At 29.0% G+C, this 88480-nt stretch carries 68 protein-coding genes and 1 pseudogene; 35 read left to right on the top strand and 34 right to left on the bottom strand.

The genetic code is table 11. The features are described 5' to 3' along the window. The first annotated feature begins 307 nt into the window (after positions 1–307). Together RT575_RS12935 and RT575_RS12940 are read left to right on the top strand one after the other, a co-directional pair. Positions 308–913: a hypothetical protein gene (locus RT575_RS12935; RefSeq protein ID WP_313386289.1), complete on the top strand. Its 606-nt coding sequence runs from the start codon at positions 308–310 to the stop codon at positions 911–913. A gap of 17 nt (positions 914–930) precedes the next feature. Next, positions 931–1458 (top strand): shikimate kinase, encoded by a 528-nt coding sequence (locus tag RT575_RS12940; RefSeq protein WP_313386288.1) that lies wholly within the window; start codon positions 931–933, stop codon positions 1456–1458. Here RT575_RS12940 and RT575_RS12945 read toward each other — a convergent pair. After that, positions 1455–1868, bottom strand: a complete 414-nt coding sequence (locus RT575_RS12945) for an RNA-binding S4 domain-containing protein (RefSeq protein WP_313386287.1) — start codon at positions 1866–1868, stop codon at positions 1455–1457. The two genes, RT575_RS12940 and RT575_RS12945, sit on opposite strands and share 4 nt — an antisense overlap. Positions 1869–1935: 67 nt before the next feature. Between RT575_RS12945 and RT575_RS12950 the strand changes: the two genes are divergently transcribed. Further along, complete coding sequence (locus RT575_RS12950; RefSeq protein WP_313581394.1) at positions 1936–2694, top strand: hypothetical protein; 759 nt, start codon at positions 1936–1938, stop codon at positions 2692–2694. A gap of 90 nt (positions 2695–2784) precedes the next feature. Beyond that, positions 2785–3987 (top strand): nicotinate phosphoribosyltransferase, encoded by a 1203-nt coding sequence (gene pncB / locus RT575_RS12955; RefSeq protein WP_313581396.1) that lies wholly within the window; start codon positions 2785–2787, stop codon positions 3985–3987. Positions 3988–4027: 40 nt separating this feature from the next. Here pncB and RT575_RS12960 read toward each other — a convergent pair whose 3' ends face one another. Next, positions 4028–4744 carry a LytTR family DNA-binding domain-containing protein gene (locus RT575_RS12960; RefSeq protein ID WP_313581398.1) on the bottom strand — a complete coding sequence of 239 codons (717 nt, stop codon included), beginning with the start codon at positions 4742–4744 and terminating at the stop codon, positions 4028–4030. Next, complete coding sequence (locus RT575_RS12965) at positions 4741–5814, bottom strand: sensor histidine kinase (protein WP_313581399.1); 1074 nt, start codon at positions 5812–5814, stop codon at positions 4741–4743. The genes RT575_RS12960 and RT575_RS12965 overlap by 4 nt, the downstream gene beginning before the upstream one ends. A gap of 194 nt (positions 5815–6008) precedes the next feature. On the opposite strand from RT575_RS12965, the gene RT575_RS12970 reads away from it, so the two are divergent. The 6 genes and pseudogenes from RT575_RS12970 to RT575_RS12995 all read left to right on the top strand — a co-directional run bounded on the left by RT575_RS12970 (position 6009) and on the right by RT575_RS12995 (position 10614). Next, a complete protein-coding gene (locus RT575_RS12970; RefSeq protein WP_313386282.1) occupies positions 6009–6425 on the top strand; it encodes a hypothetical protein in 417 nt (138 codons plus the stop codon). A gap of 1 nt (position 6426) precedes the next feature. Further along, a complete protein-coding gene (locus RT575_RS12975; protein ID WP_313581401.1) occupies positions 6427–6888 on the top strand; it encodes a hypothetical protein in 462 nt (153 codons plus the stop codon). 33 nt (positions 6889–6921) lie between these two features. Further along, positions 6922–7398: pseudogene (locus tag RT575_RS12980) on the top strand (DUF6268 family outer membrane beta-barrel protein); the annotation flags it as partial. A 115-nt stretch (positions 7399–7513) separates the two neighbouring features. Continuing rightward, complete coding sequence (typA, locus tag RT575_RS12985) at positions 7514–9316, top strand: translational GTPase TypA (protein WP_313581403.1); 1803 nt, start codon at positions 7514–7516, stop codon at positions 9314–9316. Between the two features lie 134 nt (positions 9317–9450). Beyond that, on the top strand, positions 9451–9825 hold the full coding sequence (locus RT575_RS12990; protein WP_313581405.1) for a VOC family protein: 375 nt from the start codon (positions 9451–9453) through the stop codon (positions 9823–9825). Positions 9826–10029: 204 nt separating this feature from the next. Further along, complete coding sequence (locus RT575_RS12995; RefSeq protein WP_313386278.1) at positions 10030–10614, top strand: class I SAM-dependent methyltransferase; 585 nt, start codon at positions 10030–10032, stop codon at positions 10612–10614. Between the two features lie 298 nt (positions 10615–10912). Here the strand turns inward: RT575_RS12995 and RT575_RS13000 are convergent, their stop codons facing one another. After that, a complete protein-coding gene (locus RT575_RS13000; RefSeq protein ID WP_313386277.1) occupies positions 10913–12496 on the bottom strand; it encodes an FMN-binding glutamate synthase family protein in 1584 nt (527 codons plus the stop codon). A gap of 221 nt (positions 12497–12717) precedes the next feature. Further along, positions 12718–14304, bottom strand: a complete 1587-nt coding sequence (locus RT575_RS13005) for an ABC transporter substrate-binding protein (RefSeq protein WP_313581407.1) — start codon at positions 14302–14304, stop codon at positions 12718–12720. A gap of 56 nt (positions 14305–14360) precedes the next feature. Between RT575_RS13005 and mtaB the strand changes: the two genes are divergently transcribed. Beyond that, a complete protein-coding gene (mtaB, locus tag RT575_RS13010; protein ID WP_313581409.1) occupies positions 14361–15698 on the top strand; it encodes a tRNA (N(6)-L-threonylcarbamoyladenosine(37)-C(2))-methylthiotransferase MtaB in 1338 nt (445 codons plus the stop codon). A gap of 104 nt (positions 15699–15802) precedes the next feature. Continuing rightward, positions 15803–16348: a DUF4136 domain-containing protein gene (locus RT575_RS13015; protein WP_313386274.1), complete on the top strand. Its 546-nt coding sequence runs from the start codon at positions 15803–15805 to the stop codon at positions 16346–16348. Positions 16349–16391: 43 nt separating this feature from the next. On the opposite strand, the gene RT575_RS13020 is transcribed toward RT575_RS13015, so the two are convergent. The 5 genes from RT575_RS13020 to RT575_RS13040 form a co-directional block, all read right to left on the bottom strand. After that, the gene (locus RT575_RS13020) at positions 16392–17411 is read right to left on the bottom strand and encodes an LLM class flavin-dependent oxidoreductase (RefSeq protein WP_313581411.1); all 1020 of its coding nucleotides are present in this window, start codon (positions 17409–17411) and stop codon (positions 16392–16394) included. 258 nt (positions 17412–17669) lie between these two features. Continuing rightward, positions 17670–18251 carry a tRNA-(ms[2]io[6]A)-hydroxylase gene (locus tag RT575_RS13025; RefSeq protein ID WP_313386272.1) on the bottom strand — a complete coding sequence of 194 codons (582 nt, stop codon included), beginning with the start codon at positions 18249–18251 and terminating at the stop codon, positions 17670–17672. A gap of 61 nt (positions 18252–18312) precedes the next feature. After that, complete coding sequence (locus tag RT575_RS13030) at positions 18313–19083, bottom strand: rhomboid family intramembrane serine protease (protein WP_313581413.1); 771 nt, start codon at positions 19081–19083, stop codon at positions 18313–18315. Positions 19084–19157: 74 nt separating this feature from the next. Next, positions 19158–20147: a D-alanine--D-alanine ligase gene (locus RT575_RS13035; RefSeq protein ID WP_313581415.1), complete on the bottom strand. Its 990-nt coding sequence runs from the start codon at positions 20145–20147 to the stop codon at positions 19158–19160. Then, on the bottom strand, positions 20131–20640 hold the full coding sequence (locus RT575_RS13040) for a hypothetical protein (protein WP_313386269.1): 510 nt from the start codon (positions 20638–20640) through the stop codon (positions 20131–20133). Before RT575_RS13040 ends, RT575_RS13035 begins: the two co-directional genes overlap by 17 nt. Before the next feature lie 48 nt (positions 20641–20688). Here RT575_RS13040 and RT575_RS13045 point away from each other — a divergent pair, with 48 nt between their 5' ends. The 3 genes from RT575_RS13045 to RT575_RS13055 all read left to right on the top strand — a co-directional run bounded on the left by RT575_RS13045 (position 20689) and on the right by RT575_RS13055 (position 24549). Beyond that, positions 20689–21339: an NRDE family protein gene (locus RT575_RS13045; protein ID WP_313581417.1), complete on the top strand. Its 651-nt coding sequence runs from the start codon at positions 20689–20691 to the stop codon at positions 21337–21339. A 124-nt stretch (positions 21340–21463) separates the two neighbouring features. Beyond that, positions 21464–23989 carry an ATP-dependent Clp protease ATP-binding subunit gene (locus RT575_RS13050; RefSeq protein WP_313581419.1) on the top strand — a complete coding sequence of 842 codons (2526 nt, stop codon included), beginning with the start codon at positions 21464–21466 and terminating at the stop codon, positions 23987–23989. A 131-nt stretch (positions 23990–24120) separates the two neighbouring features. Beyond that, on the top strand, positions 24121–24549 hold the full coding sequence (locus tag RT575_RS13055) for a hypothetical protein (protein ID WP_313386266.1): 429 nt from the start codon (positions 24121–24123) through the stop codon (positions 24547–24549). A 213-nt stretch (positions 24550–24762) separates the two neighbouring features. Here RT575_RS13055 and RT575_RS13060 read toward each other — a convergent pair whose 3' ends face one another. After that, positions 24763–26916, bottom strand: a complete 2154-nt coding sequence (locus RT575_RS13060) for a S46 family peptidase (protein WP_313581420.1) — start codon at positions 26914–26916, stop codon at positions 24763–24765. Between the two features lie 382 nt (positions 26917–27298). On the opposite strand from RT575_RS13060, the gene lipB reads away from it, so the two are divergent. The 14 genes from lipB to RT575_RS13130 all read left to right on the top strand — a co-directional run bounded on the left by lipB (position 27299) and on the right by RT575_RS13130 (position 48259). Beyond that, positions 27299–28012, top strand: a complete 714-nt coding sequence (gene lipB / locus RT575_RS13065) for a lipoyl(octanoyl) transferase LipB (protein ID WP_313581422.1) — start codon at positions 27299–27301, stop codon at positions 28010–28012. A 61-nt stretch (positions 28013–28073) separates the two neighbouring features. After that, entirely contained in the window at positions 28074–30791 is a 2718-nt protein-coding gene (locus RT575_RS13070) for a two-component regulator propeller domain-containing protein (RefSeq protein ID WP_313386263.1), read from the top strand. A 175-nt stretch (positions 30792–30966) separates the two neighbouring features. Further along, the gene (locus RT575_RS13075; protein WP_313581424.1) at positions 30967–33900 is read left to right on the top strand and encodes a SusC/RagA family TonB-linked outer membrane protein; all 2934 of its coding nucleotides are present in this window, start codon (positions 30967–30969) and stop codon (positions 33898–33900) included. 18 nt (positions 33901–33918) lie between these two features. Further along, entirely contained in the window at positions 33919–35355 is a 1437-nt protein-coding gene (locus RT575_RS13080; protein ID WP_313386261.1) for a RagB/SusD family nutrient uptake outer membrane protein, read from the top strand. A 6-nt stretch (positions 35356–35361) separates the two neighbouring features. Continuing rightward, positions 35362–36705 carry a glucoamylase family protein gene (locus tag RT575_RS13085; protein WP_313581426.1) on the top strand — a complete coding sequence of 448 codons (1344 nt, stop codon included), beginning with the start codon at positions 35362–35364 and terminating at the stop codon, positions 36703–36705. A gap of 11 nt (positions 36706–36716) precedes the next feature. Further along, positions 36717–38963 (top strand): beta-glucosidase BglX, encoded by a 2247-nt coding sequence (gene bglX, locus RT575_RS13090; RefSeq protein ID WP_313581428.1) that lies wholly within the window; start codon positions 36717–36719, stop codon positions 38961–38963. A 96-nt stretch (positions 38964–39059) separates the two neighbouring features. Further along, positions 39060–39896: an endonuclease/exonuclease/phosphatase family protein gene (locus RT575_RS13095; RefSeq protein ID WP_313581430.1), complete on the top strand. Its 837-nt coding sequence runs from the start codon at positions 39060–39062 to the stop codon at positions 39894–39896. A 3-nt stretch (positions 39897–39899) separates the two neighbouring features. Beyond that, positions 39900–41354: a glycoside hydrolase family 30 protein gene (locus tag RT575_RS13100; RefSeq protein WP_313581432.1), complete on the top strand. Its 1455-nt coding sequence runs from the start codon at positions 39900–39902 to the stop codon at positions 41352–41354. A gap of 117 nt (positions 41355–41471) precedes the next feature. Beyond that, complete coding sequence (locus tag RT575_RS13105; protein WP_313581434.1) at positions 41472–42323, top strand: carboxylesterase family protein; 852 nt, start codon at positions 41472–41474, stop codon at positions 42321–42323. Positions 42324–42455: 132 nt separating this feature from the next. Then, complete coding sequence (locus RT575_RS13110) at positions 42456–43898, top strand: MFS transporter (RefSeq protein WP_313386255.1); 1443 nt, start codon at positions 42456–42458, stop codon at positions 43896–43898. 286 nt (positions 43899–44184) lie between these two features. Further along, complete coding sequence (gene katG / locus RT575_RS13115; RefSeq protein WP_313581436.1) at positions 44185–46401, top strand: catalase/peroxidase HPI; 2217 nt, start codon at positions 44185–44187, stop codon at positions 46399–46401. Positions 46402–46539: 138 nt separating this feature from the next. Continuing rightward, positions 46540–47070 carry a hypothetical protein gene (locus RT575_RS13120; RefSeq protein WP_313581438.1) on the top strand — a complete coding sequence of 177 codons (531 nt, stop codon included), beginning with the start codon at positions 46540–46542 and terminating at the stop codon, positions 47068–47070. A gap of 139 nt (positions 47071–47209) precedes the next feature. After that, positions 47210–47596, top strand: a complete 387-nt coding sequence (locus RT575_RS13125) for a VOC family protein (protein WP_313386253.1) — start codon at positions 47210–47212, stop codon at positions 47594–47596. 24 nt (positions 47597–47620) lie between these two features. Further along, positions 47621–48259 carry a hypothetical protein gene (locus RT575_RS13130; protein ID WP_313581440.1) on the top strand — a complete coding sequence of 213 codons (639 nt, stop codon included), beginning with the start codon at positions 47621–47623 and terminating at the stop codon, positions 48257–48259. Between the two features lie 143 nt (positions 48260–48402). On the opposite strand, the gene RT575_RS13135 is transcribed toward RT575_RS13130, so the two are convergent. The 15 genes from RT575_RS13135 to RT575_RS13205 form a co-directional block, all read right to left on the bottom strand. Next, positions 48403–48741 carry a cupin domain-containing protein gene (locus tag RT575_RS13135; RefSeq protein ID WP_313386251.1) on the bottom strand — a complete coding sequence of 113 codons (339 nt, stop codon included), beginning with the start codon at positions 48739–48741 and terminating at the stop codon, positions 48403–48405. Positions 48742–48747: 6 nt separating this feature from the next. After that, the gene (locus tag RT575_RS13140) at positions 48748–49488 is read right to left on the bottom strand and encodes a rhamnogalacturonan acetylesterase (RefSeq protein WP_313581442.1); all 741 of its coding nucleotides are present in this window, start codon (positions 49486–49488) and stop codon (positions 48748–48750) included. A gap of 75 nt (positions 49489–49563) precedes the next feature. Next, the gene (locus RT575_RS13145; RefSeq protein WP_313581444.1) at positions 49564–50529 is read right to left on the bottom strand and encodes a pectinesterase family protein; all 966 of its coding nucleotides are present in this window, start codon (positions 50527–50529) and stop codon (positions 49564–49566) included. A gap of 1 nt (position 50530) precedes the next feature. Continuing rightward, complete coding sequence (locus RT575_RS13150) at positions 50531–51436, bottom strand: alpha/beta hydrolase (protein ID WP_313581446.1); 906 nt, start codon at positions 51434–51436, stop codon at positions 50531–50533. Beyond that, positions 51423–53090, bottom strand: a complete 1668-nt coding sequence (locus RT575_RS13155) for a glycoside hydrolase family 28 protein (protein WP_313581448.1) — start codon at positions 53088–53090, stop codon at positions 51423–51425. The genes RT575_RS13150 and RT575_RS13155 overlap by 14 nt, the downstream gene beginning before the upstream one ends. Before the next feature lie 3 nt (positions 53091–53093). Further along, on the bottom strand, positions 53094–53906 hold the full coding sequence (locus RT575_RS13160; RefSeq protein WP_313581450.1) for a rhamnogalacturonan acetylesterase: 813 nt from the start codon (positions 53904–53906) through the stop codon (positions 53094–53096). Positions 53907–53908: 2 nt separating this feature from the next. Then, positions 53909–55525: a glycoside hydrolase 43 family protein gene (locus tag RT575_RS13165; protein ID WP_313581452.1), complete on the bottom strand. Its 1617-nt coding sequence runs from the start codon at positions 55523–55525 to the stop codon at positions 53909–53911. Between the two features lie 2 nt (positions 55526–55527). Further along, positions 55528–56742, bottom strand: coding sequence for a glycoside hydrolase family 88 protein (locus RT575_RS13170; protein WP_313581454.1), 1215 nt, complete (start codon positions 56740–56742; stop codon positions 55528–55530). Positions 56743–56753: 11 nt separating this feature from the next. Further along, positions 56754–57746, bottom strand: a complete 993-nt coding sequence (locus tag RT575_RS13175; RefSeq protein WP_313581456.1) for a DUF4861 family protein — start codon at positions 57744–57746, stop codon at positions 56754–56756. A 96-nt stretch (positions 57747–57842) separates the two neighbouring features. Beyond that, positions 57843–59453, bottom strand: coding sequence for a RagB/SusD family nutrient uptake outer membrane protein (locus RT575_RS13180; RefSeq protein WP_313581458.1), 1611 nt, complete (start codon positions 59451–59453; stop codon positions 57843–57845). 10 nt (positions 59454–59463) lie between these two features. After that, entirely contained in the window at positions 59464–62565 is a 3102-nt protein-coding gene (locus RT575_RS13185; protein WP_313581460.1) for a SusC/RagA family TonB-linked outer membrane protein, read from the bottom strand. A 73-nt stretch (positions 62566–62638) separates the two neighbouring features. Further along, positions 62639–64843, bottom strand: a complete 2205-nt coding sequence (locus tag RT575_RS13190) for a pectinesterase family protein (protein WP_313581462.1) — start codon at positions 64841–64843, stop codon at positions 62639–62641. 14 nt (positions 64844–64857) lie between these two features. Further along, entirely contained in the window at positions 64858–66552 is a 1695-nt protein-coding gene (locus RT575_RS13195) for a DUF4957 domain-containing protein (RefSeq protein WP_313581464.1), read from the bottom strand. 11 nt (positions 66553–66563) lie between these two features. After that, complete coding sequence (locus tag RT575_RS13200) at positions 66564–68387, bottom strand: RagB/SusD family nutrient uptake outer membrane protein (RefSeq protein ID WP_313386238.1); 1824 nt, start codon at positions 68385–68387, stop codon at positions 66564–66566. A gap of 19 nt (positions 68388–68406) precedes the next feature. Beyond that, a complete protein-coding gene (locus RT575_RS13205) occupies positions 68407–71628 on the bottom strand; it encodes a TonB-dependent receptor (RefSeq protein ID WP_313581466.1) in 3222 nt (1073 codons plus the stop codon). 415 nt (positions 71629–72043) lie between these two features. On the opposite strand from RT575_RS13205, the gene RT575_RS13210 reads away from it, so the two are divergent. Continuing rightward, on the top strand, positions 72044–73066 hold the full coding sequence (locus RT575_RS13210) for a LacI family DNA-binding transcriptional regulator (protein ID WP_313581468.1): 1023 nt from the start codon (positions 72044–72046) through the stop codon (positions 73064–73066). A 1-nt stretch (position 73067) separates the two neighbouring features. Here the strand turns inward: RT575_RS13210 and RT575_RS13215 are convergent, their stop codons facing one another. The 8 genes from RT575_RS13215 to kduI are packed head-to-tail and all read right to left on the bottom strand — an operon-like array spanning position 73068 to position 82449. After that, positions 73068–74678 carry an altronate dehydratase family protein gene (locus RT575_RS13215; protein WP_313581470.1) on the bottom strand — a complete coding sequence of 537 codons (1611 nt, stop codon included), beginning with the start codon at positions 74676–74678 and terminating at the stop codon, positions 73068–73070. A 6-nt stretch (positions 74679–74684) separates the two neighbouring features. Continuing rightward, on the bottom strand, positions 74685–76136 hold the full coding sequence (locus tag RT575_RS13220; protein WP_313581472.1) for a tagaturonate reductase: 1452 nt from the start codon (positions 76134–76136) through the stop codon (positions 74685–74687). A gap of 22 nt (positions 76137–76158) precedes the next feature. After that, positions 76159–77682 carry an MFS transporter gene (locus RT575_RS13225; RefSeq protein ID WP_313581474.1) on the bottom strand — a complete coding sequence of 508 codons (1524 nt, stop codon included), beginning with the start codon at positions 77680–77682 and terminating at the stop codon, positions 76159–76161. A gap of 44 nt (positions 77683–77726) precedes the next feature. Further along, positions 77727–78395: a bifunctional 4-hydroxy-2-oxoglutarate aldolase/2-dehydro-3-deoxy-phosphogluconate aldolase gene (locus RT575_RS13230; RefSeq protein WP_313386233.1), complete on the bottom strand. Its 669-nt coding sequence runs from the start codon at positions 78393–78395 to the stop codon at positions 77727–77729. A gap of 1 nt (position 78396) precedes the next feature. After that, positions 78397–79407 (bottom strand): sugar kinase, encoded by a 1011-nt coding sequence (locus RT575_RS13235; RefSeq protein ID WP_313581476.1) that lies wholly within the window; start codon positions 79405–79407, stop codon positions 78397–78399. Between the two features lie 8 nt (positions 79408–79415). Beyond that, a complete protein-coding gene (gene uxaC, locus RT575_RS13240) occupies positions 79416–80813 on the bottom strand; it encodes a glucuronate isomerase (protein ID WP_313581478.1) in 1398 nt (465 codons plus the stop codon). A gap of 11 nt (positions 80814–80824) precedes the next feature. After that, positions 80825–81607: a gluconate 5-dehydrogenase gene (locus RT575_RS13245; RefSeq protein WP_313581480.1), complete on the bottom strand. Its 783-nt coding sequence runs from the start codon at positions 81605–81607 to the stop codon at positions 80825–80827. Between the two features lie 5 nt (positions 81608–81612). Further along, positions 81613–82449 (bottom strand): 5-dehydro-4-deoxy-D-glucuronate isomerase, encoded by an 837-nt coding sequence (gene kduI / locus RT575_RS13250; RefSeq protein ID WP_313581482.1) that lies wholly within the window; start codon positions 82447–82449, stop codon positions 81613–81615. A 256-nt stretch (positions 82450–82705) separates the two neighbouring features. On the opposite strand from kduI, the gene RT575_RS13255 reads away from it, so the two are divergent. The 5 genes from RT575_RS13255 to RT575_RS13275 all read left to right on the top strand — a co-directional run bounded on the left by RT575_RS13255 (position 82706) and on the right by RT575_RS13275 (position 88188). Next, positions 82706–83011: a hypothetical protein gene (locus RT575_RS13255; RefSeq protein WP_313581484.1), complete on the top strand. Its 306-nt coding sequence runs from the start codon at positions 82706–82708 to the stop codon at positions 83009–83011. 118 nt (positions 83012–83129) lie between these two features. After that, a complete protein-coding gene (locus RT575_RS13260) occupies positions 83130–85532 on the top strand; it encodes a TonB-dependent receptor domain-containing protein (protein ID WP_313581486.1) in 2403 nt (800 codons plus the stop codon). Positions 85533–85636: 104 nt separating this feature from the next. Continuing rightward, positions 85637–86203, top strand: a complete 567-nt coding sequence (locus tag RT575_RS13265) for a type 1 periplasmic binding fold superfamily protein (RefSeq protein WP_313581488.1) — start codon at positions 85637–85639, stop codon at positions 86201–86203. 294 nt (positions 86204–86497) lie between these two features. Then, the gene (locus tag RT575_RS13270; protein WP_313581489.1) at positions 86498–87478 is read left to right on the top strand and encodes a YpdA family putative bacillithiol disulfide reductase; all 981 of its coding nucleotides are present in this window, start codon (positions 86498–86500) and stop codon (positions 87476–87478) included. A 5-nt stretch (positions 87479–87483) separates the two neighbouring features. Then, the gene (locus RT575_RS13275) at positions 87484–88188 is read left to right on the top strand and encodes a class I SAM-dependent methyltransferase (protein ID WP_313581491.1); all 705 of its coding nucleotides are present in this window, start codon (positions 87484–87486) and stop codon (positions 88186–88188) included. The last annotated feature ends 292 nt before the right edge of the window (positions 88189–88480 follow it).

Genomic DNA, 88480 nt, shown 5'->3' on the forward strand with positions numbered 1-88480 from the left:
ACCCAGGACCCCAACATTAAAAGTGTTGTGCTCTACCAACTGAGCTACCAGGTCGTCTGCTTAAATCGAGTGCAAATATAGGGTGTTTAATACGAATTTAACAAACCTTTTTGTTCTTTTTTTTCAAAAAAATGATTAAATATTTATATTTTAAGAACTTAAAAAGAGGTATTTTTTTTAATTAAATTTAAAAAGAGCAAAAAAAGATCTGTTTTGTAAAAATAATTGAGTGGAGATGTGTTTTTAAAAGGATATATAATATATTTGTCACAATCCAAATTATGGTTAGTGTTAATTAAATTTTTAGATGAAAAATAAAATATTTTATATAATTATTGCATTATTGTTCGTGGTATCGTGTAAAAAATCTGATAATCCTGAGGCTGATGTGCCAGATTCTGAATATGCTAATAATTGTAATGAACAAACAAAAGATGCTCATTTAGCTAATTTAACATTAAAAGATCTAAAAGGTTTGATAAAAGAACAACCACAAATTATTCATCAAAAATTAAATGATCGTTGTTTCAAAGTATCAAAACTTGGTAAAAACTTATATATACAGAATATTGATCGATTAGATTCTTTGAAAATAAAGAAAAATAATCAAGGAACTATGTTTTTAAATAAAATAACAGCAATAGAAATTTCGCAAGAGATTGTTTATAAATTAACATATTCTTTCCCTATAAAATTTTTGAATCAATATAGAGCAGAAATTAAAAAAGATACTCCAAAATCTAAATACCATCATTCTAATGCTACGGTTACTAATGAAGAATTTAATGTAACTTATAACGTAGAAAGATTTGATGCAAAACGATTAGAAAAAACATATTCTTATCAGATTGATACTTTTGACGGATATGCTAGATTAACAATTTTTTATTCGGAAGATTTACCTGTTAATTAAAATTAATATAAAACTAAATGATAATCTCTTTAATTGGTTACATGGGTAGTGGGAAAACCACTACAGGAAAAGATTTAGCAAAAGCTATTGGATATGAATTTATTGATTTAGATGAGTTCATTGAAAAAAAATATGAGAAAAAAATTACTGAAATTTTTGAACAAGAAGGAGAGTTAGGTTTTCGAAAAAAAGAAAAGGATGCTTTACAAGAAATTTTAACAAGTACAAATATTGTTTTATCTCTTGGTGGAGGAACACCTGTATACTATAATAATATTGATGAAATTGTAGATAAAAGTATTTCTATTTTCTTGAGAGTTCAATTACCATATTTAGTAAAGCGATTAGAGAGTAAAAAACATACTAGACCATTGATTGCTCATTTATCTAATGATGAAATGATGGAGTTTATAGCAAAACATTTATTTGAACGAAATCAATTCTATCAAAAATCAAAATATACAATTAATATATCTAATCAAAGTCCATTAGAAATATTAGATGAAATAATGAATCAGTTAAAACAAGAGAAGATTTGGATTTAATCCAAATCTTCTCCTATAATTAATTTTTCTTCTCCTGTACTTTCTTCACCATCTAAATAATCATCTAAATCACGACGATCTTTTTTAGTTGGTCTTCCTTCTCCTTTTTCTCTATAATAATCTTGAGAAAGTTTTCTTAATTCTAATACTTCATATTCTTCTTTTGGAGTTGTATCAATAATATGTAATGTAAGTAACTTTGCTCCAATCCTATTTTTAGGAACTTGTAAAACTTTAAAAGATAAATTGATTTGATCTTTTTTTACTTCTATACTATCACCTGGAATTATTTCACGAGATGCTTTTACAACAGCTCCATTTACTTTTATACGATTTTTTTTACATGCATCCGAAGCTAATGATCTTGTTTTATAATATCTAACACTCCACAAAAATTTATCTAATCTCATTTTAAAATTTAATTTTACTAGGATAAACTAATATTTTTTCTAAATTCGCAATATAAATCGAAATAACATGATAAAGAAATTCTTTGTTACTTTAATTACTTGCTCAATTTTTTTAGTTAGTTGCAATAATGATGATGATAGTAGTATAAATAAAGAAACTAGAATCCCTATAGAAGAGAGAAATGCTTTAGATGATGAAGCTATAACTCAATTCTTAAATGATTTTTATTTTAATCCTACAACTGGTAGATTAACTAAATTTGATACAATAACAGGGAATGATGATGATGCCTACCCAGCTTTAAAAACGATTGCAAAGCAAGATGATTTAGGAATTTGGTATGCAGAAAATCCTAATCATATAGGAACAGGAGAATCTATAGTGTCTAATGATAGTACTTCTATTTATTTATCATATATTACATCATATTTTGTAGCAACAAATAGTACAGATTATACAAGAAAATATGGAGATATAGGAACATACAAAAATATTACTAGTATAAATACAGGAGATGGCTCAGCTCTACAAGACCCAGATTTCTATTATTTTATTCCTACAGCTACTGAAATTAAAAATGGAGTAAAAAGAGAAAATCTTGAACTAAAAAACTTTGTTGAAGGTTTAAAACATTTTAAGACAACAGATAGAGCAATTACAGATTTATATAATTTTCAAGGAGTTATTATTCTACCTTCTCGATTAGCTTTTGCTCGTAACAAATATTATACAGGCAGCTCTCTTACAGATTATTCATCATATAGAGATGCATCTTTTATATTCAATTTCGAATTACCTAAAATAGAAAAAAGAACAACAGAATAATTTTATTCTAGATATAATTATATAAAAAAAACCATCTGAAAATGATGGTTTTTTTTATCTTTATTAAAATTAAATAATCATTTAAAAAAAATGAGTATAGTCAATTCAATTATAGATAACGATTTTTACAAGTTTACGATGCAATTTGGTGTAACTAAATTATATCCTGATGTAAAAGCTCGTTATAAATTTATAAATAGAGGAGAACATAAATTTCCTGATGGTTTTGCAAAAGTCTTGCAAAAGGAAATTGATGCAATGGCTAATTTAGCTTTAACAAAATCAGAAAAAGAATTTTTTGCAAAAAACTGTCCTTATTTAAGTCCAGCTTATTTAGATTTCTTACAAGGTTATCGCTATGATCCTTCAGAAGTTATAATTACCCAAAATGGATCTGATTTAGAAGTTGAAGTTGAAGGATATTGGTATAGGACAATTTTATGGGAGGTCCCTATTTTATATTTAATTAGTGAATTGTATTATACATTGACTAATGCAGAAAGAATCTCTAATGCGGAAGTGATCGAGAGAACAAGTAACAAAGTTGATCTTTATAATCGTCTTGATGTAACAGTTGCAGAATTCGGAACTCGTCGTAGACATAGTTACGAAGTACAGGATGTAGTTGTACAAGAGTTAAAAAATCATTCAGGTAAAAGCTTTGTAGGGACATCAAATGTTCATTTTGCACATAAATATGATGTAAAACCTATCGGGACACATGCTCATGAATGGTTTATGTTTCATGGTGCAAGATATGGTTTTAAGATAGCGAATTCTATTAGTTTAGATCGTTGGGTAAAAGTATATTATGGAGATTTAGGTATTGCATTAACTGATACATATACTTCTGATGTTTTCTTTGGACAATTTGATAAAAAATTATCAAAATTATTTGATGGAGTTCGTCATGATTCAGGGGATCCTATTGAATTTGGAGAAAAAACAATTGCTCATTACCAAAAAATGGGTATTAATCCATTATTTAAAACAATAATTTTCTCTGATGGGTTGAATTCTGAAAAAGTGGAAACAATTACAAATTCATTCAAAGGAAGAATTGGTTTATCATTTGGGATAGGTACAAATTTAACTAATGATACAGATTTGAGACCAATGAATATAGTTATGAAATTAACAGAAATATCTTCATTTGATATTCCTTGGACTGGAGTTGTTAAACTTTCTGATGAAAAAAATAAACATACAGGAACAGAACGAATGATATCTTTAGCTAAAGAAATGCTAAACTTAGATGATATTCCAGGGCATGATGCTCCAATAAATGATTAAAGTAAATAATAAAAAAAGGAGCTAATAGCTCCTTTTTTTATTATTCTAAAATATCTTTTGCATATTTTAAGATGAAGTCATTTTTATATACTTCTCCTAAAGGAATTTCATTTTTATTAATATAAACTTTATGGTTATCGAATGAATCAATGAAATTTGTATTAACAACATATGACTTACTTACTCGTAAAAATAAATTGGAATTAATTTTCTGGTGAATTGTTTTTAAATTCATTGCAGTAATTAATTTTTGATTTTTTGTATGTATAATAACATAATCTTTCAAACCTTCAATATATAAAATATCTGAAAAAAATATTTTATAAAATTTCCTGTCAGCCTTTATAAATATAAATTCTTCAGAATTAATTTCTACTTCATTTTCTAAATTATAATTCGTTAAAAGATTTTTATAAACAATGGCTTTATTAATAGCTTTATCCAATCTTTTTTTATCGATGGGTTTTAGTAAATAGTCAATAGCATCTATTTCGTAACTTTTTATTGCATATTGTGAATAAGCAGTTGTAAAAATAACTAGAGTATTTTTATATAAATTTTCTGCAAATTCTAACCCATTCATTAAAGGCATTTCAATATCAAGAAATATAATATCAGGATTATTATTTTTTAAAAATTCAGATACTAGTTTTGTGTTAGAGAATGATCCTATTATTTCTAAATCAGAAACTTCTTTTATTAATGATAACATTTCTTCTCTTGCTAAGGGTTCGTCATCAATTATTATACAGTTCATAAAGGTATCATTAGATTTATAGTGTATTCATTTTTAGATGATTCAATTTTCATATAGTAAGTATCATTGTATAACAAGTCTAGTCTACGCTTTATATTTGGAAGTCCTAAACCAAAATGTTTTTTATTTGTCTGAATATAGTTCTGATCAATTGAATTGCTACAAGTAAAAATAAGATATTTATTTTCTATTTCAATACTTAAACGTATGTAAGACGGTTTTCCATCTATATCAAAACTATGTTTTATTGCATTTTCTACAAAAGTTGTAAATAGATTTGTAGGGATAAAAGTACTATTTAATGTTTTTTTATTTGTTTTGGTTTCTATGATGATATCTAATTTTTCTTGTCTAATTTTTTCTAATTCAAGAAAATTAGTTAAAAAATTAATTTCAGAGCTAATTGGAGTTTTTTCTTCATTGTTTTCATACAATTGATAACGAAGAAAATCGGAAAGTTTCATGATTACAATATTGGCTTTTTCAGGATCTTTTCTAATCAAAGCTTTTACATTGTTTAACATATTGAATAAAAAATGAGGATTTATTTGATTTTTTAATTCATTTAATTCCATTTTTAAGGTCAAATTCTGTAATTCAGAAATTTGTAAACTGTCTTTTTTCCATTTTTGTAATAATTTTATTGTTGTAGATGTCATTATCATTGGAGCAATAATCATAATTCCATCATAATAATTTTTAGCATGATGAGCATTTTTATAAAAATCAGAAATTATATAACTCGAAAAAAATAATTTTAATACATATCCTATAATATTTATACTTAAAAAAACTAAAATAATGAGTAATAATATATAGGTAATATATCTTCCTTTGAAAAAGAAATTTGGGACAAGGAAATAAATATTTATATAAAATTTTATAACTAATAATAAGTATAATATCATTATCACTAAATATCGATGAAAACCAAAATATTCTTTAGGAAAAGAAGTATTATATATTATGAAAAAGAATGTCGATAGAAATAGAAAATGTCGTAGGAATTTATATTTTCTTTCAACCAAAAAACTTATTATATCATTTTCTTGAATTAAATTATTGTTCATTATAATTTTTAATAAATACGAATTTAATTGATATTTTTTTATTAGATTAATTTAATATACTAATCCTCTATTTTATTATACACATCTACTTTTTTGCATTTTGTAGAAAAAAATATCAGTTTCGTATAATAACTAAATTATAATACTAAATACTATTTTTCTTTGCTCTTATAGATAAAATAAAAAAAATATTTATGGGGTTAAATAATTTTGATTATTGGTCAAAACAAATTGTTAATTCTAATTTTTCATATTCAATTGAAGAAGAGAAAATAGTTAGAGCTGTAGATTTAGATCGTTTTATAGATTGCTATGATCCATCTATAAGAATAATGGATTGTGTAAATAATGACGTTTGTATTGTGAAAGATAAGAGTGTGATGAAAGAAGTAACGTTATTAGATTTAAAGAATGTTGAAATTAATGATGAAAAAACATTCAATTTAGATCATCAGAAAAACAATGAATCTTGGATTGTATTTGTAAATGATAAATTTGATTTTGTTTTAAATGAAGCTACTCATTTTATAGAAAGTAATAATTTACTTAAGATTTACGACAAAATATTCTTGTTCAATTTTTTTCAATCTACAATAAAAGAGTTAAAGTAATATGCTACAATCATTTTTAAAAACAGTTTTACTTATCATTTTTTTACCAATATATACTTTTGCTCAAAATAAAGATAGTATTCAGAAAAGGGCAGTAGCTTTTGTTGCAGATAAATTTCCTTCTACACGTATTCTAAATGTAGAATATACAACATTGTCTCCGTATGATTTTAAACAAAAATTAGATGGAAGAGATTTATCTGAAAATAAAATGAAAAATTTTCAACAAATAAAAGCTAACGCTAATTTTTATTTTTTCAAGAAAGAAAAGTGGACAATATCAACTTCACTTAATTATAAGTACACAACTTTGGATGCAAAAGACAATAATTCTAATTTTGGTTATTTGAGCGAAAAAAATAATTTTCATTACCATTCAGAGGCAATAACAGCAAGTCATATATCTAGTTTATGGAATAAAATGGCTATTTATACGGCGACATTTTCTGTAGATGGAAATTAAAAAAGTTTTGAGAGAGCTCGTGGATTTTTAACTGGTAGTTTAATGCTGACAGCCAATGAAAGAACGAAACTTATTCTTGGTTTGGCAGTAATTATAGATCCTAGTACACAAGTTCCTGTTTTTCCAGTAATTTCTTATGAACATAAATTTAGAAATGGATGGATAGCTGATGTAATTTTACCAAAGAGGGTACAACTGAAAAAAGATGTATTTTCGAATGGTAGAATAGCTTTTGGTAGTGATATGGATATTAGTTCTTTTTATATGAATAAAAACAATAAAACATATGAATATAGACAAACAGAAATAAATACAGGAGTTACTTATGAGCATAAAATAGGCGCATTTATAGGAACTGTGAAAACGGGAGTGCGTAGTGTTCCTGTAGCTAGAGTTTTTGATAAAAACGATTCATTTAATAATTATTTATATCAAGCAAGACCGAAATCTTCTTTTTACATAAATTTCGGAATTTCTTACAATCCATTTGGTAACAAGAAGAGTAAGTAAAATAAATCATAAAAATTATTTTTTTTAATACAATTATTTTTAATATTTAAATAATATAAAATTTATAGTAATAAAAAATAAATTTATCTTAAATTTGCACCCATAATTTTCAAGAATGCAAAACATTAGAAATATTGCGATTATCGCACACGTTGACCACGGTAAAACGACGTTGGTTGATAAAATTCTTCACTCGACAAACGTTTTCAGAGAAAACCAAGAGTCAGGTGAGTTAATCATGGACAACAATGATATCGAGCGTGAGAGAGGGATTACGATCTTCTCTAAAAATGCATCGGTAGAGTACAAAGGTGTAAAAATCAATGTTATTGATACTCCTGGTCACGCCGATTTTGGTGGTGAAGTTGAGCGTGTATTGAAAATGGCTGATGGGGTTATTTTATTAGTTGATGCTTTTGAGGGACCAATGCCTCAAACTCGTTTCGTATTAGGAAAAGCATTAGAATTAGGATTAAAACCATTAGTAGTTATTAATAAAGTAGATAAAGAGAACTGTCGTCCTGACGAAGTTTATGATAAAGTTTTCGAATTATTCTTCAACTTAGATGCTACTGAAGAGCAGTTAGATTTCCCTGCTTTCTATGGTTCATCTAAACAAGGATGGTTTAATACAGAAAACGTTCCTACAGAAAATATCTTACCTTTAATGGATGGTATTTTAGAGCACGTTCCAGCTCCAGAAGCTAAAGAAGGTGATTTACAAATGCAAATTACTTCTTTAGATTATTCTAAATTCTTAGGACGTATCGCTGTAGGTAAAGTAACTCGTGGTGAAATTAAAGAAGGTGATTGGATCGCTTTAACAAAACCAGATGGTTCTTTCAAAAAACATAAAGTAAAAGAATTATATACTTTCTCTGGATTAGGTAAAACTAAAGCTACAGAAGTTAAAGCAGGTGATATCTGTGCTGTTGTAGGTATTGATGGTTTCCAAATTGGAGATACAATTGCAGATCCAGAAAATCCAGAAGCTTTACCAGTAATGCATATTGATGAGCCTACAATGAACATGTCATTCGGGATCAACAACTCTCCATTCTTTGGTAAAGATGGAAAATTCGTAACTTCTCGTCACTTAGTTGAGCGTTTAGAAGACGAATTAGAGCGTAACTTAGCTTTACGTGTAGAGCCAACAGATGATTCTAATACACAATTAGTATATGGTCGTGGTATCATGCACTTATCTGTATTAATCGAGACAATGCGTCGTGAAGGTTATGAGTTAACAGTAGGACAACCACAAGTTATCTTCAAAGAAATTGATGGTGTTAAATGTGAACCATACGAAACATTAGTAATAGATGTTCCAGATGATTATTCTTCTAAAGCTATCGATTTAGTAACTCAACGTAAAGGTGATTTATTAATCATGGAAGCAAAAGAAGGTATGCAACATTTAGAATTCGAAATCCCATCTCGTGGATTAATCGGTTTACGTTCTTTAATGTTAACTTCTACTGCTGGTGAAGCTGTAATGGCTCATAATTTCTTAGCTTATAAACCATTCAAAGGTGCTATTGCTGGACGTTCTGCAGGTGTAATTATCTCTAAAGATCAAGGAACTTCAACTCCTTATTCTATTGATAAATTACAAGATCGTGGTAAATTCTTCATCGCTCCAGGAGAAGAAGTTTACGAAGGAATGATTGTTGGAGAGCATTCTCGTAACAATGATTTAGTTGTAAATGTAATCGAGGCTAAAAAATTAAATAATATTCGTGCAGCTGGTAAAGATGATTCATCTTCTATCGCTCCAAAAACAGAAATGACTTTGGAAGAATGTATGGAATATATCCAAGCTGATGAGTGTATTGAGGTTACACCTAACTTCATTCGTTTACGTAAAATTCACTTGAAAGAAGTTGATCGTAAACGTTACGAAAAATCAATGGGATAAGATTTAGTTCTTTAATAAGAATTAAAAAATAATATATATAGAAAGCGTCAGTAATAAACTATTACTGATGCTTTTTGTTTTTTGAACAACATGATTTAAATTTAATACTTAGAAATCATAAATTAATATCTAAAATGAGTAACCCTGTAATTTACTTCGAAATACCAGTTGTTGATTTAGAGAGAGCAAGAAAATTTTATAAAAAAGTTTTTAATTTTAGTTTTGAAAATGAGATAATAGATGGATATAATATGATGTTTTTTCCTTTTAGTGAAAGCGATAAAGGTATTTCAGGAGCTTTAGTAAAAGGAGATGTCTATAAACCAACTATAAATGGAGTTATATTGTATTTTAATACAGATGATATTGATGATACTCTAAAAAATGTTGAAGAACAAAATGGTGTAATAATGTATTCTAAAACCTATAATGCAAAGTATAATTTCTATGTAGCCGAATTTCAAGATAGTGAAGGAAATAGAATAGCCTTACAACAATTTTTAGATTAATTAGGGCAATTACTTCGTATTGCGCTTTCTCACTCTCAATCTTTTTACTCCGTTAGATCACTTCATAAAAATGATTTCCGTTACAATCGCTATTGCAAATAGGATTGTAATAGTTTTTTCTTTTCAATTCATTATGTTTAAATTTAATGTAAGAATTCATAAAGAATTTTAAAATTTAAAATACCACAAATTAAAATTTATACGATGAATGTAAATCTAAAAAATGAGATTCTTTTACTTTATAACCAATTAAAAGAAGAAGATAATCAAAAAGAAAATAGATTGGACAGATGGAGAAATTTAGAACCAGAATCTGCTGAATTTATTTCAGTAATAATAAGAGCTCAACAAACTAAAAATATGTTAGAAATAGGAACATCAAATGGATTTTCTACCTTATGGTTTGCTGATGCACTAAAAAGTACACAAGGAAAATTAATAACAATCGAAATAGAAAAGGATAGGACAGAAGCGGCTAGAAATTATTTGAATAATTTTGACTTAATTCAACAGGTTGAATTAATTACTATGGATGCTAAAGATTATCTAAATTCTATAGAGAAAGAATTTTCATTAATTTTTTTAGATGCAGAAAGAAAATATTATACTTCTTACTGGGAGAATTTAAAAATGATGTTAGACAAAAAAGGTAATTTATTAATTGTAGATAATATTATTTCTCATAAAAGTGATGTCGAAGATTTTATAGAATTAATAGAATCAGAAAATAAATATGTATTATCTATAATTAATATTGGTGCAGGTTTATTGTTTGTTACAAAAGAGTAAATCTTGATAGATTGTTTTAAAATATTCTTAAATTACTTATTATGTTATGATGTATTTAAATAGCTATAATTCTTCGATAAGCTCAGAATGATAAATTGTTAATAGTTTTATCTGATTCTATATTCATTAAAATGTTATTCTTATTTTAGAATAATGTTTTGCAAAAAAGATTGGGAACAAAAAGCGTGTCCCGATAGGGGTTGCCCAAATAAAAATATAGAAAAACAGTTCATTAGATACAAAAAAATGCTCGAAATTAATTTCGAGCATTTTTTATATATTTAGAATTTTATAAGTCTTAGTTTACTTTGCTAAGTGTACGAACTCTAATTTCTTGTAACACTTCTTCTGCTGTTTTACCAATATATTTTCCTTCTTCTACGATAGGGTATAATTGGTCATAAGACATGATGTGTACATTGTCTATACGTAAATTAACATGAGAACGATTGAAATCTCTGTGAGATTTTACACCTGTTGCAGAAATTAATTCAGATAAAATATGCATTGTTTTCTTATGGAAATTATACATACGAACAGATTTATCTTCGACATCTAATCCTTTCATTAAATCACGATCTTGTGTTGCAACACCAACAGGACAAGTATTTGTATTACATTGTAATGCTTGTATACAACCAACAGCCATCATCATTGCTCTTGCAGAGTATACTAAATCTGCTCCAATTGCCATAACACGTGCAATATGGAAAGACGAAACGATTTTACCTGATGCAACAACACGGATATCTTTTTTTAGGTTATATCCTCTTAATGTATCTACAGCAAAAGCTAAACCATCTAATAATGGCATACCTAATGAATTAGAAAATTCTACAGGAGCAGCTCCAGTTCCACCTTCACCACCATCAATAACGATATAGTCTGGTTTAATACCTGTTTTTATCATGGCTTCACATATCTCGATAAACTCACGTTTTATACCAATACAAATTTTGAAACCAACTGGTTTTCCTCCAGATAAATCTCTTAATTGCTTGATGAAATGTAACATTCCTTCTGCATCAGAAAAAGCAGAGTGAGAAGGAGGTGAGTCTACAGTTGTATATGGTTCTACTGCACGTATAGCAGCAATTTCTGGTGTATTTTTGTTAGCTGGTAAAATTCCTCCATGTCCAGGTTTTGCACCTTGAGAAATTTTAAGCTCTATCATTTTTACATTTGGTAATGTTGCACGTTCTACATATTTGTCAGCATCAAATCCTCCGTTAGCAGCACGACAACCAAAATATCCAGTACCAATTTGCCAGATTAAATCTCCACCTGGTTTTAAGTGGTATGGAGAAATTCCTCCTTCACCAGTGTTATGAGCGAAATTTCCCATTTTGGCACCTTTATTCATTGCTAAGACAGCATTTTCACTTAAAGAACCAAATGACATTGCTGATATATTTAATAAACTCGCTAAATATGGTTGTTTACATTCGCTTCCTCCTATTTTTACACGAGGATCATCAGCATGTTTTATTTTTCCAGCATACATAGAATGATTTAACCATTCATATCCTGGTTGATATACGTCTAACTGTGTTCCGAATGGAACTGTATCTATTACGTTTTTTGCACGACGATAAATCATGCTTCGCATTAATCTATCAATTGGTTTTCCTTCTGTATCAGTTTCTACAAAATATTGCATAATTTCTGGACGAATACTTTCTAATAAATAACGTCCATGTCCTACAACAGGGAAATTTCTTCTAATTGCGTGTTTAGTTTGGTTCATATCAGTAATTCCTAATATAATAATAGGAATAGCAATAATTAGGAACCATAACACACCAGTCCAGAAAAAGGAAATAGCTGCAATTGCAACTAAAGTTACAATAGATCCTACTACAAAAAGTTGTCTTACTTTCATAAGTAAAAGTTTAAATGATTTTGATTTTAAATTTGGGTCAAATATATCCAAAAAAACTTGATTTTTGACCTTAAAATATCAAATAAATTAATATTAAAAAACTCTGAAAATAAGTATAATTTAAAAAAAATCAATCTTTGTTTAATTATCTGTAATTTAATTAAATAATTAAGCTCTTTTTTTGAAAAATATTCAAATAAACGTTTGTTCTTCTAGAACAATTATTCTTTATAAACTCTTGTTAAATCTAATAGTTTGATAGGGTTTATAGAGAAATTTTTAACTTGTCTATTTATAAATAAGGTTGATTGATCATAGAATAAAGGTAAAATAGGAGCTTGTTTCATCATTAATGCATCCATTTGTTCATAGTTTTTAGCTCTTAATTCAGGATTATTAATCAAAAATGATTTTTCATATAATTGATCAAATTCAGTTGATTTATAATGTGAATAATTAGGCCCTTCAGGTGCAAAATTTTTTGAATAATATAAAGATAAAAAGTTTTCTGCATCTGGATAATCAGCTCCCCAATTTGCTCTAAATAACATAAATTTTCCTGTAGCTTTACCTTCGAGCATTGTTGGTCCTGGGACAACGTTTACTTTTATAGGTAAACCAAGCTTAGCCATTTCAGCTGCTATATATTCACAAATGGCAACATATTCCTGAACAGTAGTTAATTCTATAGGTTTTATTTTACCTTTTTCTTTCATGTAAGAGTTAATCAATTCTCTTGCTTTTTCGGGATTAAATGAATAACCACTTTTTGATGAATATCCAGGTAAACCTTTAGGGATAAAGCCTCCATCAGCAGCAAAAGCTTGACCTTTCATCATATATTTTATAATTTTTTCTTTGTCAACACCATAGTTTAAAGCTTGTCTCAATTTTAAATTTACAGAATTTTCACCATCTAAATAAAAACATAAATAAACAGTACTCAAATATGGTGCTTTTAAAATCGTTAAATCTTTTGAATATTTTGGATTTAATTCTCCTAAAGGAGTTAAAATTTCATCTTTGTATGATGGGTCTAAATCTGCCATCATATCTAGATTTCCCTTGATAAGTTCTAAAAATTCTGAGTTTTTTTCTGGAAGAAAAGTGATATTTACAGCTTCTAAGTATGGTAAACGATTTCCCTTATTATCAAATTCAAAGTATAATGGATTTTTTCTGAAAACAATTTTAACATTGTCTTCCCAAATTTTGAATTGAAATGGTCCTGTGCCAATTGGATGTTTTAAAAATTCTTCATTTCCATTTTTAAATAATTCTTTTGGAACAACAGAAGCATATTTCATTGAAATTAGCCCGAGAAATGCAGGATAAGCTTCTTTCAATTTTATTTCGAAAATACTATCATTTATAGCTTTGTAAGATGATATATTATTCATAATCCATCCTCCAGAACCACCAGATTTAGGATCTTTTAAACGATCAAAACTAAACGTAAAGTCATTTGCATTTACCGTTCTAGTAGAATCTTTACCAAAAGCTATATGTTTCTGAAAGTATATATCTTTACGAAGATTAAACGTATATGTTTTTCCATCTGTAGATATTTTCCATGATTTAGCAATATCTGGTTTAATTTCAAGATTGTTATCAATTTTAACTAAACTATTGTAAATTAAGTTACAAGCCCAGTTGTTTGCTTGGGTTCTAGCATTGATTGGATCCAAGGAAGAAATGTTATCATATCTATTTAATTTAAATACTTTTTTCTCATCAATTTCTATCTTCTTAGAGCATGAAAATAATGAAATAAATAACGTGATGTATATAAAGTATTTAGTTGTCATGAAAACCTATTTTTTTTATCTTTCAAAACTATGGATTATTTCTTAAATTTGCAGCTATGAATAATCAAACAAAAACAGTTGCATTTCATACATTGGGATGTAAGCTTAATTTTTCGGAAACTTCTACGATTGCAAGAAATCTAAAAGATAGTGGTTACGATAAGGTTGAGTTTACTGATTCTGCCGATGTGTACGTGATTAATACGTGTTCGGTTACAGCAAATGCAGACAAAGAATGCAGAACAATTGTTAAAAATGCAATGAAAGCCAATCCAAATGGTTTTGTTGTTATTGTAGGTTGTTATGCTCAATTAAAACCGCAAGAAATTGCAGAGATGGATGGTGTTGATTTGGTTTTAGGAGCAGCAGAAAAATTTAATATAGCTGAATATTTAGACGATATCAATAAAAATAACGAAGCAATTGTACATTCTTGTGAAATAGAAGAAGCTGATTTTTATGTAGGTTCTTATTCTATTGGAGATAGAACTCGCGCTTTCTTAAAAGTCCAAGATGGTTGTGATTATAAATGTACTTATTGTACAATTCCATTGGCAAGAGGTATATCTAGATCGGATACTGTAGAAAATGTAATTAAAAATGCAAATGAAATTGCTAATAAAGGAATCAAAGAAATTGTACTTACAGGAGTAAATATCGGAGATTATGGAAAAGGTGAATTCGGAAATAAAAAGCATGAACATACTTTTCTTGAACTTGTACAAGAGTTAGATCAAGTAGATGCTATCGAAAGAATTAGAATATCATCAATAGAACCAAATTTATTGAAAGATGAAACGATAGATTTTGTATCAAAAAGTAATCGTTTTGTTCCTCATTTTCATATTCCATTACAATCAGGTAGTGATGAAATTTTGAAGAAAATGAAACGTAGATATCTTTCTAATTTATATACAAATCGCGTTGCTAAAATACGCGAAGTAATGCCAAATGCTTGTATTGGTGTTGATGTGATTGTTGGTTTTCCTGGAGAAACAGAAGAGCTTTTCATGGAAACTTACAATTTTTTAAACCAAATGCCAATCAGTTATTTACATGTTTTCACTTATTCTGAACGTGATAATACAGAAGCGATAGATTTTGAAGGTGTTGTTGATCAAGGAGAACGTAAAAGACGTAATAAAATGTTACGTATTTTATCAGAGAAAAAAAGACAAGCTTTTTACCAATCTCAATTAGGTTCTACACATAAAGTTTTATGGGAACATGATAGCAAAAATGGGAAAATGTTTGGATTTACTGAGAATTATGTTAAGGTTCAAACTGATTTTAATCCAGATTTAGTTAACCAAACTCAGGTTGTTGAATTAACTAGAATTAATCATAACGGAGTTGTAGAAGTGAAAATATCTGAATTAGAGTTAGTTAATTGAATTTAATAAATATTAGTTAAAAAATAGTTTACTTATATTTTGAACTATTTTTTTAGTTTATCTTTAGGACAAAATTGTAGATTTAATTTTTAAAAATTAAGATAATGAAAGGTATACACTTTACTTTTATAGTTTTATTATCACTATTGGTTACAAGTTGTGGTACAGTGCAGGTTAGCACAGATTATGACAGATCAACAAATTTCTCAACGTATAAAACGTATACATTCCATCAAAAAGGTTTGGATAAATTGAAAGTAAATGATTTGGATAAAAATAGATTAATAAAATCAATTGATGCTCAAATGGCTTCAAAAGGTTTTACTAAAGTATCTTCGGATGCTGATTTAGTTATTAATTTATTAACAAGTTCTAAAGAAGAAGTATCTGTTTATAATGACAATTGGGGGTATGGTCCTTATGGTTATTATGGCGGTTTTTATGGTGGAGGATATTACGGAGGTAATAATGTTTCATCATATCAAGCAGGAACAATTGTTATAGATATTGTTGATGATAAACGTAATATACTAATTTGGCAAGGTGTTGGATCTGATTTTAATTTAAGTAATATCAGTGCAAAAGCAGAAAAGATACCAAAAGCAATTCAAGAAATTTTATCTAAATTTCCACCAGAAAAGAAAAAATAAAAACGTATAAAAAAAACGTTTCCATTTTGGAAACGTTTTTTTTTTATTTAATTCTTGGAGCTATATCTTTTCCAAAAATTTCTATAGATTTCATCATATCTAGGTGACTTGGTGCACCTACATCCATATGCGCTGAAAAACGAGTTAAACCAAATAACTCTTTATATTTTTGTATTTTGTCAATAGCCATTTCTTTATCTCCAACAACTAAATGTCCATCTGTAGAACGACCATAGTCAAATTGTGGACGAGTATATTTTGGCCAGCCTCTACTTGCTCCAATTCTATCCATTTGGCCTCCATATATAGGGAAATATTTATCCGCTACAACTTCATTATCATCACCAAAAAAAGAATGCATATGTACACCAATTTGCATTTTTTCTTCAGGGTGTCCATTGTCTAAATATGCTTGTTTATAGACTTCGAACAAAGGTTCAAAATTTGCTGGATTTCCTCCTATAATGGCAAAAATAATAGGTAAACCAAGTTTTCCAGCTCGTATAACAGATGATGTTGTTCCTCCAACCGCAATCCAAATAGGAATTTCTTTTTGTATTGGTCTAGGATAAACTGTTTGATTTACGATAGGTTTTCTAAAATTACCTTTCCAATTAATAACCTCTTCTTTATTCAACGTTAAAAGTAAACGTAGTTTTTCATCAAATAATTCATCATAATTATTTAAATCATAACCATAAAGAGGAAATGATTCAATAAAAGAACCTCTACCAGCCATTATTTCAGCTCGTCCATTTGATAAATTATCTACCGTAGAAAAATCTTGATATAATTTTACTGGATCTGTAGAACTTATAACAGAAACAGCACTTCCTAATCGAATATTTTTTGTTACTGTAGACAAAGCAGCTAAAATAATTTCTGGAGAAGAGACAGCATAATCAGGACGGTGATGCTCTCCAATCCCAAAGAAATCTAAACCAACTTCATCCATTAATTTTACTTCTTCAATAATTTCAGCCATTCTCTGCTGAGGTGTTTGTATATATCCTGTTTTTTCGTTGATGTGTACATCGCCGAACATTCCGATTCCTAATTCCATAACTTTATGATTTTATTCAAAGATATATATTATTATATCCATATAAATTGATGTAAGTTATGAAATAAAAAAAGAGATTATAGAATTTCTATAATCTCATTATCTTGTACATGGGCAATCCCTTCGGGTCGCGCTTTCTCGCTATATCTTTTTATATTGGTCATTTTTATTTGGTCATTGAGCAAAGTCGAAACGCCCAATCTAAAAAGGATGTCGCTTCAATCACTATTGCAAATAGGTGCAAAAATTGATTAAGGATTAACCATGAATAGCTTCTTTATTTCCATACGACTGAATTAAATTTCCTTCAAAATCTAACCATTCTTTCCAACGTTTATCAACATCAACATCAGTCGATAATTTTTTAGCAAAATTCAAAAATGTAGTATAATGATTCGCTTCAGAAACCATTAAATCATAATAAAACTTAGCTAATTCTTCATCTTTTATGTTCTGGGATAGCGTTCTAAAACGTTCACAGCTTCTTGCTTCTATCATCGCAGCAAAAAGTAAACGATCAACAAATGCCATATTTCTAGAACCATCTTTTTTACAGAATTTCATTAATTGACCAACATAATCATCTTTGCGTTCTCTACCAAGTACATAACCACGTTGCTTTATAATGTCTATCACCATTTGAAAATGTTGCATTTCTTCAATCGCAATAGCAGTCATTTCATGAATAAATTCTTCATGTTCAGAATTATATGCTATCATAGTTATAGCATTAGTAGCTGCTTTTTGCTCACACCATGCATGATCTGTTAAAATTTCTTCTAAATTTTTCTCAGCTATGTTTGCCCATCTAGGGTCTGTCAATAATTTTAATCCAAGCATTTTTCGATAATTATCTAGATTGCAAAAATAAGAATTATAATTAAAAGTAATTATTTACAATTTATCTTATTAAATGGTTGTCTTGGTTATTTTCGTTAGAATTATCTTCATCAAACGATTCTAAATATTCTGCTTTTAATCTCTCTTGTTCTTGATATATTTCCCAAAGCTGTTCTTCTCTTGGGTCATAATAATTTTCTTGATTCCATTTTGGTTCTTCTTTTTGAGGACCAATTTTTCTGAAAATATAAGCAAAAAAAGCACCTGTGATAAAACCGCTTAAATGACCTTCCCAAGAAATAGAATTATTGCCAACATCAGATTTTAATTGTGGTAAAATTTCTTGAGGAACCATTCCCCAAATCATTCCTCCATAAAGCAAGATAATGATAAGTGAAATCGCCATTAAACCTCTTTCTTTTCTTATTATTCCACTAAAAAAAATAAATGAAGCTAATAAATATACAATTGTACTTGCTCCGATATGACAACTTACATAATCATCTAAAAAAGGAGGGTTCCCGATTAACCAAAGTATTGTTCCTGAGATAATCCAACCAAAAAAAATAACATAATAGGCTAAACGATCATATATTAATAATGCAATAAAACTAAGAAAAGCTAATGGAAATGTATTGCTTATAATATGTTTCCATCCTGAATGGAAAAGAGGGGATAATAGAATACCTCGAAGTCCAACAAATGTTCTTGGTATAACACCATAGCAACCAACAAAACCATGTCCATTTATTTCAAATAAAAATATAATCCACATAGGTAATAATAGGAGTAGAGGTATTATAATAGTTTTTTTAGGAAATGGATATTTCATATTTATATAATTATATTTATCAATATATTTCAATGATTATTCCCTTTCCATTTTTCTGACAAAACTGCCAAATTTTAAGATTTATAGCGTGAAAAAATTTCTTTAGCTAACAATTTCCAATCAGTCCATTGTTCTCCAAGTTCATGATTTTGTATAGCTATTTTATATTGGTAGTTTAGATGTTTCAGTACTTCTTTATATGCTTTTATGAGATTAAAATTTGGATCATAAATATGAGTTGCTTCCGAATTTGCTCCATTTATTTCTAGTATGACAAATTTTCCGTTCTGAAAATCTTCTAAATTTTTTGCTTTCAAATCAATTCTTCCATAAAAAAAACCATTAATTTTTTGAACAATAGTATCAATTTTATCTTCAAGAATAGATGTTTTTAAATTTGTTCCATCAAGAAAAGTTGTTCCTCTATTATGATTTCCGATAGGTTCTATCATTAATTGCTGCCCCTTTCCTAAAATTAAATTCAAATCATTTTTATATCGATCAAATAAATATTCTTTTCTATAAAAAGCACGTAAATTATTTTCAATTAATTCTTTTAAAGAATGTTTTCCATCTCCAATAATCGTTAAAAAATTTTTCGCAGTAATAGAAATAATTTTTCCTTTAGTTTCTTTTGGTAATCGAACATAAAAAACACCAAATTCTAAAGGATAATTGATATATTCTTGAAGAATAATATCAGAATTATGATGATTATTAAAATAATTTTCTAAATCAAATTTATTTCTAATCAATTCTACTCCAATACCTCTTTCTCCAATATCAGGTTTTATAATAAAAGGAAAATCAAGAGGGAATTGTTCAAGATTATATGAAGAGTAAAAAAAAGTTTTAGGTATATATTGTTTATCAATTTGATTGATTAAATCAATTTTAGAATAATTCATAAAACCTCCCCATTTTATACCAGGGTTTGCTGAGCAAAAATAGGCTGGAGCGCCTGATTTTATTATTTTATAAATGAACCAAGGTGTTAATGGAGCATAAAATAACCAAAAAGACCAAAATTCATATTTCGTCCATTTTTCAATTTTTGGATTCATTAATTAATTTTTGGTAAACAATAGTTGATGGTGCTACTCCGAAATCTTTAGAAAAATTAATATGTGAAAAATTATTTTCTATTGCAATTCTAATTAAAGCAAAATGATGAACGCTATGATCAAAACAATATATTAATTCTCTTTGATATATTGTAGGAATATTAAATGTTTCGTTATAATAACTTTGCTTTAGTAGTATATTTTTACTTAAATCTATTGTATTGATTCGGTTTATTAAAAAATCAATGATAGAAATACTTTCTTCAATAGATGTTTCCCACAATAAATTACGTTTACGTTCATCATAACATATATAATCAAGATTGTTTTCATCGAATAAACAAAAATAAAATTCTATAATATGACGAAAATGTTTACCAATTGTTCCATTTGAAATAATTGCTAATTTTTTTTGATACATTGTATCATCAAATTGTAAAAGAATACTTTTTGTTTCTTCTAAAGATTCTGTTATAGTTTTTGTGATGCTCATAATTCTTTACAAAGATAATTTTTACATTTGAACTAAATTAAATATTAGATGTGTATTATTAGTTTTTATAAAAAAGGAAATGAATTTATATTAACACACAATAGAGATGAAGAAATAGGTAGACAAACATCTTATGAAATAGTAGAGCAAATAAAATTTGATAAAATTTATTATTCTCCAATAGATAAAAGGGCAAATGGAACATGGATTTTTTATTCTGATGAATATGTTGCTTGTATTTTGAACGGAGGGGAAAGTAAACCATTCTTTTTGAAGAATAAGTACAAAGAGAGTAGGGGTATTATATTACTTCATTTATTAAAATATAATAGTGTTTTAGAATTTACGAAAAATGAAAATTTTAAAGAAATTGCTCCATTTACTATATTTATTTTTGAAAGAATCACAAAAAATACATACCTTTTACATTGGAATGAAAAAGATCTTATCATAAAAGATATGACAAATAAAGATATTGTGACATGGTGTTCATCTACTATTTATTCAGATAAAAGTAGGAATAGAATAGCAAATATTTTTAATAAAAATAACAACCTTAATCCTAATCATATTCAAAGTTTGCATTATAAACTGAAAATGGAAAGAGGAGATTTGTTTGATGATTTAGCAACAACTTCTATATCTCAAATTATTATGAATAATTTAAGAATTGATATGAAATCTTGTCAGTTATTTTAAATATATTAGACAATAATTGTATATTTTGTGTAATCAACAATTCATTTGGCACAAAGGCATAATTTATGCTATATTTAATAATAATAAGTATATTTATTAAAAGATTAAGATAAACTTAAGTAATATGAACGATAATTTCTCACAACAAGTAAAGGACGTAATTTCTTACAGTAAGGAAGAAGCGTTGAGATTAGGTCACGATCAAATCGGGACAGAGCATCTTCTATTGGGAATTATTCGCGATGGAGAAGGTAAAGCTATTTCGGTACTAGAATCTTTGAATGTAGATTTAGACGAAGTGCGCCAAAAAATTGAAACTTTAAATCCTCCTAAAGAAACTGAAGGTAATCATATAAAGAATTTAAGCTTAACTAAGCAAGCTGAAAGAGCATTAAAAACAACTTTTTTAGAAGCTAAATTGTTTAAAAGTCCAACTGTAAATACTATTCATTTGTTATTGTGTATTCTTCGTAATGAGAATGATCCAATTACTAAATTGATGAATAAATTAGATATTGATTATAACACAGTAAAAGAAGAATTTAAATTTCAATTTCAGGATGAAGAAATTCAGTCTCCACGTGCGGAAAATCCATCTTATGATGGAGGAGATTCTGATCAAGATTTTGAACGTGCATCAACAAACAAAGCAACATCAAAAAGTAGAACTCCAGTTTTAGACAATTTTGGTAGAGATTTAACTGCAATTGCACAAGAAGGAAAGTTAGATCCTGTTGTAGGACGTGAAAAAGAAATAGAACGTGTTTCTCAAATTCTTTCTCGTCGTAAAAAGAACAACCCATTGTTAATTGGAGAGCCAGGTGTTGGTAAATCTGCAATTGCAGAAGGTTTGGCTTTAAGAATTGTGCAAAGAAAAGTTTCTCGTGTTTTGTTTAATAAACGTGTAGTTACGTTAGATTTGGCATCTTTAGTTGCTGGAACAAAATACCGTGGTCAATTCGAGGAGCGCATCAAAGCAATTATGAACGAGTTAGAAAAAAATGATGATATCATTTTATTTATAGATGAGTTACATACAATTGTAGGTGCTGGAGGAGCAACAGGTTCTTTGGATGCGTCAAATATGTTTAAACCTGCATTGGCTCGTGGTGAGTTACAATGTATTGGTGCGACAACTTTGGATGAATACCGACAATATATTGAAAAAGATGGAGCATTAGTTCGTCGTTTTCAAAATGTAATGGTAGAGCCAACAACGCCAGAAGAAACATTACAGATATTAAAAAATATCAAAGATAAATACGAAGCTCATCATAATGTAAATTATACTGATGAAGCTTTACAAGCTTGTGTTAATTTAACAACACGTTACATTACAGATCGTTTCTTGCCTGATAAAGCAATTGATGCTTTGGATGAAGCAGGTTCTCGTGTACATATCAAAAATATTAAAGTCCCTCAAGATATTTTAGATCTTGAAGCTAAATTAGAAGAAGTACGTGAAGAAAAAACGAAAGTTGTAAAATCTCAGAAATACGAAGAAGCTGCTCAGTTACGTGATACTGAAAAGCAAATCGAAGGAGAATTAAAACGAGCACAAACTGAATGGGAAAAAGTTTCTAAAGAAAATAGAGAAACTGTTACAGAAGAAAATGTTGCTGAGGTAGTTTCATTAATGTCTGGAGTTCCTGTACATCGTGTTGCTGAAAAAGAATTGAAAAAATTAGCTCAAATGAACGAGTTAATGAAAGGTAAAGTCATTGGTCAAGACGAAGCTGTTTCTAAAGTAGTAAAAGCTATTCAGAGAAATAGAGCTGGATTAAAAGATCCAAACAAACCAATCGGTTCTTTCATTTTCTTAGGTACAACAGGTGTTGGTAAAACACAATTGGCTAAGATTTTAGCGAAAGAAATTTTTGATTCTAATGATGCATTAATTCGTATCGACATGTCAGAATATATGGAGAAATTTGCCGTATCTCGTTTGGTTGGGGCACCTCCGGGCTATGTTGGTTACGAAGAAGGAGGGCAATTAACAGAAGCTGTTCGTCGTAAACCTTATGCAGTTATTTTATTAGATGAGATTGAAAAAGCTCATCCAGATGTATTCAATATTCTTTTACAAATTTTAGATGATGGACATGTAACGGATAGTTTAGGTAGAAAAGTAGATTTTAGAAATACAATTATTATTTTAACATCTAATATTGGTACTCGTCAATTAAAAGAATTTGGTGATGGAGTTGGTTTTGGAACTTCTGCGAAGAAAGATTCTGCTGATGATAGAGCAAAATCTACCATCGAAACTGCATTAAAAAGAGCTTTTGCACCTGAGTTTTTAAACCGTATTGATGATATAATTTTATTTAATTCTTTGAAAAAAGAAGATATTATGAAAATTATCGATATCGAATTATCTAGCTTAATTGAGCGTTTAACAGCTTTAGATTATCACATTGAGTTAACTGAAGAAGCTAAAAACTTTATTGCTGATAAAGGTTTTGATAAAGATTATGGAGCAAGACCTCTGAAACGAGCAATCCAAAAATATATCGAAGATCCAATGGCAGAAGAAATTATCAATGCAGTAATTAGTGAGGGTGATGAATTATTACTTGATCTTAATGAAGCAAAAGATGGTGTAAAAATTTCTGTTAAAGGGAAAAAAGCAGGAAATAAATCAGAATAATATTCTCGATTTTATAAGTATAATTAATGGAAGCTGATAATTAGTTATCAGCTTCTATTTTTATATAAAACATTATTTTTTTGAAAAAGATAAATTTATTTTAAAGTTACTTTTTACTTTTGTACATAATTATGGAAACATACAAAATAGAAATTTTCGGAGAAGACGAAAATCAAATTCAACGCATGGAAGAGGTTATTCAGCCTCTACAAGATTTACAAGGTTACGCTATAAAGCTACTTTGGATTGATGGAGAAAGTGAAACAGATGAATATTCAGTTTTCGAATTGCAAGAAATTATAGATAAGCAAGATGGAATATTGATTGATTATGAACAATTAGAAAACCTTTGCTATAAAATGCAAACTGTTTCTGAAGCTTTAATCATAGGAGATAGAAACGAAAAAAATCTTTTTGTAAATATAGAAGATGAAAATTTGTATGAAAACGAAATTGTTTTAGAATTTGTACATGATTCTCATTGGCAAATTATTACTTCTGATATTAATGTTATAGATACTTTCAAAGTAGCTTTCCCAAACAGTCAAATAATAGAATAAACAAAAAAGCTCAGATAAAGCATCTGAGCTTTTTTGTTTAAATTCTTTTATAATATGATATAATTGAACTTGTTGATGTAACATTAAATTTATCTAATGTTTGTAATTAATTTTAATAATATTACTTTTTTTTAGTAAGATTATATTTAAATTATGTCACATTGAGCTTGTCGAAATGTTTAAATTTAAATGATCAAAAACAAAAGAAAAACACTATTTATTATTATCGATAACTGTCATTTCGTCAATTAAACGTTGAGCGTTTGCATATTTATCAATCACCCATAAAACATAACGAGTATCCACCATAATGTTACGACAAATCTCTGGATCATAATTCAAATCAGACATTGTACCTTCCCAAACACGGTCAAAATTTAATCCAATTAAATTTCCTTGAGCGTCCAAAACAGGCGAACCAGAATTACCTCCAGTTGTATGGTTAGTTGCTATAAAATTAATTGGTAATTTTCCATTTTTATCTGCATATTTTCCAAAGTCTTTTTTACCATATAAATCTAACATATGTTTTGGTAAATCAAATTCGTAATCATTAGGAACATATTTCTCAATAACACCATCAATATGTGTAATTGGTTCATAATATACCGCATCTCTTGGTTGGTAACCATCAACTTTCCCGTATGTTACACGTAAAGTAGAATTTGCATCTGGGAATATTTTTTTATCAGTAAACACTTCCATTTGCCCTTTCATATAAGTACGCATTAGTTTACTTATTTTATCTTCATTCGAAAGATAAGTAGGAACAACTTTAGTTTGATTAGAATTTAAAACTAAACGAACTTGAGCAATCAAAGCATCATTTTTTAAGGCATTTATAAACTCAGTATCATTTTTAGCGATTTCTTTTATATTTCCAATAAAACTTTTTCCATTCAATTCTTTCGTTCCATTTACAACGCTATTATTTAATGCATTTTTTATATTTTCTGGCGTTGTTTCTGGCGACAATTGTTTAGGAATAGCCTTAAAATAATTATCTACAAGATCAGAAGAAATTGTTTTATCCAAATCAGCATTATAATCTTTGTGCATACTAGCTACAGTATTCAAAGACTTAGCTTTTACTTCATTGTAATTTTTTTCTCCTACAGCATTCAAAATAGTATTTAAAGCCAAAGCCATTCTGAACGTTTCCGAATTAGAGTAAAAAGATTCTGTATAAAGTGTATTCGCTAAACTATAATCTTGATTTTCTTTATTTACATTATTTAAATCAGTGATGATTGTAGCATATTCCTTTTTTAATTTAGGATTTTCAGCCACTCTTTCCAAGAATTCTTGTTCGTATTGTTTACGTTTTTCTACAGCATTAGAACGGTTAAGTCCCAAAACTTCACCAATCCATTTTTTGTGCGCATTAGAAATACGAGCCTGTTTAGAAGCATATGCAATTCGAGTTGCATTATCTTCGCGCATTTTTTTATCAATATGAGATAATGCAATTGTACGAACATTAATTCTTGCAGGATCAATTACATCTTTTATTTGCTCTATTGCAGAAGCAGTTAAATATTCATCTGTTGTACCAGGAAAACCATAAACAAATGTAAAATCACCTTCATTTATTCCACTAATATTTACAGGTAAAAAATGTTTTGGCGTATAAGGAACATTTTCTGGAGAATATTCAGCAGGTTTATTGTTTTTATCTGCATAAATACGGAACATAGAAAAATCTCCCGTATGTCTTGGCCAAACCCAGTTATCCGTATCATTACCATATTTACCAATAGCAGAAGGAGGAGCACCAACCAAACGAACATCTTTAAATGTTTCTGTTGTAAACTGATAATATTTATTTCCTTTGTAGAATGGTTTTATAAAAACAGATTGATAAGCATCATTTTTACTTTTTTCATTTAACTTTTCTATGTTTTTTTTGATGATTTCTTTACGTTTCTCTTCAGAAATATTTTCTTTTACACCTTTCAATATTGTTGAAGTAACATCTTTTATATCAACAATAAATGTAGCCGTTAAACCATCATTTGGCAACTCATCTTTTAATTCTTTTGCCCAAAAACCATCTGTTAAATAATCGTGTTCTAGAGAAGAATGAGCTTGTATTTGTCCATATCCACAATGGTGATTAGTTAATAATAAACCATTAGGTGAAATAACCTCAGAAGTACATCCGCCACCAAAATGAGCAACAGCATTATTAATACTTTTATCTCCTGTACTAAAAATATCCTCAGATGATATTTTTAGTCCCATTTCTTTCATTTCTTTTTCATTCAATTCTGTCGGAATCCACATTCCACCACCTTGCTGTGCAAATACAGATAAGTTGGTAAAAAAAGCCATTAAAACAGCTCCTTTAACAATTAATTTCCTCATTTATACTAAGATTAATAATTATATAGTTTACTTTAACTTCAAAGATATAAACTTTTACTTTATTAGTGTCTTTATAACGTTGGTTAACTAATGATAATTTTATATAAATATTATATTTTGATACAGAATATAATATAAATACTATTTTTTGTGAGTTGTCATCTCGAAAGTTTATACAATAGCAACTTTTCAAGATAGAATTTACTTGCTTATCAATTTTCAGATAATCACTATTTTTTTGAAATATTACGCTTTCTTATTTAGTGTTATTTATAAAAATTAGTTTTGCTAAACTAGAAAAATAAATAGTTTTAACCTTTTAACTATATAAGATAATTATAAACATGATTCTTTGTAAATTTGTTTACTGAAATTTTTCGAAATGAAACAAATTGTCGAATTCCAAGATTTAGGAATCAATAAAGATTATCAAGATGCATGGGATTTTCAAGAAAGTCTTTTAGCAGAAAATATAGCTATAAAACAATATAATAGAGCACAAGAAAAGGAAGAGAATCCAGAATTCAAATCAACTAAAAATCATTTATTATTTGTAGAACATCCTAATATATATACTTTAGGTAAAAGTGGACATTTAGAAAACATGTTAGCATCTAGCGATCAGTTAAAAGATATCAATGCAACTTTTGTTAAAACAAATAGAGGAGGAGATATAACTTACCATGGACCAGGACAATTGGTGGGTTATCCAATTTTAGATTTAGATAATTTTAAGCCTGATATTCATTTGTACATGAGAAATTTGGAGGAAGTTATTATAAAGACTATTGGTGATTATGGGTTGAAAGGAGAAAGATCGAAAGGAGAAACTGGTGTTTGGCTGGATGTTGGTAAACCTTATGCAAGAAAAATATGTGCTATGGGAGTAAAAGCTTCTCGTTGGATTACAATGCATGGTTTTGCACTAAATGTGAATACAGATTTACGTTATTTTGAATATATAGTTCCTTGTGGAATACAAGATAAAGCAGTCGCTTCTTTAAAAAGAGAACTTGGTATTGATTTAGATATGAGTGAAGTAAAGCAAAAAACGAAACAACATTTTGCTGAGGTTTTTGATGTAGAATTTGTGTAAAGATTATTCAAAAAAATATTTTAATTTTAAGACTACTTTTCTGTAGTCTTTTTTTATACACATGAAATACCTTTTTTATATATTTTTCTTCGTTTCCTTTTATATAAATGCTCAATCGTTTGCGCCAATTATAACTAATTATTCTAAAAGTGAATATTTAGGAGAATCACCTATTTGGGATATAACAGAAGATATCAAAACAGGAACTATTTACTTTGCGAATAATAGAAATATTCTTGCTTATGATGGAAATTTTTGGGATAAAATAACAACGAATAATTTATCAATTATTCGTTCTATCTCATCAATTAATAATGTTATTTATACAGGATCTTTAAAGAATTTTGGATATTGGAAAATGGAGAATGATACAATGAAGTATTATTCAATTTCAGATAAATTTAAAAGTTTTTCAGGATTGGAACAAGAAGAAATCTGGAAAATATTTTCAGTGGATAATATTATTTATTTTCAATCATTTAATTATTTGTTTGTTTATGATGGAAAGCAAGTTAAGCGATATAAATTACCAGCTTTTTCTTCATATGTTTTTCCTATTCATAACAAATTATATGTTGCTACAATTTCTAAAGGAGTTTATACATTTTCTAACGGTACATTTCATAAGGAATTTGATGTAATAAAAAATAAATCAGTTGTTATACATGGGATAGAGAAATATAAAAATAATTTTTTGATTGGAACACTGACAGAAGGGATTTTTATTCTTGATTCTAATTATGTAGTCCATCCTTTTGATGTTAAATTTAATGAGATTCTTAAAAGTAATTTAATTCTCAAAATGATTATTCAGGATGACAATTTAATTATAGGAACATCAAACAATGGAATATATATTTATAATCTAAAATCAGGTTCTTATAAGAATTATAATCAAAATCAAGGTTTAATTAGTAATACAGTTCAAAATATAAAACTTGATCATAAAGGTAATGCTTGGATAGGAACAGATAAAGGAATATCTAAAATAGAGTTAAAAAATAAAACACAACTTTTATATGATTATAGTGGTCATTTAGGAAATGTATTTGCATTTGATTTTTTCGAGAATCAATTATTCATAGGTACAAATCATGGATTTTACTCTTATTCATCAACTCAAAATGATACAAAAGAATTAATAGAAAAAGGATTGATATGGAATGTTTCTAATATTAATCAACAATTATTTATTTCTGATGGTTGGGGAACGTATTTGTATAATAAACAAATGAAAAAGATTTCTTCAATTAATGGAGGATATAAATTAGTCAGAAAAGGAAATAATTATTTTCAATCAACTTTTACAGGAGTTTATAAATTTAATGAATTAATAGATGATTCTCCTCAAAGAATTTCTAATCTTTCTGTACCAATCTTAGATTTTGTATTAATAGATAATAAAATTTTAGGAATAGGAAAAAATGGTGGTTTATATTTATTTAATTCATTAACTAATAATGCGAAAGAAGTTTTTTATGAAAATAGACCTTTGAGAAATCCACAAATAATACAAGAAGGGAATACGATTTACATTTTAGTTGATAGTCAAACATTAATTAACTATGATGTTAAATCTGAAAAATTTGGATCATTACGATTAGATTCTAAATTGAAAAATATTTATAGAATCCGAGATTTATCTGATGATAAATTTTTGGTAGAAGCTGATAATATTTTATACTTTTCCCAAATTGAAAACAATAAATTAATTCATTTTTTGATTCCTAAAAAATTATACGATGGTAAATTGGTTGATGATAATTTAGTAGGAAAAATAAAAGATAATTTTCTTTATATAAATCTTGAAAATGGAATTTTAAAATATGATTTACATTCTATCCGTAAAGAATTACCAAAAGTAAAAATCTTAGCCAAGATTAATCAAAATATACTTAAAGAAGATTCTAATATTGAATATTCAAACAACTACATCGATTTTTTTATTTCGATATTGAATGATGATTTTTCTAATTATCAATTATTCTATCAATTGAATGATTCTAAGATTCAACCTTTAAAATCATCAATTATTAATTATAAACAATTAGAGAGTGGTAAATATATACTTTCTATTTATACTTTGAAAGATGGAAATTTTCAATTATTAAATAAGTTTGATTTTAGAATTAAAAAAATATGGTATTTATCAAATGGTATGTTTATTGTTTATCTTCTATTAATTATAATTTTCACTTTAAGTGTTTATAGATATAATAGATTAAAAATAAAACAACGTTTTCGTATTAAACAAAAAGAATATCAACATGAATTAAATCTATTAGAATTAAATCATAAGCAAGAATTAAATGAATTAAATTATAAAAAAGAAAAGCAACTTTTAGAAAATTCTTTACAGTCTAAATCGACAGAATTAGCTGCTCAAGCTCTAAAATTAGTTAATCAACGGAATATGATTAATGAAGTGAATGAATTATTTTCTCAGTTGGAGATGAATAAAGAGTTAAGTAAAATTAAAAAGAAGTTTGATAAAACCTTTTCTGAGTACAATTATAATAATAATGAGTGGCAAAGCTTTGAATTGAATATTCAAGAGATTCATCAAGACTTTATTAAAAGATTATCAGAACAATATCCAAATCTTACTGCAAAAGATTTAAAGCTTTGTGTATTTCTTCGTATGAATCTTTCTACAAAAGAAATAGCACCATTAATGCACCTAAATTATCGTTCAATAGAACTACAACGTTATAGATTACGTAAAAAAATGCTAATTTCTCCCGAAATTAATCTTAATAAATTTATGATTAATTTTTAAAATTCGGAAAATTAATTACATCACAACTACATCATATATAAAAAATATTTTTTTATAAATATTGAAAATCAACTTTTTATATTTTGTTATTTCAGAAATGTATTTTATACACCATTTCACTTGTTAATCTAGTGTTAAATGATATTACTTTTGAACTAACCATTATTAAAAGAAAATGAAAAAATATTTTTTTCCATTATTAATTCTTGGGTCTTTGTATACAAATGCTCAGGTAACTAATGATTCTATACAGATCGAAGAAGATCCGATTACAAACGACTCAGTTATTCTTAATCAAGCTGTTGTGATTGGTTATGGATCTGTTAAAAAATCTGATTTGACATCTGCAGTTTCTTCTGCTAGTTCTAAGGATATAACTCAAATAGCTAGTACAACGGCTATGCAATCTTTACAAGGTAAATTAGCAGGTGTAAACATTATTAATACAGACACTCCAGGTGGTACACCAACTGTATTAGTAAGAGGAATGGGGACAGCATTAGGAGGAAAAGCACCATTATATGTTGTTGATGGATTGATTGTTCCTAATATTGCTAATATTAATCCAAATGATATAGAAAAGATTGATGTACTAAAGGATGCTGCATCATCTGCAATCTATGGTGTAAGAGGTGCAAATGGTGTTGTAGTTATTACAACAAAAAGAGGTAAAACTGGTAAGTTAAAAGTTAATTATGATAGTTATTTCGGTGTAAGAAATGCTATGAATTTGGTTGATATGGCAAATGCAGATCAATACATAACTTACTTTAATGAACAAAGACAAGCTACTGGAGGATCTTTAATTTCTACAAATCAAAAATATAATACAGATTGGTTTGATGAATTATTAAAGACAGGACAAATAGTTAGTAATAATGTTGCTTTATCTGGTGCTGGAGAAAATATTAACTATATGTTTAGTATTAATAATTTCGAAGAAAAAGGAATTTTAGCAGGTAATGATTTTAAACGTACAACTGTTCGTAATAACAATGATTATAAATTATTTGACGGAAAACTTAAAATTAAGCAAAATGTTAGTGCAACTTTTACAAGAGAGGTACCTAAACCTTATGATGCTTTTGATTTAGCATATCGTCAGTCACCATTGGTACCAGTAAAATATGAAAATGGCCTTTGGGGAGCTCCAATATTTAATCAAACAACAGGAGAAGCAACATATGTTACTCAACCAGGTCAGTTAACAGATACATTTAATTCTCATGGTAACCCAATATCTACATTGTATTATGATAATCAAAAAATTAATACAACTACTTTACAAGGAAATATTGAGGCTGAATTAAAACTCGCAAAAGGTTTAACAGTTACTTCTCGTGCAGGAGCAACAAAATATTGGTACAAATACAGACAATATTCACCAATAAAAAGTAAATGGTTAGCTGCTAACCCTACAAGAACAGCTGCTGAATTTGAAAATTCTAAAGCAGAATATTCTCAATCAACTACATGGGCAAATAATTCTCTTAATTTTAATAATATAGAGACATACAGATGGTCTTGGGAAAATTTTATAACGTACGATCGTAAATTTGGTAAACACTCACTTAATGTTGTTGCTGGTGTTTCAGGTGAAAAAAGAGGAATTGGAGAATATTCTGATATTACTGTTTATGATGTTCCAGAAAAAGAACAATATTGGGCTGTACGTCATGCATCTGGTAATTATACGCCATTATTAGATCAAAATAATTATACACCAATTGCTTATGCATCTTATTTTGCTCGTTTGCAGTATAATTATGATAATAAGTATTATGTATCTGGTATTATAAGAAGAGATGGTTCAAGTCAATTCAAACAAAATGGTAATTATTGGGGAACATTCCCTTCAGGATCGGTTGCTTGGAATATTTCTAACGAAGATTTTTTAAAAGATAGTGATGTTATATCATTCTTAAAACTTCGTGGAGGTTGGGGACGTTTAGGTAATGCAGAAGTCCCTTATAATTATACGACAATAACAACTTCTACAGGAAGTAGTAATGGAAATTATGTTTTTGGACCAGGACAAGATTTAATTTATGGAGCATATGTAGGTTCTCCTGCTTATGATATATCATGGGAAATTGTAGATGAGTGGACTGCAGGTTTAGATTTTGATTTATTTAGAGGTAAGTTGACAGGTAGTTTTGACTATTATAATAAAACAACTAAAAATGCTATTCTAAATATTCAACAAATTTTATCTTCTCCTTATGAAAAGAACTTTTATGATCATGCTGCAAAAATAGAGAATAAAGGCTTTGAGATAGCTTTGAATTATAGTGATAAAACTTCTGGAGGTTTACGTTATTCTATTGGAGGAAATTTTAATTACAATGTGAATGAAGTAGTTTCAGTTAAAAAAGGTTATGAAGGAATGACGGGTGGTTCTTTAGGGAATGGACAAATAACGAAACGTTTAGAAGCTGGTCAACCTCTTGGTTCATTTTGGTTATTAGAGGCTGATGGAGTTTGGCAAACACAAGAAGAAATTGATAGTAATCCTCATTTATCAAGTGCTCAACCAGGTCATTTACGTTACAAAGATGTAAATGGAGATGGTGTTATTGACGATCGTGATAAAAAATTTATGGGCTCTTATATTCCTAAATTTAACTACGGAATTAATATTAGTTTAGATTATAAAAATTTTGATTTAAATATTAGTGGATATGGTGCTGGTGGTAACAAAATTTATAATGGTATAAAAAATACTCGTTTAGGAGGAGAAAATATCAGTGTAGATACATTTAATTCTAGATGGACTGGAGCAGGAACTTCAAATACAAATCCTGGAGCAGAAAGAGATCAAGTAGCTTCATCTTATTATTTAGAAAAAGGAGATTATTTCCGTTTAAGTAATGTAACATTAGGTTATAATTTTAGAGATAAAATAGACTTTGTAAGCAATTTAAGAATTTATGTAAGTGCTCAAAATTTATTTATAATTACAAAATACTCAGGCTTTACACCAGAATTAACATTGAATAACGATAAAAATAGTCGTTACGAAGGAAGTCCTTATGGAACAACTGGAGTTGATTTTTCAGCTTATCCAAACGTAAGAACATTTTTAGTAGGATTAAATGTAGAATTCTAATCTTTAAATTTTATCAAAATGAAAAAAAATATTATAAAATTAGGTATTGCATCAGCTTTGTTAATGGTAGGTGTATTTACTTCATGTACGGATGATTTCTTGAATGTAGATTCGGAGGAGAATGTTGCTATTGATGATCAAGAAACTCAATCTCCAGAAAAATATGTTAATGGTGTTTATGGAATGTTTACAGACTGGGATTTTGCTTTTTCTTGGTTAGGTGTTACTGAAATGATTTCTGATAATGCTGATAAAGGAAGTTCTACAACTGATAATGGAGGAGATAAGCGAGATTTAGACATGTTGTTACATAATTCTACTTCTGGATCTATTGAAGCAATGTGGACAAGGTTTTATAAAACAATTGGTCGTGCATCATATTCAATAAAATATACATCTGAATCAACTACAATTACTGATGCCGAAAAAGCTAGACTAACAGGAGAAGCTAAATTCTTAAGAGCTTTATCTTATTTTTATTTAGTACGTATGTTCGGTGATGTTGTTATACAAGATTTGGAAGATCCTTCAACGTATTCTATTCGTCAACCAAAAGCAGATGTTTATGCTTACATTGAAGCTGATCTATTGGATGCAATTGAAAAATTACCTTTAAAAAGTGAATATGCTTCTAAGGATTTAGGACGTGCTACAAAAGGAGCTGCTCAAGGTTTATTGGCAAAAGTATATTTATATGAACAGAAATATCAACTAGCTTATGATATGGCTACTACTGTTGTTAATTCAGGTCAATATGATTTAGAATCTGATTATTCAGTTACTTGGCATGAAGAATCTGAGAATGGTAAAGAATCTTTGTTTGAGATTCAAGCAAGAGGAGATGCTATAGCTCATGGAGTAAAACAATATTCACAAACGCAAGGAGTCCGCGGAACTGGTGGATGGGGATGGGGATTCAATGTCCCTTCACAAAATCTATTAAATGCTTTTAATGCTGAAGGGGATAACATTCGTAGAGATGCAACAATTATTTTTCGAGGTGAGACGTTATACGATGGCCGTGTAATTTCAGAATCAGTATCTAATCCAATGTATAATGAAAAAGCTTATTCTAGTGCTAATTTAGGAGCAGAGTACACTGATAAGAATGTTCGTGTGATTCGTTTTTCAGAAATTTTATTAATTCAATCTGAGGCAGCAAATGAAATAGGTTTAGATGCTTTAACTCCATTAAATAGAGTTAGAAATCGTGTAAAATTAGCATCGGTTTCTGGTATGACGAAAGATCAATTACGTCTTAAAATATGGAATGAAAGACGTCTAGAATTAGCATTTGAACATGATCGTTGGTTTGATTTAATTAGAACTGGTCAGGCAAAAGAAATGATGGCTCTAGATGGTAAAAATTTTGTAACTGGAAAACATGAATTATTTCCAATTCCAAATAAACAAATTATACAAACACCTTCAATGTTGCAAAACCCAAATTGGTAAACAATAATGAGTTTATTAAATAAATTAGCAATTCTTTCTTGCACTATATTATGTAGTGCAAGTAGTTTTGCTCAGACAAAAAAAGAAAACAAGCTTTTGGATAAAGTTCAAAAACAATCTATACAATATTTTTGGGATTATGCTGAACCAAATTCTAAACTAGCTAGAGAACGTTTCCATCCTGATGGTTTTTATCCAGAAAATGATTCAAATATCGTTACAACTGGAGGTACAGGTTTTGGATTGATGAGTCTAATTGTAGGAATAGATAGAAAGTTTATACCAAGAGATGAAGCGACAAATAGAATTTTAATTGGATTAAAATTTTTACAAAAGGCTGATCGTTTTCATGGTGCTTGGCCACATTGGATAAATGGAGAAACAGGAAAAATAAAGCCATTTAGTGCATACGATAATGGAGGTGATTTGGTAGAAACTGCATTTCTTGCTCAGGGTTTAATTTGCTTGAAAGAGTATTTCAAAAATTCTAAAAATGAGAAAGAAATAGAGATTTCAACACTTGCAGATAAACTTTGGAAAGAGATAGAATTTAATTTTTATACAAATGGTAAAGATGTGCTTTATTGGCATTGGTCACCAAATTATGAATGGAAAATTAATTTTCCATTGAAAGGATTTGATGAAACTTTAATAACATATATTATAGCGGCTTCTTCTCCAAATTATTCTATTTCTTCAGATGTTTATTACAAAGGTTGGGCTAGAAATGGAGCAATAAAATCTTCTGATTCTGTTTATGGAATTCCATTAATTGTAAAACATAATGGAGTTGAAAAAAATGTAGGTCCTCTTTTTTGGTCACAATATTCTTTTATAGGACTTAATCCAAATGGATTAGTTGATGGGATTGGGATTGATTATGGAAAAGTAGTTAAAAATCAATCAAAAATTCATTATCTATACAATCAGTCTAAAAAAGAAACTTTTCATCATTATGCTAAAAATATGTGGGGATTAACTGCAAGTTATTCTTTTACAGCAGATGGAAAAGACGATTATACAGCTCATTCACCAACAAATGATAGAGATATAGTAACGCCAACAGCAGCATTATCATCATTTCCTTATACACCAAAAGAATCAATGGATTTTTTAAAATTTATTTATGAGAAGCAAAATAAAAAAATAATTGGTATTGCTGGTCCTTATGATGCTGTAGATGTAAAAAATGATAGAGTTGTAACAAAATATTTAGCAATAGATCAAGGAACAATCGCTCCAATGGTAGAGAATTATCGTTCTCAACTGCTATGGAAATTGTTTATGAATAATGAAGATGTAAAAAGAGGATTACAGAAAATAAATTTTACGACAACTACCACGAATTAAAACAAAAAAAAATGAAAAAACTAATTTATTCAATTGCTTTCCTAGGATTAGCGTTTAATACGTATGCCCAAAAGATAAAATTTGATAAAACAAAATCTAAAAAAGAATTTATCGATTATGTAATGGGACAAATGACACTTGATGATAAAGTTGGTCAGATGGTTCAATATACATACGATGGAGGTGATGTTACAGGTTCTGCAATAGATAAAAATTATATAAAATATACCAAAGAAGGTATGATGGGATCTGTGTTTAATGCAACGACTACAGATATTACCAAGCAATTACAAAAAATAGCAGTAGAAGAAACAAGACTAGGAATTCCATTAATTTTTGGATACGATGTAATTCATGGTTACGAAACTATTTTTCCTATTCCATTAGGAGAAGCTTCTTCTTGGGATTTGAAAGCAATTCAAAGATCTGCAGAAATTGCAGCTGCAGAAACTTCAGCTGGAGGAGTTCATTGGACTTTTGCTCCGATGGTTGATATAGGTTTCGATCCACGTTGGGGAAGAATTTCAGAAGGTGCTGGAGAAGATACTTATTTAGGAAGCAAAATAGGAGCAGCTCGAGTAAAAGGTTTTCAAGGGAATAGTTTATATGATTTGAATACAGTTTTAGCTTGTACAAAACACTTTGCTGGATATGCATTAGCACAAGCAGGACGTGATTATAATTCAGTAGAGATTTCTGATCGCTTTTTAAGAGACTATGTTTTACCTCCATTTAAGGCTACAATAGATGCTGGAGTAGGTTCTTTTATGACTTCTTTTAATGAAATAGGGGGAGTTCCATCTACAGCTAGCAAATATTTGTATGATCAAATTTTACGTAAAGAATGGAATTATAATGGATTTGTAGTTACAGATTATACTGCAATACAAGAATTGATTCCTCATGGAATAGCAAAAGATTTAGAGGAAGCAACTTTAAAATCTGTAGAAGCAGGTATAGAAATGGATATGATGAGCGGTGCTTTTCTTAATCATTTATCAAAATTAGTTAAAGAAGGAAAAGTAAAAGAAGATATTATAGATACTGCTGTTCGTAGAATTTTAGAGGCTAAATATGATTTAGGTCTTTTTGAAGATCCTTATCGTTACTCTAACGCTAAACGTGAAAAACAAACAGTAATGAAAAAAGAATTTTTAGATGAAGCAAGAGATATTGCCCGTAAATCTATGGTTCTTTTAAAAAATGATCAACAAGTATTGCCATTAAAAGAATCTCAGAAAGTAGCAGTAATTGGTCCTTTAGTAAAAGACGAAAAAAATATTATAGGAAACTGGGCTGCTAGAGGAGATCGTAATGGAAAAGCATGGTCTGTTTGGGAAGGGTTGAATGATGTTTTAGGTAAAAATGCTAAAATAACTTACGCTCAGGGTACAGATATCAATTCAACAAGTACAAATGGTTTTCAAGAAGCAATAAATATTGCTAAAAATTCTGATGTAATTGTTGCTGTAATGGGAGAAAATGAAAATCAAACAGGAGAAGCAACTTCTCAAACGAATATTGATTTACCAGGTAACCAAAAAGAATTATTAAAAGAATTAAAGAAATTAGGTAAGCCAATCGTTTTAGTTTTAATGTCTGGTCGTCCGATGACAATATCTTGGGAAAATGATAATATGGATGCAATATTATATGCATGGTATCCAGGAACAATGGGAGGTTTAGCAATTACAGATGTTTTATATGGTAAATATAATCCTTCAGCAAAAACGCCAATGACATTTCCTCGTTCGGTTGGTCAAATTCCAATTCATTACAATCAAAAAAATACTGGTCGTCCATATTTAGGAGAAAGCGATCCAGAACAAAAATATAAATCTCGTTATACAGATTCTCCTAATTCTCCATTATTTCCTTTTGGATATGGTTTAAGTTATACAACGTTTGATTATAGTAATCTAAAGTTGAATAAATCAACAATGAAGAATGGTAAAGATGAAATTAAAGTTTCCGTAAATGTAAAAAATACAGGGAATTATGATGGAGAAGAAGTTGTACAATTATATGTACGTGATTTAGTAGGTAGTGTAACTCGTCCTGTAAGAGAGCTAAAAGGCTTTGATAAAGTAATGATAAAAAAAGGTGAAACAAAAACAGTTACTTTCACATTAACGCCAGAAGATTTAAAATTTCATGATATCAACATGAATTTTGTAGCAGAACCAGGTGATTTTGATATATATGTTGGTACAGACTCTAATGCTAGTTTAAAAACAAGTTTCACATTAGTAAATTAGGAAGATTCCCTCATTGATACAGAAATGTAGATTTTTTTATTTCTCAACCAAGTGAGTGTTTTTTCACTTACTTGGTTTTTTTTAAGCATAAAAATTATGAAAAAATATTTTAGTTTATCCTTTCTATTTATGGTATTGATAACTTTTGCTCAACAAAATTTATCAGTTATGTCCTATAATATACGATTAGGATCAGTTGATGATGGAGCAAATCATTGGAACATAAGAAAACAAAAATTAGTTGATTTAATTAATTATTACGATGCTGATTTTATAGGAGTACAAGAAGCTCAAATTCCGCAATTAGATTTCATTAAGCAAAATAATCCTCAATTAGCATTTATAGGTAAACCTCGCTCTGAAGATGAAAATGCTGAATATTCAGCTATTTTTTATAAAAAAGATCAATATAATGTTTTAGAACAAAAAACTTCATGGTTATCAGAAACTCCAGATAGAATATCAAAAGGATGGGATGCAGCTTATAACAGAATCATTACTTATGGCTTATTTCAAGATAAAAAAACAAAAAAAACCTTCTGGGTTATCAATACTCATTTTGATCATGTAGGAAAGGTTGCTCGTCAAAAATCATTAGAGTTAATTGATCAATTAATTCAAGATTTAACAAAGAAGAAAAATGTACCTACATTTTTTATGGGAGACTTTAATATGGATCATAATGATGCTTCTGTAAAATTTATTCAAAATAAATATTTAGATACTCGTTTGAATGCAGATTTAGTTTACGGACCAAATTTTACTTGGGAAGATTTTAAATTTAATGTTCAAGGGACTGAAATTTTAGATTATATTTTTTATAAAAAAAATGATAATGTAAGATGTAAAAGTTTTAATACAATAGATGATTTTTACGAATTTAAATATCCATCAGATCATTTACCAATTTTAGCAAAATTTATTATACAATAAATCATGAAAAAATCACACATAAAATATCCAATTATTGCAAGTTTATTATTTAGTTATTTAACTGTTAATGCACAAGATTTTAAACTTTCTAATAAGAAAATTGAAATTTATACCACTGCAAAAAAAGGAAATCAGAGAATTACTAAATCAGCAGACAAGGTTTCGGTTAAAAAATTTCCTCAACCTAAAGAAACTGATATAGCAATTTTTATTGATCCAAAACGTAAGTTTCAAAAGTTTGAAGGAATAGGAGGTGCTATTACAGATGCTTCTGCTGAGGTTTTGGCTAAATTACCAAAGAAAACTCAGCAAGAAATTATCAAAGCATATTACAATGAAAAAGAAGGAATTGGTTATTCTTTAATTAGAACAACAATTAATTCAAGTGATTTTTCGAGTGATACTTATACGTATGTAAAGGATAATGATAAAGATTTAAAATCATTTGATATTTCACATGATTTGAATTTTAAAGTTCCGATGATAAAAATGGCGAAAGCCGAAATGAAAGATAACTATCGTTTGTATGCAAGTCCTTGGAGTCCTCCCGCTTGGATGAAAACGAATAATAGTATGTTAAAAGGAGGATCTTTAAAACCAGAATATTATCAAACATGGGCCAACTATTTTGTGAAATTTATAGAAAATTACGAAAAAATAGGATTGCCAATTTGGGGTGTTACAGTACAAAATGAACCTATGGCGACACAAACATGGGAATCTTGTATTTATACTGCCGAAGAAGAAAGAGATTTCTTAAAAAATAACTTAGGACCAACTTTTTATAAAAATAATTTAAAAGATAAAAAAATTATCGTTTGGGATCATAATCGCGATTTAATTTATCAACGTGCTTCTACAATTCTTAATGATGCTGAAGCTGCCAAATATGTTTGGGGTGTTGGTTTTCATTGGTACGAAACATGGAACGGAAGTGCTAATTTATTTAATAACGTAGCATTGACACATGATGCTTTTCCAAATGTTAATTTAATTTTTACAGAAGGATGTAAAGAACAATTTGATCCAAATCAAATGGATAATTGGAGTTTAGGTGAAAAGTACGGTTATAACATGATTAATGATTTTAATTTTGGTACTGTTGCTTGGACAGATTGGAATGTATTATTAGATCAGAATGGAGGACCAAATCATGTTGGTAATTTTTGTTTTGCTCCTGTTCATGGTAATACAACAAATGGAAATGTAACATATACGAATTCATATTATTATATTGGTCAATTTTCTAAATTTATTCGCCCAGGAGCACAACGAATAGCAGCTTCATCAAATCGTTCAGATTTAATGACAACATCTTTTGTAAATAAAGATGGAAAAGTTGTGGTTGTTGTAATGAATCAAACAGATAATCCATATAATTATAATTTATGGATAGAAGGAGAAGCTGTAGAAATTAAAGCAGAAGAACATTCTATAAGTACAATAGTTGTTTCATAAAAAAAACAACTATTTATCAAACTATTAAAAAATAAAAGGGAAAAATAATTAATAGTTATAAATTGCTTGGTAATATATTTTTTTACCAAGCATTTAAAAAAAAATAAAAAAAATAAGATGAAGTATTTAGGAATTTTATTATTGATGATAAGCTATGTTTATGGACAAAAAACAGTAGTTTATGACAAAAAAAATAATTTAGCTTTTGATATTTATTATCCTAATAATTATAAAGAAAATAAAACTCAAAACGTATTTGCTTGGGTCCATGGTGGAGGTTTCTCTGGAGGTAATAGAGCTGATAAAGAAGAGGTTGAAAGAATGAAAGATGCACAAAACAGAGGTTTTGTAGCTGTTTCTATATCATACCGATTATTAGCAAATACAGCTGCCGGTTTTGGTTGTGATTTACCAAAGCAAGAAAAATCAATGATTTTTAAAGAAGCATCTTTTGATGTACTTAATGCACTACAATACATAACTAAGAATCAAAAAGAATTAAATATTTCAATTAATAAATTAATTCTAGGAGGGAGTAGTGCAGGAGCCGAAGCAATTCTTAATGCTTATTATTTAAGAGATTTATGGTTTGGTAATCAATTTAATGATATTAAGATAGATGGTTTAGTTAGTTACGCTGGAGCGATTGTAAACGATCGTTATGTTACAAAATCTACTATTATTCCTACAGTTTATATTCATGGATTAAGTGATGACGTAGTTCCAGCAAATAAAGCACCTCATCGTAGTTGTTTAGACAATCAGCCAGGTTTTTTTCCACTTACAGGAGATCAAGTTTTAGATAATTTAAGTAGAAAATATCAACAAGCATCACTTTCTATATTTTCTACTTCAGGAAAACATGAATGGTCAGGGTTAAAAAAAGAATACTTGCCGCAAGTGTTTGATTTTATAAATCAATCAGTTATTAATTCAAGTAAAGAAAATAAACAGATTAATATTGATTAGTTTCATTAAAATCAAAAATTAATATTATAATTTCAGTAAAAAAGTATTTGTAAAGTAAGATTTAAATCAACTATATTTATGCCATAATTACTGATGTATTTATTACAATATATAAAACAATTCAACAAAAAAATGAGTCAAACAAAAAATACAAATTGGGGACAATTTATTCCATTAGTTACAGTTTTTTTCTTTTGGGGATTTATAGCTGCAAGTAATGATATTTTAATCCCTGTATTCAAAAAAGCATTTGATTTGTCACAAGGACAAAGTCAATTCGTATCTTTAGCTTTTTATATCGCCTATACGGTAGGATCAATTATATATATGATTGTATCTCTTATTATGGGAAAAGATTTAATTAATAAATTAGGTTATAAAAATAGTTTATCACTTGGTTTACTAATCTCAGCATTAGGAACATTATTATTTATTCCTGCAGCAAATTTAGAATCATATCCTTTAATGTTATCAGGATTGTTTACAGTAGCACTTGGTTTCTCTTTGCAACAAACAGTTGCTAATCCTTTAGCAATAGCATTAGGTGATCCTAAAACGGGTTCTCAACGTTTAACATTAGCAGGAGGTATTAATAATTTAGGAACAACAATAGGACCTTTAATTGTTGCTTATGCAATTTTCGGAAGTGCAACAGAGCCTAGTTCTGATTTAAGCGTTGATAGTGTTAAAATTCCATATTTATGTTTGGGGGTTGCATTTTTACTAGTTGCTATTTTCCTTAAATTTTCATCATTACCTAGTCATCCTGAGCAAGAAGAAGAAAATGAAGATACTGTAAATGTTGTAAAAGATAGATCATCAGCGTTAAAATATCCTCAATTAATTTTAGGAATGATTGCAATTTTCTTATATGTAGGAGTTGAGGTTTCTACAGCTAGTAACCTTCCTGATTATATGCAAAAAGAGTTAGGGTTTACTATTTCTCAAGTAGCTCCATACGTATCACTTTATTGGGCTAGTATGATGATTGGTCGATGGGGTGGTGCAGCAGAAGCATTTGGTTTAGATAAAACTAAGACATTAATTTTAAAATTTGTTGCTCCTTATTTAGCTTTCGGTATTTTCTTATTAGTTAATAAAATTGCTGGACATGATTTAAAACCTTTTTATTTTTATGCCGTTTTCATCTTAGCATTAATTATAGCTGATATTTCAACAAAAGGTAATCCAGCCAAAATGGTATTAACTTTTTCAATAATAGGAATTATTGCATTATTAGTTGGAATGAATACAAGTGGATTAGTAAGTGTTTATGCAATTACTAGTGTTGGTTTATTTTGTAGTACACTATGGCCAGGGATCTTTGCTTTAGCAATTAAAGGTCTGGGTAAAAATACATCTCAAGGAAGTAGTTTTTTAATCATGATGATTATGGGAGGAGGTGTAATGAGTTATTTACAAGGATTGTTAGCTGATGCAACAACGATTCATTTTAGTTATGTTACAGGAATAATTTGTTTTTCTTATTTAGTTTTTTATGCTATAATATCACCAATAGTATTGAAAAAACAAGGTATTCATTTAAGTGAAGTTAAATCTGAAGGAGGACATTAAAATTTGTTTTTAAATAAATCATAAAAGGCACAATAGAATTTTCTATTGTGCCTTTTCTTGTTTTTTATGATTCTAAATTTATTAAAAAATAGTTATAATTTATGATATATTGTTGATAATAAGTGTTTTTTCAATATATTCATATTATAAACATAAAATTAAAAATGATTTATTATAATAAATTTTTCTTATAATTTTATAGTGTAATAAGATTTAAAATCTATGATTTAAGAAAATTTAATTAAGACATTTACAAAAAATAAAAGACAATTTAAATAATAAAACTATGGAAAACTTAGAAGGAGATATTTCAAAATGTCCATTTCATAACGGAACTATGAATAAACCAGTTGCTGGAGAAGGTACTAATAATAATGAGTGGTGGCCAAATCAATTACGAGTTGATATATTGAGACAACATTCTTCTTTGTCTGATCCTATGGGACAAGAATTTGATTATGCAAAAGAATTTCAGTCTTTAGATTTAGAAGCTGTTAAAAATGATTTAAAACAGTTAATGATAGATTCACAAGATTGGTGGCCAGCAGATTTTGGTAATTATGGACCATTATTTATACGTATGGCTTGGCATAGTGCAGGAACATATCGTATACAAGATGGTAGAGGAGGAGCTGGACAAGGACAACAACGTTTTGCACCTTTAAATTCATGGCCAGATAATGTTGGTTTAGATAAGGCTAGACGTTTATTATGGCCAATTAAACAAAAATATGGTAAAAAAATATCTTGGGCAGATTTATTAATTTTAACAGGTAACATGGCACTTGAATCGATGGGCTTCAAGACAATAGGTTTTGCAGGTGGTCGTGAAGATGTTTGGGAGCCAGATATGGATGTATATTGGGGATCAGAAAAAACATGGTTAGAAGAAAGTGGAGGGCCAAATAGTAGATATTCTGGCGATCGTGAATTAGAAAATCCTCTAGCTGCTGTAGAAATGGGATTAATTTATGTTAATCCAGAAGGACCAGATAAAAATCCAGATCCAATTTTAGCAGCTAAAGACATTCGTGATACTTTTGCTCGAATGGCAATGAATGATGAAGAAACAGTAGCATTAATTGCTGGAGGACATACATTCGGAAAAACTCATGGTGCTGGTCCTGCTGATCTTGTAGGAAAAGAACCAGAAGCTGCAGGTTTAGAAGAACAAGGTTTAGGATGGAAAAGTGCATATAAATCAGGAAAAGGAGGCGATGCAATAGGATCAGGATTAGAAGTTACATGGACACAAAGACCAACTGAATGGACAAATCTTTTCTTTGAAAATTTATTTGGATTCGAATGGAAATTGACTAAAAGTCCAGCAGGTGCTCATCAATGGGAAGCTATAGATGCCCCAGATAACGTTCCTTTAGCAGCAGATATGTCTCAAAAGCAAAAACCTAGAATGCTTACAACAGATTTGTCTTTGAGATTTGATCCTGAATACGAAAAAATATCAAGAAGATTTTATGAAAATCCAGATCAATTTGCAGATGCTTTTGCAAAAGCATGGTTTAAATTAACGCATAGAGATATGGGGCCTCATGATAGATATTTGGGACCAGATGTTCCAAAAGAGATTTTTATATGGCAAGATCCAATTCCATCAACTGATCATGAATTAATTAATGAAACTGACATTGCTATTTTAAAAGAAAAATTATTAAATGTAGGTTTATCTATTTCTGAGCTTGTATCGACAGCTTGGGCTTCTGCCTCAACATTTAGAGGATCAGATAAAAGAGGGGGAGCAAATGGATCAAGAATTCGTTTGGAACCAATGAGAAATTGGGAAGTAAATAATCCTGTTCAATTAAATAAAGTATTAACTATTTTAGAAAAAATACAAAATGAATTTAATGCTACAGGAAAATTTGTGTCATTGGCTGATTTAATAGTACTTGGTGGTGCTGCAGCTATAGAAAAAGCAGCAAAACAAGCTGGAAATAATATAAAAGTTCCATTTACACCAGGTAGAATGGATGCTTCTCAAGAAGAAACAGATAGTGATGCAATAGCTTATTTAGAGCCTAAAGGTGATGGTTTCCGTAATTATAGAAAAGCAACTAATCTTTCAGTTTCTACAGAGGAAATTTTAATTGATAAAGCTCAATTATTAAATCTTACATCTCCTCAATTAACAGTTCTATTAGGAGGTATGAGAGCTTTAAATACAAATTATGATGGCTCAAAACATGGTATTTTTACAAGAAGACCAGAACAATTAACAAATGATTTCTTTGTTAATTTATTAGATATGAATACTGAATGGAAAGCCATGGATGAGCGTAAAGAAGTTTATTTAGGAACAGATCGTACAACAGGACAACCAAAATGGACTGCAACTCGTGCAGATTTAGTTTTTGGTTCTAATTCTGAATTACGTGCTGTTGCAGAAGTTTATGCAAGTGCTGATGCACAAGAAAAATTTGTAAATGATTTTGTTGCTGCATGGAATAAAGTTATGAATGCAGATCGTTTTGATATCAAAAAATAATTAATTATACTATAATAAAAAAAGATGCTAATCATTTGATTAGCATTTTTTTTATTTGAATTACAGTTTTCCCTAAAAAAATAGGTTTTATTATGATAATCAATCAATCAATTGATATAATTTAGAAAAATAATTTTTATGAAAGGGTTTAAGAATATAAAAGGAAAAGTAGTAGAAAGATTATTTCTTATTATTTGGCCTCCTTGGGGAGAAAAGCAACAATCTGATTTAGATATTTCTTTTGGTTTTGTATTCAGAGAAGAGTCTAATTATTTATATATAATAAGTATTGATAAGGACGAATTATGGTCTCCTTTTATCTATATAGAAACTATTCCTGTAAATAGATATTCTTGGTTAGATTTTTATCCAAGAATAAATATGTGGATGAATGCAAAAAATGAAAATATGATCATAGATAAAGAATATTATGAGGTTACAAAGTCTGACCTTTTTAATAATATTTTGTTTAATAAAATTGAAGATATAGAGCTTTTGAAAGTAACGAATATTCCAGAACCATTTGGAGTAAAATTGATTTTTAAAGATGATTATATTATATCGATCCCAAATTGGGATGGAAACACAGTGGAATCAAAGCATTTCAATAAAAATCATACTATAGAGATTTTTAGTGATTTAGGTGATATAGTTTACATCAAAATATAAATCTTTATTTATAAAAATAATTGTTATCAATAAGTTATAAAAGACTATTGTTGCTGATAATTTTTTACATTGTGTGATTTTTTATTAAAATAGAAAGTATTATTTTCAATATTTATAAAAATCCTTACATTTAACTAAAATGAAAATAGAAAAATTACATCATATTGCAATTATTTGTTCTGATTACGAAAAATCAAAATATTTTTATACAGAAATTTTGGGTTTCAAAATAGAACAGGAAGTTTACAGAAAGGAGAGAGAATCTTATAAACTTGATCTTTCGTTGAATGGACAATATTTAATAGAACTTTTTTCGTTTCCTACTTCTCCAGACAGATTAACACGTCCAGAAGCTGTAGGATTAAGACATATTGCTTTTGCAGTAAAAGATATTGAGAAAGAAGTCTCATTCTTAACATCAAAAAAGATAACAACAGAACCTATTCGGATAGATGAATTTACAAATAAAAAGTTTACCTTTTTTTCTGATCCAGATCATCTACCAATAGAAATCTACGAATTATAACTGAAAATAAAATTATTGATAAAAATGAATATAAAAGATGTTTTTAATTCTACAGTTGATGGAATTAGCGATTTGCTTATAGAAGAACATAATTTTATTTGTAATAAAAGTAAGAAAGAATTCAAACGCTTGAATAATAATGTTCTTCATATTATTCGCTTTTTTTATCATAAAAAAGATAATAAAATTTATTTAAGACTTGAAATAATTATAAAGCTTTTAGATATAGAACATATATATAAATCAGTCACAACGATTGATGGAAGACCATATTTAACGTTAGGTAATGATTTTTTAATCTTAAGAAATAAAAAAGATGATTTTGATTATAAAAAAAATCCTACAACATATTGGTTAATTGAAAATTCAAATGATTTAGAAAATTTCATTTTTAATTTTAAATCTAATTTTGAGGAAATTATATTACCATATTTTAATGAAAATTCAACTATTGAAAGAGTAGATTATTTACTCAATAGTCATCCTTTAAAAATGTCAATTCATAATTATATATATCCCTTAAGAGCAAACATTGGAATAATTGCTGCAAAATTAAATAATAATCAAAATTTTAATGATTTAATTAAAATTTATGAGAAAGAATTAGATGAGGCTGAAGAAAATTATAAAAATGAATTTTTTAAACTTATAAGTATATTGTAATATTCCGAAAAAAAAGTGTTTGTTATAGAACTGATTAACCAGTAAAAGCAAACATGTAAATGTTGCTTTTGCTGGGTACTTTGAGATAACAACTCGGGAGATGAGCAACATATTTGTTGCATTTTGATCAAAAATAATCTCTTTTATTTTATAAAATCTTCGCGATAGGGAGCAAAAGAATCAATTAAGATTCCTTCTTCTAAACATACAACACCATGTATTATATTGGGTTGAGCAAAGAATCCATCACCTTTTTTTAAAATTTTAGTTTCGTTGTTATTTGTTACTTCGAAAACTCCTTCGGCAACATAAGTAATTTGTGAATGAAAATGTTGATGTAGAGAGCCAATAGCTTCTTTATCAAATTTTACAATAACCATCATCACTTGGGAATTATAACCCAAGATTTGTCGACGAACTCCGTTACCTAAATCCTCCCAATTAGAGTTTCCATCAAAAAATAAATCTTTTTTATAATTCATGGTTATCTATTTTTTTATAAATTTTTCTAAACCAATGTTTAATTTACTTAGTTGTTTTGTAGCTTTTTCTGCAGTTAATGTTGCTCCTAGTTTAGATAGATGTGTATCGTCATTTTTTCCTTTTGGATAATAACTTTTTTCATTTGGAGGAAGATGTAAATAAAGTTCTTTTGATTTTTCTGGACCATAAGAAAGTACAATTTCTTCTGTCTCTTGTTGCATATCTACAAAAGGTACATCTAAATCTTTTGCAACCATACGTACTATGATAGGATATAGATTGTGTGTGTCTATTAAAACTCCATTTTCATTAAAGTTTCTGCGAACAATAGAAGTCATAAGAATAGGAGTAGCCCCTTTTTCTCGTGTTTCTTTTACATATCTTTCTAAGTTAGCACGATATTGAGTTGCTGGATTTGTAAAACGCTCAGGATCTTCAAATTTTTGATCGTTGTGCCCAAATTGAATAATTACATAATCTCCTTTTTTTAGTTGTTTATAAACTTTATTCCAACGACCTTCTGTTCTAAAACTTTTCGAACTTCGACCATTTGTTGCATGATTTTGAATACTAATAGTATTAGTCATTAACGTTGGTAAAATTTGTCCCCAACCATGTTCTGGGTTTTTATCTGGATCTTTCTTATCTGCCATTGTAGAGTCGCCTACAAGAAAAAGGGTTGGTTTTTGTGCTTGTAAAAATGTAAGCAAGCAAATGAATATTGTAGTTAAATATATTTTTTTCATGATTTGTTTTTTTATTCTTTGATAAGCTAAGAATGATATTTTAATATAAATTATATTGTATTTTTTAATTTAAGTTTATTGAGGAATCCATCCTCTGAAAATTTTTTCGATGGTATAATTTTTTAAATCTTTTTGTTTTAATTGATGTGACCATTTTACTCGCTGAGAAATGTTAGCACCTTTTCCTTTACTACCAAACTCAGCATAATATGCAGTTTTTTCTTTATCGGGGAACATTTTATCTCCAGACCATTCATTCCAACCTTGTGGTAAAATATGATTATCCATTTCTGTATTGATGAAAACTGTTTTTGCATAAGGTCGCCATGGTCTACCAAGATATACTTTATCAATATTTTCTTTTGCAGTTAATGTACAATCGAAAAATACATATCCATATGGATTATTTTTATCTGTTGCTGCAGCTGTAATAAAGGAATTGGCTAAACTTTTTATGATACAATTTTTGAAGATAGCTGTCGCCTGTCCAAAAATAAAGTCCGTTGTTCCTTCTATATAGCAATTTTCATAATATTGTCTACTGTTGTTTGTTGCAGTATATAAAGTATCTTGACACCCCAATAAACGGAGATTTTTTCCAATAAATTTATCTCCTTCTACATGTAAAGCAACAGCTTGTCCTTTCTCGCAATGTGTATTTTGAATAGTTAGGTTTTCTATTTTTGTGTTTTCACCATTTACTAAGACTGTATAGGATGTAAATGTGGTCATTTTTTGATTGGTAAATAAATCTATTTTTCCTGAAAAATCTGAGTTTGTAATAATTGTTTTTTCTGAATTTTCACCTTTTAAAGTAAGTTGATGTTTATTAGAAGGTATAATGATTTTCTCTTTGTAAATTCCATTTTTTATGATAATTATTGCTTCCGATGGACCTAAATCTCTAGTAGAGTTAATGGCTTCTTGAATAGATATGAAATCTGATTTGCCATCTTGTGAAACAGTAATTGTTATATAAGGTTCTTTTCCAAAAAGAAATGAGAAAATAAAAATAAAGCTACAAAAAAGAAATTTTTTCATATTATTTAAAGATTTTATTTAAAAATTTTACTGTAAAATCTAATGTTTCATCAAACCAAGGTTCTAATAACCAAAAAGAGTGCGGAGTGTTTTTTATTTCGTGCATTTCTGTATAAATGTTATAATGATTGAGAAGTTTCATCATATCATCTCTACCAGCATGAAATCTTGGTTGCGAACTATTAATAAATAGAGTAGGAGGAGTATGTTTATTAACATATTCTAATGGAGATGCTTCTTTCCAAAGAGAAAGATTTTTTTCTTTCCAATTTCCTAACCAATAGGCTGCATACTGTCCTTCTTCTGCTTCTGGATGAACAAATGATACAATTCCATCAACATTTATAATTGCTTTTATTTTTTTTGATTTTACACCAACTAAAGTAGCTAATTGAGCACCAGCTGAAGCTCCTAGAATTGCTATTTTTTTGGGATTAATAGCATATTCTTTTTTATTGTTTATTAAATAATTTATTGCTTGGTCGATGTCTTTTATTGGAGCTGGGTATTTTGCTATGTCAGCTAAACGATAGTTAATAGTCATAGCAACAAAACCATTTTTAGCTAATTGTTGTGCCATGTATTTCTGATTTTCTTTACTTCCAGAAATCCATCCTCCACCATGAATTAATATAATTGCAGGATAATTATTGTTTTGATTTTTTGGTGAGTAAATATCTGCTTTTAATTGCAATGTATCTATTGTTTTATAAATAACATTTTCTTTTGCGATAATAGTAGCAGGGAATTCTTTTTTTAAGGGTTTGATAAAAGGAAATTCCTTTTTTAATTTTTCATAAGTAGTTTCTATGGTATAAGGCGAAGCCTTTGGTCGTTCAACTTGACCAAAGGCTATAACCATAAAAAGGGAAAATATGAAAAAATAATAAATTCTATTTGATTGCATTTTTATTTGCTGTTTTAGAAATAGAAATACGTTTTTTATCTACGTTTTTAGGAGCTTTAACATTTGTTGTTTTACTTCCCATAACTTGAATAATAGGATTAGAATTTGTTGTTTCAAATTCTACGTTACTTAAATCTACATTTTTACTATTGTATATTGTAGCTCCGTTTCCTTCTGAATAAGTAAATTTTACATTTTTTAATTCAACACCATCAGCATCAATAATGTTTAATGCTTTTTTAGTATCAAAAGTTGAATTTTCTACTTTGATGTTTTGTATGTTCATTTCATTTAATCCACCGATATAAAGGGCTTCATTTGATGAAACAACATTGATGTTTTTGAAGAATATATTTTTCATAACAGGAGTTTCTTCTGTTACAGGAATTGCTTTTTCTGTACGTTTTTCATCATCAGCATTTTGGTCTTCTTCTACAATAGGAGAATTACCTTCGTAAAACATATTAAAACCAATTGCTTGTGCAGGAATATTTATCATTTCTACATCAGAAATAAAAATATTTTCGATAACACCACCACGACCTCTTGTTGTTTTGAAACGTAACCCAATATCTGTTCCAATAAAAGTAGCACCAGATACATGAATGTTACGAACACCACTAGACATTTCACTACCAACAACAAAACCACCATGAGCATGGTAAACAGTATTATTTTTTATGATTACATTTTCTGTAGGCATAGCTCTGTCTCTACCATCTTTGTCTTTTCCAGATTTTATACAGATAGCATCATCACCAACATCAAAAGTGTTGTTGTAAATTAATACATTTTTACATGATTCTAAATCTAATCCATCTCCATTTTGTGAATACCAAGGATTACGAACATTTAAGTTACGGATAATTATATTTGAACTCATAAGAGGATGAATATTCCATGCAGGAGAATTTTGGAATGTAGGTCCATCTAATAAAACACGATCAGAGTTTACAATACTAACCATTACAGGACGTAAAAAGTCATGAACTTTTTCATATTCAGCTTCTGTAATTTTATCAGGAACATTGAAATTAGAACTTAATTTATAACCCAATTTTGAACTTTCTGAAGGAAACCATATTTTTTTGTCATCAGATAAAACACCACCAGAAGCAACTAAGTTTTTCCATTGCCCATCTGTCATTTTACCTTTTTTTACATATCGCCAAGCATCACCATTACCATCAATAGTTCCATTTCCTGTAATTGCAATGTTTTGTGCGTTTTTAGCAGAAATAGGAGAAACAGTACGAATAGTATTTAAACCTTCGAAACTTGTTTTTGTAAGTGGATAATCACTAAAGTCTTTACTAAATATAAGTAAGGCTCCATCAGCCAGATGTAAGTTAATATTACTTTTAAGTTCAATAGGTCCTGTTAACCAAATTCCTCTTGGAATAACAACAGTACCTCCACCTTTGTTGCTTGTTTCGGAAATTGCTTTGTTAATGGCATTTGTATTTTTAATTTTACCACCAGCCTTGGCTCCAAATTCTGTAATTTGTACTGAATAATTTTTGAAGCTCGTTTCTTTTACTCGTGGCATATTAAATTCAATTCCTTTGTAGATGTTTTCATCTACCTGTGCATTCATTTGCGATGAACATCCTAGAGTTATCGCTAAGGCAATTAGTTTAAAATATTTCCTCATTTTTTAATGTGTTGTATTGTTAATGATTTTTTTTAATTCTGTAAAAACTAAAGCAGCAACTGCTTTTGCACCTTCAATTTGAAAATGTGTATTATCTTTTTGTCCATTTGGATAAGCAACATATTTGTTAGCTCCAAAATTCATAAAGTAAATGTCTGTAACGTATTTTTCTCCTTTTTTTGAGAAAAAATTCATCGATATTGTATTTAGATCTAAAAATGGAACATTCATTTCTTTTGCTACTTCTTCTGCAGCTTTTGGATATTCCCCATGAACATTTTCTAATTTTCCATTTTTCCAAGGATAGTTTCTTGCCACAGGACTCAAAATAATAGGAAATGCTCCCTTTAGTCTTGTTTGTGAAACATATAAACGTAAGAATTCTTTGTAACCTTCTATATTTACATAACGTTCTTGTTTGTTTTCTGCACTATCATTATGACCAAATTGAATTAATACATAATCATTTGGCGTTAGATTATCATAGACTTCTCGCCATCTCCCTTCTTGAAAAAAAGTACGTGTACTTCTTCCTCCTTTGGCTTTATCTTTTATAGAGACTTGTTTATTTTTTAGTGATTTGATATCATTTAAACTATCTTTTACAAAAAATGGTTGAAATTCTTGACCCCAGCCAGCAATAGGATAGCGAGATTTCATATAATCTTTTCCAGGATCATAATCTCCAGTGTAATCTGCTACTGTAGAATCTCCTATTAAATAGATAGAAACATTATTGTTTTGTTTGTTTTGTGCTAAGGCAATGAAACTAACAAAAAGTAGTAATAGACTTGATATGTTGAATTTATTTTTCATTTTTATTTGTTATTAGTCATTCTGAAATAATCAAAATCTGCATAACCTCCACGTTTAGTTTCTTTGGAACTAATACTATATAATCCAACTTTAGCTCCAATCCATTTCCCTGGTTTGGCTTGAAATGTAGAACCTATATCTGTATATTTTTTTCCATTTTCACTATAACTAAATTGGCAAATACCATTTGGCTCAATAACCTTTACTTGTAAATATACTTCGTTACTCTTAAGTTTTGTTTCAAATAATATTTTTTCTACATTATTTTTCTCTGCTTTTTCAGCATTAATCAATTGTATATAATACCCATCTGGTTTATTTGTAATAACAATAGCTTGATAATCTGTTCCCATGATTAGTAATCCAGCTGTTTTTCCATAATTAGCATCCTCAGGTACTAACTTAACTTTTGTAGATGCTGTGAAGTTAGGTGAAGGAAATTTTTGAGTTAACAAATTGGGTACATTCCATAAATTATTTGAATTTTCTGGGGTTTTTATAGAGAATAAACGTAAGAAATTCTGATTTTGTAATTTACTGTACCAGATTATATTGGGGTTTGCACTCCATTGCCATTGTAAACCAATATCTTTCCCATCAAATTCATCTGTTTCTGGAGGATTAATAATAGGACTCTTTTTAGTAACAGTAGGTTTTTTATAGGTTAATACAGGTTCTCCAATACCATTTTTATCATTGTCTATACCCATAAATGGCCAATCATTTATCCATTTCATTGGTTGTAAGTGAACGATTCTTCCTCCAGCATCAACATCCTGAAAATGATAAAACCAATCTTCGCCTGTTCCACTGTCTACCCATGCACCTTGATGAGGTCCATTGATTGGTGTTTTTCCTTGTTCTAGTACTATTTTTTCATCGTAAGGGCCGTAAATATTTTTTGACCTTAAAACTAACTGCCAACCAGTTGCTACGCCACCAGCAGGAGCAAAAATGTAATAATATCCATTTCTTTTATATACTTTAGGTCCTTCTACAGTAGGGTGATGCTCGTGTCCATCAAAAATGTGAGTACCTTTGTCAATGACTTTTGTTCCATCAGGAGTCATTTTTTTTATTGTTAATAAACTTTTTACACCAGCTCTACTACCTGCCCAACCATGAACAATATATGCATCTCCATTATCGTCCCAAAATGGACAAGCATCAATCAATCCTTTCCCTTCTTCAACCAAAATAGGATCATCCCATTTTCCAAAGGGATCTTTAGTTTTTACCATGTAAATTCCAAAATCGGGATCACCCCAATAAATATAATATTCATTGTTATGAAAGCGAATGCTTGGAGCCCAAACACCATCGCCACGTTTTACAGTAGAAAAATGATTTTTTGGAAAAACTTCTGGTAATGCATAGTTTACTAGCTTCCAATTTACCATGTCATTTGAATGGAGTATTGGTAAACCTGGAGCTTCATTGAAGCTGGAAGCAGTCATAAAAAAATCACTTCCAACTCGAATGGCATCAGGATCTGAATAATCTGCATATAGAATAGGATTTCTATATGTTCCATTTCCTAAATCGGCTATCCAAGTTTGGGCTTTAGATACTTGAAAGGTTAATAAAAATGATGATATTATAAAAAATATTTTTTTCATGTTTATCGATTTAATTCTAAAGATGCTTTTATAAAAGGTCCAGTTCCTTTAGGATCATTTGCACGTATAGGTTCATTGACATAATAATCGAAGGAACCATCTCGGTATGGATTACCTCCTAAACCAGCAACAGAGCAACATTTTTCTAAGTTTACAATACCATTTTTATCAACTTTGATAAATTCTTTAAGAATTCCTTCGTATCCTTTTTTAGCATTTTTTAAGTATTTTTTAGGTAAATAACCTTTATTTACACCTTTTGCAAGTGTATAAACAAACATAGAAGAACCTGTGGCTTCTAGGTAATTTCCTTTTTTATCTCCTAAATCTAATACTTGATACCAAGTACCAGATTTATCTTGAACTTTTACAATTGCTTCTGCATAATTATTTAGGTAATTAATCAATTTTTGACGACCAGGATGTTCATTAGGTAAATAATCTAGTACATCTACTATTGCCATTCCATACCATCCCATAGCACGAGACCAAAAATGTTGAGATAAGCCGGTTTCTTTATTAGCCCAAGCTTGTTCTTTACTCTCGTCCCAACCATGATAGTACAATCCAGTTTTTGAATCACGATTATACTTTTCAATTAAATCAAATTGTAAAACTATTTTATCAAATGATTTTTTAGCTTTATTATCAGTTTCGAATATTGCTGCATATTTTGCATGAAATGGTTCAGCCATATAAGCTCCATCTAACCAAATTTGATAAGGATAAATTTGTTTATGCCAATAACCACCTTCTGAGGTTGTTGGTTGTTCTGCTAATTGTTTGTCTAAAGTATCAATTGCTATTTTAAAACGATTTTCTTTTGTTTTTTCATATAAATCAATAGTTACGTCACCAGTTCTAATCATGTCCAAATTATAATTTTTGAATTTATAAGTTTGTATAACACCATCTTTATCAATCATTCTATTTGCAAAATCATAGATATAATTATAGATGTTTTGATTATTTGTTTGTTCATAAACTTTATACATTGCGTCTAAAACAACACCATTTGTATAACTCCAGCGAGGTTTCTTTTGAAAATCTAGGAGAGTAGGATCCGGAAAACGAATAGTTTCTGAAATAGCCATTCTCTCAGACCATTTTAATTTGGGATTTACTAAAATTTCTGTACTATTTTTTGTTTGGCTAGAACACGATATTCCTATGAATAAGGCTAGTGTATTAATTGTATAAGAAATAATTGACTTCATGTATATGGCTATTATAAACGATTATTTTTTTGTAATTGAGTTAATTTTACATTTAAGTCATTGTAAAATTCTTTTTCATTTTTTATACCATTAGGTTCTTGTTCCCATGCTGCTAAAATATAATATGAGATACCTTTTGTTGTCGGTTTAAAAACTATTAAATGATCATGCTGTCCATCAACAATATTTTCTACTTCAGAAGTTTTATAGAAAATAGCCATACCAAGTAAATCTGTTTTACTTACTAATGTTTGTGCACCATAAGTTGCTATATAGCCCCAAGATCCATCTTCACTTTTCTTTTGTTGTAAAGGGATTTCTTTAAATTTAACGATTCCTGTACATAATCCATTTGTATTGACAGATGTTTTTAGTTCAAATTTAGAGAAACGATCATAAGGAAATATAGACACATTAGCTTTTATATCAGTAGTGTGATTTTCAGTTTTCCATTCAGTATAATTAATTTCATATCCAGAAGATTTTTTTCCATTATTTACTTTGACATGTGTGTCTTTTACATCATTGAAATGAGCAACTGTTCCATTCACTAAACGACCAAAACCACCAATTCCTAAAGCTTTTCCAGATTTTAATATATCTTGTCCCCATGGTTGAGGGTTATGATAAGAATCAAATCCATCTTGCCCAACTTCTTTTAAAACTGAATTTTTCACTTTTTTACCATAGATATCTACAGCATTTCTCCAGTCTAAATATAAACGAAATGCAACGTTTTGATTTTCCCATCCAGGACCTTCATAACGAATGTCAAAAGAATGATCTGTATGTTGCGGATCTAAAGTTAATTCTTGTACATTTTTAAAAGTACCTCCTACATATTCTTTGTGTCCTCTTTTTCCATCTACCCATTCACCACCTTCTTTAACAGATATTTCGGCATATGTTAGACCTTTTTGTCCATCAATTGTAGATTGATTTTGTTTACTGCAAGAAAAAATAGCAATTGAGGCAAATAGAATTGAATATTTAAAATTTTTCATGATTATAATATTTTTTATGGTTTTTAAAAGTTTTTTAAAAGATGTCCTCTTTTACAAGGACACCTTAGGAAAATGAAAATAAGTGAAAATTATATGTTAATAGGCTGGATTTTGTTTGAAATCTGGGTTTTTATTAAGATCAATAGCTGATTGAGGAATAGGTCTTAAAATTTTTAAATTTCCATTGTTTCCAATAAAATTCGATTGTTGAATCAGAAAGTTATATTTTGAAGCTCTTTCTACAAGTTTTCCTGTTCTCTTTAAGTCAAACCAACGATTATATTCTCCAAGCATTTCTCTTGCTCTTTCATCTAAAATAAAATCGATATCAAGTTGACTAGAGGTAATATTACTTACACCTGCTCTACGACGAACTTCATTGATACGTTCTAATCCTTTTGAAGTGTTTCCTGATTTTAAATAAGCTTCAGCGGCAATTAAATAAGTATCAGATAAATGAGCTAAAATAATATCTCTTGTGTTAGAATTTTTTCCAAATTGAGCAGAAGGATCATCAAATTTCTTTACAGGAATGGTTTGATAATCAAAATTTGGATTGTTTTCAGCTGCATATGATCCATATTCATGATATTCTACATTTGGATGATTAGTAATGTATTGCGTCTTATAAGTTGTATTTCCTGCATACCATTTTGGTTCATAATAGTGTGCAACAATTAATTCATTGTGATCTGTTTTGTCAAAATAATCAAAATAACGTTCATAAACTTCTGTCATAAAAGTAGATTTCCATCTTGTATCATCTTCAGTATATAAATCTATAGCAAATTGAGTAGGGCATAAGCTATATGTTCTATACGGTGCATCACCAGCTACCTCGCTTCCACCTTGGTAAGGACCAAAATAACTTCCTTGAGGATGCCCAAGTGTAAGAGGAGATGTGGCAGCAGATTCTGAACTATATTGAACAGAGAAAATTACTTCTGAGTTTATTTCATTTTTAGGTCTCCAAAAATCTTCGAAAGTAAGAGATAAACTCTGCCCTCCAATTGCATCATCAGCATATTGAGCAGCTAATCGAAAATCATCACTTGTTCCAAATGTCTCATATCCTTTTGTTAAGTATACTTGAGCTAATAAATTTTTAACAGCTCTAGCATTCACACGACCATTATATATTGAATTATCAACTAAAGGCAATGCACTTTCTAATTCTTGTATAATAAATTTATAAACGTCTTCAGCAGGAGTTCTACTAAAACTAAGCTGAGGAGTATTGATATAATCTGTTACTAAACTTACATCACCATAAGTTTGAACTAATAAAAAATAAGAATTAGCTCTTAAAAATTTTAATTCTCCGATTTGTCGTTGTAATACATTTGTTTGTGCAGTTTTATCAGCATAATACATGCCCATATTAATGGTCTGTATTGCAGCATAACATGTTTTATATAAATGATCTACACCGTCAGAAAAACCATTTAAATTAGTATACTCACTTAATCCAGGAGGTTCAGCAGTTCTTCCTCGTGCATACAAATCCGTTCCAGCTACAAATAACCATGGATCTTTACCATAAATATTTTTTAACTGAGCATAATTAGCATTAACTAATGAGGCAAATCCATCGGCTGTTGTGTAAAATTCTTCAGCAACAGCATTGGAAAGATTTTCTTCTTCTAAATAATCATTACAAGAATATGTAGTACTAAGAGCAAGTAATAATATAATTATTTTTTTCATAATAAACTTGTTAAAATTTTAAACTTAATCCTAATTGGTAGGTTATAGAACTAACACGACCAACACCTAATGAAGCAGTAGCCCATTCAGGATCATATCCATTATAATTTGTAATCACAAAAGGATTGATAACATTCGCATATACTCGTAAAGAATTTATTGCACCAATACTAGAAAGTGTTTCTTTTTTGAAAGTATAACCTAATGCAATATTTTTGATTTTTACAAATGAAGCATCTCTGTAATAACCAACTTTATTGTCTCTCCAATATGTACCTTCATTTAAAGGTTGTGGAGCTGAATTTGAATATTGAGCAGCTATTCCAGCATTGTTTTCTGGGATAAACCAATCCATATTTAATTTTGAACGGCCTCGATCATAAACATTTGTGAAATTTTCATGGAAAGGAGAATATGCTAATACACCTTGAACAATAATTACGGATGCAGAAAGATCAAATTGCCCAACTTTTAATGTCGTAAATATACTTCCTGACCAATCAGGATCAGAATTTCCTAAAATAGTTCTATCTTCTCCAGTAATTTTACCATCACCATTCAAATCCTTTACTTTGGCTTGTCCAACAGTTTGGCCATATCGTTTTGCTTCTTCTTCCTGATCTGGTTGCCAAACACCATCAAAAACATAATTATAATATGAGTTGATTGATTTACCAATAAATAAATTATTACCTATATCATCTACTTCACTTTGACCATAAATAGATTTTATTTTGTTTACATTCTTAGTGAATGTAAATGTTGTTTCCCAACTTACTTTTGGAGTTTGTATATTTTTAGTTGTTAAAGCAATTTCAATCCCCTTATTACTAACCGATCCAATATTACCATTGATGTATGACCATCCTGTTTCATAAGGTAATTGTTGAGCCATTAATAAATCATCAGACAATTTATCATATACATCAATAGATCCACTAATTCTATTTCTAAAAAAACCAAAATCTAAACCAAGATTAAATTCTCTTGTTTTTTCCCAAGTCAAATTAGGGTTTGCTATTTTTCCAGGTAACCAACCATTAGCTATTGTTCCGTTATAATCATAATAAAGTTGCTCTGTTAATAAGTTAGTTGTTGAATATGGTTCTATAATATTATTCCCTGTATGACCCCAGCTTGCTCTCAATTTTAATTCAGATACAGTAGAGCTACCTTTCAAGAATTCTTCATTGTTAATTTTCCATGCAACAGCAGCTGACGGAAAGTATTCCCATTTATTTCCTTCAGACAAAAGAGAAGAACCGTCTGTACGAATAGAAGCAGTAACAAGATACTTGTCTAATAATGAGTAATTAACTCTTAAAGCAAAAGAACTTAATGTTTGTTTAATATAGTTTGATGCTATATTGAAAGAATTTTGCGAACCAGAACCTATGTTATGATAACCAGTTTCGAAAGGTATATTTCTAGCACTTTGTAAAGATGTTTCTGTTCTACTTGAATAAATACTTTGTAATGCCAAGATATTAAAATCATGTATTTCATTCACTTTAAAATGTGCATTGATTTGGTTATCCCATGTGTAGTTAAAGTGCTCTGTTCTATTAATTTCTGCTGAAGGTAGATTGTTGTTGTTTGCACCTACAGAAGTTAATGCACCCCAAGCTTCACCTTTTCTTCTAGAGTCATAGTTTGCAGAAAATGTAGTTTTTAATGAAAGCCAATCTAAAGGACGATATTCAAAGAAAAAATTTCCGATACCATTCCATCTTCTTGTTTCATTTGTTGTATTATTAATCTCTAAGATTGGATTATATGTAGATGTTTTATCTATAACAAAAGCACCTTGTTGATTTGTTAATTTACCAGGTAATGGCGTTAATTTTGTTTTGCTTTGAAATTCGTAAGGATTTAAAAAAGGATTTAATCTAAATGCTTCTTGCATTGCTATATCAGAACCATCTTGTTGTTCCGTTAATGCAAAATTTACAGTTATTCCAGTAGAAAATTTCTCGTTTATTTTATGATCAACACCAACATTGATATTGTATTTATCTAGAGCTTCTTTTTGTAAATTTCCTTTTTCTTTTTGAACTCCAAGACCAATATTATAACCAATACCATTTTCTGATCGCCCAGACATATTAATATAATTATTCTGAGTAACTCCAGAACGAAGGACAGCATCGTACCAATCAAAAGATTCGTTGTTATTTACTCGCCTAAGAAATTCACTATTTCTAGTACCTAAAACAGCATTACTTAATGTTTGAGCACTAACTTGTCCTGTAACAGGATCTTTACTTGCTGTTGCTAAATAAGCAGATTGATGATAATCCCACCATTTTTGAGGATCCATCATTTTAGGTAAACGTGCTACAGCTTTTACACCATAATATGTTTCATAGGAAACAGTAAATTTCCCTTTCGCAGAAGACCCATTTTTTGTTGTTACTATTACAACACCATTAGAACCTCTAGATCCATAGATAGCTGTTGAAGATGCATCTTTTAGGATATCTATTCTAGCAATATCTTGAGGATTTAAGAAATCAATATCAGTTGTTGGAACTCCATCTACAACAAATAAAGGCTTAGAGGATTCGTTCATTGAATTTTGACCACGAATAATAATATCAAAACCATCTCCAATTCGTCCAGTTGAAGTACTAATTTGTACACCAGGAACATTACCTTGCATAGCCTCCATTGGATTAGTCATATTTCTTTCTGTCAGTTTAGTGGCATCGATTACACCAACTGAACCAGTTAAATCAGATTTTTTAGCTTTTCCATAACCTATTACAACAACTTCGTCTAATGATTTATTTTCATTTTCTAATGCTAAATTATCATCGACTGGAATTAGTGTAAGATTAAAATTTTCTGTGCTTTCTATTGGGATTTGCATTGGTTGAAATCCATCAAAGTTTATAGTTAAAATTGAGTTTTCAGGAACACTAAGCTCATAAAAACCATTTTCATCTGTAAACGTTTCGTAGGATGTGCCATCTACGTAAATTTCTACTCCAACTAATGGCGTTCCATCTTCATTTGATTTTATAATCCCAGAAATGGTTTTGTTTTCTTGGGCGAAAGCAGCCATAGGAAGAAGTAGGAGTGCAAGCAATTTAATTTTTGACTTCCTCATAATAATGTGTTTTTTTGTGTTTTTTGTTTTGATTTTTTTAGATGACGTTTACATATTTTATATCATTTTTTTATTAAAATTTCCAATCTCCTAGAACTTTATCTTTTGAGTAATATTCTATATCTTTTTCATTGAGTTGTTTACTCCAATTGATACGATTTTTTGAAGCACCTTTACCTGTTGAATTATATTCAGCAAAATATGTTGTAGATTCATTAGATGTTTTTCCCCAATTATTCCAACCATCATGAGTAATAGATTCATCCATTGTTGTATTAATAAATATAACCTTAGCATAAGGTCTCCATGGTCGACCTAAATAATGAGAATTAGCATCTTCTCCAGTAATTTTACATTGATAAAAAATATATCCATAAGGTATTTCTTCTGTTGTAGAAGCTGCAGTAACATATCCTTTGCCTTTATTATGAAGTTCACAGTTATCAAAATATGCAGTTGCTGCACCAAAGATATAATCTACTGTACCTTCTATATAACAATTGTAGAAATATTGTCTAGATCCAGGTTTTACTAAGTAAACTGTATCTTGATCTCCAATAAAATTACAATTTATAAATTTTATTTTATCAGCCTCAGTTCTTATAGCAACAGCTTGTCCAACACGTCCAGCAGTATTTTGAAATGTGATATTTTCTGCGGTAAAATTATCTCCAAATATAAAGAATGATGCAGAACCAGATGTTCCTATTTCTTGTCCTACATTATTTAATTTTGAAGCATAATCATCATAAGTTAGAATAGTTTTTGTTTTATCTTCACCTATAAAAGTTATGTTTGTTTTGGATGTAGGAAGAATAATTTTTTCTTTATAAATTCCATTTTTTATGAATACTTTAATAGGTGTTTTACTGTAATCTGGTAATTGTAATACTAAATCTTGTATAGTTAAAAAGTCTCCTGTGCCATCTTTTGCAACAGTAAAGTCATAATCATTTCTATTAGCCTTACCTTGATTAATTTGATCTAAAATGGATTCTGCATAAACTTCTATATTTGAATATTGCGATGATAAATCGAAATTAGATCCATTTTTGATACCAATTTTTAAATTATTAGCTTTTTCCCAATCATCAGGTAATCCATCTTTATCAGAATCAATATTAGTAATTTTACTATTTAGTATAGGAAATCCTCCAACTTCATTTTGTGAATTTATAATTCCAGAAATGTTTTTAGGATAACCATTTGTAAGATAATTAATCAATCTATTATCAACTTCATCTCGTTTTAAACTCGCTCCAGCATATTTAGTTACTAATTGTAATGTTTCTTGTGCTGTATGTGTTTTAATTTCATTTTTTCCAAATTCTTCTTTTGCCTTTGCTAATAGTGGATTTTCTGTTTGTACACCTCCGTCCCAATTATTTGTAGTTATTTTAGGATAACCTTCAATAAAGTTCCCATTTACATAGAATTGTCCATAAGGAATAGAAGGATTAATAATACGATCTTTATGTTTAGAAATTGTTCCTGATTTAAAATAGTTGTTGATGATATTATATTTACCTTTTTCACCTCCATAAATATTATTATCTCCCCAATTAAAAATAACATTATTTCTGAAATCCACCATTTCATCTTCAGGATTTACTGTAGATTCTGAACCACTAAATCTTGGATTTCTGCTATTATTACTCATGATTAAATTATGATGAAAAGAAGCAGGTTCTCCTCCCCAAATTCCTCCATAACCATGAGCACCTTTCTGATGAACAGACTTATTTAATGCTTCAGCTATAATAGACCATTGTACAGTTAAATTTTTTACTCGATAAAACGACATATTTTCATCTGTTGCCCAACTCATGGAACAATGATCAATCATAATATTTTCTATGTTTCGTCCGCCCAATGCATCTCCTTCTACTTTTACTAAATCACCTAATCGGAATCTTAAGTAGCGAAGAATTATATTATTTGATTTTAGTGTAACAGGATAATTAGCTACAGTTATTCCATCACCTGGTGCTGTTTGCCCAAGAATAGTCAGATTACCATGATTAATATCTAGAGGAGATTTTAGAAAGATAGTACCAGAAATTGCAAAAACAATTGTTCGACTTTCTTTTTTTGTAATGCCTTTTCTTAAACTTCCTTCTCCAGAGTCATTAAGATTAGTTACTATATATATTTCTCCTCCTCTTCCGCCAGAAGAATACCTACCAAATCCTTCCGCAGAAGGAAAAGCAGGTATATTCTGACCGAATGAATACACATTGAGAAAAAATATTGTTAATGTTATAAAAAATGTTTTCATTTTTCAATATGTTATTATAACCATCTCGGATCTCCTATTACAGAACCAGAACTAGATGCTGTTCTTAATGGAGAATTTGTTGGTAATTGAAAATCTAATGTTGTATGAGTCCACGATAATGTTTCTTCCAAATTATTTGTATTCGTCACATTTTGTGTAGGAAGAGTTAGTTTTAGTAAATCCGTAGATGATTTTCCGTTCGTTAAATTGTAAAAATTATTATAAGAAAAAACAGCTGTACTTGATGAAGCAAGGCGAATTAAATTACTATTACTGAAACTTCCTCCTGATCGAGGAGAATTAGCTAAAATATTATTTGTAAAATTGAATTTTATTGCAACATTATTGTTGTCTAATAATGGATAAACAGAACTTTGACCAAAACTATTGATTGTACAATTATTGATAGATATTGTAGCATTTGTTGATGGAGTTGTAATGCTTTCTCTGTAACGTATAAATAAATCACCTACCTGAGAAAATGTAGAATTTTCTAGATTAACTTGATTAAATACTAATTTATCTAAATGTAAAAACCCGTATGATGAAGCAGGGAAATTTTTGAAGATAGAATATTTAATTTCAAATTTATCCATTACAAATCCACTATTAAGACCTCTGTTAGCTCTGAATGCACCAGTAGAAACATTATGAACAAGACAATTTTCAATTAAAACATTTTCGAAATTGGCTTTTGCTCCATTGTTATTGCTACTTGTCAAATTGATTAAATATGCTGCATTATTAGTAGAGCCATCTAGTTCTAAATTTTTTAATTGTAATCCAGCTCCTGTATCATTTAATGTAAATTCTTTGAAAAATACTTTTGTAGCAGAAGGATCTGATGATAAACCAATCAATGATACTTTTTTACCATCTATTTTAATTAAATTATTTCCTGTATCATAATTACCAGCATTAAGACCAATAATATCACCATCTTTTGCGTTATTTACTAATGCTACTAAATCATCACCTGGATTTGCTATTAATGAATAATCTGTAGATGTTTTTGTTGTAAAACTTTGTAAACCTATGCTAGCATTTCCTTTATAAATTTCAACACTGTATTTTGTATTTGGTTTTAATCCTTTTACAGTTTTAGATCCAGTTGTTGCTTCGGAAGATGATATTTCTGATGTAATAGCTTCACCAATATATACGGGATCTTGTCCTGATACTTGTGTATAAGGCTGAAAAACTAATTTTGTTACACCATCAGTTACATCCCAACTAAGAGTAATTTCTGATTCTAAAACATTTGGTTCATATATAGGATGTAAAATTTGAATACCAATAATTCTAATTCTATTACTTTGAGACCAATAAGATTCAGGTCTATTATCTATTGAATTTGTTTTAACACGAACAAATAAATTTTTACGAACAGGTACTTCTTGATCAGTAAAGGCAATACCTGCAGAATCTGTAATTTTAGACATTAAAACTTCACTAGGATTTGTAAATAAGGAATCAGAAGAAACTTCAGCTGTATATGTAATTTTATCTTCATCATTAGTATACAAAGATGGTTTCCATGTTATCTTAGAATCACTCTCTGAATTTACTGTAGTAAATGAAAATGGTGTAAACATTCTCATGGGATCAGTAGATTCTGATTTCAAATCATCATCACTGCAAGAGGATACTGCTGCTCCTGTACAAATAAGAGCTCCTATAATATATAATTGATAAATAGATGTTTTCATTGTTTAAGAATTTAATATCCGTAATCTTGAGTTAAGTTGTAATTAGTATTAATTATATCTAAGAAAATTGGTAATAATTCTGAGTGATTTGCTCTGTAATATTGCATCCAACCTTTTCTTTCGTCATTAATCATAGTTTTTACCATAGCAGCTTGCCAGTTTACTCTAGTATAACCTGATGGGGTAGAGGTTACAGAAGGCGTGTAAAATACATCACTTTTTTCTGTACCAACAAAGTATGTATCTAGATTAAGAACTGTTTGTTGTGCACTTACAGATGGATCATAATTTCCTATTTTATAATAAATATATTTTGGAACACTAGCATAATCTCCTGTTCCATCTAATAAATTTTGTAATTTTTGTCTTGTTTGATTAACAACGTTATCAAGAAGATTCCAACGAATTAAATCATATTTTCTAATTGATTCACCTCCAAATTCAAGTAAACGTTCATGAACAATTTCTTCAAAAAATGATTGATATCCATTTGCTTTTACTTCAGGCATTTCGTTTGAATTTTTATTAAATGCTCGCATTCTAACTTCTTTTAAAGCTTCTATAGCTCCAGATGTTGGACCAGCATTTAACTCATTTTCTGCTTCTGCATACATTAATAAAACATCAGCAAAACGCATGATAGGCCAATTGATTCCTAGATTTTGAGAAGGTCCAGTAACTTTAGTCCATGATTTTCTAAATTTTCCATCAGTAAGACCATCAATTTTTACAACTTGAGATTTGTCATCAGCATTAATTTCAAAAGCATTGATAGTAACATCTCTACGTTGATCATATTTGTCGAACTCATAAAAATAAGTAGGTAAAGCTGTAAGCCCTCCGCCACCATTCCATTTAGAAGCTGCATTATGACGAAGACCATTGTAATAACCTAGTTTACTATCTGTTCTAGAATTTCCACCAAAAGCACCTATTTGAAAAATCATTTCATTTGTATTATCCATTCTACCTTCGTGAATTGATCTGAATACATCTTCATAGTTAGGATTTAGGTTATGACTACCACGTTGTTGCATAATGTCATAAGTTTCATCTCTTGCAATTTGATAGTATTTGTTAGGATTTTCTCCTTTTGTCATTTGTATAGGGTTTCTTCGTAAAGAATAACCAGCTCTTGCTAAAGCAATTCTAGCTCTTAAACCTTTTACAAAACCTTTTGTTATTCTTGTAGTAGGATCACCAGATTCAGCTCTCCAAGGAATTAATTGAGAAGCTTTTTCAAGATCATTTAATAATACTTCATAAATTTCATCACGATCTGTTTTAGGTAAAAAAATATGTTCGTATTGAGAAGCAGGTTTATCTTGAAATGGGACATCTCCCCAATTTCTTATTAATTCATAATAAAACTGAGCACGTAAAGTAAGTGCTTCACCATAGTAGCGATCCATTAATGCTTTATCGCTTTCAGAACCTGTAGAGTAAACAGCAGATTTAGGTATGTGAAAAATCATTAGGTTAGCACGTTCAATACCTGTATATAATTGACGAAAAGGTCTGTCTAACTCACTATTAGTAGCACAAGCAGCATACATACTTATTCCACGTCTATCATTACAACTATAATCACCAGAAGTTTTGAAATCGTCTGCGGCCTGTCCAATAATTGTAGAAATTCGGTTTCCATATCCATTATCTCCACCTAATTGATTGTATACACCAATTAATGCAGAATAAGTATAATCTATATCACTGAAAGCTTCAGTTTCAGAAATATTAGAAGGGCTTTCTACATCTAAGTAATCACTACAAGAATAAGAAGTTAATAAAACTAAACTTACTCCTAATATTTTTATGTATTGTTTTGTTTTCATTGTTTAATAATTTGAAAGATTAGAAAGTAACATTAATTCCCGCTAAGAAAAATCTACTTCTAGGATAAGCTGCATAATCTACTCCAGGAGTAAGAGGACTTGTTCTTCTTGTATTTGCTTCAGGATCATACCCTGAATATCCAGTAATTGTAAATAAGTTATTTACAGTTGCATAAACTCTAAATTTACTTATGAATTTAGTTTTAGCTAGCATTTCTTCTGGTAAAGAATAACCAAAAGTTAAATTGCTTAATCTTAAATAAGACCCATCTTCTATTGCATATGAATGAAGTATGTAATTACCAGTTGATGGAGACCAAAATGTAGCATTTTCGTTCATTGCAGCTAATTGTGTAGGATCTGTTACCCTATTTCCATTGTTATCAAAATTTCTCCATGCACCAGCAACGTCTTTTAGCATATTATTGTCTTTATACTGAAAGTGAGTTGTAAACTCCATTTTATTTGCATTATAAACTTTATTACCTACAGAAAATGTAAAGAATAAACTTAAATCAAAATTTTTGTATGAAAACTGTTGATTAAATCCTCCATAGAATTTTGGTTGAGAGTTTCCTAAAACTTTTTTATCATTGTCATCGATTACACCATCTCCATTTAAATCTTTAAGTTTTAAATCACCAGGTTTTGGAGCTTTTGAACCTAAAGCAGCAGCAGAGCTACTTGCTATACCTGGTTTTAGTGTGTATTGTTGATTTGCAGGATTATAATCAAAATCGTCTACTTTATACCATCCATCAGTTACATAACCATAAAACTGTCCAATAGGTTTTCCAACTTCAACTTTAAAATCTTGTAAACTATTTACCCAACCAGAAGATTGATAATAATATTCTAAACCACTACCAGATACATCTTTGCCTAATGATTTAATAATATTTTTATTATGAGAAATATTTAAATTTGCAGTCCATTTAAAATTATTTGTTTTAATGATATCTGCTCCTAGGGTAAATTCGATTCCTTTATTTTCAGTTTCTCCAGAATTTTGATATTGATATTCATATCCACCAGTTTGTGGAACTTTTGCAAGTAATAATAAATCTTTTGTATTAGTTATATAAGCATCGATAGAACCATAAACTCTTTTGTTAAATAAACTATAATCTAAACCAATATTTTTAGAAATAGTTCTTTCCCATTTAGTGTTTTCATTTGCTAAACGTTCATTTGGAGCTAATCCAGGAACAACTGTATTATCAAAAGAATACCCATTGTTATTAGAACTGTTGTAGAAAGTTGTATATAAAAATGGTTCTATTCTGTTATTTCCTGATGTACCATAGCTTAAACGTAGTTTTAATTCATTAATCCATGATGAGTCTTTTAAAAAATTTTCTCTACTCATATTCCAAGCTACAGAAGCTGAAGGAAAGTACCCCCATTGGTTATCTTTTGCAAAAACACTAGAACCATCAGCACGTAATGTTAAGGTTAACATATATTTTTTATCATATGCATAGTTTGCTTGTCCAAAAAATGAAGCTAAACGATCTGCATTTATTGCTGTGGTTACAGGATCTTGAACCATTCCTGTTGGAGGAACAGCGCTTTGTACATTAGCAAAAGCTTGTCCTGCACTAATATTTTTAGGAAGCCATTTAATATAAGCTCTATCTGTATCTCCATCTGTTTTTATGATTTCTTGACCAACCATTACATTTAGTTTGTGAAGAGTTCCTAGCTTTGGAGTATATTGTAAAGTGTTAGTATTAGATATTCTTTTACTTCTTGTTCCACGCATATCTACAACAGGTAAATTTGCGTTTGCTCTAGCTACATTTGTAATATTACCATAAAAATAATTATCTTGACGGTCTGTTTGTACATAGCCTAAAACAGTTTTGAATGTAAGTCCTTTTATAATTTGCCATTCAAAATAACCATTCATTAAAATATTTTGTCTTTCATCTTCTCTTACTTCATTATTTGCTAATAAAACAGGGCTAGTTAAATTTGTTTGAGCAAAATAATCAGGATCAAAGAAATCAACAAATGACTCATTTCCTGAACCTACGAAAGGTTGATATCTAACAGTATTTCTTAATTTATTATTACTATTTGAACCTGTATCAGAGGTTCCAGCACCATTTATAACATCTTTGCTATATCTAAAGTTTACTCCAATTTTAACTTTGTCGCTAACTTTATTATTCATTTTAAAATTAGCAAGATGTCTTTTATAACCAGAATTAATCATAATTCCATCTTCATTTAAGTAATTTAAATTAAGACTATAATCAGTTGTTTTGTTACCTCCTACAACTGCTATATTATGATTTTGAGAAAAAGCTTTACGGCCAAAAACTTCTTTTTGCCAATCTTTAGCTTTCATACTTTTATAGATATCCATATCCTTAAATTCTCCATATCTATTTCTGAAAGTATTTAATGATTGTTCATCACCTAGAGCATAAAGTTCATATTGATTTCGAACAAATTCATAAGGAGACATTACATCTAATTTATTTTGAATTTCTCTGAAACCAGTATAATTAGTATAAGTAACTTTTGTTGGTAAATCAAAACCATTCTTCGTTGTAATTAAAATTACTCCATTTGCACCTCTAGCACCATAGATTGCTGTAGAAGCTGCATCCTTAAGAACATCAATTGTAGCAATTTCTTGTGGTGATAATATAGATAAAGCATTTTCTACTTGTATTCCATCTACAATGTATAAAGGGCTGTTATCTTGAGTTATAGAAGTACCTCCACGAACTCTAATACTTACGTCAGATCCAGGAGCACCTTCAGAGACAGAAACTTGCACACCAGCTAAGCGTCCTTGTATTGCTTCAGCTGCAGAATTTACTGCCATATCTTTAATTTGGTCAGAGCTAACACTAGAAACTGCACCTGTTAATTCATCTCTAGCTACTGATGTATAACCGACAACAACAACTTCATTTAAATCTTGGTGCTCTGTTACTATTTCACTTAGTTTTATATCTATTAATGATTTCTTATCAACTGCAATTACTTGTTTTTGAAATCCATCATAATCAATTGTTAATGTAGAATTGTTTGGTACATTTATTTCGTAATGACCATTTTCGTCTGTTAGTGTTTCATAGTTTGTTCCGTCTACATATATCTCAACACCAATTAATGGCGTTCCATCTGTAGAAGAAGTTATGTTTCCAGAAACTGTTATTTCTTCTTGTGCAAATCCTGCAATAGGCAGCAGCAGTAGAGATAATAACTTTATTTTAGACATCCTCATAATATGTGTGGTTTTTATATTATTGTTATTTTTTTGAAACGATTAAATGTAATCGATTGCAATATTTAAAATAAATAGGTGTACAGAGGACACTAAAATATAAATAATTTTTTATATTCAAAAGATTATTTAAAAAATTTGTTAACAAAAGCTAAAATTATATTTAATTAAAGAATAATTATTATATATATTATTAATATAAAGCTATGTTGTTTTTATTTATAGTGTTGGTTTTCATTGGTTTGAATTGAATTTGTTGATTTTTCAAAAATCAATTTAATATTTAAGATTGTAATCGATTGTAATAGCTTAAATTTGTCAAAATATATGATATTATTATATTTATTAATTACTTTAAAACTTTGAAGTTATTTTTTGTTCTTCTTTACACTATGTTATTCCTATATATATGAAAAAAAATATAACAATTTATGATTTGTCTGAAAAGCTAAACATTAGTGCAGCTACAGTATCTAGAGCATTGAATAATCATCCTAAAATAAGTCAGAAAACAAAAGAACTTGTTCTAAAAACAGCTAAAGAATTAAATTATAAACAAAATTCCTTAGCACAAGCTTTAAAAAGTGGAAAAACGAATAATGTTGGAGTAATTGTTCCTTATATCAATAGTAATTTTTTTTCATCTGTAATACGCGGGATAGAGGAAGAGTTAACTCCCCACGGATATCATGTTATTATTTGCCAAAGTCATGAAGACATTGATTTAGAAAAAAAACAGTTAAATACGTTACTTAATGCACAAGTTGATGGGATTTTTATGTCAGTCTCTAAAACAACAGATGAAGTAACACATATAGAAAATGCAAAGTCTACTAATACACCGATTTTATTTTTTGATAGAAAGAAAGATATTTCTGGAATAAGTACAGTTGTTATTGATGATTATAAGGCAGGTTATTTGGCAACAGAACATTTAATTGAACAAGGTTGTAAAAGAATATCTCATTTATCTGGAGATTTAAGATTAGAAATTTATCAGAATAGATATAATGGATATGTTCAAGCACTGAAAGATTATGGAATAACTTTTAATAATGATTATTTAATAACAGTAAAAAGCTCTGTAGATGAAGGAGTAGAAGCTGTAAAGAAATTATGGGATTTAAATTTACCGCCAGATGGTATATTTTCGGCTAGCGATTATGCAGCTTTAGGAGTTTGTCAGGAATTAAGAAAGAAGGAGATAAAAATACCTAATGATGTTGCAATTATAGGTTTTAGTAATGAACCTTTTACTCAGTATATGGAATTGCCAATTAGTACAATTGATCAAACGCCAGATAAAATGGGAAAAATTTCCGCCCAAGTATTTTTAGAACACATGAACGAAAATTTTTCAGGAATATCTATTGAAAAAAGAGTCATTTTAGATCCAGAAGTTTATATAAGAAAATCTTCAAAAAGAAAATAATTTATAATGAAACTCCTCTTCTCCAAGGAATAAAATCATTTTGATTTAAAATTTGAGTTTTAGTTTTTATTTCGCCGCTAGCAACTTTAATAATAAATTCTAAAAGATCGTCTGCAGTTTCATCTATTGTTTTTTCACCTGTAATAATTTCACCTGTATTAAAATCTATAATATCAGGCATATTTTTTACTAAAGTGTTATTAGAAGAAATTTTGACTACAGGAACAATTGGGTTTCCTGTTGGTGTTCCTAATCCAGTTGTAAACAATACAACGTTAGAACCAGAACCAACTAATGCTGTTGTGCATTCGACATCATTTCCAGGAGTGCATAATAAATTTAATCCTGGTTTTGTGATATATTCAGTAAAGTCTAAAACGTCTTGAATAGGAGAGGAACCTCCTTTTTTTGCTGCTCCAGCAGATTTCATAGCATCTGTAATTAATCCATCTTTTATGTTACCAGGAGAAGGATTCATATCGAAACCAGATCCGGCAGCAATAACAGAGTTTTCAAAATCTTTCATTAATTGAAGAAAACGTTCAGCATCTTTTTCGTTTACACATCGATTAACCAATTCCTGCTCAACACCACATAATTCAGGAAATTCTGATAATATTGTAGAACCTCCGATTGCTGCCATCAAATCTGATAGTCTTCCTAATGTTGGATTTGCTGATATTCCAGAAAAACCATCAGATCCACCACATTCTAAACCTAAAACTAATTTAGATATTGGTGCTGGTTGACGTTCAATTTCATTTGCTTTTTTAATTTCTAGATAAGAGTCTTTTATAATTCCATCTAACATTTCATCTACTGTTCCAGATTTTTGCTGTTCGTATATTACGATAGGCTTTTTGTTATTTGGACTTATTTTTTCTAATGCATTTTTAAATATTTCTATTTGAAGATTTTGACATCCTAAACTTAAAACAGTTGCTCCGGCAACATTAGGGTTTTTTACGTAGCCAGCTAATAATCTTCCTAATGCTTCGGCATCTTGTCTAATTCCTCCACATCCACCTTGATGTGTGATGAATTTAACTTCAATGTTTTTGAAAACACGATAATCTTCTTTGTTGTCTTCTTCTATATTTTCTTTATCACTAATTAATGAGCGTAGTAATAATTGATGTTTAGAAGGTTTATCGAATAATAACTCTTTTTCGAAAATATCTTTAAGTGTTTCAACATTTCTATTTTCACAAAAAACTAAAGGAAAAAATAACCATACATTTTCAGTTCCGACTTGTCCATCTGGTCTGTGGTATCCCATAAAAGTTCTGTCTTTCCATTTATCTACATTAGGTGCAGTCCATGTTGTCATATCAGTTTTTTTCTCGACTTTAGCACTTTTGTGTTTTACATTTTCTGTTGTTATTACTTCACCTTTTTCGATATTATGTACAGCTTTTCCAACAATAATTCCGTACATGTATATAGAATCACCTTCTTTTAAGTTTGTAGCAGCAAATTTATGTTTTGCTTTCGTATCTTTTGTGATTAAATATTCAACATCATCAACAATAACTTTTTCATTTGCTGATAAATCTACTAATGCAACAACAACATTATCTGTTGAATTAACTTTTATAGCTTTTTTTTGCATAATAACTTATTGTTTAATGTAAATTGAATATCCATTTTCAATACCTTGTTCGTTGATTAGCTCGAATATTAGAGCGACTTCATCAACTAAACCTTCTATTTTAGTTAAATCTTGATTCCAAAAAGATTCATTTTTTAAAATAGAATTTGCAATTTCCTTATAGTTGTTTAAAGACCATATTTTTTTAAACTCTTCTACGATTGATTCGTCATCACTTAATGGTAAAGCTTTTCCATTCCATTCACCTTTATAGAAGAGTAGGAGTGTAGCGAAAGAGAAAGTGATGTTTTTAGGTAAAGAATTAAACTTAGAGATATACTCTATAAAGCTTGGTAAAACACGAACTTTAAATTTTGAAATAGAATTTAAAGCAATACTTGATAAATAATGTTTGATGAATGGATTTCTAAAACGATCAAAAACATCTTCTGCATATTCTTCTAATTCATTTTTTGGTAAATTAAGAATCGGAATGATTTCATCATAAGCAATTTGTCTAATGATTTCACCAGAAATTTCATTATCAATGGCTTCTTTTACAGTTTCTATTCCCATCATAATAGAAAAAGGAACCATTGCAGTATGCGCACCGTTAAGTATTCGTACTTTTGAAGTACGATATGGATTAATATCTTCTACAATTAATATTTGTTCATTGGCTTTATCGAAAGGTATTTTTTCTAGTAATTTATTATTTCCTTGAATTACCCATAGAAGAAAAGCTTCAGCAACAACAATTAATTCGTCATTATAATCTAATTGATTTGTGTATGATTCTAAATCATCTTTTGGAAATCCGGGAACTATTCTATCTACTAGTGTATTATGGAATGAATTTGCAGAATTAATCCAATTAGAAAATTCAGTATCTAAATTCCATAATTTAGCATATTCTAAGATATAAGTCTTTAAAGTAGAAGCATTATTTTCTATTAATTCGCACGGGATTATAGTTAATCCTTTCTCTTGGTTTCCTTTGAAATACTTAAATCTTTCATATAAAAGAGTAGTTAATTTTGCTGGGAAATTTTGATGAACTGTATTTCCTAACTTATTTTCAGAATCGTCAAAAACAATTCCTGATTCGGTTGTATTAGAAAAAACAAATTCTAATTCATCTTCTTTGGCTAAATCGATAAATTTTTGATAATCTTCATACGGATTTATTGACGTTTGGATTGAAGAAATAATTTGATGATTATCAATTGTTTTTCCCTTTTTTATTCCACGTGTAAATAGCGTATAAAGATTGTCTTGATCTTCGAATGTATGAAAAGAACTTCCTGAAGGAGTAACTTTTATGTTTGCGATTCCTGCATTAAAATTGGCATCTTTATTCAGTTTATCGATTACATAATCTGTAAAAGCTCTCATAAAGTTTCCTCCTCCAAATTGAATAATTTTAATAGGAAGTTCTTTATTATGATTGATTGTTTCTTTATTTAATTCTTTTTTCAATTTTGCAACTTTTTGAAATTTTTTATTTGATGATTTTGTATTTAGGAACCAGAATTTTCATAACAATCCAAGCTGTTAAATATGCTATTCCACAAACTGTAAAAATAATCATGTATCCTTTGTTTATTCCGTCAACTACAATTGCTCCAGATTTTTCTAAATTCAATAGAAAATCTTCCGGTAAACGTTCATTTTGATATTGCGGGTATTTTTCTAATAAAGAAATACCGTCTATTGTTGTCCAAGCTTTATGAGAATAATCAAATAATACACCTGAAGATTTGTTAATTAAAAATGAACCAATTCCTCCAGCCATTCCTCCAATTCCCACAATTGTAGCAATAGCACTTTTAGGAAACATATCACTTACAGTAGAGAAAATGTTTGCAGACCACGCTTGGTGTGCTGCTCCTGCAATACCAATAATAATAACAGGTATCCAGAAATTAGTAGCTCCTAATGGTTGTGCAACAATTGCTAATAAAGGGAAAAAAGCAAAAATTAACATAGCACGCATACGTCCTGAGTATGGATTCATCTGTTTTTTATCTACAAAGTATTTTGGTAACCATCCTCCAATAATAGATAATAATGTTATCATGTATAATACAAATAAAGGTAATGAGCTTTGTGTACTATCCATTTTATAAACAGAACTTAAATAAGCTGGAGTCCAGAATAAATAGAACCACCAAACACCATCTGTCATAAATTTACCAAAAGCAAACGCCCATGTTTGTTTATATTTAAAACATTCTTTGAAAGTTAATTTAGTTTCCTGACTAGTAGTCTCTTCTATGTTTCCATCATTATCTTGTTGAATATATTGTAATTCTTCTTCATTAACTTTTGGATGTTTTTCAGGAGAATGATAGATGAATATCCAAAATCCCATCCATATAAATCCAAGAGCACCTATTAATATAAATGCCATTTCCCATCCCATAGATTTAGCAATAAATGGAATTGTAAGTGGAGCTGCTAAAGCTCCGACTGTAGCTCCTGCATTAAAAATACTTGTAGCTAATGCACGATCTTTTTTAGGGAAATATTCTGCTGTTGCTTTTATCGCACCAGGAAAATTACCAGCTTCACCAATAGCTAATATTAATCGAGCAAAAATAAATAACGTAACACTTGTAGAAATGACTAAAGAAACATTACTTACTTTTTCTAAAATGTCTTTAGCTCCAGAAAAACTAACAAACCAATCTCCAGTTATCCATCCAGATGTTGCTATTCCGCAGAATGCATGTAAACAAGCTCCTAAAGACCATATTCCTATAGCATACAGGAAACCTTTTTTAGTTCCCATTTTGTCTATAAATCGTCCTGCGAATAGCATACTTACGGCATAAAATATAGAGAATAGAGCAGTTATGTTTCCGTAGTCATTGTTATTCCAATGAAATTCAGGAACTAAATAATCTTTCCAAGTTAACGACAATACTTGGCGATCTAAATAATTGATGGTTGTGGCTACAAATAATAGCCCACAAATTGTCCATCTAAAACTCGTTGGTTTTATGGAATTAGTGTTTTTCATTTTTTTGTGGTGTTTAGTTTTAGATAGTGATAGTTAGATCATATTTATTTTATTGTTTTTAAAAAATTAATTGATTTGTTTACAGTTTTTTCTATTTCCTTATAATTGAAATTTCCATTGTCATCTTTTACGAATAACTGAGATCCTAATCCAACGCAATATGCACCTGCTTTAATCCATTTTGTTAAACTTTCTTCAGTTGGTTCAACACCTCCTGTAGGCATTATATTTGTCCATGACATAGGCCCTTTTACTGCTTTTATGAAATCAGGTCCTCCGACTTGTGAAGCAGGAAATATTTTTACAATTTCAGCTCCTAATTCTTCTGCATATGATATTTCGGTAACAGAACCACATCCAGGCATCCAAGCTATTTTTCTGCGGTTACAAACTTTTGCTACCTCAGTATTTAAGCAAGGAGCTACAATGAAATTTGTACCTAATTGAATATATAATGAAGCTGTAGGAGCGTCAAGTACAGATCCAATACCTAGAATTAATTCTGGTAGTTCTTTTAGTGCATATTTATTTAGTTCAGTAAATACTTCATGAGCGAAATCACCACGATTAGTAAATTCGAAAACACGAACACCTCCGTCGTAACAAGCTTTTAGAATATTTTTACATATAGTAATATCTTCATGATAGAAAACTGGAACAATTCCTGTTTCTTTAGCTTTTAAAGCAACTTCTATTCTATTAAATTTAGCCATATTATCTTTTTATTCTTCCTCCTAAATTTCCATTTACAACTTCTAAAATATCTTCTTTTGAAACTAAATTAACATCTCCAAGTATAGTATGTTTTAGAGCACAGGCAGCATTGGCAAAGTTTAATGCCTCTTCTTCGTTTTTAAGATGAATTAGTCCATAGATTAGTCCAGCTGCAAAAGCATCTCCTGTTCCAATTCTATCTACAACCTGTGAAATTTCTATTTCACTTGTTTCAAAGTAAGTGTCATTAACCCAAGCTCTTCCTTTTGTGATTTGATTACTAGCATTTTTACCTATCCTTACTTTATCAAATACTTTTTTGATAGAAGGAATTGTGCTTATTAAAGTTTTAGAAGCTTCAATGAAGCTATCATCATCACTATTAAAATTAGTTTCTAGTATTTCATTTATTTCATTTACTCCTCCAATAAATAGGTTAGAATAACCAATAAGTTCTTTTAAAATTTCTTGTCCTTTTTTGCCATATTTCCAAAGATTACTTCTGTAAGCAGGATCTGTGATGATATTTATTTCCTTTTCTTTTGCTAATTTTAATCCTTGTTTTAATGCTAAATATGCATTTTCTGATATCCCAGGAGTTATTCCTGTCCAATGAAAATAAGAACAATCTTCTAGTGCCTTTTCCCAATTTATATCAGTTGGGTTTATATTAGCAAAAGAACCATTTAATCTATTGTATGAGATTCTGCTTGGTCTTACAGCAGAACCAACTTCAAGGAAATATAAACCTAAAGGGTGTTCTGTTCTGTTGATGTAAGAACTATCAATTCCATGACTTTTTATGAAAGATAATGCTGCATCTCCAATAAAATCATCAGATATGTTTGATACATGTTTTACTTCACATCCTAATGTAGAAAGAGAAGTAGCAACATTTAGTTCTGTTCCTCCGAAATAGAATTCAACTTCATTACTTTGTTGCAATGTTTTGTAATTTGAAGGTGATAATCTCATTAAAACTTCACCAAAAGTTAAAATCTTAGTACCCATAATTTTATTTAAAATTCAAAGTATTCTTTTGCATTGTGATAACAAATATTAGCTATTGTTTTTCCAACTAGCTCAATATCATTTGGTAATTCTCCATTTTGCATTTCCTCTCCAAATAAATTGCAAAGTACTCTACGGAAATATTCATGTCTAGGGAAAGATAAGAAACTTCTAGAATCTGTCAACATACCTATAAAACAACTTATTAATCCCATGTTAGATAAGGCATTCATTTGCTTTATAATTCCGTCTTTTTGATCTAAAAACCACCAACTAGATCCAAATTGAACTTTACCTTTAATACTACCATCATTGAAGTTTCCAATCATAGAGGCAAAAATTTCGTTATCGGCAGGATTTAAATTATAAATGATGGTTTTTGTTAATTTATCATTTCCATCCAATCTGTTTAAGAATTTAGAAAGATTAGCTGCTTGTTTAAAATCACCTATAGAATCCCAACCTGTATCAGGTCCTAATACTTTATGCATTCTAGCATTATTATTACGTAAAGCACCTAAATGAAACTGTTGTACCCATTTAAATTTGTGGTATGTTTCTCCTAGAAATAATAAAATAGCCGTTTTGAATTGTTCTATTTGTTTTGCTTCTAATTTTTCTCCATTTCTTTTCTTTTCGAAAATAATATTGATTTCATTATCAGTGAATTCTTCAAAAGAAATGTTATTTAAACCATGATCACAAATACTGCAACCGATTGCATTAAAATATTCAATTCTTTTATATAATGCGTCTGTCAAATCTTGATAAGAGTTGATTTCGATTCCAGCAACTTCACCAAGTTTATTTATGTAAGAATTATAATCTTCATTTTCAATTAAAATTGCTTTATCAGGTCTAAATGCTGTACTTACTTTAGTTTTAAAATTTCCGTTTTGTAATTGTTTATGATATTCTAAATTATCTATAGGATCTTCTGTTGTACATACAGTTTCTGCATTTACTAAAGTTAATAAACCTTGGCAAGATTTATCTGCTTGTTGTAATTGTTGAGATGTTGTTTGATAAATTTCAGAAGCATTTTTCTCATTTAATAACTCATCAATTCCAAAATATCTTTTTAATTCTAGGTGTGTCCAATGATATAAAGGATTTCTTAATGTATGAGGAACTGTTTTAGCCCATGCTTCAAACTTTTCTTGATCAGAACCATTTCCAGTAATAAATTTTTCATCAATACCTAATGTTCTCATAGCTCTCCATTTATAATGATCACCTGCAATCCAAACTTGAGAAATATTTTCAAAAGAACGATTTTCGGCAATATCTTTTGGAGGTAAATGATTATGATAATCTATAATGGGTAATTTTTCTGCGTAATTAAAATATAATTCTTCAGCAAATTTGTTTTGTAATAAGAATGTATCTGTTATAAAAGATTTCATTTGTGTTTTTTTTATTCGTTATTTGGTTTGCCAATTGTGGCTAATATTCCACCATCAACATAAATTATTTGTCCATTTATAAAATTACTTGCTTCAGAAGCTAGAAAAATAGTTGTTCCAGCCAAATCTTCTGGATTTCCCCATCTACCAGTAGGTGTTCGTCTAATGATAAATTCATTGAATGGATTTCCATCTACTCGGATAGGTTCTGTTTGTGAAGTAGCAAAATAACCAGGTCCAATCCCATTGACTTGTATATTATATTTAGCCCATTCTGTTGCTAAATTTCTAGTCAACATTTTTAGACCTCCTTTTGCAGAAGCATAAGCAGATACATTATCTCTACCAAGCTCACTCATCATAGAACAAATATTAATTATTTTTCCAGATTGTCTTTTTATCATGTTTTTTACAACTAATTGTGACATGATAAAAGGACCAACTAAGTCAACATCAATTACTTTTCTAAAGTCTTCTACTGGCATATCAACAGCTAAAACTCGTTTTATAATTCCTGCGTTGTTTACAAGAATATCAATTTTTTGATGTTTCTGTTCAATTTCAGCAACTTTTTCGGTAGCTAATTTCTCATCTGTAACATCAAAAATATATCCTGTGGCTTTGTAGCCTTTTCCTTTGTAGTAGCTTAAAGCATCCTCAAGTTTAGATGGAGTAGTGCTAGTAATAACTAATTCTGCACCAGCAGAGCCCAAGCCTTCTGCCATAGCCATTCCAAGACCATGAGTTCCTCCTGTTACTAAGGCTACTTTACCAGTTAAATCAAATAAATTCATAGTTCTTATTTTAATTCATTCGTTTTTACAGCGTCCATATCTCCGTAATCCATGTTTTCTCCTGCCATTCCCCATATAAACGTATAGTTAGATGTACCTACACCTGAGTGAATAGACCATTCTGGTGATAAAACAGCTTGATGATTTTGCATGAATATATGTCTAGTTTCATTAGGTTGCCCCATGTAATGGCTTATTGTTTGACCTTCTTCTAAATCAAAATAAAAATAAGCTTCCATGCGGCGTTCATGTGTATGTGCTGGCATTGTATTCCATACACTACCTTCGTGTAGCTCTGTCATCCCCATTTGTAATTGACAAGTTTCAAGAACACTATTTACTAATAGTTTGTTGATTGTTCTTTTGTTTGCATATTTAGTTTCACCTAATTCTACTATCTCAGCTTCTTTTTTAGTTACTTTCTTCGTAGGAAATGTTACATGTGCAGGAGCAGAATTGATATAAAAATAAGGTTGCTCATTTTCGCTTTTATCAAAAATTATTTCTTTATTTCCTTTACCAATGTATAGAGCTTCTTTATTGTTTAGTTCATATATTATTCCATCTACAGTTACTTTTCCTTTTCCTCCAACATTTATAATTCCTAATTCTCTTCGCTCTAAAAAGTAATTTGCTTTTAAATCTTCTGTAGGCTCTAATTTTAACGGTTTTGTTGTTGGGTAAATACCTCCTACAATTAAACGGTCATACATAGAGTAAACTAATTTGATTGTATTTTCTAAAAATAATTCTGGAATTAAAAAGTGATCTCTTAATTCTTCTGTTGTATATTTTTTTACATCATTTGGGTGATGAGCATACCTTAATTCTGAATTAGTCATGATATAATAAATTTATTATTATGTAATCGATTACATTTATAGTTTAAAAAATACCTCTTTACTGAGGTTTGGTAAAAATATAAAATAATTTTTAATAATGTACATTAAACACCATAAAAATTAAAAATTATTAAAAAGCTGAGTTTTGAAAGTGTTTTACTATAAAAAAAATCTAATATTTATCATAAAACGTAGTTAATAGTTATAAAATAATTTATACTTTTGTGACGAATAGATGAAAAGTTTACAAAAATATATGATTATAGTATTGGCGGTGTTTTTTACACTGTTCCAATCTGTACATATATTTGAACATAGTTTAGAGATTGCTCATAATAAACATAAAACTGCACACAATCATCATCACAAATCTAATACAAAACAAGATTGTCAGATTTGTCAATTTCATTTAACTTCTACAGTAAAAGAAAAACAATCGATAGAAAATATAATTATTAAGATTGTTGAAGAAAAAAATAAAGTAGAATACATTTCACAGTTGCATGAGTATATAACTTTTAGTACTCTTAGACAGCGGCCACCACCAACATTCATTTCTTAATTTAATATTGTTAAATAATTAGTCTTTTAGACTTTATTATTTATTTACTTATTCAGATTATGTAAGGATAACTATGTTGTTTCTTATCATAATGTTATAATCAAATTTTAAGAAGGAAATGAAAAAAAGTTTATCTGTCCTTTTAATTTTGGGTTCTGCATATAGTTTTGCACAAACCAAAATTTCGGGAAAGGTTGATAATGAGAATAATCTTCCTATAAAAGATGTTATGGTTACTTTAGGTGATAACATCGCAACAGTAAAAACAAATAAAAAAGGAGAGTTTCAATTTAATAGTATACAAAAAGGAAATTATAAGTTAGTATTATCTTACAAGGATTATTCTCCTTTAGACACTATTATATCAGTAGATAACAATCCTATTGTTTTGGATTTTAAAATGAAACAAAATGTTACTTATTTGAAAGGAGTAACTTTGGTTCAACACAAAAATGATAATTTAAAAAATACAACATCTCATACTTTATCTACTAAGGTGTTGGAAAAATATAGTTCAAAAAGCTTAGGTGATGCACTACAAGAAGTAGAAGGCGTTTCTGCTCTTAGAACAGGATCTAATATTGTAAAACCAGTTATTAATGGTTTACACAGTTCTAGAGTTGCCGTCTATGCTGATAATGTAAGAGTAGAAGACCAAGAGTGGGGAAGTGAGCATGCACCATCTGTCGATATAAATAATTATAATAAAGTTACAGTTATAACTGGTGCAAATGCTTTAAAGTACAATGGAAATGCTATTGGAGGTATGGTTCTTTTACAACCAGAAATTCCAGTAAAAAAAGATTCATTGTATGGTAAAACACTGTTTACCTATAACACAAATGGTCGTGGAGGTTCGATAAGTACAAATCTTACAAAAACGTATAAAAGTGGATTGTATTTTGGTACAACACTTACAGGGAAATATTTAGGTGATAGTGAAGCTCCGAAATATGTATTGTCTAATACGGGGATTAGAAACCAAGATGTTAATTTACGAGTAGGTTATGACCGAGTAAAATATGGAGTAGATGCTTCTTATTCTTTTTATAATTCGATTATTGGTATTTTAACAGCGTCACATATAGGTAATATAACAGATTTGGTTTCGGCAATTAATAATCATAAACCAAATTATGTTGGAGATTTTACATATTCTATTGATAATCCTAAACAAGAAATACAACATCATATAGCAAAAATTAATGCATATTATAAATTTGATAATTTAGGAAAATTAGACTTTCAATATGCATTTCAACATAATTCTAGAAAAGAGTATGATTTACGTAGAGGGCAGTATAAAAATATTCCAGCTCTTGACCTTGTATTAAATACACAAACAGCTAATCTAGATTTTGAAAGTAAAAAATGGAATGGAGTATCTTTTCAAACAGGACTTAGTGGATTATATCAAACAAATAAAGCTAATCCGTCTACTAATGTAATGCCTCTTATCCCTGATTATAATAGATATGATTTTAGTGCTTATGGTATTTTTGATTACAAACCATTATCAAAATTAGATTTTAATGCTGCTGTTCGTTACGATTATAGTTATGTAGAAGCATTTAAATATTATCTTAAAACAAGATGGGAAAGTTTAGGATATGATAAGACTTTTCCTCAATTCTACAAATCAACAGTAGGTAGTCAAATATTAGCTTATCCAAAGTTTAATTATTCAAATATTTCAAGTTCAATAGGAGCAACTTATCATATTAATCATTACAATAGTCTTATTTTCAATGCAGGGTATTTGATGAGAAATCCAAATCCATCGGAACTTTTTAGCGACGGATTACATCATTCTACAGGAATTATAGAAATTGGTAATTTGGGTCTGAAACAAGAGAAAGCATTAAAAGCTTCATTAAGTTTTAAACACGAAGAAGAAAATTTCCAATGGGATGTAACACCTTATGTAAATAAAATCAATGATTTTATGCAGTTAGTTCCTTCTACGATAGAATATACAATACGTGGAGCTTTCCCAGTTTGGAAATATGTACAGAACAATGCATTAATTTTTGGTATTGATGCAAATGCTCAATGGAATTATAATCAAAATTTTAGTCAACGAACTGCAATTTCGTACATACATGGACGAAATACTACAGATAAAGAAGCACTAATAGATATGCCTCCTTTAAATTGGGTAAATTCAATTACATACACAAATCCAAGATGGAATGATTTTAATGTTACTTTAAGAAACCAAACATTTTTTACGCAGCATAACTATCCTAATTATAATTTTCATTCAACAATTATTCAAGACGGAGAGTCAAAAGATGTTTTAGTCGATATTAGTACACCACCAAAGGGGTATAGTTTATTTGATATTTCTGCAGGAATGGATTTTTCTAAAATGTTACATTGGGAAAAAACAGGATTTAATGTATCGTTTTCTGTAGATAATTTATTCAATACAACTTATCGTAATTATCTAAATAAACAACGTTTTTATGCAGATGAACTAGGGCGAAATTTTATGATACAATTACGCTTTAATTACTAATTAATATATCATTATATAATATAGGCAGAGAGAGTTTTAGAAATAAAATTCCTCTTTGCCAGATAATCAATACTCAATATTTTAAACACAATAAATTTTAAAAAATGAAACACAAATTCGGAAAATTAGTTTTAGCTTCAGCAATGTTAATCTCTTTACAAGCATGTAATAATGATGATGATACACCAGAAGTAATCAATGAAAATGAAATCATTTCTAGAGTTACATTAACATTAAATGGAACACAAGGAGATATTGTTACTCTTAATTCTGTTGATCCTGATGGTGATGGACCTTTAGCTCCAACAGTTACTGTTTCAGGAGATTTTAATGCTGGAGAAACATATAACGGAACAATAGAATTTTGGAATGATATCGCTGATCCACATGAGGATAATACAGAAGAAATTAGAGAAGAAAAAGAGCATCATCAAATTTTCTTTCAACAAAAAGGTTTAGGTACAATCACATATAGTGATGTAGATGCAAACAACCTTCCAGTAGGACTATCATATAAATTTGTAGCATCTTCAACACCAGCAAAAGGAGATCTAACAGTTACATTAATTCATAAACCAAATAAAACAGGAGAAAATGTAAGTAATGGAGATATTACAAATGCAGCAGGAAGTACAGATGCACAAGTAACATTCCCAATTGTAATAAAATAGTTTATCTCAAAAAAAATAATTTAAAAAGTAACATAAACCATATGTTTATGTTACTTTTTTATTATATTATTTTCTAAAAATAGAATTTCATAATTATCAATTACTGTTTTTTATAAAAGAATTTTCATTACAAATCACAGATGGAAATTCATATTAAAAATAACTTTTTTTATATTTTTATTCAATTAAAATATAAAAAAGAAAGATGTTAAATATTTTATATCCTTCTTTTTTCTTATATTTATTAAGCAATTATTAATCTCAGTCGGATTAATTCTTTATAAATTTGTTATCATGAAAGATGAATATGATTTAATTATTGTAGGAGCTGGACCAATTGGTTTAGCATGTGCAATTGAAGCAAAAAAAAATAAATTATCTTATTTAATTATAGAAAAAGGAGCTTTAACCAATAGCTTATATAACTATCCTTTATATATGACTTTTTTTTCTACAGCAGAAAGATTAGAAATAGGAGGTATTCCTTTTAACTGTATCGCTCCAAAACCTGGAAGACAAGAAGCTTTAGAATATTATAGGAATATTCAAAAATATTTTGATTTTAATATTCATTTATATGAAGAAGTATTAAATATATCAAAAAATGAAGTGTCTCAATTTCGAGTCCAAACAAATAAATTCAAGTATAAATCTAAAAATGTAATTATTGCTACAGGTTTTTATGATATTCCAAATATGTTGAATATTCAAGGAGAAGATCTACCTAAAGTACATCATTACTATAAAGAAGCTCATCCATATTCTTTTCAAGATGTAGTAGTCGTTGGTGCAAATAATTCAGCTATTGATGCTGCTTTAGAATGTTATAGAAAAGGAGCTAATGTTACTATGGTTATACGAGGAGAAGGGTTTACTGATAATTTAAAATATTGGGTTCGTCCAGATATAGAAAATAGAATAGCAGAAGGTAGTGTCAAGGCTTATTTTAACTCAAACCTAAAATACATTGATGAAAATTCTGTGACTATTCAAACGCCAAAAGAAGATATTACGTTAAAAAATGATACAGTTTTAGCTATGACTGGTTATCAACCTAATTTTTCATTTCTTACAAATGCAGGTATTACATTAAGTAAAGATGAATTAAAAACACCAACGTATAATCCTGAAAATATGGAAACCAATGTATCAGGTTTATATTTGGCAGGTGTTGTTTGTGGAGGAATGAGAACTAATATTTGGTTTATAGAAAATTCTCGTGCTCATGCAAAGCAAATTATGCAACATATTATATCTAAGAAAGAGTTGAGTTAATTTTTATGAAAGATTTATTTGGGCAAGCAATATTAGATTATCAAACCAATAATTTACCTGAAGATTTATACACGGAAACATCAATTTCAGAATTAGATGTCATGCCTATTGATTATCTTTTTAGAGCTTATAAAGAAATGCCTTCTTTAGAAAAAAAAGCATTAGATTTAGTAAAAGGTAAAACATTAGATGTAGGATGTGGTGCAGGTTCTCATGCACTTTATTTACAAGAAAAAAATATTGATGTATTAGCAATTGATATTTCTCCAAAAGCTGTTAAAGCTTGTCAATTGAGAGGTATTAAAGATGTAAAAGTTATAAATTTTCTTGATTTAGATGAGTTCGTGAAATATGACACTATTCTATTTTTAATGAATGGTACAGGCATTTTTCAAAACTTGCTGTTAATAAACGTTTATTTGGATAAAATTAAAAAATTATTGAATGATAATGGACAAGTCTTAATTGATGGAACAGATATCATTTATATGTTTGATGAAGATGAAGATGGAGGTAAATGGATTCCAAGTAATGGTAATTATTATGGAGAGTTAGATTTTACAGTTCATTATAAAGGTGAAATTGATGAAACAATTAATTGGCTATATTTAGATTTTGATACACTTAAAAATGCTTGCGAATATCATCAGCTAAATTGTATTAAAGTCAAAACGGAAGAAGATTCCTATTTAGCAAAAATTACTTTGTAGTATTTTTTCATGATAATAATATGTCTTTAGAATAAAATTTTCTGAAGTTTATTTCATAATTAAAGATAAAAATATATAAAGAGATTAAAAATTCTATTTTTTTTCAAAAAAAATAGAATTTTTTTTAATTCATTTTCAGATTATTAATTAAAAAACCTACTGTTTTAGCTAAAAACATAGAAAAATAGTTTTGGAGAATTAAAAAACCTTTCTATATTTGCACAGCAATTAAGACAGAGACCCATGGTGTAACGGTAGCACATCGGTTTTTGGTGCCGCTAGTTGGGGTTCG

The sequence above is a fragment of the Chishuiella sp. genome (assembly GCF_032109125.1).
In the GTDB taxonomy this organism is placed as follows: domain Bacteria; phylum Bacteroidota; class Bacteroidia; order Flavobacteriales; family Weeksellaceae; genus Empedobacter.

Excerpts from the sequence above, each read along its gene's own strand:
- RT575_RS13060 (WP_313581420.1), bottom strand. The coding sequence starts at position 26,916 with ATGAGGAAATTAATTGTTAAAGGAGCTGTTTTAATGGCTTTTTTTACC.
- uxaC (WP_313581478.1), bottom strand. The coding sequence starts at position 80,813 with ATGAAATCTTTTATAACAGATACATTCTTATTACAAAACAAATTTGCT.
- RT575_RS12990 (WP_313581405.1), top strand. The coding sequence starts at position 9,451 with ATGAGTAACCCTGTAATTTACTTCGAAATACCAGTTGTTGATTTAGAG.
- RT575_RS13000 (WP_313386277.1), bottom strand. The coding sequence starts at position 12,496 with ATGAAAGTAAGACAACTTTTTGTAGTAGGATCTATTGTAACTTTAGTT.
- RT575_RS13125 (WP_313386253.1), top strand. The coding sequence starts at position 47,210 with ATGAAAATAGAAAAATTACATCATATTGCAATTATTTGTTCTGATTAC.
- kduI (WP_313581482.1), bottom strand. The coding sequence starts at position 82,449 with ATGACTAATTCAGAATTAAGGTATGCTCATCACCCAAATGATGTAAAA.
- RT575_RS13245 (WP_313581480.1), bottom strand. The coding sequence starts at position 81,607 with ATGAATTTATTTGATTTAACTGGTAAAGTAGCCTTAGTAACAGGAGGA.
- RT575_RS12935 (WP_313386289.1), top strand. The coding sequence starts at position 308 with ATGAAAAATAAAATATTTTATATAATTATTGCATTATTGTTCGTGGTA.
- RT575_RS13185 (WP_313581460.1), bottom strand. The coding sequence starts at position 62,565 with ATGAGGAAGTCAAAAATTAAATTGCTTGCACTCCTACTTCTTCCTATG.
- RT575_RS13095 (WP_313581430.1), top strand. The coding sequence starts at position 39,060 with ATGAAAAAATATTTTAGTTTATCCTTTCTATTTATGGTATTGATAACT.
- RT575_RS13030 (WP_313581413.1), bottom strand. The coding sequence starts at position 19,083 with ATGAAATATCCATTTCCTAAAAAAACTATTATAATACCTCTACTCCTA.
- RT575_RS13025 (WP_313386272.1), bottom strand. The coding sequence starts at position 18,251 with ATGCTTGGATTAAAATTATTGACAGACCCTAGATGGGCAAACATAGCT.
- RT575_RS12950 (WP_313581394.1), top strand. The coding sequence starts at position 1,936 with ATGATAAAGAAATTCTTTGTTACTTTAATTACTTGCTCAATTTTTTTA.
- RT575_RS13145 (WP_313581444.1), bottom strand. The coding sequence starts at position 50,529 with ATGAAAAAATTTCTTTTTTGTAGCTTTATTTTTATTTTCTCATTTCTT.
- RT575_RS13070 (WP_313386263.1), top strand. The coding sequence starts at position 28,074 with ATGAAATACCTTTTTTATATATTTTTCTTCGTTTCCTTTTATATAAAT.
- RT575_RS12975 (WP_313581401.1), top strand. The coding sequence starts at position 6,427 with ATGCTACAATCATTTTTAAAAACAGTTTTACTTATCATTTTTTTACCA.
- RT575_RS13015 (WP_313386274.1), top strand. The coding sequence starts at position 15,803 with ATGAAAGGTATACACTTTACTTTTATAGTTTTATTATCACTATTGGTT.
- RT575_RS13160 (WP_313581450.1), bottom strand. The coding sequence starts at position 53,906 with ATGAAAAATAAATTCAACATATCAAGTCTATTACTACTTTTTGTTAGT.
- RT575_RS13180 (WP_313581458.1), bottom strand. The coding sequence starts at position 59,453 with ATGAAAAAAATAATTATATTATTACTTGCTCTTAGTACTACATATTCT.
- mtaB (WP_313581409.1), top strand. The coding sequence starts at position 14,361 with ATGAATAATCAAACAAAAACAGTTGCATTTCATACATTGGGATGTAAG.
- RT575_RS13110 (WP_313386255.1), top strand. The coding sequence starts at position 42,456 with ATGAGTCAAACAAAAAATACAAATTGGGGACAATTTATTCCATTAGTT.
- RT575_RS13170 (WP_313581454.1), bottom strand. The coding sequence starts at position 56,742 with ATGAAGTCAATTATTTCTTATACAATTAATACACTAGCCTTATTCATA.
- RT575_RS13055 (WP_313386266.1), top strand. The coding sequence starts at position 24,121 with ATGGAAACATACAAAATAGAAATTTTCGGAGAAGACGAAAATCAAATT.
- RT575_RS13270 (WP_313581489.1), top strand. The coding sequence starts at position 86,498 with ATGAAAGATGAATATGATTTAATTATTGTAGGAGCTGGACCAATTGGT.
- RT575_RS13080 (WP_313386261.1), top strand. The coding sequence starts at position 33,919 with ATGAAAAAAAATATTATAAAATTAGGTATTGCATCAGCTTTGTTAATG.
- RT575_RS13100 (WP_313581432.1), top strand. The coding sequence starts at position 39,900 with ATGAAAAAATCACACATAAAATATCCAATTATTGCAAGTTTATTATTT.
- RT575_RS13205 (WP_313581466.1), bottom strand. The coding sequence starts at position 71,628 with ATGTCTAAAATAAAGTTATTATCTCTACTGCTGCTGCCTATTGCAGGA.
- RT575_RS13035 (WP_313581415.1), bottom strand. The coding sequence starts at position 20,147 with ATGAATCCAAAAATTGAAAAATGGACGAAATATGAATTTTGGTCTTTT.
- RT575_RS13040 (WP_313386269.1), bottom strand. The coding sequence starts at position 20,640 with ATGAGCATCACAAAAACTATAACAGAATCTTTAGAAGAAACAAAAAGT.
- lipB (WP_313581422.1), top strand. The coding sequence starts at position 27,299 with ATGAAACAAATTGTCGAATTCCAAGATTTAGGAATCAATAAAGATTAT.
- katG (WP_313581436.1), top strand. The coding sequence starts at position 44,185 with ATGGAAAACTTAGAAGGAGATATTTCAAAATGTCCATTTCATAACGGA.
- RT575_RS13265 (WP_313581488.1), top strand. The coding sequence starts at position 85,637 with ATGAAACACAAATTCGGAAAATTAGTTTTAGCTTCAGCAATGTTAATC.
- RT575_RS13150 (WP_313581446.1), bottom strand. The coding sequence starts at position 51,436 with ATGCAATCAAATAGAATTTATTATTTTTTCATATTTTCCCTTTTTATG.
- RT575_RS13135 (WP_313386251.1), bottom strand. The coding sequence starts at position 48,741 with ATGAATTATAAAAAAGATTTATTTTTTGATGGAAACTCTAATTGGGAG.
- RT575_RS13075 (WP_313581424.1), top strand. The coding sequence starts at position 30,967 with ATGAAAAAATATTTTTTTCCATTATTAATTCTTGGGTCTTTGTATACA.
- RT575_RS13155 (WP_313581448.1), bottom strand. The coding sequence starts at position 53,090 with ATGAGGAAATATTTTAAACTAATTGCCTTAGCGATAACTCTAGGATGT.
- RT575_RS13175 (WP_313581456.1), bottom strand. The coding sequence starts at position 57,746 with ATGAAAAATTTTAAATATTCAATTCTATTTGCCTCAATTGCTATTTTT.
- RT575_RS12945 (WP_313386287.1), bottom strand. The coding sequence starts at position 1,868 with ATGAGATTAGATAAATTTTTGTGGAGTGTTAGATATTATAAAACAAGA.
- RT575_RS13275 (WP_313581491.1), top strand. The coding sequence starts at position 87,484 with ATGAAAGATTTATTTGGGCAAGCAATATTAGATTATCAAACCAATAAT.
- RT575_RS13045 (WP_313581417.1), top strand. The coding sequence starts at position 20,689 with ATGTGTATTATTAGTTTTTATAAAAAAGGAAATGAATTTATATTAACA.
- RT575_RS13210 (WP_313581468.1), top strand. The coding sequence starts at position 72,044 with ATGAAAAAAAATATAACAATTTATGATTTGTCTGAAAAGCTAAACATT.
- RT575_RS13050 (WP_313581419.1), top strand. The coding sequence starts at position 21,464 with ATGAACGATAATTTCTCACAACAAGTAAAGGACGTAATTTCTTACAGT.
- RT575_RS12960 (WP_313581398.1), bottom strand. The coding sequence starts at position 4,744 with ATGAACTGTATAATAATTGATGACGAACCCTTAGCAAGAGAAGAAATG.
- RT575_RS13225 (WP_313581474.1), bottom strand. The coding sequence starts at position 77,682 with ATGAAAAACACTAATTCCATAAAACCAACGAGTTTTAGATGGACAATT.
- RT575_RS12995 (WP_313386278.1), top strand. The coding sequence starts at position 10,030 with ATGAATGTAAATCTAAAAAATGAGATTCTTTTACTTTATAACCAATTA.
- RT575_RS13165 (WP_313581452.1), bottom strand. The coding sequence starts at position 55,525 with ATGAAAAAAATATTTTTTATAATATCATCATTTTTATTAACCTTTCAA.
- pncB (WP_313581396.1), top strand. The coding sequence starts at position 2,785 with ATGAGTATAGTCAATTCAATTATAGATAACGATTTTTACAAGTTTACG.
- typA (WP_313581403.1), top strand. The coding sequence starts at position 7,514 with ATGCAAAACATTAGAAATATTGCGATTATCGCACACGTTGACCACGGT.
- RT575_RS13235 (WP_313581476.1), bottom strand. The coding sequence starts at position 79,407 with ATGGGTACTAAGATTTTAACTTTTGGTGAAGTTTTAATGAGATTATCA.
- RT575_RS13195 (WP_313581464.1), bottom strand. The coding sequence starts at position 66,552 with ATGAAAACATCTATTTATCAATTATATATTATAGGAGCTCTTATTTGT.
- RT575_RS13005 (WP_313581407.1), bottom strand. The coding sequence starts at position 14,304 with ATGACAACTAAATACTTTATATACATCACGTTATTTATTTCATTATTT.
- RT575_RS13215 (WP_313581470.1), bottom strand. The coding sequence starts at position 74,678 with ATGCAAAAAAAAGCTATAAAAGTTAATTCAACAGATAATGTTGTTGTT.
- RT575_RS13140 (WP_313581442.1), bottom strand. The coding sequence starts at position 49,488 with ATGAAAAAAATATATTTAACTACAATATTCATTTGCTTGCTTACATTT.
- RT575_RS12965 (WP_313581399.1), bottom strand. The coding sequence starts at position 5,814 with ATGAACAATAATTTAATTCAAGAAAATGATATAATAAGTTTTTTGGTT.
- RT575_RS13255 (WP_313581484.1), top strand. The coding sequence starts at position 82,706 with ATGATTATAGTATTGGCGGTGTTTTTTACACTGTTCCAATCTGTACAT.
- RT575_RS13120 (WP_313581438.1), top strand. The coding sequence starts at position 46,540 with ATGAAAGGGTTTAAGAATATAAAAGGAAAAGTAGTAGAAAGATTATTT.
- RT575_RS13020 (WP_313581411.1), bottom strand. The coding sequence starts at position 17,411 with ATGGAATTAGGAATCGGAATGTTCGGCGATGTACACATCAACGAAAAA.
- bglX (WP_313581428.1), top strand. The coding sequence starts at position 36,717 with ATGAAAAAACTAATTTATTCAATTGCTTTCCTAGGATTAGCGTTTAAT.
- RT575_RS12970 (WP_313386282.1), top strand. The coding sequence starts at position 6,009 with ATGGGGTTAAATAATTTTGATTATTGGTCAAAACAAATTGTTAATTCT.
- RT575_RS13230 (WP_313386233.1), bottom strand. The coding sequence starts at position 78,395 with ATGGCTAAATTTAATAGAATAGAAGTTGCTTTAAAAGCTAAAGAAACA.
- RT575_RS13190 (WP_313581462.1), bottom strand. The coding sequence starts at position 64,843 with ATGAAAACATTTTTTATAACATTAACAATATTTTTTCTCAATGTGTAT.
- RT575_RS13105 (WP_313581434.1), top strand. The coding sequence starts at position 41,472 with ATGAAGTATTTAGGAATTTTATTATTGATGATAAGCTATGTTTATGGA.
- RT575_RS13130 (WP_313581440.1), top strand. The coding sequence starts at position 47,621 with ATGAATATAAAAGATGTTTTTAATTCTACAGTTGATGGAATTAGCGAT.
- RT575_RS13260 (WP_313581486.1), top strand. The coding sequence starts at position 83,130 with ATGAAAAAAAGTTTATCTGTCCTTTTAATTTTGGGTTCTGCATATAGT.
- RT575_RS13085 (WP_313581426.1), top strand. The coding sequence starts at position 35,362 with ATGAGTTTATTAAATAAATTAGCAATTCTTTCTTGCACTATATTATGT.
- RT575_RS13200 (WP_313386238.1), bottom strand. The coding sequence starts at position 68,387 with ATGAAAACAAAACAATACATAAAAATATTAGGAGTAAGTTTAGTTTTA.
- RT575_RS12940 (WP_313386288.1), top strand. The coding sequence starts at position 931 with ATGATAATCTCTTTAATTGGTTACATGGGTAGTGGGAAAACCACTACA.